Source organism: Acinetobacter sp. 1542444 (assembly GCF_000581835.1).
GTDB lineage: Bacteria > Pseudomonadota > Gammaproteobacteria > Pseudomonadales > Moraxellaceae > Acinetobacter > Acinetobacter pittii.
On sequence record NZ_JEYA01000004.1, the window covers coordinates 115,344 to 230,686 of the forward strand.

A 115,343-nucleotide genomic window follows, 5' to 3' on the forward strand; every position below is an offset into this window, starting at 1 on the left:
TATTTAATTAGAGACTTTTCAGCATTGATAGATAAGCCACTCGCTCGGGTAATCAAATCGCCAAAAGAGAGAACTAATGTATTAGAATCGCCTGGTAAAAAAATGGCTCTAATGTGTTCGTCTTCAAAAATAATTTGCTTATCCATGCTCACACCGAAAGAAAATTTACTCCCACATACAACGTCAAAAATGAAACAAAATAGGTGTTTTGCCAATTTATGATTGCGGAGTATCTTATTTTATAGATGCCAGTCAGATTAAAAAGCGCAAAATATGACACAATCCTTACATCCTGCCGCTCAAAAAGGCTTCAGTTCAGCTGCTGAACTATATCAGCAAGTTAGACCCAATTATCCCGCAGAAATAGTAAGTTGGCTGCAAAATTGCCTACAAATACAGGAAAACTCTACTGTTATTGATCTTGGATCGGGTACTGGCAAATTCTTACCCTACTTAAAACAAACACATGCTGATGTTATTGCAGTTGAGCCAATTGGCGAGATGTTACAGCAGCTTCAACAAGTTTATCCTGATATCAAAACATTACAGGCTTTTAGCAATTCAATTCCTGTAGCAGACCATAAAATTGATGCCATTATTTGTGCGCAATCTTTTCACTGGTTTGACAACCTCGACACCCTAACAGAAATGCATAGAGTATTAAAACCAGAAGGACATTTAGGGCTAGTTTGGAATCAACGCGACGAACGTACAGATTGGGTCAAGGCTTTAGCTGACTTCCTACTTCCTCTTGAAGGTGACACACCTCGTTATCATAGTGAAAAGTGGAAACGCGTATTTGAACAACAAGATTTATTTGTATTTGATAGCCTACAAACATTCACACAGTCACAACAGGGTTCTGTCGAACAAGTCGTGAGTAAACGTTTACTCTCTACTAGTTTTATTGCTGCAATGACTCAAAAAGATCAATTACAACTCAAAGCACAGTTTGAAAAAATTGTTTATGATTTTACGGGATTAGGTCCTCAAGATCAGATTGATTTTCCATATATTACGTATGCATATCACTTTCAGAAAAGTACGTTACCCATTAAATAATTAGTGAATAGGTTTGGTTGAAAGTTATGAAGAAAACACCTCAAATCATATTAATGTCTTTGCTTTGCTCTAGCCTATTTCTGACTGCTTGTAAAAAAGCGGATGAGCCTGCTAAGACGGAACAACCTTCTGCCACCTCATCTACCGATCAGGTTTTAGAAAAACTGAATGAAAGACCTGTTAAGACGTTCCCTGCCACTGCTGATGATGCACACGATATTGCGCTGTTAGAGGATTATGACCGTCGCTTTACAGAAATGAGTGACGAGATGGAAAGTGAATTAGCAAAAATGCATGAAGCTGGAACCCTCACTACAGAGTTTGAGCAACAACGTACTCTCGATAATGTGCGCTCTTCTCTGACCATGTTAAAAGATTTAGATTTAAAAACTGAGCAAGGCCGTTACATTCAGGGTCTACTTTATCAATATTGGGAAAACCAAGAAAAACACTTGAGTGACAAGCAAGCCAATAAAGATGAACAGATCAATGATCTTGCCGACTATTTACAAGCACAAAATCAATTAAAATATTGGAAAGCATCGCAACAGAAATAAGCAATGTAGTGGTTATAAAAAAGCCTTCAAACTTATGAAGGCTTTTTTTTAAATTATATATTTTGCTTTTCAACCCAATGAATTGCCTGAACGCGGAATAACTCACATGCACCATCACCCGTATCAGTCGGCGTAAGTGAAGATTTCCAGACCAAATTTTTGTCCTTAATCTCGACAAGGTCACCTTTTAGATAAACTAAATCACCGCGTTTAACCTGTTTAATCTGCTCTGCAATTTTCGGGTTGGCAGGAATGATGTGCATGTTAGACACCATTTGCATTGCTTGCTCTGCTGGAACAGGTAATTTAGGAATTTTCCAGTTTAAATAACGGTCATATTGTTTCACTGAAATATGACGTGCGATTTCAGGCTGTGCGAACAATCCCCAACTTACGGCATAGTCAATAGGAGAAAATTTAGCTTGTTCATCATTTTGATAAACTTTTGAACCCAAGATTCTGAAATTGCCTTGAAAAGGTTGTAATGCAGAAATAGATTGATCTTTTTCTATCGGGCTCAAACCATTGGCAATATTATATTCACTTGAGGTCGATGCAAATGTTGAACTCATGCCAATCGCGGCGAGTAAGCCCATCATCAAACGTTGTTTTTTCATCGTGTTACACCTCAAATATTGCTAGATCAAAGTGAATAGATCTTCAATTTATAATAGCTTTAAGCGATGAAAAAAATATCGAAATTTAGTAACAATACAGATCAATTTCGTCTATTTTTGTGCTGAATTAAACAGCTTGTTAATCTTCGAAATCTATTCTCAACGTTTCAAAACGAACCTTACCTTGTTGAACCGCTTGAGCAATTGCCTGTTGACCCTTTGTAAGTCTAGCTCCACCACTTTTTACATCGAGCAAAATAATATTGATGTCTTCTGCCGTACCATCGCCATCACGAAAATCGGTATATCCATCAAAGATAATATAGTCCACCGGATCGCCCATGAATTTTGCATCGCTTGGTAAATACTGAAATTCAGGTAAAACCGGAGCAAATTGTTCTGCCATTTTTCCTTTCAACACCGCACGACTTGTATTTACACTTCTCTTTTGTGCTTGAGTAAGCGCTTGTTGATGCTCTAGTTCAAGTTCAGCAATATATTGCTCATATTCAGCCTTAATTCGTCCATTACGTGTATTTGATAAAATAAGAGTAGTGATAATGATGCCAATTCCAGCACCAATAAGCATGGCAAGCCATACAGACATAAATTTTCCTTAAAAAGCACGAATTAAGATTACAGATCTAATCATATCTAAAATAACGAAACAGCTTAAACTTTTGTCAAATGTGGTCATCTCCTTCACATAAAAAGATGCTAAGGTATAAAACATAAACAAATGTGCTGCTGAAAATAATTGGATTTATGAAAACGATACTTATTGCAAATCAAAAGGGCGGATGCGGAAAAACCATGACGGCCATTACGTTGGCAACAGCATTGGCACAAAAAGGATATAAAGTAGCATTAGCAGATTCGGACAATCAAAAATCGGCTTTACAATGGTTAAAACAGCGCCCTGATACCGTTGCAACAATTCAAAGCCTAGACTGGCGTCATGAGAAATCAATTGGTGATGCACCCAAAAATCTGGACTATTTAATTATTGATGCGCCTGGTGCTCTGTCAGGTGAGCATGCTGAACAACTTATTAGTGAAGCTCATGCCATTATTACTCCGCTTCAGCCTTCATTTTTTGACATAGACAGTACTCGTCGCTTTTTGAAGCACTTACAAGATATTAAACGTATTCGCAAAGGCAAAGTACAGATTTTGCTTCTTGCTAACCGTGTAAAACCAAACAGTGCCAGCTCAAAAGATATTCAACAGTTCTTTGAAAAAATTGAACAGGAACCTGTTGCATGGATTGCTGAACGCACTGCCTATGGCAGCTTAGCAATGCAAGGTTTAAGCATTTTTGATAAACCGCAAAAGAACTTTATTAGTATCCAAAATCAATGGCAACCTGTTCTAAACAAGTTAATTGAAGATAAAGCTGAGTGGTTTTAAAGGAATTTTAGCCTTTGAAACTGGATGTATAAGGTTCTTTACATTACGGCCTTAAAATTTGCCTCAGGTTATTTTTCAGTTAATATGACTTTATTCTATGTAGAAAATTAGAGAAATATTGTTCGTGCATCCATACGCTCCTAATTTACAGCGCGTTTTATTGTTTGGGCTGTTTTTTATTTTGATTTTTTTAGGATTTAATATCCTGAAATATTTTATTGTTCCTGTACTTTGGGCTGCCATCATTGCATATATGACTTGGCCTATTTATTTAAGAATTCAGCGTTTTTTTGGAGAATCACGTAATACTTTAAACGCAACCCTAATGATTAGTCTGGTCATTTTGGTAGTTGGTATCCCCTTTACATGCGCGGTTTTTATTTTGCAACATGAGGGACGTAACTTATATTTTGATTTACAACGTCAGGTTTTTTCGGGTCATTTAAGCGTTCCAGATTTTATTCGTGATCTTCCTTTTGTAGGAAAAGAGATTTCTCGTACACTCAATGAATTAAATAACGATCCTAATAGTACGATTCAAAATATCGCAGCTTGGGTACAAAGCCATTTAAGTTATGGCCGTGTGCTGCTTGGTGAAATTAGTAAAAATATTGTCAAACTTGGCTTTGCAGTATTTAGCCTATTTTTCTTCTATCGTGATGGACAAATGATTTTATCTCAAGTGAGTAAAGCTTTAGAAATGGTCATTGGCCCTCGTATTCATCATTATCTCGATACAATTTCTGAAACAACTCGTGCAGTAGTCTATGGTGTGGGTTTAACTGCAATTGCTCAAGCCGTTTTAGCTGGATTAAGTTACTTCGTAGCAGGTGTACCAAACCCTATGGTACTCACTATTGTTACTTTCTTATTGGCTTTAATTCCATTTGGTACTCCAATTTCTTATTTAGGCGTTGGCTTATGGTTGTTCTCTCAGGGACAAACTATGGAAGCAATTGGTGTTGTGGTTTGGGGTGTGCTGATTGTCAGTAGCTCAGATAATGTGATTAGACCACTCGTCATTTCTGGTGCCACCAAAATTCCATTTTTATTAATTATGTTTGGTGTATTAGGCGGTATTGCGAGTTTTGGCTTGGTCGGATTATTTATTGGTCCTGTAATTCTGGCTATTTTATTGGCAATTTGGCGTGAATGGTTACATGAGACGATTGAGCCTGAACCTATGCCAAAAACGACCATGATTTATGATTCTGAGAGTGAATCGTCTAATGATGAAAAGTGACATAGAGATTTAATTTAAAAATGTTTCTAGATACAAATTAACTATTTAAATTAACTTGTAGGTCAGACCTCTGTTTGTTTGAATCAAACAATCATATATATTTATAAGGACATCCAATCATGCAGATGTTTAATAAAATTGGCGCAGTCTGTGCGCTTACAGCCCTTTTTACCGTTGGCTGTAGTTCGGTAACTAAAACTGTATCTGACACAGCCCAAGCATTAACCTCAATGCATACAAAAAAAGTGGTCGACGTAAATGAAGTGACAGCTAATGGTATTGGCAAAAAAATAGGTACGATTAGCTTTCAAGATAGTGACAAAGGTTTAATTATTACCCCTGCTCTTGCTGACTTACCAAGTGGTACTCGTGGTTTCCATATTCATGAAAACGCTTCTTGTGCACCTGCTGTAAAAGATGGAAAACCTGGGGCTGCTTTAGCTGCGGGTAGCCACTATAACCCGAACCAAGCCCCTCATCACGGTACTCCAACGACTGGCCATTTAGGCGATCTACCTGTTTTAGTTGTCGATAATACAGGTGTTGCAACAACTGCCGTAATCGCACCTCGATTAAAACTTGCTGATATTCAAGGTCGAGCTATTATGATCCATGCGGGTGGTGACAATTACTCAGACTCACCTCAACCTCTTGGCGGTGGCGGAGCACGAATTGCATGTGGTGTAATTAAATAATTTATATATTTTTCAAATTGTGGGTATCTAAAAAGATATCCACAATTTTGTTAATTTATTGATCGTTACAACTTGGTTTAAGTCTAATAAAATCTTAAAAAATGACTGACTTTTGTAGATAAAAAGAATAATATTTTTGAAGTAATAAAAATTTAAAGTTACATACTGCTTTCTCACGTATTCTCTAATTTAGAACAAAAGCCGTGAATTATCTGACCCAAATATTTAATAGCTTTAAGACAAACTCTATTTTAATTTATTGCCTGCAAATTCTGATTGTACTCACTGGCACAACTTTAGGTTTGCTTTGGCTGGGCTATAATCAACTTATTGTTCCCGTAACCTTAGGCGCAATTGCAGCAGCATTAACAGACTTTGATGATCGTTTAAGTATTCGATTACGCAACTTGGTTTATGTCTGCCTGCTCTTTTTTACAGTCAGTAGTATTCTTGGCTTTTTAGCTCCTTACAAAATTTTCTTTATTTTATATCTCTCTATCTCAAGCGCTTTTTTCATATTACTAGGCGCCTTAGGGCAACGTTATGCCACGATTTCTTTTGGCACGATTCTGCTCTCTATTTATAGTATGTTCGGTTTAGGCGAATACGCACATTGGTATCAACAACCTACTTATTTTGTTTTTGGTGCTCTGTGGTACGGTTTAACTTCTATTTTATTTTTTATTATTAAACCGACACTTCCCTTACAAGATAAGCTCTCACAAATTTTTAAAGAAATTTCTGTTCTACTACAAGCAAAAGCTCGTTTGTTTGATCCGGACAATAAAGAGAATGTTGAACAGCTTTTATATGAATTATCTCTACAAAATACGCAAGTTGCTCAAAGCCTCAATCAAATACGCAGTTCTCTACTTACTCGGCTCAAAGCTTCCAGAGTCAGTAATAAAAGTATCTATTGGCTAACCCTATATTTTTTCGCACGAGATATTCACGAGCAAGCCACTTCAAATTATTTACATTACGAACATATTCAACAGAATTTTAGCCGTAGTGATCTTATTTTCCGTTTCCAAAAAAACCTGCGTCTACAAGCACAAGCATGCCAAGACTTAGCTCAATGTATTTTATATAACCAGCCATATCAGCCTTCGCAAGAAAGTCAGAAAGTATTGGGACATTTGGAAAGTTCTTTAAAAGATTGGATACAACAACATCCACAAAATTTTGAAGTTAAAAATTTAAAACTTATTTTTGATAATTTAAAAGGAATGCATGAACAGTTTGAACAACTGCAATATGCCCAACCTGTTCCTGAAAATAACACTCAAACAAGACAAGAACACTTAAATTTACTTGATGATGATATTCAAGGATTTTCAGATCTTATCTTAAAACTTCGGCAACAACTTACGCCACAGTCAGCGCTGTTTAGGCATGCCATACGAATTGCTGTGGTTTTCGCCGCAGGTTATGCAATTTCACTGTTACCCTTTGCGCAGCATGGTTACTGGATTTTACTGACCAGTTTGTTTGTCTGTCAGATTACTTATTTTGCGACTAAAAGCCGTCTTAAATTAAGAACGATTGGTACCTTACTCGGTGTTTTATTAGGAATACCAATTTTATATTTTGTACCGAGTATTGAAGGCCAGCTCATCATTACAATTATTTGTGGAGTTTGCTTTTTTTACTTACGTCAAAAGAAATATGCTTTGGCTACGCTCATGGCTACCCTTATGGTGCTATTAATTTTCAACTTAAAAGGCGCTGGCTACAGCATTATTTTACCTCGACTGATAGATACCTTATTAGGCTGCTTTATTGCATGGCTCGCCGTAAACTTTATTTGGCCCGACTGGAACTTTCGAAACATCCCCAATAATATTAATAAAAGCAGCAAAGCAACCTTAGATTATTTCAATGTGATTGTTGAGCAATATCAATATGGCAAAAATCAGGATATAGAGTACCGCCGAATTCGTCGTGCTGCGCATAACGCTCAAATTGAACTGTCGAATATGATTTCGAGCCTAAGTGCTGAGCCCAACCCGAACCCTCAACTCATCCATTATGCTTTTCGTTATCTGGTTTATAGCCACAGCCAACTGAGTTACGTAGCAGCGTTAGGAAGCCAACGACAAAAAATTGATGATCAACAGGTATTACAACTCTTACTGGATTGTCAGCAAATTCTTAAACAGAGCTTATTTGATCCGGCTTATATTGATTTCAACTTCCTTGAGCAGACTTTAGCGCAAATTCAAAGCCTAACTACTCATGAGCACTTTTCAGAGAACTACACACTCGTGTTAAAACAAATCAGTTTATTGCTAGAAACTTTGCCAGAATTATTAACACTTAAAGACAAACTTTTAGAACAAGAGATTAAGTAGAATAAAAAAATACCGGAATATCAATTCCAGTATTTTTTTATTTAATTGTTACCTTGTTGCAGTCTTTCTTGCATTTCCTGCTTCAAAGCACTTCGCGGTTGGCTAAACCAAAGAGCAATAAAGGTAAATGCAGACAATGCAAAAGCCCATAAATGAAATTGTGTATAGAGATAACGTACAAGTTCAATCATTGCAAAGAAGCTCATCATCAGTAACATCGAAACTGCCGCTGCAACAGTTCCTTTTGAGACCTCAGATGACATGAGTGCAAAGCGATATAAGACTGAAAAGCTAATTCCCTCACCAAAACAGATGAGCGTCATCCCTATAAGCAAACAAGGTATGAGATAGGTTTGCCACACCACACCTAATATTAAAATGAGTGTCCCAATCAGCATAATCGGCAAACCCATCATGACGGTTTTACCCAAAGCCAAACGGTCAATAATTTTGATTAAGACAATGTTGCCTACGATTAAACCCAAAAATACGGGGAATTGAGCTAAGCCGTATTGCACACTGGTGAGCTTTAACTCATCTACTAAAATGATTGGAGATAAAGCAATCCATAGCATTAAAGGCATACCCACTAAAGGTAATGCTAGGCTTAAACCTAAAAAACGGCGGTTGGTAAACACCTTTTTAAAATCATCAAAAAGATAACTAAAAGGTTGCTTGGTTACACTGACTTGCTGGCTTGGCATCTGTTTTTTCAACCCGATCCAACTAAGTAATGCCAATACTGCGATGGCGACAAAGCCCCAGTGCCATGACACATAATCAATTAAGAAAGCGCCAAGTACAGGTCCTAGCAAAGGTGCAAGTAATGAGATATTTGCCATGAGTGCCATGACTTTAATCGCATCACGTTCAGCAAAACTTTCTTGAATGGCCGCATAACCAACTGCTGAAATTACGGTTAAGCCAATTCCCTGCAAGAATCTTAAAGCTAGAAATTGCTCGATTTGCGTCGTCAGTAAAATTAAAAAACAGCATAGAGCAAAGAATAAAACTCCTGCTAATAGTACTTTTTTACGTCCGAGACGGTCCGACAAAGGACCAAGTAACCATGCAACAGATGCGCCACCTAATAAATAAAATGACATCGAAGATGGTGCCCAAGTTGCACTTACACCAAAATCTTCAGTAATTGCCAACATGGCTGGCTGAATCAGGTCGTTACCAATATAAACCGCAAATTCAAATAGCACTAAGGCCAAAGGAAACATCAACGTTGTACGGTTCAACGTTGTCGTTTGAATATTTTTCATGAGTTGTACACTTCAAAATAGCGGCCATATGTCTGTACGACTACCTATAAAATAAGATGTAGTCATGACGATGACATGTATGGTCAATCAATCTTTAGTTAAGTTGTTATATGCCGTGAGAGTGCATGTTTAGAGTGTGAAACACCGTATTCACAAGGTGTCTAAAACGAGAAAAAATATATGACGTGAGATTCGGTTTTTTTCCAATTGGCACAATTGCCGAGCGCAACAATAGCACTTTTTAAATTGATCAGCAATCATGCAATTTCAAGAAGCTTAAATTTCAGTTTTTTGCACAAAAGGGCATGCAAATTATGGTTGTGCACAAACTCAAAGTTATCCACATATTCGATAAAAAATTAAGCATCATGGGCAAGGATTAACTTGAAAATCTGTAGTTTCCCCTCCTTTTGTACATTGATAGCTTTGCTTTTTATTCACAATTTTCCAGATTTGCTGATCTCGTTTTAATAAATATTCAGTACGTGTTTTCGACACCGCATCTGGACTAGGCTCTGTTTGCAAAATAGTAACTTGCGCATTGGAAGGATCATCCGAAGCATTCATTTGCTGTGAAATATCTAAATTGCTTGCATCATTTAAAAGATCTGGTTGATCGAGTAATACAGCCTGTATAGGACTATCAGCAAGTTGAGCAGAAGAATTTTGAGGGGGAGCACAAGCTGTTAATATGCTTAAGCTGAAAATAATCAACAAACCATTCTTTTTCATCACTCATCCCCTCTATTTACTCAAAATTAATGCTAAAGATAATAGGCCACTTTTTCCTTTTGAGCTTTGTAAATAGGTATAAATTTATTGATATTAATGAGATAGATTAATTTTAAATAGAAATCCAATAATAATTATTGATTTTTTATCAACAATATTTTTCCTATTCATGCATTTTTCTACAACAGTAAATCTCATAGAGTATGCGTCAAATACAGGAATTTAATGAGAGCAACCTCCATGAGTAAGATTTTAGTGATTAATGGTGCTAAACAATTTGCCCACTCAAACGGTGAATTAAATGACACATTAACCACCCTAGCAACCACACATCTCACGGAACTCGGCCATGAAGTTCAAGTCACCCGTGCAGACAGCAATTATGATGCTGAAAGTGAAGTTGAAAAATACTTATGGGCAGATGTTGTTATTTATCAAATGCCAGGCTGGTGGATGGGTGCACCTTGGACAGTCAAAAAGTACATTGATGATGTCTTTACCACTGGTCATGGTTCACTTTATGCAAGTGATGGCCGTAGTCGTTCTGATGCCTCAAAAAAATATGGTTCAGGTGGTTTAATTCATGACAAAAAATATATGCTGTCATTGACTTGGAATGCTCCAATTGAAGCATTTGAAGATGCAGATCAATTCTTCCACGGCGTAGGTGTAGATGGCGTTTATTTACCATTTCATAAAGCCAATCAGTTCTTAGGCATGAGCACCCTTCCGACATTTATTGTAAATGACGTAATTAAAATGCCTAACGTTGATAGTTATGTTGAAGAATATAAAGCACACTTAAATACTGTATTTGCAGCAGCCTAATAAGGAGAAATCCATGCTAACCATTATTGCGGAAATTCGTACTAAATCGGGTGGACAGCATCGCCAGAACGTATTGGATGCCTTTCAAAAAATCATTCCAACTGTTTTAGCAGAAGATGGTTGTCATGGTTATGAACCTTTAGTTGACCACATCTCAAATGCAAGCTTCCAAAACAAAGACCCAGACATTATTGTGATGTTGGAAAAATGGGAAAGTGTTGCCCATCTTGAAGCGCATTTAGCGACGCCTCATATGCAAGCGCATCATGAAGCAGTCAAAGATGATGTCGTTGACGTTAAAATTAAAATTTTAGAAAGCGGCGTATAATTTAGATCATTAAAAAAGACGATATATTTATCGTCTTTTTTATTTTTAAGAGCAAAGCTGAGTTTGAAAACCTCTAGACCCTTTCCCTCTCACGCATTGATAGCTCTTTTGCTTATTTTGCAATTGCCACTTTTCATCAACCAGCTTAAATGAATATTCTGTTCGGATTGCAGAAACAGAATCATCCATTAAACCTGTTTGGATAACGGTAATACGGGAAACTGTTGGAGATTCTACTCGGTTAAATACTTGCTGAACTGAGGTATTGTTATGCTCTTTTACAATCTCAGGCTGGGCTTTAAGTACTTGTTGCATCGGGGTTTCAGAACCCACAAAAGGGATTAATTTACTGGTCGTCGCACACCCAGTGAAAAGCCCAGCACAAAGCGCTGAAATTAAAAATAAACGTTGCATTTTTATCACCCAAAACAAAAGCCATAGCTTTATGATGCTATGGCTTTGTCGGTTACTCTGTAGAAACTATGTAGTCCTACAAAATAGATCTAATTTAAAGATCAAACAATTTACCTGGGTTCATCAAACCATTCGGGTCAAATACTTTTTTCAAAGCTTTCATATATTCAATTTCTTCAGGCGAACGTGAATATTCCAAATATGGCTTTTTCGTCATGCCTACACCATGTTCAGCAGAGATTGAACCATCGTATTTTTTAACAGTATCAAACACATATTTATTAACCACCTGACATTTCGCAAAGAACTCATCTTTGGTTAAGTTTTCAGGTTTTAAAATATTTAAGTGCAAGTTACCGTCACCTATATGGCCGAACCAGCAAATTTCAAAATCTGGATAGTTTTCTTGAACAATTGCATCAATCTCACGAATAAATGCAGGTACGTGAGTAATTAATACTGAGATATCATTTTTATATGGAATAAATGGTGCGATTGATTCAGAGATATCTTCGCGTAAACGCCATAAGCTTTCTACTTGGTCAAGGCTCTGGCTCATTACGCCATCAAGTACCCAACCCTGCTCCATACAATGCTCGAAAATTTCCATTGCTTTATCGAGAATCGGCTCATATGGAGCTTCAAACTCAAGCAATACATAGAACGGGCATTGAGTTTCAAATGGGCGTTGTACATGTCCATGATCTAAAACTTTTTGCATTGCAAGTTCACCAAAGAACTCAAATGCAGTTAAGTCGATGTCTTTTTGGAAAGCATGTAACACAGGCATTACTGCATCAAAATCTGGAACACCTAAAACTAAAACTTGTAAGTTTTGTGGTTGACGCTCAAGTTTAATTTCTGCTTCGGTCACTAAACCTAATGTGCCTTCACCGCCAATAAACAAATGCTGTAATGCATAACCAGTTGCATTTTTAACCATGCCTTTGTTTAAACGCAGGATGTCACCTTTACCAGTCACTACGGTTAAGCCAAGTACCCAGTTACGTGTCATGCCATATTTAATAACTTTAATACCACCAGCATTGGTACCGATATTACCGCCAATCTGGCTAGAACCCGCTGACGCAAAGTCCACCGGATAATACATGCCTTGTTCTTCTGCATAATTCTGCAATTGCTCAGTCACAACACCAGCTTGCACTCGAACCATACGGTCTGCTGGGAAGAACTCAAGAATTTGGTTCATTTTGTCCATGCTAATGACAATTTCGCCATTGGTTGCTACCGCACCAGCAGAGAGACCAGTACGACCACCCGATGGTGTAATCGCAACATTAAATTGGTTCGCAAGCTTCACAACCGCCTGAACTTGTTCAGTCGTTGACGGAAAAACGATGACCGATGGGTTCGGATTAAAATGCTTGGTATGATCTTTACCCCAGTTTTCGAGACTATCAGCATCAGTTTTAATACGGTTTTCACCGACGATTGCTGTTAATTGGGTGAGTAACTCAGGTGTTAAAGCGACTGGAGCATTCATCGTTTGCAGACCTAGCAAGAAGTAAACTGTGGTGGGACTATGACCTCATAATTCTCAAGGTTCTCACCTGAGCAAAGCCATAATGTTCAAGGAACTTCTATATTCTACATGTATCCGCGCAAGCGATAAAGTTCAGAATAGAGATACCGTCACTACAAAACATGTTTAACGTAAATAAATGCTTTCTATGGGGCTTTCAGAGAAAAATCACATTTAACCCCCATACCAAGCATATTTTAAAATGCTGGACAAGCCATAAACAGAAGTGATTAGACATAGATAAAATTGCCATAAGGCGATGGTATAAACGAAATATCTATAGCGCTGCCCAGTATGTTATTATACCGCCACCAAATTTGGCCTTTGTAGCGGAGCCGTAATGAGCCAACATCTTTCACTACCTAAAGATAAAATCCGTTTCCTTTTGTTAGAAGGCGTTCATCAAAACGCAGTCGATACTCTAAACGCTGCGGGTTACACCAATATTGACTATCGTAAAACTGCTCTTGAAGGCGAAGCGCTTAAAGAAGCAATTAAAGATGCTCACTTTATTGGTATTCGTTCGCGTACCCAATTGACTGAAGAAGTTTTCGAAGCTGCAAACAAATTGATCGCAGTAGGTTGTTTCTGTATCGGAACAAACCAAGTTGATCTTAAAGCAGCAATGGCACGTGGTATTCCTGTATTCAACGCACCGTATTCAAATACGCGTTCGGTTGCAGAGCTTGTACTTGCTGAAACGATTCTTCTTCTTCGCCGTGTTCCTGAAAAATCGGCGGCTTGTCATCGTGGTGGTTGGGACAAGTCTGCTGTCGGTTCTTTTGAAACTCGTGGCAAAACTTTAGGTATTGTGGGTTACGGTTCCATCGGTTCTCAACTTTCAGTTCTTGCTGAAAGCATGGGTATGCATGTTATTTATTATGATGCAGTAACCAAGTTACCAATGGGTAATGCTCGCCAAGTTGGTTCTTTAGATGAACTTTTAGCAACTGCAGATGTTGTAACGTTACATGTGCCAGATGTTCCGTCTACACGTAACTTCTTCACTAAAGAACAATTTGCGAAAATGAAAGAAGGCGCGATCTTCTTAAATGCTGCACGTGGTACATGTGTAGTGATTGAAGATTTAGCCGATGCAATCAAGTCTGGTCATATTGCTGGTGCAGCAGTTGACGTATTCCCGAAAGAACCTAAAGCAAATGGTGAAGAATTCCAGTCTCCACTTCGCGGCTTAGACAACGTGATTTTAACTCCTCACGTTGGTGGTTCAACCATGGAAGCGCAAGCAAACATCGGTTTAGAAGTTGCAGAGAAATTTGTTGCTTACTCTGACAAAGGTATGACACTTTCTGCGGTGAACTTCCCGGAAATCGCATTACCATTGACAGCTGGTCAACACCGTTTATTGCACATCCACAAAAACGTGCCAGGTGTATTGTCTAAAATCAACAACTTGTTTGCTGAACAAGGCATCAACATTTCTGGTCAGTCACTTATGACTAAAGGTGACATCGGTTACCTCGTAATGGATGTTGACGCTTCTGCTTCTCAAGAAGCTTTAGATATGTTGCATGAAGTTGAAGGTACAATTCGCGTGCGCGTATTGTTCTAATACGAACTGTAAATTCAAAAGCCACAGCATTGTCTGTGGCTTTTTTATGGGCATTTACATTATCATGTGAAAAGTATACCAATTGATCAAATAATAAAATGTCCACTTTAAACCAGAAATCTCAGCTACATGCTTTGGGTTTTCTTATTCTTGCTATGTTAAGCGTTCAAAGTAGCGCATCTTTAGCTAAAATTTTATTTCAGAACTTCCCTGTACTGACTGTTTCAGCAATGCGCCTATGTTTAGGTGCAATTATTCTTGCCATTATTTTTCAAATTTGGCGAATTAATTTTAGTCAGGTCCGCTGGAAAGCAATTTTAGCTTATGGATTTGCGCTTGCAGGCATGAACGCCTTATTTTATCTGTCGATCGAACGCTTACCCATTGGAATTGCGGTTGCTTTTGAATTTATTGGCCCTTTAAGTGTAGCGTTATACCACGCACGCCAAAAATATGATTTTGTTTGGGTGAGCTTCGCAATTATTGGTCTGATTTTACTTTTCCCTTTTAATCAAGCACATAGTTTAGATTGGATCGGCGTTTTATTTGCAATTAGTGCAGGATCTTGTTGGGCGCTTTATATTATTGCCGGCCAGAAACCTTCTGGTATTTCAGGTAATCATACGGTGTGCTTGGGAATGAGTGTAGGTGCATGCATATTATTACCCATTACCTTTTTTTCAGGCTCGATCGGTCAAGTGATAGAACTTCCCTATCTTTTTTATTTTATTGGTTTGGCCATTTTAGCCAGTGCTCTCCCATTCTCTTTAGAAATGTTAGCACTGCGCAATTTGACACCTTTAAGCTTTGGAACTTTGATGAGCCTAGAGCCCGCAGTTGCAGCACTATCTGGTTTTATTTTTTTAGGCGAATATCTGTTATGGAACCAATGGCTAGCACTTGCAACCATTATTACCGCTTCTGTTGGTTGTACCATAACCACCCAAAAAGCTCGCCAAGAACGTGAAAAAGCGGCAAGTTAATTTAATGATCGCTGCCAGTTAAAACTCAGTATTCGTTATAATTGACTCTTATTATTTTTTAAATATCAAATGAAGCGCTAAGGTTTTTTTCCATGCAAAATCTTCCAATTATTGCTGTGCTGTATATGATTTTGTCGATGGTTTCATATCAAATCAGCGCTTCATTTGCCAAGCAGCTCATTGCTACATTAGACCCGCTCACTGTCACAATTTTAAGACTCTGTTTTGCAGCAGTTATTGTTGCCGTCATGTTTCGTTCATGGAAAATCTGGTCTCGCTTACCCTACTTAAAATGGTGTGATTTATTGATGTACTGCGCATCTTTAGGGTTAATGAATATCCTATTTTATACTTCGCTTGGAAAATTACCTCAGGGAATTGCTGTTGGCTTAGAGTTTATTGGTCCATTAGGCCTTGCGCTTCTTTCTATTAAACAAAAGAGTGACTACATATGGGTAGCGCTTGCCATGTTAGGTATCGCACTTATGGTACCTTGGCAAAACCCAGTTCAACACCATTTCTCGTATGTAGGTGCAGCTTGCGCCCTAGGAGCGGGTCTTTGCTGGGCCTTCTATATTTATTTTGGCCATAAAGTTGTAACTCAAAATATAGGGATGCATGCATTAACAATTGGAATTGGCGTATCTGCACTTGCATTATTACCAATTGGGATCTGGCATAATGCTCCTGCATTACTTGAGACCCAGTACTGGGGTAAAGCATTACTTATTGCGGTTTTAGCGACTGCTATTCCCTATGCACTCGACTTAATGGCTCTCAAACAACTCAATAAATTAACTTACGGGACTCTAACGAGTTTAGCACCAGCATTGGCAGCATTAACGGGTTTCTTATTACTTCACGAAGAAATCAGCACGCTGCAATGGGTGGCTTTGGCTTGTGTAATGTTGGCCTCGATTGGGGTTACTTTAAGAAGTACTAGAAAAGCTGCGTAGGTTTGCTCTACTGCTGCTTTTTATACTTTTTATATTCCTTTAAATATTTATTACCCAGCGTTTCTTTTTCGCTGTCTTTAAGAATTTTTCCGGCTTGTTGAAAAAATTTATGTTCTTCTTCTTTTAAATGGTGATGGACTTTTTCACTCAACTGTTTGGCGGTTGCTAACCAGCTAGGGCTACTCATATCGGTTTTTTCAAGCTGTTCAACCAACTCATCCATTTCATGATGTTCGGATAAAGCATGTCTCGTAATATCCAAACCCACATCATCAAACATTAAAGGAATATAGAGATAACGGTCTTCGGCAACTGAATGGGCATAAAGTTCATTTTTTAATGCATCAAATAATTCTTTTCGTTCTTCGGTTAAACCATGTGTCTGGATTAATTGCTCAGAAAGGTTTCGTTGATTTTCATGGCTTTCTCTTAATGCTTCGAAAATATTCATTCTCTTCCTCATTTTTAGCTAAAAAATCTTTTTTATTTCAAGGTTTATCATACGTTGAAATTTATATTATTTAAGTAGCTTAAAATGAGACTATTTTTTACACAGTTTTCTTTCTAGTAAGTTTCTGTAATGATTTTTATATTTTCAATGAGGAAAGATACATAAAAAGTATGAACTGCTCCTTAAGACCAGCTCATACTTTTTTATCTTATTTAGCCTGTAACAAACATTTGATAGCCCAAACGGCAAATCAGAATACTTACCAAAATTAAAAAGATAATTCGCACAAAACCACTGCCATATTTAAGTGCAGTACGCACCCCAACAATAGAACCTAGCACGTTAGCCGCCGCCATCATTAAACCAATATGCAAAATAGCGTGACCAGTTGGGATGAGGAAACTCAGCGCAGCTAAGTTAGTCATAAAATTACCAATTTTTGACAAAGCTGAAGCATGCAAGAAATCAACTTGTAAAAAACGGATAAAGAAGAAAATAAAGAAACTACCAGTACCCGGCCCAAAAATACCGTCGTAGAAACCAATGGCCAAACTACCAATACCAGCTAAAATTAACATTTTCGTGGTAATTTTTTGCTCGGTATGAACTTGACCGAAGTTCTTTTTAACTAGGGTATAAATCGCAATCACAATCAACATCACGAAAACGAAAGGACGCAATACCGATTGAGGAATAAGTGACAAACATGCCGCGCCGGCAAAAGAACTAATCAAGGCACAAATGGCAATAACGGCTAAAAGCTTCCATTGCAATTTTACTTTTTTAGCAAATGTATAAGCCGCCGATGCCGTACCAAAAATGGATGAGACTTTATTGGTACCAATCACCGTAGCAGTCGACATGTTAGGAAAAGTGCTCATGATCCCGGGAATCTGGATGAGTCCACCGCCGCCTACAGCAGCATCAATTGCTCCTGCAGTAAACGCAAAAAAGATCAAACTAAGGATAACGTCCCATTCCATGCCCATGCTCTATACTCTACATCTACTACAAATTTAAGATACGCTTAGGTACCAACCGTTTTTTATCGGTAATCTCGGCTAAGCCTAAACAGCGCTCACCCGAAAACACCAAAACTTCTGCTTCTGCAGAATGCTCAATATTGCTTTCTAAACCGTTGCAAAAATATTTTTCACGCCCTTCCGGAACTTGAATTTTTAGGAAATGGTCAACTGGTGCATAAACTGGAAGTAGCAAAGCTTCTCTTTGCTCTTCTGTTAAACTTTCCAGATATTCAATGGTATAACTTGGGATAAGCTCAAAATGTCCTGTTTGAGTCCGGTTCAGCATCGTTAAATGCCCACCACAACCAAGTGCTTCACCAATATCTTCACCTAATACACGGATGTAAGTCCCTTTAGAACAGGTTACATCCAGAGTGATACTATTTTCGGTAAACTCAATAAGTTCTAAAGCATAAATCGTGACTGGACGCGCTTCACGCTCAATCTCTATACCTTTTCTCGCCAGCTCATATAACGGCTTACCTTCTTTTTTCAAAGCCGAATACATGGGTGGAACTTGTTGAATATCGCCTCTAAACTTTTCTAAAGTTTGTTCAATAAGTTCTTGGTTAAGCACAGGAATAGGACGCTCTTGTAAAATCTCCCCTTCCACATCACCTGTTGTTGTGGTCTGTCCCAATCGAACAGTGGTTTGATAACGCTTTGTTGAGTCCAGCAAATAATGTGAGAACTTGGTCGCCTCTCCCAAACAAATCGGGAGCAAACCTGTCGCCAAGGGGTCTAACGCTCCAGTATGGCCTGCTTTTTGGGCGCGGTATAACCAACGCACTTTTTGCAAAGCCGCATTTGAACTTAAGCCTAATGGTTTATTTAATAGAAATACACCACTGATATGGCGACGAGAAATTTTTTGATTTTTTGTCGTCATTTTTACTGGAACACAAAGCTAGAAAAAAGTGCCGACATGTTAGCAAATTCGGCAAGATATTTTCACAATATTTAGGTGCCTTTTCACTTATTTTATGGCACATTAATGATCGAGTAAAAAAACAACAAATTAAAACTTAAGGAAGATATCTTTATGCAAGGAATGCAGAAGAAGGTATTGTGGTGCGTGCTCGGATTTTTTATTTTGGGCCTCATTGCATGTGTCTATTGGTTAAAGCCTGACTCAAAAAACACATTAGCCCAAGTCAGTGAAACCACAGCTCAAAATTTATCATCGGCTCAACCCACAAATCATTCATCGCTAAATGCAGATGCTTACCATAGTAAAAGTCAGCAAGATACTGAAGTTAACTGTCAGTTAAAAATTGATAGTTCCCAACATTTGGTTGTTAACAGTCAAACTCGTGACTGCTTTGAATATTTTATTACTCAATATGGAGAAAATGATTTAGAGCAAATTAAAAATCACTTTGGACAATTTATTCAGGGGAAATATTTAGAGCCAGCTCGCTCACAGATTCTGGATTTATGGACCCGCTACTTAAAATACCGTGAACAGCTTGCTCAAATCCAAACGCCTCCATCAAAACAACAAGATAAAAATTATTTTCAAAAGATCTTTAATTCAATGCAAGATCTAAGAAAACGTTTCTTTTCGTCCGCTGAAATTGAAGGGCTCTTCTCAACTGAAGATATCTATCAGAACTACACGCTAGATCGTATGCAAATACTTGAGGACTCTTCTTTAAGCGAAATTGAAAAGGCTCAAAGGCTTAAAGAACGCTTTGAACAGCTACCAGAAGACTGGCAACAGAACCTACAAGAACTCTCTAAACTTGATGATTTACATACGCTGACTAAACAAATTAAAGCACGTCATGGTTCAGCAGAAGAGCTTAGACAAATGCGTACAGCACTTGTTGGAGCTGAAGCAACTCAAAGGCTAGAAACTTTAGACACACAGCGTAGTGCTTGGCAGCAAAGGGTCACAAGTTACTTGAGTGGACGAGATGAAATTATTAGAAGCAATATGAGCGATAGTGCTAAAAACCAAGCTATACAACAATTACGCCAACAACAATTTAACTCATCACAAGAACAATTAAGACTTCGAACTTTTGAAACGGTCCATGATCAGGGAGGTGAACTGCCATTTAATTATTAAGCCTTTTCTTTTAGGAACTGGCTAAACAAGCACTAGCAGTAAGAAGCTGCTTTTCATACAAAATAAAAATAGTGAGTAAAAAATGAAAAGGAAGTTAACGTTTTTTTGTGCTGCAATGCTCTCAGGACTGAGTATTTCAGCGGCCCATGCCACAAATGCTGAACAAGTTAAAAACTCGTTCGTCTATTCATCTTATGCACAAACCAAATATCCGCTGGTTTTTAACCACGGTATGGCAGGGTTTAACCGAGTTGGGACAGATACACTTGGTCTCGATTACTGGTACCAAATCCTTCCTGATCTTGCTCGTAATGGAGGAAATGTCTGGGCAACCAGAGTGTCACCTTTTAACTCAACAGAAGTGCGTGGTGAACAACTTGCCCAGCAAGTAGAAGAGATTATTGCCATTACTGGTAAGCCTAAAGTCAACTTGATCGGTCATAGCCATGGGGGCCCGACAATTCGCTATGTGGCCGGTATCATGCCAGAGAAAGTTGCCTCACTCACCACGATCGGTGCACCTCACAAGGGGTCACCAATGGCAGATGTGATCCTGAACGTTGAGGGTACTCCTCTGTCTGGACTGGCAACGTTAGTAAACTGGTTTTCAGCAGCCATTACTTGGGCAGGAGGCCTAGACCCAACAAGCTATCCGCACGACTCTTTAGCAGGTGCTCATAGCTTATCAACTCAAGGTTCAGCTCAATTTAATGCTCAATTCCCTATGGGTGTACCAACTACTTCTTGTGGTGAAGGGACATATCAAGAGAAAGGTATTTATATGTATTCTTTCTCGGGGAATAAAGCGCTGACCAACCCATTAGATCCATTTGATATTGCGCTTACAGGCAGTAGTTTAGTGGTTGATCCATTTGGTGATAATGATGGACTTGTTTCCCGATGCAGTGCCAAATTTGGTAAAACAATTCGTGATGATTACAACTGGAATCATTTAGATGAAGTGAACCAAGTACTTGGTATACGTTCTATTTTCGCTTCCGATCCTGTATCAGTTTATCGTCAACACGCAAACCGTTTGAAACTTCAAGGACTATAGTTTTTAAACAAAAAAATGCGCCAAAAGGCGCATTTTTTTACTCGCTATAAGCTTACGCTTTACGAGCTGGTAATTTTTCACGAATACGTGCAGCTTTACCAGACAAGTCACGAAGGTAGTAAAGTTTAGCACGACGAACGTCACCACGACGTTTCACTTCGATTTTAGCAACAACTGGTGAGTGAGTTTGGAATACACGCTCAACACCAACACCGCTAGAAATTTTACGTACTGTGAACGCAGAGTTCAAACCACGGTTTTTCTTAGCGATTACAACACCTTCAAATGCTTGAAGACGTTCACGATCACCCTCTTTTACTTTTACTTGAACGATGACAGTGTCACCAGGAGCAAAAGCAGGGATATCAGATTTTAACTGTGCATTTTCAACAGCTTGAACTAAAGGATGTTTACCACTCATTGTGGGAATCTCCAATATGTGCGGAGTCAGAAGAGGTCTGAATTTCCGCTGGGGATAGAGGCTAAAGCGCATATCAACCCGTTTATCTTTCCCTTTACGACAATATGTCTATAAAGAGCCTTTAAATTTACATAAAACTATTCATTAAATAGAATTATGCTTTAACTCGAAGCATTGCTTCTCGTCTTGTTGCAGAACTTTCGTTCTTGAGAATAACGATTAAGAGTTACCGTTATTCACTTGCATATCTTTTAGCCATTTTTTTTGCTGCTTAGTCAACTCAACCTTTTCGACCAACTCTGGTCGGCGCTCTAGAGTTCGTTGATATCGCTGCAAAAACCTCCATTTTTCAATGTTGCCATGATGTCCAGATTTTAATACCTCTGGCACATCTAGCCCTTCAAAATGGTCAGGCTTTGTATATTGTGGACAATCTAAAAGACCGTCAACAAAAGAATCTTGTACTGCTGATTGTTCATCTGACATTACATTCGGCAAACGGCGAATAATACTGTCAAGTAACACCATAGCGGGCAGTTCACCACCAGATAAAACATAATCACCAATTGACCATTCTTGATCAACATAATGCTGGATCAAACGTTCATCGACTCCTTCATAACGTCCACACAGTACAATTAAGCCGTCATAATCAACAAACTGCTGTACTGCCTGTTCATTTAAGGTTTTGCCTTGTGGGGACATATACACCACAGGAACATGAACATGTCCTGCTTGTGAGGCAAGCTGTTTGGCATGTGCAATTGCTTTCGCCAAAGGCTCAGCCATCATCACCATACCTGGGCCGCCACCAAATGGACGTTCATCCACTCTTCTGTAATTTCCCTCAGCAAAATCACGAGGATTAATACAAGTGACTTGTACAATATCTCGTTTTGCCGCGCGTCCGCTGATGCCGTAGGCTGTAATCGCTTCAAACATTTCAGGAAAAAGCGTAATGACTGCAAAAAACATCACAGACTCCTCTATTTTCCTGCTGTATTAATCCTAAAAGGATTAATAATCTACGCCCCAATTGACGTAAATACGACCAGCTTCAAGATCAACACGTTGTACTACATCTTTATGCCAAGGAATCATGCGCTCTTCTGAATCAATGCTGTCTGGGGTAGCATGCACCACCATCACATCATTAGCTCCAGTTTCAAACAACTCATGAATTTTCCCTAAGTTTACTTCCTGTTCTTCTTCATCAAGACCTAACACAGTTAAGCCCTTTAAATCTGACCAGTAGTATTCATCTACATCTGCTTTTGGCAGTTGAGACTTAGCAATCCAGATATTAGCGCCAACCAAGCTTTCCGCCCCAGTGCGATCACTCACACCTTTCAACGCAACAACTAGGCCTTTGCCATGTGGTTTCCAACGTTTTACATCTATTGTTTGCCAACCGGCCTTGGTCTCAATGTACCAAGGCAGGTAGTCAAACATGTTGCTCATAGGTTCTGTATTTGAATACACCCAGAGCCACCCATTCAATCCATAAGCTGAACGTAACTGTCCAATCTGAATACGATCTTCGGGAACATTCTGTGTTGATGTCATGGGCTACCTACTACAAAAATTATGCAGTAGCTTTTTTAGCTTGAGCAGCTAAAGAAGCAACACGTTCAGAAGGTTGAGCACCTTGAGAAACCCAGTGAGCAAAACGGTCTGCATCTAAACGAAGTTTTTCTGCTTGACCTTGTGCAGTCGGGTTAAAGAAACCGATACGCTCGATGAAACGACCATCACGTGCATTGCGGCTGTCAGTCACAACGATTTGATAGAATGGACGTTTTTTTGCGCCGCCACGTGCTAAACGAATAACAACCATGATAAAAGCCTTATAATTCTTACGGATTATCCCTGCACCGACCATCGGCAACACTTCAAACCCCTTTCATAGAGGGCGACATTCTACGTGATTTTCGCCCTGAAAGAAAGATTATTTTTTGAGTTATCCGCAGTTTTGAATTTAAAATTACTGTAGCCAATTTGATGTGGCAGATAACGCACAATCAGTTGCACCTTTTGCCCAAAATTTTTGCCCTTGATCATTAAGACAAATGATCCCATCACCAGCTTGAGAACTAGTAGCAATAGGTGTAGCAGTTAGCACCCAGCTTGAATCAGTTATGCTAGCAAAAGCTAAGTTATATAAGGCTTGGCCTTGTTGAGGACTGACACTAGAACCATAAATCGAAGTAATCGTCGCATTCGACGGATAACGATTGTGAACTACTTTTTCTGATTCTAATGTTTGGGCAATATTCATCATTTCAGATTGAACAGCTGTACGATGCCCTTTGCGTAAATACTGCAAATACGAAGGTGTCGCTATAGCTGCTAAAATTGCAATTATTGCTACTACAATCATGAGTTCTATTAAGGTAAAACCATTCTTCATTGCCAATTCTCACTATTTGTTTCACATACATTGCAAGTGACTGTTCCACCACAGTCATTATCAACAGCTGTAGCTGTTAAACTTTGGCAGCGCAAACTTGAATTCTTAGCAATAAAATTAAAGTTTCTTGAATCTGTAGTTGTCGCTTTAATGACCCATGTTTGCCCATTTGCAGCAGCATTCGTTAATAAATTTCCTGTCGTCGTATCATCACTAATTTCAATCGTATAACCACCCCGTGGCAAAGTTACAGATGTCGTAGTAAATCCTCTATAGGTAAAGTTCTTGGATTTATGCCGTTCCAACTGTTCTGCCAATTTTAGAATTTCACCTTTAGCAGCAGAAGCCGTCGCTCTACGGCTATAACTTTGATATGAAGGGATAGCAATCGAAGCAAAAATAGCGACAATCACGATGACAACCATGAGCTCAATCAAGGTAACACCCTGATTAAACCGCAGAATATAATATTTATTCATCAGTCATCCCTTAGCGATAACGCTCATACCAGCGTGTAGGAACTAAATGACTTGTACACTGCCACTCGCCCGTTCCACTCTCGTTTCCAGACAGTTGTAATTTCCCACAACTATTAGTCACTGGAGGTTCATCTCTTTTTGGAACAAATGCTATGCCGCGAATACCGGAGCCAATAACGTTTTCATTACATTCAGAAACTCCTACTGGGCAATTAGTACCAGTTTGTGTTTCAAACCCACTGTGATTCTCTTTATTTTGATCGATGGACCCATCAGAATTAAGGCAGGCACCAAATGGTAAACAGAACGTCTGCTGATCAGTTTCACCTACTACCCGGGGTAAACATGGGTCTGCCGCTACAATACCTGTTCCCTGTGGATCATAAACAGGCACAATTAAAGTCCCTGTAATTGCCATAGGCTCTTCAAAAGCTTTAAGACCTCCTTTAATACGGAAACTATTATTAGCTTTCTCGGTACCATCGCTCATACTAGAAAGTGAACGATACCAACCATTTTGTCCCGTCCCCGTATTGGGAAAGAAAATCTGTGCTACTCGTGTTTCTCCAGATCGTAAAATTTGTGGATTTTTTCGAAGCGTCGATCGAGTAATATCTTTCGTTTCAAGCTGGCTATCTGTTAAAGACATCAGATTCTTTTTAATAAAGTCTTTATCGATAATTCCATAAACGTTGTTTACAGGTCTTCCACTTAATGCTGTGCTTGGTGACATCCCCTCACGGCCTGTAAGCGGATAAACATCTAAAGGTGTACTACGGTCACCTGAAGCAATACCTACAGTAATAAAAGTGCGGATTCCATAATCGTGAATTGTCACTGTGGGCGGTTCATAAAAACGCGGCGCATTCCCAGCGGTATAGTCGTTCGAGCTATCATAAGTAGCATCATTCGTTGCCAAATTGGCTAATCGAACAACTCGAACCCCGAAACTGCTATAAGTTGAATTTGTTTTTGTCTGGTTATTATTAAGATCGATACGGAAAATTTGCCCGCCTAAATCGCCAAAATATAAATGGTCGACTAAACCATCAGCATCTCGATCTAAGGTACTAATGCGACTAACAATACTGTGCTTCATATTAGAGTTATCTATATTAGAGCCTGTATCACTAGTCCACCATAAGCGCTCCCCAGTTTTAGCATCAATAATATAAACAGCATTCCCTTTTGCTTTTCCATTCGTAAAGCAAGAATTGCTCAAGGTAATATTCGGGTTTTCATAACATTGGTCGTAGCCACCACCAACAATCATAACGCGTTTAATCACCCCGTTATAACGTATATTTGCAAGTACAGGTTTAGACCAACTCTGCCCCATACGACTATAATCAGTTTGGTCTGCTCCTACTCTAAAGAGGAGCTTAGGTGAAGCAGGATTTAAGACATTTAAGCCATAATAACTGCTGCCCCCCATTCGCATGCCACCATAAATATTCATTTGCTTTGCAGTTACTTTTGATACTACTGAGCTACCACTTCCCGTTGTAGTAATACTATATGCAGGGTCGGATACCCAAGCTCCATCCATACCGTGTGCAGGTGCGGTAGCATCACTTTGACCAACAACTAAAGCTTTTGAAGCGACTGGATCATTTAATATATCGGCAGGAACGAAAGCCATTTGTTCTACACCAGTTGAAGCATCCACAATATGCAGACCGCCTTCCATCGTTCCATAGAGAATGGATTGTTCTCGCGCAGATGTTAAACTCCCATTTTCATCTAATGTTCCATTATAGGTAAGCTGTACTGGTAAAGAATGAATACTACCGCCCATCGATAAATAGGGTTCATTCGATGTAACTAATGACGAAGGTAAAGTCGTAGCACTAATATCAGTTGAGTAACCTAGATAATTTAATATTTTTAATTTCAAGCTAATCGGGAAAGCTTTTAAAATATCTTGTCCAGTTGATGCATTAAATTTTCCTAAAACATAACTTGCTGTATTAGCCACACTATCAAAAGGATTAGTTCCTTCTGGTGGAGTAGCTGGAATTTTTAGCAAATTAGTTCCAGAAGTCGATATTTTCGTTAAGCTACCATCTGATGCGACGGCGGAAACATCGGTAAATAAATTGCGAATTTTACTTTGTACTGCGTAATAATATTTTGTGATATTTCCTACGTTATCTACCACTTCTGATTGTCCCGCAACTGGTAAAGGCACCTTCGAATAAGCCCCACCAAAAAAGACTTTACCTCCATCATTATAAGTAGAGCTATTCCAATAATCTTTCGTACCCGTTCTAAATGCCCCAGTTGCGTTGTAGACCAGCCCACCAGTGTTAGCTTCAAAAGCGCCCGCATTTGTTCCCGATAAAACAACATGATATTTTTTTAAATTGCCACGCCATGTTAAATATGGGTTGGCAGGATTGGGCTCTAAAGCACGTAAATAACCATATTCCTGTAAATTTTTAGGATTCAGTGCATCATAAGGAACTGAGATAGCACCTGTGGTTAGTGGTTGTAAAGGAACTTTATTCAAATTACCAATAAATGCAACTACACTATCTGTTACCCCCTGAGCACTTTGAGTTGAAAAAAAACCACCATTCCCATAGCCAGGTGTTGTTACCGCATTTGTAGTTTGATTTGGCGAACATAGATCATCCCCTCCACGGTCGAATTGGGTTCTCGAACTCAAACGACAGGCATTTTTTACATCAGAAGAACTTAAACTAGAAAAGTCACTACCAAAACCAACAAATGCTGTTTGAATAGAAACTCCGGCAGGATTCTTTGTTTTATCAAATAGTCGTTTTGCAAACTCCCCCATACAGGCCCAACCAGAGTCTGCTGTCGTGTTAGATAAACCTCCAGAACAATTAAAATCAGCTCCAAAAGTACTACCTAAAGCAGTCGACATCACGGTTGCCGAACGTGTATTTGTTGTATTGTTCGGCTCCCCATCTGATAAAAAGTAGATTCCTTGCCCATCACAACTCTGGCGATTAGCCACCGCAGGCAAAGGAGATTGGTAAATGGTATTTAAATTAGAGGCATTTCTATCTACAACAATATTCGGATTGCTAGCTGTATCATTTGATTTTGATTTTGGGATACCGCTATCTGCATTTGCTACAGCATAATTAAAGGTAGTGTAGTAATAAGTATAAGAATAGGTCCAATCCGACGAAGTATCATAAGCAGTTGCCGTATCCACACCCGGATTAGAAGTTGACCAGTTACTCCAATAGTTATTAGAACGACAAGGTTGCCATAGATTTGTAGTATCAATTTGTGAATCGCGATAATTCGTACAATATGAGTATTCCGTTCTATTATCAGATTTTCGCACACGCCTTATATAGCTATCTTTTCGAATGGCATAATTTGCCTCTGAATAGGTCGTTGTACCCATCAAATAAGCAGCAGCTTCCGCATAAGCATGTGCTGAAGGCGTTGACCCGCCAGCAGTTAAATTTGCAACAGCCTGTTTTAATTTATAACGTTGAGAACCCACTGTATTTAACGTACTCGCATCTCCTAAAGGAGCAGCAGCCACTAGAACCTGCCCACTTCGGCTATCACCATTTGCAGAGAAATTTCCCAACCCCACACGAGTGTCATTTAAAACAGGATTATTACTTGCTAAAAAAGCATTCATACCATTTTTAAGCATAGCCAGACGGTTTTCGCCATAACTATTGTTGGTCATACTTCCTGATGTATCCAACATCATCACAATGGTTTTTTTACCAGCTGTAGGTGAAGCATAAATTTGTAAATCACTCGCCTGCACAACGGAGCTTGTCATTAGCCATGTAAAAGCAACTGAACTCGAACAGATGGCATACCATAAATTATTTGGCTTAAAATTCTTCAATTTTAGTTTCACGATATTCCCCGTTATGAACCTGGTGCCGTAATTTGAGTGAGTTTATTGGTATAGTTAAATTCTTGAACTTGAGTACTAAAAGGCACGTTATGATTTGCCAAACACTCCGCCAATGTTTGTTTAGCCGTTAATGCGGTATCAAAATTGTCGCTAATTTTTGCCGAACTCGTGCTTAAACAATCTCTTTGTAAAGTTTCAATAGAGGTAGATGCATAGGCTGGCAAAAAAGCAGTTGTAATCACTCGAATCCGTTGCGTAGACAACATACTTTTAGGAAGTTGCGTACCTTCCGAGGTATTTGTTCCTCGTGGTAAATTTGAGCCTGGAATATCGCTAGCAGCATCTGTTGGAACACTTACAGCAACTTGGGTAACCACTGCTTGACGATTACTTCCATAGTCAGTTGTTAAATTGCAGAAACCCGCCACTCCGCCATCTTCAACAACCGCATTATTAGCACTTCCTGCTCGAAGTAAACTTGCACCTCTGGTCTGAGCAAAATTTGTTGCTGTAGAAACAGGCTTATAACAAAAGTTGTATTCCGCACCAGGATTACTTTCATGCTCTTTAAGCGCGGCACCAATCACATTAGTAATATTAGTTAGGGTGGTAGGATTCATCTGCACAATAAGTTCTAAAGGTGTGTCAGATGACTGAAAATTTAATTGGCTCACTTGACTATTGGTAGCAACTTTTAAAGAAACAATAGCCACTCTTATTGCTAAAACGCCTACAGAAATAACAATCAATAAAATAATAAGCACAACAATAAGGGTTGCCCCTTTTTCCTTAGATCTACTTTTATGAATTAAATGGGTCATAGACTTTCCCCCATCGCGTTGCGTAGAGCAATTGTTAAGTTATAAGTGCGGCGTAAGAATCGAGTTGTATTATCAGAAGCATGTACGGTTTGATCTAACATAAAAAAAGATTGCTCAGGATCTATTGCTTTGCTTTGGGCATTATTAGTAGAGCGCGCTAATACAGACATTTGTATTGAAAGAATTCGTGGCGGCATCACAGATGGTGTGGCATCTCGGGCAGCCTGTGCAGCAGCGCGATACTGGGGAATGGTATAATAAACAAAATTGCCAGCCGCATTTTTTGCACCAAACAGCACATGGAAATGGTCAATACGCGGCAATACAATTTGACCAGCGTCGCCTAACCCAGCAACAGTGGTCGGTTGAGCTGTGGCTACAGCAGAGGGAGTATTTGCATCACATGCAAGTGCATAATCTTGCTGGGAACTACCATTGCTATCCAGACGTAAAAAATAACGCTCTACAATTAAATCACCTGCAAGTACATTTACACCTTCACAATTGGTCATATTCGTAGGTGCAATAAATTGGATAGTCAGCTGATCACTTTGCACAGCAGCATTTGAACTGTTCTGTATATTTGAAAGACCTTTCCAGTGATTACTCACAGTACTCACCGTATCCCCTGCACCACGACTGAGTAATGTGTCAGCAATATAAGTATTTGTTCCAACGTTAGGGACAAAATTAACATTGTTGTTATTGGTTGCAGTTGAGCCAGTTAATACAACACCGCCCCAAGGGGTTGTATCAGTTAATATTGGGTTGGTTACATTTCCATAATTTAGAAGCCGTATATCACGGGCAATATATTCCAAACCAAAAATACCGCTATCTTGTATTTCAGCATTTGCTTTTTGTAGACGGCTTGATAGAAGTCCACCAATAAATAATTGAGTCGCCGCGGCTACCAAAATTAGACCTAAAGCCAATGCAACCATCAGCTCAATTAATGTAAAGCCTCGTTGTTTCCATAATACAAATGAGTGAGCCATTAATATGCCTCCATCATTAAACAGTTCGAATTATTGACATAAACGCCATTTGTACTCATACAGCTCGACACATCCGCGCTCGTGACTCCCTCATTTGTTGTAATTACTGGAGCGGTTTTTCCCCAAAAAACAAACAAACATTGCCTCTGCTGGGCCATTGTGCTTGTAACCCCTGGGCAATTTGTCATTGTAATTTTCATGCCAAGTTGATCAGCATTTCTTGCTGCTTGATATGCATCAAATTGCGCAAGCTGAGAAGGTGTACAAGCTGCATTGAAACACAACGTAGGAGCTGCGGTGGTAGATGAATAATTGCTATAACTACGGACAAATGCGGGATACTGACTAGCTTGAGAACTATTTACGCGAATGTTTTCTGCTAATCCTCTCATGATCATAATCGCTTGAGATTTGCTTAATGCCTCTGAAGAAGCATCCATAGCACGGACTTGCAAGGCAACATATCCTAAAACCCCTATCGCAATTAAAATTAGGGCAACCAACACTTCTAATAAACCCACCCCAACTTGAGTCTTTTGTTTAGAGCCCTGCATTAACATGTCTCCTCAGCTTTAAAAGTTAATGTGCCAAGCTTTGTTAAAATAAGAATTTTCTTTTTATTTAATTTTGAATTACAAATAGATAAAAGTGTGCCTTGGGTAATATTGGTTATCACCCCATTCGCATTAAAAGTTAGAGTCGTTGCTGTTAATGAACTCTGCGTACCATCAGCAGCGATATTTTTAAGCTCAAGACTGTTATTGGAATCAGCTTTCCAATTCAAGGAAGTGGGAGTATTTAAAGCTGTTGAATTCAGATTAATGGATACATCTTGTCGACCAAGTATGGCTTGGTTCTTTGCTTCCGATAAAGTATTGATTAGATCTCGTTGGTTTCCATCTAGTCGTTTGCTTTCTAATAAATTCGACATAGATGGTGCAGCCATCATCGCGATAATAGCCATGACCGCAATCGTCACCATAAGCTCAACCAAGGTGAACCCGTCTTGCGGAATAATTCCCCTCATCCCCATACCCCAAATAAACTTTAAAATTTTTTATTTATTAATTAAATTTTACGTCTTATCTTTACAAAACAAATACAAAGCAGATAAAGGGTATAAAAAAACAGATAACTGTCATATCAACAATTATCTGTTTAAATTTTTAAAATCAGTATGTTAAATACATCACACTTTACGCTTGAGTCACATGAATGCGTAATTCTTTAGGAAGACTAAAAGTTATGTTCTCTTCACGCCCATCTAATTCTTTCGGTGCTTGAGCACCCCAATCTTGTAAACGTTGAATCACTTGTTTAATCAAGATTTCTGGTGCAGACGCGCCAGCAGTAACACCAATTTTACATGTCTCATTGAACCATGACTGCTCTAACTGATCAGCATTATCTACAAGGTAAGCGGCTTTACCCATACGCTCTGCAAGCTCACGTAATCGATTTGAGTTTGATGAGTTAGGTGAACCTACAACTAAAACCACATCACACTTTTCAGCTAAATCACGCACAGCATCTTGTCTGTTTTGAGTTGCGTAGCAAATATCATCTTTACGCGGACCCTGAATATGCGGAAATTTTGCACGCAAAGCATCAATAACCTTAGCTGTATCATCAATAGATAACGTCGTTTGAGTCACAAATGCAAGTTTTTCAGGATGTCGAACGGTAAGTGCAGCGACATCTTCTTCATCTTCAACCAGATAAATATCACCGCCTTTTAATTTGTCATATTGCCCCATTGTGCCTTCGACTTCTGGGTGCCCTTCATGACCAATTAAAATAGCTTCAGTACCTTCACGCGCATATTTAGTCACTTCAATATGAACTTTAGTCACTAAAGGACAAGTTGCATCAAAAACTTTTAAGCCTCGGCGTTCAGCTTCCTGTTGAACTGCTTTTGAAACACCGTGCGCACTAAAAATTACAATTGAGTCATCTGGAACCTGATCTAGTTCATCAACAAAAACGGCCCCTCTCTGACGTAAGTCATCAACCACAAATTTATTGTGTACAACTTCATGACGTACATAAATAGGAGGGTTGAAACATTCCAAAGCCCGATTGACGATTGCTATGGCTCGATCAACACCGGCACAAAAACCACGCGGATTAGCTAACACAATTTCCATAACAGCCTCAAAATTAATAAAACAGGGGAATTTCTCTTGAATATTTGCAATTAAAACTATTCAGTTTAAACGCACGGTACACTACAATAGCGAAGATATTTTATCATATCAGGAAAAATATCATGTCGGGTCTATTGTTTGTCGTTTCTGCTGCATCAGGAACGGGCAAAACATCTTTGGTAAAAGCCCTGCTTGACCGTGTGAGCAATTTACATGTTTCAGTCTCGCATACAACCCGAGGTCAACGTCCCGGTGAGTTAGATGGTGTTCACTATCACTTCACTACAAAAGATGAATTTCTAGACCAAGTCAACCATGATGGATTTATCGAATACGCTGAAGTATTTGGTAACTACTATGGCACTTCTCAAGCTACGGTAAAACAACAGTTAGCTCAAGGACACGATGTCTTACTTGAAATTGATTGGCAAGGTGCAGAGCAAGTACGTAAGTTGTTTCCTGAATCTAAACAAATCTTTATTTTACCGCCTACTCAATTCGATTTACGTCAGCGTTTATCTAATCGCGGTACAGATTCTGTTGAGGTAATCGAACATCGTTTAAGCTGTGCGGTTGAAGACATGCAGCATTATACGAACTTTGACTACATCATTATCAATGATGATTTTAATAAAGCCTTACATGAGCTTGAAGCCGTGATTACAGCGAACCGTTTAGTGCTATCTCAGCAAGCAAAAAGACACCAAACTTTAATTCAAGACTTGATTACTCCTCAACCAAAACAGGAATAACTTGAGTCTAGAACGAAAGCCTTTTATACTATTTAGTCTGTTCAAATTCACCATTCCAAAACGAGAACTTTTATGGCACGCGTCACCGTTGAAGATTGTTTAGATCATGTAGACAACCGTTTTGAGCTTGTGCTCGTTGCAAGTAAACGTGCTCGTCAATTGGCACGTCAAGGCATGGAGCCAACTGTAGAATGGGATAACGACAAACCGACTGTAGTTTCTTTGCGCGAAATCGCGGCAGGGCACGTTACGAAAGAAATTCTTAAACAACGTGAGCAAGATTACCAAACTTCTAGTCTTGATCTTGCCCTTTCTACAAACAGCTTGAATTTAGAAGGTTTTTCTTTCTAATTCACCCTGTTTCATAAAAAAACCATCGTTTTTCTGCGATGGTTTTTTATTTGGCTTTGCGCCATATTCAAACATATTGGGAAAAGCAATTATTTTCATTGAAAAAAAAATACACTTTTTCAAATGAAAAAATTGACAAGTTCCGCAATATGCTTTTCATTAAGAAGCAGATAGATTTAGTTTTTCAGCAATAGGAAAAAGGGTGATTTATGCCAGGCGAAGAGGTCAGCCAAGCCAAGCAACAGCTCAAATTAATTATCGACCCTTACTTATCGGTGAGTGAAGTCGAAAAAGTGCTTGCTGCCTGCGATTTTGCCGATCTAGCGCACACTGGCATTACGCGTAAAAGTGGCGAACCCTATATTCTACATCCGATTGCTGTAAGCTGTATTCTTGCAAACATGCGTTTAGATGCTGAAACTTTAATGGCAGCACTTTTGCATGATGTTATTGAAGATACTCAATATACAAAAGAAGATATTATTGAGAAGTTTGGCCTAACCGTTGCAGAGCTAGTAGATGGTGTAACCAAACTTAGCCAATCAAGCGATAAAGAATATAACAAGGCAGCTTCATTCCGAAAAATTCTGCAAGCGACCTTACAAGATCCGCGTGTCATCATTATTAAATTAGCAGATCGCTATCATAATATGACAACTCTAGGTGCTTTACGCCCAGATAAACGAGCCCGTATCGCTCAAGAAACTTTTGATATATTTGTACCGATGGCAAGATTAGTCGGCATGAATGAAATGGGCGATAATCTAGAGAATCTCTGCTATCAAAACCTTGACCTTGATATGTTTGATAACGTTCAGAATGCTCTGCTACAGACAAAGCCAGAACGCTGTAAATATCAAAGTATTTGGGAACAAAACCTCGCTGAACTTCTGCATAATTATCATATTCAAGGCCGTATTAAAAAGAAAAATAACAATATCGAATTATTACGCCATTTCGTTAAAAACGAGATGGATCTCCAAGAGCTTACTCATAGTCATGCTTTTGAAATTGTTCTACAAAGCATTGCCGACTGTGACCGCTTAGAAGAAGCATTAAGAGAAAATTTTCAGGTTATCCAGTACCAAGATCATATTCGTCGCCCACTACCTGGCGGTAATCAGTCTTTACTGATAAAGCTTAAAGGCGAAAAAACAACACTATCTCTTACCATTCAAACCGAGCTCATGCGTAAAGCTGCCCGTTTTGGGGTAGTGTTAGGTGAAAATGCGCCGCAAACTTGCCGCTCTGCCATTCAGGCTTCAATGCAGAACTTAAATACATTGATTGACGGTGAATGTGCTAAAACAACTTTTAATGATTTACTTGATTATCTACATCAAGAAAAAATCTGGGTATATACACCACACGGTCAACTGCATGAGCTACCGCAAGGCGCTACTGTAGTTGATTTTGCTTATTCAGCAAGCTTATTTTTAGGTAACCATGCGGTTGGTGCAAAAGTCGATGGAGAGATTAAACCACTCTCTACTCCATTAGTTAGCGGTCAGGTTATCGAGATTATTACGGATGTTTTGGCAACACCAAACCCAGACTGGCTAAGCTTTATTAATACGCAAAAAGCGCGTCGTGCATTACAGCATGTGCTTAAAGATCAAGATATCGAAGAACAACGTCTAGTTGGTGCACAAGCCCTTTCTCGTGCACTGAAACTTTTTAACCGTTCAATCAATGATCTTTCTGAAGCTGACTGGCTAGATCTATTGCAATGGCGCCATATCGATAATAAAAATACATTGTTTGAACAAATTGCGGTTGGCGATTTACTACCTCAACTTGTAGCAAACCACCTGTTTGCTCATGATAAACATCCGCAAGTGGAAAACTCAGATCGACTTATTCAAAGTACTGAAGGAGTTGACGTTAAATATGCACATTGTTGCAATCCAATTTTAGGCGATCCAATCCAAGGACATTTAACGCGTCGCGGGTTAATTGTGCATCGTATTCGCTGTCATAACTTACTACATGAACAACATCTACACCCTGAAAATATCATGCCACTTCAATGGAAAGCAGATGATGTAGATGATGTCCGTTTTACAGCCTACCTTGCTATTTATATGGCGATGAATGATGAACAAGTATCAGATCTGATTTATCAATGCCGTAAAAACAATGCTGGTGTAGAGATGGTTCACTCAAATGAGCAAAGAACTTTTGTGAATATTGTAGTGAATAACCGTAAACATATTGCAAAAGTCATTCGTGATTTACGCATGCACTATGGTTTCCCCCGAATTGAACGTTTAGACGCTCCTGCTCCGCAAATGGAAATTTCAAAAGTAAGCTAAATTTCTATAGAGACAATTCACTAGATTTGTGTTTCCTTAACAAAATCAAACTTTCCAAATTCACTTAATCAATTAAATCGATGATACTTTTGTCAAAAGCTATCATCGATTATGATGGAAAGAGATTTAATCAAGGAGAACCCAATGTCCCGCCAAGTCATTCATACTGAAAATGCCCCTGCTGCTATCGGCACATACTCTCAAGCTATTTTAGTAGATAATACGCTATATCTTTCAGGGCAAATTGGTTTAGACCCATACAGTATGGAACTTGTAGAAGGTATCGAAGCTCAAATTCGCCGTGTATTTGATAATTTAAAAGCAGTTTGTGAAGCTGCTGGTGGTTCACTTGCAGATATTGCTAAGCTCAATATTTTTTTAACTGATCTATCAAATTTCCAACTCGTAAACCAAATTATGGGTGAATATTTTGCTCAGCCCTACCCTGCACGTGCAGCTCTTGGTGTAGCAAGCTTGCCAAAAGGCGCATTAGTAGAAATGGACGGAATTGTAATTATTAATCAATAAGATATAAAAATTAAAATATCTAAATTTCACTATTTAGTTTTTTAAAACACGAACCACCTTTGCATAAAAATCTAAATTCTTCTTGGATTTCCACTTAGGTGGTCTTTTTTTATTCAGAATCCCAATAATGATAAATGAGATTTCAAATGAATTTCATTGACAAACGATAATAATTATCAATAATATCAATTATCGCATTTATATTTGGGGATCACTCCCATGTACGTTTGCTTGTGTCGTGGCATTACCGATCAGGATATTAAAGACGCTATTGAAAATGGCGCTGAAAGCTATCGTGAAATTCGCGACTTGCTTGATCTTGGTACATGCTGTGGACGCTGTGCACCAGAAGCCCGCGCTATCATTAGCGAAGAATTAGCAGAAATCGCTGCTCGCATTTCTGTAGCTGCATAATAAAAATTAATATTTAACAAAATTTATTGACTCCTCCACCGCTTTTTGCGGAACCTTTATAGTTCCTCATTCAAGCGGTTTTTTTTGACATAAAAACATCCTTTTTAATACTGTGTTGTTTTTGATTGCGATTTTCATTTGCTGTTCCATAAATTACTCGCCATCTCCGTGATTGTTCACTAAAATGGATTTATAGATTGCCTTAATTAAGTTTGAGGCAGAAATTGTTTTGGAGTAGCTACAATGAAAGGCAATCGTGATGTCATTAATCAGCTCAATCAAGTGCTGTATCATCATTTAACTGCAATCAATCAATACTTTTTACATTCACGCATGTTTAATGACTGGGGAATTGAGCAGCTTGGTTCTGCTGAATATAAAGAATCAATTCGTCAAATGAAACATGCAGATAAAATCATTGAACGTATTTTATTTTTAGAAGGACTACCTAACCTTCAACATTTAGGTAAGCTTTATATTGGTCAACACACAGAAGAAGTTCTGCACTGCGACATTCGTAAAGTAAAAGAAAATATAGAAGCAATTCAAAAAGCGGTTGCTTTAGCTGAAACAGAGCAAGATTATGTCACTCGTGACCTTGTTCAAGAAATTTTAGAAAAAGAAGAAGAATACTGGGACTGGCTAGATACTCAAATTGATCTTATTGGCAATGTTGGTATTGAAAATTATATCCAGAGCCAAATGTAATTTCTCATAAAAAAATCCCCTTATACTTAAGGGGATTTTTTTTACTTCTCTTTTAGTAATTCTGATAGCGTTATTTTTTGCTTATAAAGATGTTGCAAAATAAATATTTGCTGCTGCGCCTGTTCTACTTTCCCGTTGTAAGCGAGCAATTTTGCGTATTTACGTAAGTTATATGGAGTAGGCTTATTCTTTATAAAATTTTCCCATTCAACCAAATCACCTTCAGATAAAATATTTTGGGGATTAAGTTCTATCCAACTTAAACGCTGCTCAAACTGTGTTAAAACAAAAATTTTACCACTTCCCATAAATTCAGCGTTTGGACGCTTATTATTAAAAAGCAAATTACTATTCAGAACATAGACATTGTAATCACGTAGAATTGCAATAATAAGCAATAAACTTACAACCCATGATAAGCGAAAAAGATGTTTGTTGAGGATAATTCCCTTAAGTACAGTAGTTTGTGCTTGCACAATACCCAGTAGGAATCCACAAGTAAGTAAGAAATAAGCATAGCGCTGTGGAAACTCTAACATGGCATGAATAAGCACTGTACAGACCATCATAATCGCTATAATCGAGATGGTATTTTTAGCCTGTTGATTTAACCAAATAAACCAGCAAGCAAAGTAGGTAATGATTACAGCACCCAAGGGAATACCATTCCAGATAATTAAATCAAGCAGTACATTATGTGCACTGGTAGTCCACTCTCCTGTTGGGAAAGCATGGTAAACTGTCATTTGTGCCACACTGGTTTGATTCCAACCATAACCTAACCAAGGGTGCTGCTGTACAGCAAGCAACATTTGTGACCAGATATTAAAACGCAAATACCCAGAGCTTGCTCTTTCAACCAAACCACTTGCTTCGGTTACATCAGTACTTGACCATGCTTCAATTAAATTAGTAGCAAATGGTAGAATTACCCCAGCCATTACGAAAAAACCGACGCACCACAAAAAACCTTGAAAAACTCCAAATCTTTTTTGTTTCCCAAATTGTTTAACTATCCAATAGATGAATAAAAATGGAAAAACGATCCATGATGTTCGTGACTGACTCAAGGCGATCGTAAACAGAATAATGAGGGCTGAAGGCAGGAGTAACCAGACGGTTGCCTTATTTTTTTCATATAGATACAAACATCCTAATAACCCAATAATTAGGAATGTTGCCATGTTGTTGGGTTGACCAAAATTTCCGTAAGGACGGTTACCAATCAGATGAAGGGTATAAATTAAATGTGATTCAATATTCAACCATTGAAAAATTGCTATAAGACTAGTTAATAGCGATGTAATAATTACTAATAAGCTAAAACCTGAAAAAATTTGATCTCTCTTTTTTTGATCTAAAGATAGGTTGTAGCCAGCCAAGACCATAAACCAAAAACCTAATAAGTAAAATGTACTTAATAAAGCCGTACTTAAATCAAAAACTAAACCAAAGCCCCACTGCACAATAGGAATTAAAGTAAATGGTAGCAACAATATCTGTGCTCTAGGAATTTTAATATTTTGTTGAAGTAAAGCAATTAATACACATAGCCCAGCCCCAAAAGTACTGACTTCACTTGAGAACATGACCCACGGGCTGTAGTGAAATGGAGACAACCATGCAAAACCCAATAGGATTGCAGCGAAGAACAGAAAGAATACTTGCATAGTGAGAGGCTAGAGACCAAAACTTGTGAGAATTATACATGGAAGTCTAAAAAAGAATGTATGAAGTCTAAATGAAAAGACCTTAATAAAATTTAGTATAAAAAATTAAGGAATGTGTGAAGCTGGTATCAAGTGCTGTGTACTACCATACTCCCAAAAATTTGGTGCCATCCGTCCGACATAACTCGTACACCCCCAGCAAGTTAAATCTTGTCCTAAGTACATAATCGTAATGTATAAAAATAAAGCTCCCCATAAACCAATTAATAGTTTCATCAGTCTATAAGGAGATTTCAAATATTCTTTAGACTGCTCCGACTGAGAAAAAGCAAATGCTAAAAATAATATACAGGCTATTTGTGAAGCGGGATAAACCATACTTCCTGAGAACATCGCATCAACTAAAATTGCAATTAAGCCAGCTTTCGTAATAGGTAAAGCATCCTTATCTCGAAACAACTTAACAACTTGATATATCATCCAAACTAAAAAAATACATCCAACTATTCCCCATTCAAAAATTAACCTTAAATATAAATTATGCATGTGATGTCCATATTTATATTGGATTTCTGAGAGATATCCTCCCCCAACTCCAAACCATGGCTTTTCTTTCCATTGCTCAAAAACGAAACTCCACATCTCTGTACGCATGGATGTCCCTACCCTCATTACGGTCATGGTATTTTTATCAGCGAAATAAATCGTAGTTTTATAAACTAAAAAAGCAAAAAAAATGTAAATACAGCTTTGCAAAATGAGCTTTCGATTTTCTCGAGAGTAGATAACGAAAACTAACAATCCTGTCGCTACAGCAAGTAAGGCGGATCTGGCTCCATCAAAAAACCATGCTAAAGCAAAAAAGAAACTAGCAAATGGATAAAAGTAATGAAAATAAGGGTAGTTTTTATTTTTTAAAAAAATTAGAAAAAAGAATATAGGTACGATAACACTGTCATAAATTCGGATCGTGCCAGAGTTAAATTGCCAGTCAAACCATTGTTTGTAGAAAATAAAATTAGTAATAGAAACAAAAATAAATAAACAAGGAATAAATGCTGAAAAAACGACTAATGCTAAGCTATGTTCTATATTTTTTACATTCTTTAAATCATATGCTAAAGCAGAAAATATAAATAGTAATGCTATCGCAGACCAAAGTTCTTGAAATTGAAAAATACTATAAGTTGTTATCTGTATAGCAGTTAATACACCAATCAGAAAAAAAGTAATTTGAGTGGAAATTGAATATTCTATTTTTTTTGTAAAAATCAAAATTAACAAAGCACATAGTGCCAATGGAAAATGTAATAAACGAAGTTCATCATATTGGAAAACTGACCAGCCAATTTGATAACCTAATAATGCTGTAATAAGATAAGTTACTATTAAAAGAAATAGAATATTTTTTTTTAACATATTTATTTTCTTTAATAAAAAAGAGAGGTTAAAACCTCCCTTTTTTATTATTTAACTATTAAGAAGCACCACATGATTTAGGACGTAAGTTTTCAGCTACATCTGTCTTACAGCGCCAAGCACCTGTCGTACCATTTGTAGCATTATCCGCATCACGGATCCATTCAATTTTCTTACCATTAATTTGTGATGTACCCTTCAGTGTACAAGTAATATTACTTGCACCATTAGTTCCAATATTCGCTGTAACAGCACAAGCATTCGTAGATGCTTGTAAGCCTAAAGTTGTTACATCGGTTAATGCAGCGGTTAAACCTTCTGCCAATTTAGTTTCTGCATTTGTTTTACCAGCTGTAATATCAGCCAAGCCAGTACTTACTTGTGACTTAGCAATATAGTTTTGATATGCAGGAATCGCGATTGCTGCCAAAATACCAATAATGGCAACCACGATCATAAGCTCAATTAATGTAAAACCTTTTTGTGCATTCATAGCCTTTTCCCCAAAGATTGTATGTATGTTTTTATATAAGCTTTTTCAGCTATCAACTATATTGCAGCATCCATGCCAACTTTTATTTTAATTAAAAAACAAATACTTATATCAAACTCCATTATTCTTAAATATTAAATCGGTGTAAGTAATTGACAAAAATTGTCATATAACTTTTTATAAAAACACTTCACGCATTAAAAAAAATAAAATACACAATTCAAAGTTTATATTTATTTATGTGAACAAAATCTCTTTAGAAATAAATAAGTAGGTGACATTTTTTGTCAGTCATCTTTAAAAGTAAAAATTATGAAACTTAACTAATGTAGGAATGCGACAAGGCAAATCAATTAAGAATAATCGGAGTATTTTCTAATTCATTGGATTGATCAGGCATGTTTTTGTCATAAAACCGTGACATCACCTCTCCAATTTGTTGTACGCCCATCACTACAGCTTGTTGATATTTTTTTTGTTTAAGCTTTTGTACCATTGCTTCACAAATCTGTTGCCAGACTTGATCGTTAGTCGCATTTCGAATTCCACGATCAAATATAATTTCTACTGTTCGCTCACATAAATTTAGGTATAACAATACACCACTATTTAATGCAGTATCCCAAACACCTAATTCTGCAAATAATTGCTGTGCTCTTAAACGCGTATTTTGTCTGTAGGCTTGTGATACTGGAATATGGCCTTCAATTACAACCTGTATTTCTCCAACATGGCCATGTTCTGCCTGTTGTACAGCATCGGCAATAGCTTGCTTATCTTGTTTTGAAAAATAACGACTACTAGCAGGTAAATAGCATAGATGTTTAAACCAACGTTTTATGCTTGGCTCTACAGATTCCTCAATTTTTGGTTGAGTAATAATTTGTGTTGTTTCTGATGTTGTTACCATGAGCCTGAAGCACCTCCACCGCCAAAACGGCCTCCGCCGCCACCATAGCCTCCGCCACCTCCGCCGAAGCCTCCTCCACGTCCACCGCCACCAGAACCACTCAGAATGGCCTGTAAAATAAATTGGGCAATTGATGTAATGAGTAAAAAGAAAATACCAAAACCAAGTAGTAAGCTAGTGACTAGCCCTGCTCCATTTACGAATCCTGCTACTGCAGCAGCAACACCAGCTGTAGATGCACTAAGCGGACGACCGACAATAAATGAACCCACAATTCCAGCAACAAGAATAAATAAAGCCATTGTCAGCGTTGTCTGCTTGGCTTGCTGTTCTTCTGCAGCTTGATGCTGACGTTCTTTTAAATCTTGAGCAGCTTGCTGTGCTACTTCTGGGTCAAGATTTAAAATTCTTCCGATTTCATCGATACCTGCACTCAAACCTTGTGCATATTGGGCTTGTTTAAAATAAGGTGTAATTTGGTTTCGAATGATCCGACTTGCCACAATATCTGGCAACACACCTTCTAGGCCATAACCAGTTAGTATTTGTATACGGCGGTCATTTACAGCGACTGCAATGAGTAATCCATTATCACGTTTAGATGATCCCAATTGCCACTTTTCACCAACACGTAACGCATAATCAAAGATATCTTCTTGGCCAGTGGTAGGAACAATCACAATACCAATCTGCGCTTTGCCTTGTTGGTATAAACTTAGAATTTTTTGATTAAGTTGCTGCTTCTCAGCCTCGCTTAAGATATTGGCTTGATCAATAACAGGCTGGTTTAAAGTTGGCAAACCACGAATTGATTCCCCATCAGCCATATCATTAGTAAATTGGACTTGAGGAGCAGGACTTGAAGCAGCTTGCCCCTCTATTTTAGTTGCAGCAGCTTGAGTTTGTTGCTTTTGAATAATTTTGCCAGCAACTATTGCGTCTCCCTCATCGGTAGCAGTTGCAATATTAGTTTCACTCCATGCCGTATTCTGAAAAAGAACACCACAACAAAGCAAAATTAAGGTCGAAATAAAGACCTTAATTTGCTTTGATTGAAGCAATAGAGTATTTCTCATACGGCACTCCTTTGATTTGTAAAATTAATCAAAAGAAACTTTTGGGGCCTGTTGTGCAGATGCTTCTGCAGAGAAATTGGCTTTTGGATGCATACCAATTACTTTTGCTGTTACTGCCTGAGGGAACTGACGCACATATGAGTTATAGTCTTGTACTGTTGTAATATAACGATTACGCGCAACAGCAATACGGTTTTCAGTACCTTCAAGCTGAACTTGTAGTTCTTGGAATTGAGTATTGGCTTTCAAATCTGGGTAATTTTCCGAAACAGCAATGAGTCGAGATAACGCCCCTGTTAATTGACTTTGAGCCTGTTGATATTTTTCAAGTAAAGCTGGGTCTTCTAAAACTTCTTTATCAACTTTTAAACCTGCCACATTAGAACGTGCCTGTGTCACTTCAGTTAATACTTGCTCTTCGTGCTTAGCATAACCCTTAACTACGTTCACAAGATTTGGTACCAAATCTGATCGACGTTGATATTGGTTCTGTACTTCAGACCACGCTGCTGTTACAGCCTCATCTTTTACTTGTAGAGTGTTATAGCCACATCCCGAAAACAGCAAGGTACTGGCAAGTGTTGTTGCGATCGCAAATTGTTTCAACGTTTTCATCGTCACATTATCCTCAAGTTTTTCTTTATATTTTTAACCTCTTTACCTGATTGTATGATGAATTAGGCATTATTGTGTTGCTTTTATTTTATTGATTTTAAAAAACCGGACTTTTAAATCCGGTTATCTATTAGCTCAATCTCTGATCTTTTTCTTGTTCAAAACTTGCCATTTGATATTCTTCTACTAAAGAGCTTTTCCAATAATTACCCATCCTGCCATAATCTTTTTGGCTCGGATGGAAGTCTTTTTTGTAATATGCGAAGTATTCAGGCATTAACTGAACAAGCATCTTCATCAGCAAATATAATCCAAATAAATTACCCCCAATTTTAGGTAAGCTATTCCATTTATCTTGCCAAAATAAACGAGTTGTCCCATAAAAAGCGAGACTCGCAAATCCAGTAGTGACGCTACGCATGAGTAAACGACGGATACGATCATCACCATATACATGTTGATAAACATCAAATGCAACCGAACGGTGTTCAATTTCTTCAATCGCATGCCATACCCAAAGTTTTAGCGCATCTTCATCTAGCGTTTTTAATAACTCTGGATGTTGTAAGACATATCCCCCAAGTAAAGCAGTGAAATGTTCAAATGCACAGGTCAATGCCAATTGCAGCTTAGGTGGAATTGTTCTTAAATATTTATCGCGCTCATTTAGCCAATTTTGAAAACTGTCCAGATTATAATCATCACGTCGCCAAGCTTCATTAAACTCACCATGTGCTTTGGAATGCATGGCCTCTTGTCCAATAAACGCTGCAATTTGCGCTTGTAGCTGAGGATCTGAGACTTTATCACGTACATTACGTACGCTATTTACAAAAAATTGCTCACCCACCGGAAACGTTGATGAGAGTGCAGTTAAAAAATGCGACATGAGGGGTGAATTTGCAAAATAGTGCCGCTTGATCGCTTTTGGATTAAATTCAAGACGACGCACTGTAATACCCAACGCTTTTCGACGATTTAAATATGATTTTTCTGCCGTCATACCTGCGATGTTCATATTCAACACCTACTGTATTGAAGAAGGAAGTTTCGAGTATGTCGCGAGCTTTAAACGCTAAAAAGGGCAAAAAAGCTTATTATATTTGCCAAAAACATCAAAGTGACTAATGGTAGACAATAAAAAAAGCCTACTTGAAGTAGGCTTTTTTTCAGTTATTTAACAAATTAATTTATTAAACACCAAGATAATCCAAAATGCCTTCGGCAGCTTGACGGCCTTCCCAGATCGCAGTAACGACAAGGTCTGAGCCACGTACCATATCACCACCAGCAAAGATTTTCGGGTTTGATGTCTGGAATTTGAATTCTTGCTTTTCAGCTGCGACAACACGGCCTGAACCATCAAGATTAATATTCACATTACCAAACCAGTCTGCTGGGCTTGGGCGGAAACCGAAAGCAAGTAAAACTGCATCAGCTGGTAATACTTCCTCAGAACCCGGAATTGGCTCAGGGCTACGACGGCCACGACTATCTGGTTCACCCATTTGTGTCGTTACCACTTTTACGCCTGTCACTTTGCCGTTTTCACCAACGATTTCGACTGGTTGACGATTGAATAGGAATTTCACACCCTCTTCGTAGGCATTTTTTACTTCACGTGCAGAACCCGGCATATTGCTTTCATCACGACGGTATGCACAAGTTACATCGTGAGCACCTTGGCGTAAAGAAGTACGGTTACAGTCCATAGCGGTATCACCACCACCAAGAACAATAACTTTTTTACCATCTAGGCTAATATATTCACTTAGATCTTTTTCCCAACCTTGGCAACGATTCACGTTAGAGATTAAGAAATCAAGTGCATCATAAACACCATCAAGATCTTCACCCGGGAAACCACCTTTCATGTAGGTATAAGTTCCCATACCCATGAATACCGCATCATATTCTGCAAGTAATTCATCAATCGTGATGTCTTTACCAATTTCAGTATTCAAACGGAATTCGATGCCCATGCCCGTGAAGATTTCACGACGGCGTTTCATTACGTCCTTTTCCATTTTAAATTCTGGAATACCGAATGTAAGTAAGCCACCAATTTCAGGACGCTTATCAAATACAACTGGTTTAACACCACCGCGAGCTAGAATATCCGCACAGCCTAAACCAGCAGGACCAGCACCAATAATTGCAACTTTTTTGTCAGTCCATTTTACGCCTGACATATCTGGACGCCAGCCTAAAGCAAAAGCTGTGTCATTGATATATTTCTCAGCATTACCAATGGTTACTGCACCAAAACCATCATTTAAGGTACAAGCACCTTCACACAAACGGTCTTGTGGGCATACGCGACCACATACCTCAGGTAGTGTGTTCGTTTGGTGACAAAGCTCAGCAGCTTGGAAAATTTGGCCTTCAGCGATCAGTTTTAACCAGTTTGGAATGTAGTTATGTACAGGACATTTCCATTCACAATATGGGTTACCACAGCCTAAACAACGGTGAGTCTGATTAGTGACAGTTTCCGATGTAAAAGGTTTATAAATTTCCACAAATTCTGCTTTGCGGACAGTAATATCTTTTTTCTCTGGATCTTGGCGTGGTACATCCAGAAATTGAAAGTCATTATTTAGGCGTTCTGCCATGTCTCTCTCCGTGGGTAGGCGCGGATTTCCTTGTTGCCCGCACCTGCCTATGTCTTTGCAGTCGTGGAATTATTGTGGGTCAGCTTGTGTTGTTTTCAAAAGCGTTTGCAAATTAGCAGCTTTTGGTTTCACAAGCCAGAATTTACGGCTGTAGAAATCGAACTCATTGCGGATTTTATAAGCCCAAGCACTACCAGTTTCTTTGATATGCTCATCGATAATACGCAACAAGAACTCTTTATGATCTTCCATAGATTCTGTTGAAATACGATTTAAATCAATCAATTCGTGGTTGTAGTAATCTACGAAGTCATTATCGAGGTCAAGTACATAAGCAAAACCACCAGTCATGCCCGCACCAAAGTTATGGCCTACTTTACCAAGTACAGTCACAACACCACCTGTCATGTATTCACAGCAGTGGTCACCCGCACCTTCGATTACAGCAAATGCGCCAGAGTTACGAACTGCAAAACGCTCACCCGCTGTACCTGCTGCAAAAAGCTTACCGCCAGTCGCACCATACAAACAGGTATTACCAATAATTGCTGTGTTTTGTGTTGGAAAAGGCGATCTTTGTGGTGGAAAAATCGAAATACGCCCCCCCGCCATACCTTTACCTACATAGTCGTTTGCATCACCTTCAAGACGGATGTGTAAACCACCAGCATTCCAAACACCAAGAGACTGACCAGCTGTACCAGTTAAGTTCATTACAACTGGATGTGCTTCCATACCCAAGTTGCCGTAGCGACGAGCAATTTCACCCGAAACACGAGCACCGATTGAGCGGTCACAGTTCACGACGTTGAAGTTGAACTGACCACCAGCGCTTGACTCAATTGCAGGCAGCATTTCAGTGACCATTCTCTCAGCCAATACACCTTTATCAAATGGTGCATTACCTTCTACTTGACAGTATTGTGCTTTACCTTCAGCAGAAGGATGAGAAGTTAACAGAGCACTTAAATCAAGGTGAGCATGTTTTTCAGTCTCGCCCGGTAATACTTCAAGCAAATCAACACGACCAATCAAGTCTTTCAATGAAGAAACACCTAGTGCAGCCAACCATTCACGAGTTTCTTCTGCAATAAAGTGGAAGAAGTTGATGAGCATTTCTGGCTCGCCAATGTAGTGCTCTTGACGTAAATGATCTTGTTGAGTTGCAACGCCGGTTGCACAGTTATTTAAGTGACAAATACGGAGGTATTTACAACCTAAAGCGATCATTGGTGTTGAACCAAAGCCGAAACTTTCAGCACCTAAAATTGCTGCCTTGATCACATCAAGACCAGTCTTTAAACCACCATCAGTTTGTACACGTACTTTTCCACGCAAGTCATTTACACGAAGTGCTTGATGCGCCTCACTCAAACCTAATTCCCATGGAGAACCCGCATGGTGAATTGAAGAAAGTGGAGATGCTGCGGTACCACCGTCATAACCTGAAATGGTAATGAAGTCTGCATAAGCTTTTGCAACACCAGCAGCAATCGTACCTACACCCGGCTCAGATACCAATTTTACAGATACCATTGCTTTAGGGTTAACTTGTTTCAAGTCAAAAATTAACTGAGACAAATCTTCAATTGAGTAAATGTCGTGGTGTGGAGGAGGTGAAATTAGCGTTACACCCGGTACCGAGTAACGTAAACGTGCGATTAAGCCATTTACTTTACCACCCGGTAACTGACCACCCTCACCTGGTTTCGCACCTTGAGCAACCTTAATTTGCAATACTTCAGCAGAGGTTAGGTATGCAGGAGTTACACCAAAACGACCAGATGCAATCTGTTTGATTTTCGAGTTACGAATTGTTCCGTAACGAACAGGATCTTCACCGCCTTCACCAGAGTTTGAACGGCCACCAATCGTGTTCATCGCGATTGCAATTGCTTCATGTGCTTCTGGAGAAAGAGCACCTAAAGACATACCTGCCGAGTCAAAGCGAGGCAAGATATCTTCAACTGATTCAACCGATTCAACTGGAATTGAGTTAGTTGTTTTTAACTTAAATAAGTCACGAATAGTCGCTACTGGACGATTATTCACCAACTCAGCATATTCTTTAAAGTCTTCGTATTTACCAGAGCGAACGGCTTTGTGTAATGCGTTAATCACATCTGGGTTGAACGCATGGTATTCTTTATCAAATACGAATTTGAGCAAACCACCCTGATCAATTGGCTTACGATTTGACCAAGCTGTCGCTGCTAGTTTTTTCTGGTCTTTTTCAAGATCAGCAAATGTTGCACCCTGAATACGACTTGGAACACCTAAGAAACATTGATCTACCACTTCTGATGATAAACCTACTGCTTCAAATAGCTGACCGCCACGATAAGAAGCAACTGTAGAGATACCCATTTTTGAAAGAACTTTTAATAAGCCTTTCTCAATACCTTTACGGAAGTTTGCTTGAGCATGGATTGGGTCACCTAAAAGCTCACCTTTAGCGATCAAGTCATTGATCACGTCATATGCAAGATATGGGTAAACAGCCGTTGCACCAAAACCAAGTAATACTGCAAATTGATGCGGATCACGTGCAAAACCAGTTTCAACCATGATATTTGCATCAGTACGTAAACCAGTTTTGATGAGGTAATGATGTACCGCACCTGTTGCAAGTGCTGCGTTTGCTGGCAGTAAACCTTGACGGATATTTTTATCTGTTAAAACAATTAAAGTTTTGCCATCACGAACCGCTTGCGCCGCTTCTTCACAGATACGCGTGATCGCAGCTTGCAAGCCTTCTTCTTCAGCATAGTTTAAATTGATATCAACTGCTTCATAACCCGGACGCTCAATGCTACGGATTTGCTGCATTTTTGAATTTGACAATACAGGGCTAGAGATGATGATACGGTCAGCATGCTCAGGGCCTTGCTCAAATACGTTTTGTTCACGACCTAAACAGGTTTCAAGCGACATTACAATTGACTCACGTAGCGGGTCAATTGGCGGGTTTGTCACTTGAGCAAACTGTTGACGGAAGTAATCTGTCACATGGCGTACTTGACGAGACAATACAGCCATTGGCGTATCATCACCCATAGAACCAACAGCTTCTTGTCCACTTTCAGCAATAGGACGCAGCAATTGATCACGCTCTTCAAATGTCACCATAAACATTTTTTGAGCCGCTTTTAAAGCATCGCCAGTTAAACCTTTATCGACTAATTGCTCTTCAAGTTCTGGGTTTGCATTTAAACGAATCGCATGATCACGTAACCACTCACGGTACGGACGCATGTTTTTCAAATGTGTACTAACATCTTTAGTATCAAGTACTTTGCCTGTTAAGGTATCAACTACCAAAATTTGGCCAGGACCTACACGACCTTTAGAAACTACGTCTTCAGGCTCATAACCCCAAACACCGATTTCAGATGCCAAGGTAATGTAATCATTTTTGGTAATTACCCAACGCGCAGGACGCAAACCGTTACGGTCAAGCATACAGATTGCATGACGGCCATCTTGAATAACGAGACCTGCTGGACCATCCCAAGCTTCCATATGTTTAGAGTTGAACTCATAGAATGCGCGTAAGTCTGCATCTAAAGTTTCTACGTTTTGCCAAGCTGGTGGTACGAGCATACGTAAGGCACGGAATAAATCCATACCACCACCGACTAAGATCTCAAGCATGTTATCTAAGCTTGAAGAGTCCGAACCTGTACGGTTAACGATTGGGTTAAGCTCAGTAAGACCCGGTAATAATGGGTTTTCAAATTTAGGAGTACGCGCCAACGCCCAGTTACGGTTTGCTGTAATTGTGTTGATTTCACCATTATGAGCAAGGTAACGGAATGGTTGAGCCAACGGCCAACGCGGTAATGTATTAGTAGAGAAGCGTTGGTGGAATACCACGATATGTGATTTTAAACGCTCATCAGCTAAGTCTGTATAGAACTCAGCAATTGCAGCCGGCATCATCAAGCCTTTATAGCTGATTACTGTCGAACAAAGCGTAGTCACATAGAATGACGGATCATTTTGTAATTGTTGTTCTGCACGACGACGTGCCAAGAATAATTTACGGTTAAATTCGACTTCAGTCACACCCATTGGACAGTTCACAATGACCTGTTCAAAAGCTGGTAAAGATTGAAGCGCAATTTCACCTAATGCATCGTTATTTGTAGGGACAACACGCCAAGCCAGTACACGTAGGCCATCTGACTCGATTTCTTTCGTTAAAATATTTTTAGAATGTTGCGCTAATGCCGGATCAGTATTTAAAAATACAGTACCCACAGCAAAAATTTCACTCAGTGTAATATCACTCAGTTTTTTTGCTTCATCACGGAAAAATTGCTTTGGCATCGCCAATAATAAGCCGCAACCATCTCCCGTCTTGCCATCTGCGGCAATACCACCACGGTGCGTCATGCAACTTAAACTGTGAATCGCGGTTTCAACTAGATGATGACTTGATTCACCCTTCATATGGGCAATCAGTCCAAAACCACAGTTATCCTTAAACTCATCAGGTTGATATAAACCTTGAGCGGGAGCTACAGTATTAGGCGATGGCATGTGCATAGCGTACCCTTCTTTCAATAAGGCTCTTTCGAGCGTCAAACAAACAACTTCTTTTTGCGATAGTGCCTACGGACGACAGTTAGCTCAATGTTTCACAAAAAAAATTTTTGGGCTGATAAGCCAATATACGCTGTTCCATTTTTACGTACACTGGTTTTTGCTAGAAAAATGTTTTGACTTATTTCGCACTCTTTTAAAGCAGTTCGACCCCTCGACTCTGCATAGAATTTACTCTTTAGAGCGCTAAAATAGTTTACAGCACATTAATAAGCACAAGAATAAAGCAAAAACTATGCCAATGTTATTTTTTGCAATTAAGTATTTATAATTGTTGAAAATAGATCGATTTTATTCGCGTTATCATTTTAATAAATGACTAAATATGCACCACAGTTGATCAAAAAATATATATGACTATTATTATTGCACCATATTTGTGCGATACATCCTTATAATTAATTGCCTCTTGTGCCCTCATTTGTTGCATTTTTTACTGAAGGTTCTGTTGTACGATTCTGTTGAGCCTTTTTAGCCACATCAACTGCCGAATTAGACTGATGTACATCCACAACATTCCCCTCAGCATCTCGACGAATAATCGTTGTACGAGTTGTAGAGTTTGTTGCTGGAGCTACCACTTTAGGTTGTGTAGCCACACCGCCCCCTATGAGCAAGGACTCATCAATTTTAGGGAGGGCAGCTGGACGTAACCGCACTTCATAAGTTTGGCTAATGCCACCTTTCATTTCATCCGCCCCTAAATCATTGACTAATGGCGCATAAGTCGAAAATTGTTGCGGCTGAGGTTTAATTGATTCAGGTAAATCAAGGTTAAGTTGGGTTAACTGCTGAATTGCATCTTCAGAACGTTTAAATACACCATATGTCAAAACATATTGTTCAGATTGCTTATCTCCACTTAAACGGAAGTAGATAAATTTATTTCGTTCTGGACGATTTTTTAAAAAGTTTTTAATAATATCTTCATCAGACGCACGGAAAAGCTCAAGCGTCCATTGTTTCTTGTTTTCATTAATAAATTTTGTACCGCGAAACTCTGCCTCATGCTGACCAGAAGCAACCGTACGAGTTGTTAAATCAAGAGGTCTAACTTCATCAGCTAAAGCCCCTAAATTAGCCGTTGTTGCTACCTTCTCTGGCTGAATTTGCACTGGCGCATCCGAATCAGCTGATTTTTCAACTTCAACCAGCTTTTTACTATCGGTCATTACCCAAAAAATAAAAGCGAGCAACAAGCAGACGATACCACCCACCAACCAGATATATTGTTGAACATTCTGCCAAAGTGTACGTGATACAGTCATGTGTTACCTTAATTTATTATCCGTGTTGATTTGCCAAAATAGCTTGTTTCATGAGTTCAACATCAAAGTCTTTAGTAATTACTGCTTGCCCAAGTTGCTTTAACAGCACTAAACGTAATTGACCATTGAGAACTTTTTTATCATGCGCCATATATCCAAGGAATTCATCCAATGGAATTTTTGGACATGATATCGGCAAATTAGCGCGTTGAATAATTTTTTTTGTACGCTCTACATCATCGCTTGAAATCCAACCTAAACGTTGTGATAAATCAGCCGCCATCACCATGCCTGTCGCTACTGCTTCACCATGCAACCAAGTGCCATAGCCAAGGTAAGATTCAATCGCATGACCGAAAGTATGCCCTAAGTTGAGTAAAGCTCGTTCGCCTTGCTCTTTTTCATCGTTGGCCACAATTCGTGCTTTATGAGCACATGAACGATAAACAGCTTCTGCTAAAAGTTCAGCATCTCGCCCAATTAACCCATCCATATTCTGCTCTAACCAAACAAGAAAATCAGCGTCACCCAACAAGGCATATTTAATGACTTCTGATAATCCAGCAGATAACTCTCGATCTGGTAAAGTATCGAGTTGAGCCATATCAGCCAAAACAACTTGAGGTTGCTGAAATGCGCCCAACATGTTCTTACCAAGAGGATGATTAATCCCCGTTTTACCACCTACACTTGAGTCTACTTGTGAAAGAAGTGTAGTCGGAACCTGAATAAAATAAACACCACGTTGGAAACATGCTGACGCAAAACCAGCCATATCCCCGATAACACCACCACCCAAAGCTAAAACCGTACAATCACGATTAAAACCAGCTTCAAGTAAAGCATCAAAAATTAAATTTAGATGTTGAATATCTTTATATTTCTCACCATCTGGCAAAATACAAGTCGCTACAGTTTTACCCAAACTTTTTAAAGCTTCTTGATAATGAGATAAATATAAAGGAGCGACCGTTTCGTTACTCACGATCATGACCTGTTGACCATGAATATAAGGCTCAAGCAACTGCTTAGGATCAAGTTGACTGCCAATAAAAATAGGATAACGGCGTTCGCCTAATTCAACATGTAAAGTTTGCATGAGTTTATAAAACCACAAGTAAGTTTGGCTATTTTAGCGGGTTGGACAAAATAAGTTGCAAAATCTTTTGAGCAAGATCACGAGCAGCACCCTGATTGGTTTCAATCGTGTAATGCGCAACTTCACGATATAAAGGATCACGTATTTTTAACAAATCACGTAATTTTTGTTCAGGGTTTTCAACTTGTAATAGAGGTCTATTTTTATCGCGGTAAGTTCGTTGTAATTGTAGTTCTACAGGAGTGTAAAGATAAACAACAATACCACGTTGCTTTAGAAATTCGCGGTTGGGTGCTTGAGTAATTGCACCTCCACCTGTCGCCAACACTAAGGCTCTACGGGAAGTCAACTCATTTAACACTACTGTTTCACGAGTACGAAATCCAAACTCCCCTTCTTTCTCAAAAATCCAGGGAATAGTGGCACCTGTTTTGCGTTCAATTTCATGATCACTATCTAAAAATTCACGCCCTAATAGTTCGGCTAAATGACGTCCAACGGTTGTTTTTCCTGCCCCCATGGGCCCTACCAAATAAATATTTGGCAGGGTTTCAAACGCTTTGCTTGGCAAGGCGCCACCTATTTCAATTGCTTTCATTAAAAAATATATTAATGATTTCTCACCAAAGTGTCATTAACAATTCGTGGCGTAACGAAAATCAGTAACTCTTGCTTATCATCAGATTTCACATCTTTTCTAAATAAACGTCCAACGACAGGAATGTCTCCAAAGAAAGGAACCTTGGTTTGTGAATTAGAAGTAGTCTGCTCAAACACCCCTCCTAAAATGACTGTCTCACCATTATTAACAAGTACATTGGTATTAATATTATTTTTATTTAAAATTAATTCACCATTAGGTGCTTCGCCGGCTACAGAATCCTTAGAAATATCCAATTTCATTTGAATTTTACCGTCAGGCGTAATACTCGGGGTAACATCTAGGCTTAATAGTGCATCTTTAAATGATGTACTTGCTGTGGCACCCGCAGCAGAATTAGTTGTGGTTTGATAAGGAACTTGTTGACCTGTTGCCACTCTCGCAGGTTGTTTATCTGCGGTCATCACTTTAGGTGTGGAAATCACCTCACCATAGCCATCAGCTTGTAATGCAGAAAGTTCGAGATCAAGCATAAAATCAGACATACTAATCAAGCCAAAGGCAATACTTCCAGCCGGATTGGTTACACCTAAATCGACATTTAAGTTATCTGGACGTTCAATCGTGTATTTATAACCACCCGTAGTCTCATCCTTTTTGGGCTCTCGTAAATTCCATAAGGTCGTTTCGCTACCACCAACTAATAAATTATTATTGTTGGTAATCCCTTGCGATAATATTCCCCATTTAACACCGAGCTCTTTAGTAAAAGAAGTAGAAGCTCTTACAATTCGAGCTTCCACCATGACTTGTTTGATCTGTACATCAATCAAATCAATCATTTTACGAACTTTATCAATATTTTGGGCTGTATCATTTACAATCAAAGTATTAGTACGCGTATCGGCAACAGCACTACCTCTTGAGCTTAACAAGCTTTCTAAAGCAAGAGAGTCTGAACCTGCTGTACGATTTGCGACAGCTGTCTTGCCATCACGAGTCTCTTCAATTAGTTTAAGGACATCTGCTGCTTTTGCATAATTCAAACGAATATAATCTGTTTGGATCGGTGCTAATTTAATAGTTTGTGCTAAAGCTTTTGCCTCATCGTCTTCTGCCTTGATCAGTTCCGCAACTGGAGCAATCCAAATTACATTACCATTTCTGCGTTTATCTAAATTTTTAGTTTTTAAAATAATATCAAGTGCCTGATCCCATGGGACATCTTTTAAACGCAAAGTGATGTTACCTTGCACACTGTCAGCCGCAACCATATTAATGCCAGTAAAATCAGCAAGTAATTGTAAAACGCGACGAACTTCAATATCTTGAAAATCGAGAGAAAGCTTATTACCAGAATAATTAGATGGTTTAGATGAAGTGTTTACACTTTTATCTTGAGGACGCTTGAGACTGATGGTTAATTTATTTTCCGCCTGATAAGCCATATATTCATAGCTACCAGTAGATTGAATCGTAATAACACCGTTGCCTTTATCATTATAAGATTCAATGGTCGAAACAGGCGTTGCAAAATCATTTACATTTAAGCGCTTAGCTAAATGAGTAGGAATTTTAGAACCCAAAGTTTTTACTACAACTTTGCTGCCTTGTTGTTGCACATCAACAGGCGTATTACTCCCCAACAGGTCAATAACAATAAGACCTTCCCCTTGACTACCGCGTTGGAAGCCGATGTTTGAAACACCGTGGGTTTGCATTGCATTTGCTGATACAGGTTTAGCTACAACTTGCGCAGAATTAATCTTTAAAATAAAAGTGTTGCCTTCAATACGAGTTGTAAAAGCACCTGCCTCTTTCAAATTTACAGTTAAACGTGAACGCTGATCATCGGAGCTTACATCGACCGAACTCGCTTCATCCGTTCCAATCGCCACTTTTGACTGTGTTAAATTCTGCTGCGCTTTATTAAAGTCTAGAATCAAACGTGAAGGATTCTCAAGCTGATATGCCTGTGGTTGCGGTGGCAAGCCATTAAATATCACTCGAATTTCTGTTCCCTGACCCGCTATTTGCGTCGGTACAATATTAGTCATGCTGACCTGTGCAGACGCAACCTGCATAATTGCAATCGCCACAGCTCCCATAGAAAACTGACGGAATACGTGATTCATTGTCTAACCATCCCCAATAAATAATCTTTAAAAATAATTTTTTCTTTGTTATTCCCTAAATTTTAGGGTGCGGGTCCAATTAACACTAAGGTTCTTGGTCTCTCCACATAGCCTTCTCGCCCATCAGGGACAATCTCCACCAAATCAATCTGAGTAGGACCAATATGGGTAATTCGACCTTGATTCATCCCGATATAGTTCCCTACCTGCACTCGCTCAATTTGTTGATCAGGTGTTTGGATCAGAGCCATGACTTGCCCGCGGCTGTTACGCATACTTCCTTTCATATTTAAGGACTCTAATGCATAGCTTTCGAGTGGCTGTGGTGCTCGTGAGAAATTCGGATATACTCGTTTCCCCGCCATAATTTTGAGCTCAGCAGCAAGTGAGCTTGGTAAAAATGGGCTCTTTAACTGATGGGCTGCATAATTAAATTGTGGCACAGGCGTAAAAACAGGCGCTGGTTCTATAGCTTGTGGTGGCTGATTACGTATATCGGCCATTTGCTGATTTACGGCGTCGATTCTAGAGTCGCATCCAACCAAAACCAAGCCTATCCCCAGAGAAAGTAAAATTTTCTTTAGTTTCATTAGTTATCCTCCTACTTTCGCTTTGACTTCTTTATAGAAGGAATATGTGCATTACGGCTATCGGAGGCGTTTATCTGACTTTCACCATTTATTACTTGAGGATCACTATTATTTTGGTTTTCAACCGCGCCCATATAACGATAAGTTTTTGCTTTGATAGAATAATTAAGCACAGGAATATCTGATTTACCATCCTTAACAGGAGCAGCTTCAACAATAAAATCATGCATCGTCACAATACGTGGTAATGCCGCAATACTGCTAACAAAAGCACCGAAAGCGTGATAATCCCCAGTTGCTTCGATAGTAATAGGCTGTTCAATAAAAATTTCCTGCTTCACTTCATCTTCTAAGCGGATATTTTTAAACTTCAGACCAGAATTCACCCCCGTTAAGTTAATATCTTCAACTAAACTTGGAATTTCGGTTTCTTTTGGCAATTGTTCTAACTGTTGATTGAAGTTGGCTTGCATCTCTTGAAGTTGAAGCTGGTATTGCTGCAAGTTGCGTAATTTTGAGTCTTTTTCTCGAAACTCATTTAATAAATTACTTTCTTGTGCTTGAGCATTATCAATTGCTTGTAGCTTTGGTTGAATAGCAACAAAATACCCTAAAGCCAATACAGCAAAGAAAATAAAAATCCAACACGTAATTTTCACAGATAATGGCCAGCTGCCATAACTGTTCATGTCGAGCGTGTTAAATTGCTGAAGGAATTTTTCTAAGGTGATCTTTTTTTTCTTAGATGGAGCTTGTTCTAAAGACAGCTCATGAAGTTCATCAGGACTCATTTTGCCGCCTCCTTATCCGTACCTACAGACGTATTGGCGGTATCATCTGTTGTAGTCACACCCATTTCCCCTACATCAACAGTAACAACAAAACTGCCATAGCTATCTTCAACTCTAGGAAGCAAAGAACTTACAGCCTTATCTTTTTTCTCTTCGGTCGCCAAGAAAGAACTCATAAAAGCGTTGCGATACCATGGCGATGCTTCGAGATTACGTAATAACTCTGCAACTGTATTTGGACTTTCCGCTTTACCTTCAATCGTAAATTTATCTCCGGTTCGACTGAATTTAGTCAAATACATGGCTGCCGGGGTCACACGTACTAATTCATCCACCAAACGTACAACGACCGGACGCTGGCTTTGCAAACCTTGAATGAGCTTCATACGCTCAATAATTGCGTCCCGCTGTTCTTGCAAGCCATTTAAGGTTTTAAGTTGTTGATCTAGATTTTGGTTTGTACTGATGATGAGCTGATTTGCTTGTTCTTGATCATTTAATTTTTGATTCAAATAAAACCACCCTGCAAATACAGTGGTTATCCCCAAAACAACGACCCCAAAACATAAAATAATAAATTGTTTTTTACGCTGCTCCCTAAGCCCATCACGCCAAGGGAGTAAATTAATTGTTGCCATTAATCAAAACTCCTTAAAGCCAAGCCACATGCCACCATTAATGAAGAAGCATCATTTTCAATTTTTTGAACGTCGACTTGAGGAGAGAAACCCATTTGTAAAAATGGATTGGCGATAGTGACTCGGTAACCGAGTTTCTGCTGCAACAATTTAGCAAGCCCTGGAATGTTGGCATTGCCACCCGCTAGCAAAATATGGTCAATTTCATTGAATTGGGATGAAGAGAAGAAAAATTGTAGAGATCTAGCAGCTTGCTGAACTACAGCATCTAAAAATGGTTCTAAGATTTCGATGTCATAATCATCTGGCAAAGAACGTTCTTTTTTAGCGCGTCCCGCTTCTTCTAATGACAAACCGTAACGGCTTTGAATTTCCAAAGTAAGCTGTTTACCGCCAAAGACTTGTTCACGGGTATAAATGATTTTGCCATTTTGCATAACCGATAATGTGGTCATGGTATGGCCAATATCTAAAATACCAATGGTATTTGCACCCATGGGTAAGCTATCAGCAAACACACTAAAAGCACGCTCGACAGCATAACTTTCAACATCAGCAAGCTTAGGCGTTAAATCAACCAGTTCCAGTACTTCTACGCGTGTTTCAACATTTTCTGTTCGTGTTGCGACTAAAAGTACATTCACACGATTTGGATTCGGCAGTCGATCTGGTAAAACCTCAAAATCAAGGCTCACCTCATCTAAAGGGAACGGTATATATTGCTCCGCATCTAATCGAATCTGAACTTCACGTTCATCATCGTTCATATCTGCATCCATTTCGATGGTTTTATGAATAACCGTCGATGTTGGAACAGCAATTGCAGCGTTAGTGGTGTGGGGATTTGCTAAATTCATCGCCCGTTCCAAAGCTTCTGCAACTGCTTCTGGATTCAAAATATTTTTTTCAACTACACTGTTCTCAGGTAAAGGCGTTAAAGCATAGCTTTCTACCCAATATTTACCGTTCTTAACAGAGAGCTCTAACAACTTAACAGAAGTCGAACTAATATCGACACCCATTAACCCCTTATTCGGTTTACGATATAACCTGAGCACACTATTGTCCTATTATTTTTTTATCCCCAAAAAAAATTACAAACCAATAATCTAGGTCTTTATTTTTACACGGATACAATATCTCATCTAACAATCCGCATGTCTAAAGGCTATACTGACCACAATTAGTTTGTATTCGATCTTATTAAAGCTTACTTATCATGAAAAAGCTATCCAGTTTGGGCTTCGTGCGTCCAATTTTTTTGATCATTATTATTATCTTAGTCTCACTTCCGATGGGCTTTTATGGCATGTATCTCTATATCGCCCCATCGCTTCCAGAAATGAGTTCACTAAAAAAAGCTCCCCTTTTAAAACCATTACAGGTCTACACTTCAGACAATCAACTGATTGCCGAGTACGGTGGTAAGCTTTCTATTCCGGTTGAATACAAACAAATTCCCCCTGCTTTTATTCATGCATTTTTAGCAGCAGAAGACTCTTCTTTCTTTGAACATAGCGGGATCAGTTTTAAAGGTTTAGGCCGTGCTTTGAGCGAAAGTGTGACGGGTTCAGATGTGCAAACTGGTGGTTCAACGATCACCATGCAAGTTGCAAAGAACTATTATTTGAGTCCAGAAAGAACTCTAAAACGTAAAATAACCGAAATCTTTTTGGCTCGAAAAATTGAGCAAAATTTGTCTAAAGAAGAAATTCTCAGTCTCTATGTGAATAAAATCTTCTTAGGGAAAAATGCGTATGGTATCGCGGCAGCAGCTAAAATTTATTATAACAAAAGCATTAATGAGCTCAGTATTGCTCAAATGGCAATGATTGCAGGTTTGCCAAAAGCACCTTCTAAATATAACCCTGTAGTTAATCCTGAGCGCGCACTCGAACGACGCAACTGGATTTTAGGCCGTATGTTACAGCTGGGTTATATTTCTCAAGCAGAATATCAAAAAGCTGTTGCAGAGCCGATCAATTTAAATATGCCCAATCGGGATTTAAATAATATTCATCCCTATGCTGGGGAAATGGTTCGTTCAGAACTTGTAAAGCATTTTGGCGAACAAGCCATTGATTCTGGTTATAAAGTCTACACAACAATTAATGCTAAACGCCAAGCGATTGCAGAAAAAGCTGTGCAAGATGGCCTTGAAGCTTATGACCGTCGTCATGGCTGGCGTGGGGCTGAAGCACATGACAAACCGTTAACTGAATTTAGAGCATATGCCAACACCTATCCTGCACAAGTCACTAAGGTAAATAGCAGCTCTTTTGAAGCATTAATGCAAGATGGCTCAACCGTTACGGTTCAATGGTCTGGCATGTCATGGGCACGCCCCTATCGCAATGCAAATAGCGTAGGTGGCGCTCCTTCACGCGCATCTCAAATTGTTAAAGTTAAAGATATTGTTCGTTTACGCCCAAATGATAATAAAACCGCATGGTCTTTAGTTCAGGTTCCAAAAGTTCAAGGTCAACTCATTGCAATTAACCCGAATGATGGTTCAATTGAAGCAATCGTAGGTGGCTACAACTTCTACCAATCAAAATTTAACCGTGCCTTACAAGGCTGGCGTCAACCGGGTTCTACAATCAAGCCATTCCTTTATGCTTTAGCATTAGAAAGAGGTATGACCCCGTATAGCATGGTGAATGATAGCCCAATTACAATTGGCAAATGGACACCGCGAAACTCTGATGGGCGTTACTTAGGTATGATCCCATTACGTCGTGCCTTATATTTGTCTCGTAATACCGTATCAGTAAGACTTCTACAAACAGTAGGGATTGAACGTACTCGCCAATTATTTATGGATTTTGGTTTACAAGAAGATCAAATTCCTCGCAACTACACTATTGCCTTAGGTACTCCTCAAGTATTACCAATTCAAATGGCAACTGGTTATGCAACGTTTGCAAACGGCGGTTACCGTGTTCAACCGCATTTCATTCAACGTATTGAAGATGCTTATGGCAAAGTCATTTATGAAGCCAAACCAGAATACGCATGTATTCCATGTATTAATGCACCTGACACCACAGATGATGAGCAAAAACCTAAAACGACTGATGATGAAGTCATTGAAGTTACGAATAAAGACATAGAACAGAAAGAAAACGCAGCTAAGCAGCTTAATCTTAAACAGACTGACAAAAACAACAGTCAATATCGCCAAGCTCAACGTATTTTAAAATCAAGCTCTGCTTATGATATGGCGAACATCTTACGTGATGTAATCGAGCATGGTACAGGTCGTGCTGCACTTAAAATTGGCCGTAGTGATTTAGGTGGTAAAACAGGTACTACAAATGATGCAAAAGATGCATGGTTTGCAGGCTTCAACGGCAAGTTAGTGACTGTAGCATGGGTTGGATTTGACCAACCGACTACGCTTGGCCGTCGTGAATATGGTGGTATTGCCGCATTGCCGATCTGGATTAACTTTATGGGTCAAGCATTGCAAGGTACGCCAGCAGCTTGGGTCCGTTTAGATAAAGATGCTAAAGGTCCTATTTCACGTGACCAACAAGAAACCGTGACAGAAGTAGCTGATAAGAAGACTTATCGTGCGGCTCCACCACTAGCACGTCCGCTCTATCGACCAGCACCGCCACAACCAAAACTAAGCAATGACAATGACTTTTCCGATTTACCAGGTGAAGAAATTGTTATTCCGTCAAAAGCTGCGCCTCCTGCCATGAGACCTTCACAGGAGTCCGCTCCTAAGCGAGAAAAAGATGAATTAGAAAATCTGATTAATCAGATTGAATAATAGAAAAAGCCATCGTTAGATGGCTTTTTTATTGCGCTTCTGAAAGATATAAATTTGAAATGATGCCGTTACTTCTAATTGCAATTGCTGCTCTAACCGCAAACGACGCTCAGGAGAGGCTTTATAAGCATAAGGTGTCATAGCAATCAGATTTTTTAAAGCCTGTTGATCAAGCACAAAAGGCGCATCAATAATTTGCTCTTGCTTTAACTCAAACAAATCTTGTAGTTGCTCTACAAACTTTTCTGGTATGTGAGGATTAACTTGCTCAAATAAAGCCTCACGCATGGCGTACAAATGTTCAGAAGCAGGCGTGACAACAATTAAATAGCCTTTATCTTTTAAAACACGCGCAATTTCTGCTTGCGGAATTGGGCTAAATAAACTGGTGCAAGCATCCATGCTATGGTCTAGCACCGGTAAAGTCGCCCCTGTTCCTACAACCCAAGTTACTTTAGGATTGAGCTTTGCCGCACGCTGTACAGCAGTTTTTGCAATATCAACACCAACACAGTGCTCAACGACTTGCTGCATGGCACTTGTATAGTAGCCCTCACCACAACCAATATCGAGTATCGCTTTTACATTGAGTTGCTTTAATAAATCGACTACTGCCTGCTGTAATGGCTGATAGTAACCACTTTGTAAAAAAACTCGGCGCGCATCTACTGACTCGGGCGTATCCCCTGGGTTTTTACTATGTTTATGTTGCACCACATGTAAATTGACATAGCCTTGTTTAGCCACATCGTAACTATGCCCTTGCTCACATCGCCAAGTTCGTTCAGTTAAATTTAGGGGCTGACGACACACAGGACACATTAAAATTTGCTTAGCCACTTTTAATTATTCTCTTGTTCTTTTTGTTGTAAATAAGTCTTTGCGTGTAGTCCAACAAAGGTGCGGCCTGCATTTGTACCATTAATCCATTCATCTACCTGAAACAAATCAAACAGACCTACTTTGACTAACGTTGGAATTGCGATCTTTAGCTCTTCCTCAATTTGTCCTCTTTGCCCAGCATTATATAATTCAATATTGTGCAGCATTGTCGCTACAGTTCCTGTTTGCACCTGACTTCCATCTTTAAGTACAACTTGAGGTAATACTTCGCCCTCTCCAACTACTTTTTGATTAATCACAGATAATTGGTCTAGACCAGCAACTTTTGTCATTCACCTCTCCAATAAAAAAAGCCAGTAGAACTGGCTTTATATTGACACTAAAATAAGATCTATCGCAATTTTAAAGTCATTAGACCTAAAACTACTAATATAATTGTAATAATCCAAAAACGGATTACAACTTGCGTTTCTTTCCAGCCCTGCTTTTCATAGTGATGATGTAGCGGTGCCATTAAGAACACACGTTTATTACGCATACGCAAGGAGCCGATTTGTAAGAATACAGATACTGCCTCCATTACAAATACACCACCCATAATTGCAAATACGATTTCTTGACGAACCATAACTGCAATTGTTCCAAGCATCGCACCTAAAGCTAAAGCACCGACATCACCCATAAATACTTGAGCAGGATGCGCGTTATACCAAAGGAATGCCAAACCTGCACCAATCATGGCAGAACAGATTACTACGAGTTCAGAGGTATATTTCACATATGGAATATGTAAATAGTTAGCGAAACGGATGTCACCAGACAAGTAAGCAAATACGCCTAAACCTGTAGCCACCATAACAACTGGCATGATTGCCAAGCCATCTAAACCATCTGTTAAGTTAACAGCGTTAGAAGCACCATTAATCACCAGATAGGTAAATACAATAAATGCCAAACCTAAAGGAACAATTGAGAGTGGAATTGAAAGATTCTTAAAGAATGGAATCAATAAATCCAGCATATTGGCGGTATGTTCTGCATTGGACTGTTGAGTTGCGATTAAATATAACGCAATACCAGCACCCAGCGATGCAACAGAAGTCCAGAAAAACTTCTTACGTGCAGGTAAACCTGCATTGTCTTTATAGCGAATTTTAATCCAGTCATCTGCCCAGCCTACAGCACCGAATACAACCATTACACCAAGCACAATCCAGACATAAGGGTTAGATAAATCAGCCCATAGTAAAGTACTAATACCAATTGAAAGCAGAATTAAAATTCCGCCCATCGTTGGTGTACCCATTTTTTTAGCATGATTTTCAGGAGCAAACGAACTTACTGCCTGACCGTATTTTAACGCTTGTAATTTACGAATCATGATCGGTCCAAGGACCAGACCAATGGTCAGTGAAGTTAATACACTGAGTAAAGAACGTAATGTTAAATAACGAACGACCTGAAACGAGCTGTGATAGCCCGCAAGTTGTTCAAACAACCATAACAGCATTTAAAGTTTCTCCATCAAATCAGCCATCAACGTTTCCATATGAGTAAAGCGAGAACCTTTAAACAGGAAACTCATGGACTGGGGTTGATGTGTTTGGATTAGATTGATTAAAAATGGAAGCGCCTCAGCTTGTGTCTGAAATGCTTTCACTTTATTAGAATGAGAGTCTGCACCCTCGAGAGCAGCTGGAGCGAACTGTCCAACTGCAATAATATGATCTAAAGAAAGTTCGGCAAGATCACGGCCTAAATCATGATGCTCTTGCCAACTGCTATCACCTAACTCACCAATATCCCCCATGACCATTACTTTTACGCCTTGTTGCTGCAACAACACTTGTGCAGCAGCGCGCATAGAAGTCGGATTGGCATTGTAGGTATCATCAATAAATAAGTAAGGTGACTTTTGAATAAAGTTAAGACGACCTTTCGCTCCTTGAGCTTGCTCTAAACCTTGGACAATATCTTCTAGTCCAATACCAATTGCTAAAGCAAAAGCTACAGCTGCGGTCGCATTTTGAACATTATGCTCACCCGCAAAAGGAAGCTTAACTGCACTGCTACCTTGCGGTGTATGAAGGTTAAAATTCGTTGATTGAGGCAATAACTCCACATCTGTTGCATAGACATCGCCTCCTACACCAAATGTAGAAATACGATGAGCTTTCGCAGCATCAAGAATTTCGACAGTGAAGTCATCTTGTTGCGGCACGATTGCAACGCCATTTGGTAAAATATGACCATAAATTTCCGATTTTGCGCGGCAAATACCTTCACGACCACCAAACTCGCCTAAATGAGCTGTACCAATATTTAATATGCCCGCAACATGAGGCTGAACGAGTTTTGATGTGTAATCAATCTCGCCTTGATGGCTTGCACCCAACTCCATTACCGCATATTGATGTTCTTTGCGAAGCTCTAGCAACATCATTGGTACACCAAGGTCATTATTTAAATTGCCTCGGGTGATTAGTGTCGGTGCTAAGCGCGACAATATACTTCCCAGCATTTCTTTGGTTGTAGTTTTACCACTACTTCCCGTTAAGGCAATCACCTTTAATTGTGAGTTTTGCTCACGGCGATAAGCGCCGAGTTGCCCTAAAGCCAATCGGGTATCGGCAACAACGAGTTGCGCAATATCTACATCTAGCGGACGTTCAACAATAGCTATTTGACAACCATTTGCAGCAACTTGCACAACGAAATCATGCGCATCGAAACGCTCACCTTTTAGTGCTAAAAAGGCATCCCCAGTTTCCGCATGACGCGAGTCCGTCAAAATACGTTTAATTTCAGTTTGAGGGATCTGGTCTTTATGCCAGTAGCCCTGTGTTGCCTGTTGTAATTGTTGAGCTGTCCACGGTTCCAAAGGCACGGTACTGGTGGTTGAAGTATGCATAATTCGTCCTATTGTGCAGGGTAAGCAGCGTCTACAGTGTGATGTTGTGCATCAATCGCAGAACGCACTTCAACAACATCATCAAACCAGTGACGTACGCCATTAATTTCTTGATAATTTTCATGTCCTTTACCGGCAATCACAACAATATCACCAGCCTGAGCCTGCTGTGCAACAAATTTAATTGCTTCACGGCGGTCATGAATTTCATGCATACGGTGCCCTGAAAAATCGATTCCTTGCTTCATGTCAGCAAAAATTTGTTCAGGGTCTTCTGTTCTTGGGTTATCCGACGTCAAAATAACTGGATTTGCGCCGTCTAAAGCTGCTTGAGTCATTAAGGGGCGTTTCCCGCGATCACGGCCCCCGCCACACCCAAATACAGCCCAAAGTTGATTCGAAACATGACGTTTTAATGTTTTAAGCACTTGAATTAATGCATCTGGTGTATGCGCATAATCAACAACAAATAAACGCTCACCATCACGAATAACTTGCATTCGACCTGGAGCACCAATCAGCTCAGGAACGAAAGCTACTAGCGCTTTTAAATCAAAACCTGCCTGCTCAGTAGCAATAAGAGCTGCAACCAAGTTTTCGACATTAAAATGCCCTAACAATGGACTTTGCACAGCAAAAGAACCTTGCGGGCTCACTAAATGAAATGTCGCCCCCGCTAAACTGTAACTCAGGTCAGTAATATAATAATCAGCAGTATTTTGAGTAAGTGAATACGTTAAAATTTTCGGTTGAGCAGGATTTTGCTTTGCTGCATTAATCATGAGAGCTGCATGCTCATCATCTAAATTAATAACGGCTACTTTTAAAGAGCTAAAACGGAATAAAAGAGCCTTCGCTTCTGCATAAGCCTCTAAAGTGCCGTGGTAATCCAGATGGTCACGACTCAAATTGCTATAAACAGCAATCTCAATCGCACAACCATTTAAACGACCTTGTTCCAAACCATGTGAACTTGCCTCTAAAGAAGCAAAAGTCGCGCCTTGTTTTGCATAATCATGCAATGCATTTTGCAGTTGTAAAGCATCAAGCGTAGTGTGAGTTGATGGTGTTAAGTCTGGTAAAATACCATTGCCTGTAGTACCCATCACAGCACAGCGCTGTTGTTGAGAGCTAATTAATTCAGCCACTAGACGCGAAATTGTGGTTTTACCATTTGTACCAGTCACTGCAATAATACGCACTGGTACTACGGGATCTATACGCTGTAAATAACGTTCTTGCCACTCACCCATACGTTGACGCACATCAGAACACACCCACTCATTTGCTACGCCCAACTCAGTTTCGCTAATAATGGCAAGTGCACCATTAGCTAAAGCTGACTCAGCAAAAGCGCGTGTTTTTTCAGGTTGGCTATAACTGGTCAAAGCGATAAAGATCTGGCCTGACACAACCTTACGGCTATCTAAACTAAAGCCTTGAAAAGGCTGTTTAGACCACTGTGCATCGATCTCGACTGGATTAATTTCTTGGAAAGAAACAGACATAGCTTACCTGCGAATAGGATTTTCTGGAGTATCAAGGGGCTTATCAAGCGGCACATTCATTAAGCGCAATGATTCTTGCATAATGCGTGCAAAAACAGGGGCCGCAACCAAACCACCGTAATAACGGCCTTGTGGATTTTCAACAACTACAATAACCGCTAAACGAGGATCACTAATCGGAGCTACGCCTGCAAATAAAGCACGGTATTCATTATTTGAATAACCTTTACGATCTGCACGAAGTTTATGAGCTGTACCTGTTTTACCACCAACGCGATAACCCGGAATATTAGCTTGCTTTGCAGTACCGCCCGGCATCGTCACCTGCTCAAGCATAAGCAAAACCTGATCAGCAATTTTTGGAGCAAGAACTTGCTCACCTTTAGGAGCTTGGTCGAGTTTATGCAAACTTAGAGGCATTTTTACCCCATGGTTTGCAAGCATTGCATAGCCTTGCGCCAACTGAAGAATAGTTGCATTTAGACCATAACCGTAAGCCATGGTACCAATTTGGGAAGAGTTTAACTTGCTTACAGGAAGTACTAAACCAGAGCTTTCACCAGGGAACTTCACAGCAGAACGCTTACCAAAGCCAGCACGGTTAAAGAAGCTTGGCAATGTTTCCTTAGGAAGTGACAACGCAATTTTTGCCGAACCCACGTTTGATGACTTAATAATTACGCCACTAACAGTCAAAGCACCATAGTTATGCGTATCACGAATAGTATGCCAGCCTAAACGCATTGAACCTGGCGAAGTGTTGACAATCGTATTTGGGGTGTATTGTCCAGTTTCGAGTGCAGCAGAAACTGTAAAAGGCTTCATAGTAGAACCCGGCTCGAACATATCAATCGCACCGCGGTTACGCATGGCATCTTTATTAGATAAACCGTTTTTATCATTCGGGTTATAAGATGGCCAACTGGTCATAGCCAGAATTTCGCCTGTTTTAACATCTACAGCAATTGCTGTCGCCGAACGGGCGTTATTTGCAACACCAGCAGCAGTCAACTCACGGTACATAATATATTGCAAACGAGAGTCGATACTTAAAGTGATGTTTTCGCCTGGCTCACCTTCACGAATAACCTCTGATACTTTTAAGCGGTTACCACGTTTATCACGAATAATTTTTTGTTCGCCATCTACCCCAGACAGTTGTTTATTCAACTGCATTTCCAAGCCTTCAATCCCTTGGCCCTCACTATTGGTTAAACCAATAATCTGAGCATTTGGCTGCGGTTGAGGATAATAACGTTTATATGTTTTCTCAGCATAAACGCCTTGGAAGTTACCCTTTGTAATGAGATCTGCCTGCTGTGGCGGCACTTCTTTTTTCAAAACCAAATAACGAGAACGTGGACGCGCATTCATCTGTTTTTTTAGATCCGCACGATCTAAACCAACCACATCCGCCAACTCATCAAGGTTTAGGTTTTTATCTGGTAATTGTCGTTTTAACTTACGATTATTTGGATCTTTTTTTAATTCCGCTGTAATTTCGTCATATAAATGCTTGGTATCAAAGTAATCACGTGGATCAATGACAATTTTCATAATAGGCGTACTAATGGCCAAAGGCACACCATGACGGTCGCTAATAACCCCACGCATTGCCTCAATACGTTCCGTACGCAAAATATTGGCATTGGCCTTGTTTTGTAAAAAGTCTTTATTAATCACTTGCACATAAAATGCACGTGCAATTAATACAACAAAACAGAGCAGTACTGTTGCCCAGAGCAGATAAAACCGCCACATATCAAAGGCAAGAGTTGGTTTTTCCGAAATAGACTGCTGTTTTTTCCGTGTTTGCTTTGTTCGCTTATCTACCATACAGCAAGGCCTTACTTATTTTGCTCTGAGGTCATCGGTAAAGAAATTACCACCGTTTCTGCAGCAGGTGGCGAAAACATGCGTAGTTGAGTTACAGCACGCGTACCAATCTGTGCTGTTGCACCGAAGGTTTGTTGCTCAATAAGCAAACGCCCCCATTCAGCATTGAGATCATCACGTTCACGCATATAAGAGCTGAGCTCTCTATAATCATGACGATATTCAAATACTTGAAATACCACCATCATGGCACTGATAAAAACAAGCGCCACTAATACGGTGTATGCCACAACTTTTTTCACCACTTTATTTTCGGTGGTTTCAATTTCATCACTGCTTTTCATTACGCGCCTTTTTGTTCCAAGCGTTCAGCAACCCGAAGCCATGCACTACGTGAACGTGGGTTCGCTTTTACTTCTTCTTCACTCGCACGAACCCGTGAAATTTTCTTTAACCTTCTTGTATCTACCTGTTGCTGAGGCATTCCCCAGCCAATATCTTCTGCCAAAGTCGATTCTTTTTGAATAAATTGTTTGATTAAACGATCTTCAAGAGAATGGAAGCTAATCACAGACAAACGCCCTTTTGGTTTTAGTAAGTCTACAGCTTGTGGTAAAAATACTTCAATATCATCTAGTTCTTTATTAATAGCAATACGAATTGCCTGAAATGTACGTGTTGCTGGATGCTTATGTTTTTCCCACTTTGGATGAGCTGTTTTAACAAGTTCTGCCAATTGGGCTGTTGTGTCTAATTTTCCAGCTTGTTTAATCGCTTTTGCAATACGCCGACTATAACGTTCTTCGCCATATTGATAAATAATATTTGCTAATTGTTCTTCTTCAATTTCAAGTAACCACTCAGCTGCGGTTAATCCCTTAGAATTATCCATTCGCATGTCTAGAGGACCATCCTGCATAAAACTGAAACCACGTTCAGCTTGGTCGAGTTGAGGAGATGACACCCCTAAGTCAGCCATAATGCCATCAACACTCACCACACCAATTTCCTGCATTTTTTCTTTAATATCAGCAAAACTGGCATGAATAATGGTAAATCTCGGGTCTTCTTGCGCCAAAGCAGCTGCAACTTCCAAAGCTTGAGGGTCTTTATCAAATGCATATACTCGTGCATTTTCATCAAGTTTTGAGAGCAATAAACGTGTATGCCCACCTCGTCCGAAGGTTGCATCGATATACACCCCTGTTGTGCGATCTGCCAATAAGCTCTCAACGGTCTCAAAAAGTAAGACAGAAATATGCGACATAGGTGTTAAATCATTGCGTAAAAATGTAACTGCACATTATCACCTTGTTTATGACCAACGCCAAACGGCTTTTTGTAGGAAAATATTAATTTTTCATAGATAAAACCGTTTTGTTAGCATTTTTTAAGCAAAAAAAGAAAGCAAGCTGACTTTTTTAAGTTTGCTTGCTTTCTTTATGAATATTTAACTTCTAAGTTTTCTTTTTGGACTATTGTTTTTAGATCATTTTATTTACTGCTTGCCGTCATAAATTTGATCAAAAATAGCACCGTTTGCAAAGTGAGTTTTCTGAGCTTTAGCCCAACCACCGAACACATCATTAATGGTAAATAATTTAATTTTTGGGAATTGCGCTGCATATTTCGCAGCCACTTGAGCATTACGCGGGCGGAAATAATGTTTAGCAGCTAATTCTTGACCTAAAGGTGAATATAAAAAGTTCAGATAACCTTTTGCCAAGGTCCGGTTTCCATCTTTATCTACGGTTTTATCTACAATCGCTACAGATGGTTCTGCCAAAATTGAAATTGATGGATAAACAATTTGATATTTATCCTTATCAGGTCCTTTCGTCGCCAACAAAGCTTCATTTTCCCAAGACAACAAAACATCACCAATCCCACGTTCGGCAAATGTCGTAAGTGAACCACGGGCTCCCGAATCTAGAACTTTTACATTGTGATAAAGCTTTTTCACCAACTCTCGAGCCTTAGCATCATTTCCACCCGGTTGTTTTAAAGCATATCCCCATGCAGAAAGATAAATCCAACGTGGTGCTCCACCTGTTTTAGGGTTAGGTGTGATAATTTCCACACCTGGTTTTGTTAAATCATTCCAGTCGCGTATATTTTTCGGGTTACCTTTTCGTACTAAAAAGACGACAGTTGACGTATAGGGGGCAGAATTATTTGGGAATTCTTTTTGCCAGTTCGGCTGAATAAACCCAGCTTTCACAATCTCATCAATATCATTCGCTAATGCTAACGTTACGACATCAGCTTCAAGTCCTGTGGCTACCGCGCGGGCTTGTTTGCCAGATCCACCATGTGACTGTTTAAATTCAACATCTTGCCCTGTTCGCTGTTTCCAAAATTTACCAAATGCTTGGTTATATTCTTGATAAAACTCTCGAGTCGGATCATAAGAAACATTTAAAAAAGAGGTAGCTGCTTGAGCCGCTGTTGTCGCTATTCCCACATATAAAGCGACAGCTATTATTGATATTTTTTTCATTTACAAAATCCATCATTCGTTTTAGTTTAACTATATTTTTAATTTTATTTTTTACAATCAATTACTTATATTTATATCTTTTTTATTAATCTTTTTTAGATATATAGCTTAGAATGTCTTAATTATTTCATTTTTGAAAAATTTTGTAATTATTCTTACAACTTATTTAGGACCTTCACTTTATCTACACATTAATTTGTTAAATAATGAAGCGTAAAGGATACATATGGTCTACATTTGAGTCGACCAGTTTAAAATATAGGTAAATTTTGTAAAAAGTGTGACACAGTTCCACTTTTTTATTAATATTTATGTTTAAATCGTAGCATTACCGTAATTTTACATTTTGTTAAACTCAAAAAATAGATGAAATGTAATGAACAGAGGGGATGATTAACAATGAAAATTCATTATGGAAAAGCTTTAAGCTTAAGTTTGGTGCTGAGTTTGGCATCACAGTTTTCTGCAGCAGCAGTACTTAAAGATACTCCAAGCAAAACTGGTTCAGAGAAACAGACTTCGCTTATTGAAAAAGCTTTAGATCAGCAGAAACGTAACCCTATTGTGTTACCTTCTACAAATGATGAGCTTAAAGTTCTAAATACGATTCGCGTTACACCAACTCAAAATTTTCTTGCTGCACAACACGAACGTTTTTCACGTTTTGTTCAGGCAATCTTTCAGCCCCATGCTTCTTAAAATCTGAAACACCCCCTCTTCGTTTCAGTTTTAGCCCAGCCTGACGTTAAATAAAACGTCAGAATACTGGGCTTTTTCGTTATAATAGTTTCAATTTTTATTCTGACCCATTATCTATGAAAGTTCGTACTCGTATTGCACCTTCCCCTACCGGTTTTCCTCATGTTGGCACAGCCTACATTGCTTTATTTAACATGTGTTTTGCGAAACAACATGGCGGAGAATTTATTTTAAGGATTGAAGATACAGACCAACTTCGTTCTACACCAGAGTCTGAAAAAATGATTTTGGATTCATTACGTTGGTTAGGTTTGAATTGGTCTGAAGGTCCAGATGTAGGTGGCCCACATGCACCATATCGCCAATCTGAACGTATGGGAATTTATAAGCAATACGCATTAGAACTTGTTGAAAAAGGTCATGCTTTTTACTGTTTCGCAACCGCAGAAGAACTTGACCAAATGCGTGCTGAACAACAAGCACGTGGCGAGACACCAAAATATGACGGCCGCGGTTTAAAACTTTCTCAAGAAGAAGTGACTCGACGTCTTGAAGCGGGTGAACCTCATGTCATTCGTATGAAAGTGCCTGAAGAAGGTGTTTGTAAATTTAACGACTTGCTACGTGGAGAAGTTGAAATTCCTTGGGCTCAAGTCGATATGCAAGTCCTTCTTAAAACAGATGGTTTACCAACTTACCATTTAGCTAACGTTGTTGATGACCATTTAATGGAAATCACTCATGTATTGCGTGGTGAAGAATGGCTTCCTTCTGCACCAAAGCATCAGTTGCTTTACCAATATTTTGGTTGGGAAATGCCAACTCTTTGCCACATGCCACTGTTACGTAACCCAGATAAATCAAAACTATCTAAACGTAAAAATCCAACATCAATAAACTACTACCGCGATATCGGTGTATTACCAGAAGCCTTGTTAAATTATTTAGGCCGTATGGGTTGGTCAATGCCAGATGAAAGAGAAGTTTTCACATTACAAGACATGATGGATAACTTTGATATTCAGCGTGTATCGCTAGGTGGACCAATTTTTGACGTTGAAAAATTAAACTGGCTTAACGGCCAATGGATTAAAGGGTTAACTCCAGGTCAATTATTAGACCGTTTATTAACATGGAAGAGTGATCGCAACACTTTAGAAGACATTGCTGCCGCTATTCAACCACGTATTAATTTACTTTCAGAAGCTGTGAATTGGGCTGGTTTCTATTTTAACCATATGCCACAAATTACTGCTGAAATGTTTGAAAGTAAAAAATTGACTCAAGAGCAAGTTCGTCAAAGTTTACAATTTGCAATTTGGCGTCTTGAAGGTCAGTTTACTTGGACTAATGACACCGTTAGCCAAACCCTAATGGATCTTGCGAATCAGATGGGCATTAAACTACGTGATTTCATGCCAGCGTTCTTTATCGCAATTGCCGGTTCAACGAGTTCAACACCAGTGATGCAATCAATGGTTACGCTTGGGCCTGATTTAACTTTCGCTCGCTTACGTCATGCCTTAGAAATTGTGGGCGGACCGAGCAAGAAAGAAGTTAAAAACTGGGAAAAACTCAATGAGAGCTTGAAATTGCCGAAAAATGACGCAACTAGCGAAGTTTAATTCATTTTTTTGTTGACGTGTGAGCGCATTCACCCTAAGATTGCGCTCACACAAACTGGGGTCATAGCTCAGTTGGTAGAGCGCTACAATGGCATTGTAGAGGTCAGCGGTTCGATCCCGCTTGACTCCACCACGCTCCTTTGTGTTTGCCTCATCAAGTCCCTATCGTCTAGAGGCCTAGGACATCGCCCTTTCACGGCGGTAACCGGGGTTCGAATCCCCGTAGGGACGCCATATTCTGCTTTAAAAATTATAAAAAGACTCTATCGTCACCTTACTGTTTATTCTTTATCTCTTTCTAGATTGCACATTTGTCTATTTTATCTAAAATAGCGTCTTTCTTAATTCTCTCAATGTGTAATATGCAGCCATCTGACAATCAACTAGATGCTCATCAGCATCAGAACAGTACTGCACCTTTAAAAAGAGCCATGAGCACTCGCCATCTTGTGATGTTATCACTGGGTGGAGCGATCGGAACTGGTCTATTTTTAGGTTCAGGGGAAGTCATTTCACAAACTGGAGCTATTGGCGCAATTATTGCCTATATTCTTGGTGGCGCGATCGCTTACATGGTCATGCTCTGCCTAGGAGAACTCGCTGTACACATGCCTGTTTCAGGTTCTTTTGGTGCCTATGCCAAAAAATATATCAGTCCAAGTACTGGCTATATGATTTCTTGGATGTACTGGCTCACATGGACTGCAACGCTTGGAACCGAATTCACTGCCGCAGCCCTACTCATGCAAGAATGGTTTCCACAGATTTCTATGTGGATTTGGACAATTATTTTTGCAGTTACTATCTTTGGCTTAAATATTAGTTCAACGCGTATTTTTGCTGAATCTGAGTTTTGGCTGGCTCTTGTTAAAGTCGTTACCGTGATTGCCTTTATTGTGCTCGGCCTATTAGCAATTTTTGGTTTAATTCCATTCCATGGTGCCCAGACTGCTCCACTATTTAGCAATCTTACGGCTCAAGGCTGGTTCCCTCATGGTTTAATTCCTATTTTTACGACCATGTTAATTGTTAACTTTGCTTTCTCAGGAACCGAATTAATTGGTGTAGCAGCTGGCGAAACAAAAGATCCGGCTCAAAATGTACCAAAAGCGATTAATGCCGCGATCTGGCGCCTCCTTATTTTCTTTGTGGGTACCATCATTGTTATTAGCGCTTTACTTCCTTTCCAACTTGCAGGTCTAGGCGGTGACGGTGTAAGTAGCAGTCCTTTTGTGACGGTATTTAATTATATTGGCATTCCATATGCGGATGACATTATTAGGTTTGTAATCATCACAGCTCTGCTTTCAGCAGCCAATTCTGGCCTATATGCAGCTTCACGTATGATGTGGTCTCTATCAGAACAAAAATTACTACCTAGTGTGTTTGCGACTTTATCAAAAAGTGGAACACCAATCGTAGCCCTAGTTGTAACTATGTTCGGTGCAATTCCAGGTTTATTATCAGAGCAATTTGCACCTGAGACTATTTTTAAGAATCTGCTGGGTGTAGCTGCTTTTACCATGGTCATCGTATGGATGAGCATTTGTTTAAGTCAGTTCAATTTCCGCCGCCAATGGTATAGATCAGGTCATACAGTTAAAGACTTACAATATGCTGCGCCTTTATTCCCTATTGTGCCAATTTTAGGTTTTGTTTTCTGTTTCATTACTTGCTTGAGTATGGCAGCAGACCCTGAAATGCGCGCTGGTTTTGTAGGCTGTCTTATTTTTACAGCTTTATGTTATGCCAGTTATTTTATTTTTTATCGTAATAAAGACTAAACCAGTCGTTATTCAATTAAAGTGTAGCAAAAAGCTACACTTTTTTTTGCCTATATACTGGTTTTAAACAACATACCGTTGTAGATTAAAATTTATATTAAAAACAAAATCTTGTATAGAATGAAAATTATATTTATCCACGGGATGAATCAACAAAACTACACAGCACATCGCTTGAAAGAGCATTGGTTAAAAGTATTCAAGCTCGGCCTGAAACAAATGCCTTGCAAAGTTAATGTCCGCGATCTTCATATTCACATGCCATTTTATGGCGACTTAATGACCAAATACCAATTAAGTAACCAATTAGACCTTAACACGTTATTACCTAAATCATTTTTTAATAATTATTTCCCTATTAACGTACACCCAAGTAATCCTCCGACTAGAGAGCACACTCCATTTGTTCCGTTGTTACGTCCCTCAACCGATCAAACTGATAAAAGCTTCTCAGAACGGCTTTATCTCACTTCTCAATTAGTTAAAGATCGTGTACTGAAAGAACTAGTTGTTTTATTAAATAACTTTCCTAAACTGCATGAAAGTTTGATTCAACAATTCCTCATCGAAACCTATATGTATCTATCTAATCCAGAGTTTATGGAGGAAGTACATCAAAGAATTTTAAAGAAAATGCGAGAAGAAGAAGACTATGTTGTGGTTGGACACTCTCTCGGTTCAGTTATTGCTTTTCAATTATTATCTGATCCCTCTTATCACTTTTCGGTTAAACGCTTTGTCACCTTAGCTTCTCCTTTATCTTTTCGCGTAATTCAAAGTAAGCTCCCGAGTCCAATTTCTAGACCGCCATGTATTTACGGTGATTGGTTTAATTTTTACTCTCAGGATGATTTTTTGACTGCATTTCCATTGTGTGAAGCCCCATTTAATTTTGAACCTGCCATTATTAATCAGAAAATTTATACTTTCGCCAACCAGCCGCATGAGATTTTAGGATATTTACAACATCCGTCGGTTATAAAGGCAATTATTGAACCTTTTCAGAAAAATGAGGGCTAAATGTATATATTTTCTACAATTTGAGTTATTTTTAATCGCTTGACTGTTTTTTTTAATATTTCTTCAGAAAACTATTTGACACTTTTATTAAATCGACCTAATATACGCCCACCTCTGAAACGTCCCTATCGTCTAGAGGCCTAGGACATCGCCCTTTCACGGCGGTAACCGGGGTTCGAATCCCCGTAGGGACGCCAATATTTTTCAGATGTATGCCTCATATAAGTCCCTATCGTCTAGAGGCCTAGGACATCGCCCTTTCACGGCGGTAACCGGGGTTCGAATCCCCGTAGGGACGCCAATATTTTTCAGATGTATGCCTCATATAAGTCCCTATCGTCTAGAGGCCTAGGACATCGCCCTTTCACGGCGGTAACCGGGGTTCGAATCCCCGTAGGGACGCCAATATTTTTCAGATGTATGCCTCATATAAGTCCCTATCGTCTAGAGGCCTAGGACATCGCCCTTTCACGGCGGTAACCGGGGTTCGAATCCCCGTAGGGACGCCAAATTCTAAAAAGCCACTGCATAAAGTCAGTGGCTTTTTTCTTGCCTAAAAAAATAAAAAGCCAATCAATGATTAGCTTTTCATATGTTCTATCAACCCGCAATTCCCACTTGTACTTCAAGGCGACCTGACTGCACTCGTAGTCCTCTAATTTCAAACTGATCTACGAGCTGCTGCACAAGCTCGCGACTTTCTCTCAAAATATTCAAGCCTGGTAAAATACTAAAATCAGTCAAACTTAAAAGCTTTTCAACCATCCATGAACGGTTGTTAATAAAGTCAATAAATCCTGCTTGCTCTAGGTCAATAAACCACATGCGATGCCCATCGCGTTGGATTCCGGGAATATCGCCAATCAAGTGATTAATGAGTGATGGAATAGGCAACATATTTACGACTTCGAAACCAACTCGACCAATATGGCGCACAGCCCAATTTGACAAGGTGCCGCCATGTCGAATCTGAACATCAAGACTTTCATCCATTTGTCGTAAGCGTAAGAATTTTTCCTGCCCAATACGACATTCCAATACTTTAAAATCTAAACTCAAACGATACATGAAGCGATGATAATGCCCATCGATCTCGACTTGGAAACTGTCATTGCCGCACTTGATTTTAATATCATCAATTTCTGAGCGATCAATGCGCTTACGAATTTGATTATTTAATAACATTTCGGGTAAGTACAACGTTAAGGTACTTTTGCCCAAAAAAGTTCGCGCCATAATCAACGCGACTTGGCGTGCTGTTTCACTGGTTTCAGACACCATATCTCTTACCGTGCCTGCTGCCAGATTTGTCATTCCGACAACTCCACGTCGTGTATGAGTAGTTACTTGATCGAGCGCGTCCAAAGCAGCATCAGCAACCTCTGCAATATTACGTGTCGTGTCGCTAGCAAACCCAACTGCATCTTGGGCATGTTGCAATGTCTTATGCAGTAATCGACGAGATAATGACGGTTTAGCGGTATCTGGGGTAGCTAAAACCGATGCTGTCGTTGTAGGCTGCGACTTATTGTCATCTTGTTGACCCAAGTCCCTCTCTCCTTTTTATATTTATCCCACATCCTATTCGAGTATTTAAGCTCATTTATTGTGCTAATCACACTTCATTTTTCTGTAGATTAGCATGCTCTACAATATTATTTTAATTTTTATGTGTACGGATAAATCATCTGTTTTTTATATTTCTTTGTTTATTCATAAGTAATTTTTCTGCTAACTCAACGCATTTCATCGATATCTTACAAATTTTTTTCTTTCTGCACATTTCCGTTAGAATAGATTCAAACTAAATGTGGAGTTCTCATGCAATATCGTTGCCCTAAATGTCAAAGTGTTAAAATTATGCCTGTGAGCCAAGGCGTGAACAGCGCAAAACCTGTCGTTCCTAAAAGTCTGGTTATCTTGATTCCTGCAATTTTTGTGCTTTTACTGTTAGTAGTCATTAGCATCTTTATGTGGATTTTTGGCAATGGTGCAGGTAGTTCTCTTCAAATTGCAACAGTAGTTGCATTTGTGGTTACTGTAGGGGCAGGTTTTATGTTCTGGCGTGATTTGCCTGATTTTAAACTGTCTATGCAAGCATTTATGCAGTCACAAAAACACTGGAAATGCCGTGACTGCAATAACGAATGGGAAATTTAAAAAAACTGTTCACATCAGCTTAATGCTGATGTGAATGTGCATTGTCTGCATCATCATGTTTGTGCGAAGCATGCTGAGCAATATGCTGACAATTGATCTCGGCATCGTCCTCAATTTGCAATGTCACTTCACCAATACCATGTTCATGAGAAAGCATTTCAACAGCATCTTGATAGAGCTTGGTACGATCAGCTTCAGGAGCAAATAAGTGCACGGTTAAATGGATATTTTTAGAAGTAATCGCCCACACTTTGAGTTGGTGAATACTCTCAACACCATTTAAAGAAAGTAAATCTGCACGTAGCTTCTCAATATCGACCTCTTCGGGTACACCTTCGAGCAAAATGTTAATACTTTGCTTAAGTAAAACCCATGTTCTTGGCAGCACCCAAAATCCAATCAGTACCGCAATAAGCGTGTCAATCCAGTACCAATTAGTGAAGTAAATAATAATTGCACCAATAATAACGCCTACCGAACCTAGTGCATCACTCAATACTTCTAGATAAGCACCTTTCACATTTAGGCTGTTATTGGCACTCGACATCAGGATTTTCATTGAGATGAGGTTAATTACCAAACCAATAGTCGCTACAACCAACATTCCCACACTTTGAATTTCAGGTGGCTTAGAGAATCGGATATAGGCTTCATATAAAATATAAATTGCCACCACGAACAGCATGAGTGCATTAAATAAAGCGGCCAGAATTTCAAAGCGTTGATAACCAAAAGTACGCTTATTATCAGCGGGACGTTTTGAAATCTGAATTGCGACCAGAGCAATTGCCAAAGCAGCTGCATCTGTAAACATATGCGCAGCGTCAGAGAGCAACGCCAGACTTTGTGTGATTAAACCTGCAATAACCTCAACAATTAAAAATGTCGTAGTAAGCGCCAAGGCAATCGTTAATTTCTTGGCATTACCTTCAGTCACTACAGCATGACTATGGTCATGACCATGTTGTCCACCCATTTTGCGGACTCCTTATTATTTATCTTTATGGTGAGGTAAAAGTAACCATGAATTCATGTTTACCTTTACCTGTTTCAAATACTTTTCTGACTCAAACTTTTTTATCAAAAAAGATATCTCAAATCGATGACATTATGAATGCTCAACTTTATTCGTCTGGCTTTCATTCATCCATCGATAAATGACTGGTAATAAAACCAGCGTTAGTATCGTAGATGAAATAATGCCACCGATTACTACCGTTGCCAAAGGTCGTTGTACCTCTGCACCAGTTCCAGTTGCTAAAGCCATTGGAATAAAACCAAGTGAAGCAACAAATGCCGTCATTAATACAGGGCGTAGTCGCAGTACAGCACCTTTCCAAGTAGCTGCATGAACATCTAGGGTTGCTCTTAGCTCTTTAATGAATGTGAGCATGACCAAACCATTCAATACCGCAACACCTGATAAAGCGATAAACCCGACTCCAGCAGACATAGAAAGCGGAATATCTCTCAGCCACAAAGCGACTAATCCACCAGATAAAGCGAAAGGAACTCCGCTAAATACAAGTAAGCTGTCTTTAAAGTTACTAAATACCGCCATTAGCAACACAAAGATCATGATGAGTGCCATCGGCACAACGATTTGCATTCTTGCAGTGGCAGAAGCAAGATTCTCAAATTGTCCTCCATAACCCAACCAATAACCGCTAGGTAGCTTTTGCTGCGCCAGTTTGCTTTGCATCTCTTGTACAAAAGACCCAAGGTCACGATCACGCACATTTGCCGTCACAATCACTCGGCGTTTGCCATTTTCACGGCTCACTTGAGCAAGGCCCAGAATATTCTCAACCTTGGCAACGTCTTGTAACTGGATCAGACCGCCGTTTGGTAAGCGAATCGGTAATTGTGCTAGCTGCTGAGGCGTACGCATGTTTTCCTGTAAGCGAATCACGAAATCGAAACGTCTATCACCCTGTAAAATTTGCCCTACGCTTTGTCCTCCAATACTCGCAGCGACAATATCCTGAATAGACTTGACTGATAATCCATATTGCGCAGCCAGAGCATGATCAACATCGACATTGAGTAATGGCAAACCATCAGTCTGTTCAACTTTGACTTCACTGGCACCTGGAATGCTACGTAGCTGTTGGGCTATTTTTTCCGCTTCCTGATTGAGGATTTGCATATCATCCCCAAAAACTTTCACCCCGATATCACTACGGACGCCTGAAATGAGTTCATTAAAACGTAGTTCTATCGGTTGCGAGAATTCACTGTTATTACCAGGAATCTGATTCACGAATTGCAGCATTCTGGTACGCAATTCATCTATCGTTTCTTTAGGGTTTGGCCATTGATCGTGTGGTTTTAATAGAACAATACCATCGGAAATATTAGGGGGCATGACATCGGTAGCAACCTCGGCTGTTCCTGTTCTTGCAAAAATGGCTTTAATTTCGGGGAAGGCTTTGAGTAACTGCTTTTCGACGTTCTCCTGAATCTTAAGCGACTCTTCTATGCCTGTGCTTGGAGCACGCATGAGTTGCAACGCAAAATCACCTTCACTTAACTGAGGCGCGAACTCACTCCCCACTTTTGTTGCAATAGCACTTGTCAAAATTAAGATACTGACAGCCGCTGTGACAACAACATATCGAAAGGCATATGCTTTATCGAGTAAGCCTGCATAACCTTTTTTCAGCGTCATCATCCAGCGGCTTTCTTTTTCCTTCACTTCACCCGTAACAAACAGAGCTACTGCTGCCGGAACAAAGGTCACAGATAAAATAATTGCTCCCAATAATGCTAGGACAACGGTCATTGCCATAGGATGAAACATCTTTGCTTCAACGCCTGCTAAAGCAAAAATTGGTAGGTACACGACCATAATGATGATCTGACCAAATATTAATGGTCGGCGTGCCTGTTTAGCCGCTAGAAAGACCTCAGTGAAACGTTCGGAACGTGTTAATAAGCGACCTTTTAAATGCTGCGCTTCAGCTAAACGCCGAATACAGTTTTCAACAATAACAACGGCCCCATCAACAATGATCCCGAAGTCCAAAGCGCCCAGGCTCATCAGGTTGGCACTGATTTTTTGTTCCGCCATACCTGTTAAGGTAAAAAGCATTGCCAATGGGATAATACAAGCAGTGATTAAAGCGGCGCGAAAGTTTCCTAAAAAAATAAAAAGGATAACGATGACTAAAATCGCCCCTTCAATCAAATTTTTAGCTACTGTTTTAATCGCTTTATCTACGAGGCTACTACGATCATAGACTGTTTCAATCACCACACCCTGAGGGAGTGATCTTTGAATTTCCTGAACTTTATCGTCAATCGCCTTAGCAATAGTTTTACTGTTTTCACCCATCATCATCATGGCGATACCTAAAACAGTTTCCTGTCCATTATAGGTAGCACCACCTGTACGCAAATCATGACCAATCGATACTGAGGCCACATCGGCAACCCGTATAGGTAAACCGTTTTTAGTGGCGACCGTAACATTCTGGATATCTTGTATCGATGTCAGCATACCCGGAACACGAACTGTGAGCTGCTGGCCATTCTCTTCAATAAATCCGGCACCACGGTTTTCATTATTATTTTGAAGCGCATCTTGTAAATCAGTGAGTGGAATTTGCAACTGTTGTAACCGTGTCAGATCTGGAGAGACCACATAGGTTTTGTTATATCCACCAATGCTATTAACCTCGGCTACCCCTTGTACACGTTGTAACTGGGGCCGAATAATCCAGTCTTGAATTTCACGCAGGTCCATCGCGCTATAAGCTGAACCATCTGCTTTTTTAGCATTTGGCTCTGCTTTTACCACCCATTGATAAATCTCACCGAGTCCAGTCGAAATTGGAGACATTTGCGGATCAATGCTATCTGGTAAAGCGCTCTTAGCTTCTTGTAAACGTTGATTAATTAACTGTCTTGCCCAGTAAATGTCAGTACCATCTTTAAAGATAATCGTGACCTGAGAAAGACCATATCTGGAAATTGAACGAGTCTGTTCCAGATTTGGAATACCAGACATGGCATTTTCAATCGGATAAGTAATCCTTTGCTCAACTTCCGGCGCAGTAAAGCCATTAGCCTGACTATTGATTTGTACCTGTACATTGGTGATATCAGGCACGGCATCAATTGAAAGTTTTTGATAGCTATAAATTCCGACACCAATCCAAGCAATGACAAACATCATGACCCAAATGGCGTTGTTAATTGAAAACTGAATAATTCGATCAAACAAACCTTCAGCCTTTGGCAAATCAGGTTTATTAATGTCCATGCTCAGCCTCTCCTTTTTCAAGTTCGGACTTAAGCAAGAAACTACCTTGAGTCACATATTGCTGTTTTTCAGTAATTCCTGATTTAACTTCTACCCATTGTGCATCTGAAGAATAATTGCCTAACTCAACGGCAACAGGGGCAAAATGAATTTTGTCCTTCTGCTGTTTTGCAATAAAGACGACATTCTTTCCATCAATCTGTTGTATCGCTGTCTTGTTAACCCGTAATACAGTCGCTGCATTATTTTGTTTCAGTAACACATTGACCATTAAGTTAGGGCGTAATTCTTTTGAAGGTGTCAGTACCTTGGCACGAACCTGTAAACGACCAGTTTGAGTATCTGCTTCTGAAGTTAGGCTTTGCACCTGCGCTTTGAAAATATTGTTCGTTTGCAATGATTTAAATTCAATTTCCTGATTAGGCTGAATATTGGTATTTGCACTTGGTAGCACAAATTCGACCCATAACTGATCCAGGCGATCAATAACAAATAATTGTTTTTCAGGACCAATTTGCTCACCAATGACAATATCTTTATTACTGATTACACCACTTAAAGGTGCAGTTAAAACATATCGGCCTTTACTTGAGCGATTCGCTCCCAATGCAGATAAACGGCTATTTGCAGCCTGCACTTGAATCTGCGCCTGACGATATGCATTGTAAGCGCGCTGGTAATCTTGACGTGCTGAAACCCCTTGTTCCCACAATTGTTTTTCACGTTGATAATCTTGCTGGGCTAATGTCAGTGCTTCTTGTGCCATGCTTAAGTTAGCTTGTTGATCGACCAAATCTGGTACAAATAAAGTCGCAAGCGCCTGACCCTTTTCAACTTGTTGTCCCAGTGCAACATTTACACTATCTACACGCGCAGAAAAAGTTGAAGAGACATGTGCTTGCTGGTCTGTATTTACAACAAGTTTGGCAGGATAAGAGAGGCTCTGTTCAACTTCTCCACGTCCTACTTGCTCTAACTTCACTCCATATTCAACCAGTTGCTTAGAAGTTAGGTTTAAACTTCCTTCCTCTTTTTCAGATTCTTCATGACCAACTTCACCCTCTGCATGCCCTTCTTCACTTTTCTCAGTAATGGACTGTTTTTTTCCAGAGAAAAATAACCAAGCACTTAAAGTAAGGCAGACAATCAGCAATAAAAGAGCAATAAGCCATTGGCTTTTCATTTTTTTAACTGACATTACTCTGCCCCTCCAACTGTCGGCAAGTTATAGGTGTCTTGCCATAAATTTTGATTAATTTGATTTAATGCATCTCCAGACATCACCATATTTGGATCAATCCCGAGAGCTAAACTTTCTGCCTCAATTGCTTTTTGCCAAGCAGATTTAAGGAGTTGAACTTTTTTCAAGCGTTGTTCTTGTAATTGAAGGGTAGATTGCTGAACATCGGTAATTGCAAATTTACCGACTTTAAAGCCAAGCAACATTTTCTCTTGTACCGTCTCTGATAAAGGGATTTGCTGCTCATTCATTAAATTATATTGCTGCTTTAAACCCGCTAACTCGTACTGTAGAGTACGAATAGAATTCTGGCTTTGCTTTTTATAAAAGCTTTGCTGCTGGTCAATTAAATCGAGTTTGCTTTGTGCAACTTTTAGGGCATATTGCTGGCGATTAAAAATGTTTAAAGGAACTGCTATACCTACTCGAATCTGATTTTCGGTACTGCTCGTTTCTGCGGTTTTACTACGCACCACTCCCATATTTACAGTAGGCGTAGGCCGATTTTTTGCCTTTAAATAATTAATTTCAGAATTTTGTTGTATTGCTTGAAGCCGCAGGGACTGTTCTAACAAATTCTGTTTTAAATATTGGTCGATATCACTTTCATTTTTTAAAGGCCACGCGCTTTTTATATCTGGACGTAACGTGAAGTTATCTTCTGTCTCACCCCATAAGTTAGCCAATTTTCTTTTAGCACTACTCAGTGATAACTCAACTTCCTGATATAAACGCTGATTTTCAACATGCGTCATAAGAGTTCGATCTAAATCAACCTGAGCAATACTGCCGGCCTGAAAGCGTAAGCGGGTAGCATCAAGAAGATTTTTACTCGTTCTTAATTGGGCTTTAGCAACTTCATGTTCAAGCTCTAAAATAGACACTTGTGACCATAAATATTTTACCGCCAGCTTCAGTTGAGCCTCATATAAAACCTGATTTAACTCAACTTGATTTTGCTGAACACTTGCTAGTTTTTTTGCTGCGGAACGTACACCAAAAATATCTAGTTTTTGCGAGATTCCGAGTTCTAATTCCTGATCTTTTCCAGATTTAAAACCCGTTTGCTGTACAGAAACCGTCGGGTTTTCCCATAGCTGGCTCTGTTTGATATTGCTTTCGGCAATATCTTGTTGAGTTTGCCAAATTCCTGTTTGAGTCTGAAATTGCTTAACCTGATCGAGCACCTGTTCAAACGTTAAAACATTCTGTACACGCTGTGGTTGAGTATTCTGCGTGAGGTTCTGATTTGAACTGGCTGCGTTTGTTACGACACCAGTTGAAAACGCAACTGCAACAACTAATGATTTAAGTACCCAAGACGTACTCAGACTAACGAAACGCTTTTCGTATAAAAAAATAGACATAAAATAACCCTATGAAATAAATAATATTTCTGGTGGGCTAATTTTCGGCTACCCCACCTATAGCAGGGTTAAAACAGGAGGCGGGTCTTGTTTAGAGATATGAGGGGACTTATAAGAATTGGACCAATAATATTGTTGTTTTGGCTCAGATGACTGTATTAACGGTGAAACAAGCTTTTCTTGTGCTTCTACAATCACAACATGAAAACATGAAGGTAAATGGTCATGATGATCAGACAAGATTAAAGGAGCTTTATGAGTAGTTCCTACGATATCTGTCTTTTCCGTATGGCTATATTGTGAAGCTTCATAACTCAACGCTGCATGATGACCAAAATGATGTAATGCCTTTTCCTGATTTTCATGGGCGCAAAATGCTGCTGCCACATTCCATAAACTTTGGAATATAAGCAAACAGAATAAGACGGACATGAAAAGTGCAGAACGTGGCAACAGCACACCATTAAACTAAGAAGTTGAACAAAGCCACTATAGCAGGCAGTGGGCATGTAATAAAATTACATCTAATAAGTAGCAGTATAGAAGCGATTCTAATCTCGCTTGAGTAAAGATAAGAATAAATCATTAAGAATCTCTATCTTTACTCATAGGAAACTAATTATTAAGTAATTAGTTTCCTACAAAATAAAAAATTATTTACGCTGACAAGTTAAATGAGGGTTCTTACTTTCTTCAGCTTTAGCTTTTGTTTCTTGCTGAGACTTAATATTCTTTTCGAGAAAAATTAACCCTCCATCAGCATGAGCCAAACTTGTTGAAAGAAGTAAAATCATCAAAGCCGATTTTGTGTTTAGTTTAATAGACATAATAATCACCTGATCTAAATATTTCGAATTTATTTAATGACTTAGCCCAGAAATAAAATTAATTTTTCGCATACCTTAGTTAATCAATTCAGGACAAATCTTCTGAGTCTCTAAGAAGCATGCGGATATACTTTCATTTCATTTTTAGAACCAACTAAACAATGAAGGGAGAACACCGTGCAGTCGCAACTCATCAAAAAGTTGGACTAAGGCCGCAACCCAGATAAACCACACCACCTGCGTCAAAAAAATACGGAAATGCTTCGGTGAAACCTGATAGAACTCAGGCTCTTTAAAATTTTTGAAACTTGGTAAAAAGCGTGGAATTGTCTTTATATAATCTGAATATGCAGTTCCATATTTTTCACTCAGGAATGCTTCTTCTTGGCGTATAACAAAATGGTAGTAACAGAGAAAATAAAGCGTGAATACTATTGGAAAGATAAACGTCTCTGTAATCAACATGATCCCGACTCCACCCAGATAACTAAATAGATAGAGTGGATTTCTACATAAAGAATAGGGACCGTCTGTCACCAACTTGGCATTCTTAAATCCGGAAATGTAAAGACTGCACCATATTCTTCCCATTACTCCGATGCCCACAAAAAACCATCCAAAGAACCATAAAATATGTTCTATAAATGCCGCTTGGAAATGCCATTTACTAAAACTTAAAGCAAGAATAATAGCTAAAATCAGCCCAATCACTCGGGAGCTCACAGTTCTAACACGGGGGGTAAATAAAATATTCATTTCCATAAACCTCCATCACTGTGAATCATCAGAGATGAGATAACCGATTCATTAAAATAATATTTTTGTTTTCCCGAAAGATTTGACAGAACCTTATATCCCGCCTTGTCATTAACATAAAGACGTGAATGTTTAAGCGAGTAATCTACATAGAAGATTGCTGCGCTTTGTTTGCACATATAATTAAGCATAAAATAACCCTTTGAAATAAATAAATTTCTGGTGGGTTATTTTTCGGCTACCCCACCTATAGCAGGGTTAAGACAGGAGGGGGATTTAAAGAGCCAAGATACGGAGACTGATAAGAATTAGACCAGTAATAGATTTGTGAAAGCTCATGTACACGCACAAAAGGTTCTTGAGCTTGTTGTGCATTTTCAGTCATCACTACATGAAAACATGAAGGTAAATGATCGTGATGATCTTGCCAGCTTAATGGAGCATTCTCAGAATTTTCTACAATACCCACATGTTCAGTCTGCATATGGTCTGAAGATTGATATACATTTAAATCTGCATGATGACCGAAATGTTGTAATGTCTTTTCCTGATTTTTATGCACGCAAAATGCCGCTGCCACATTCCATAAGCTTTGGAATATAAGCAAACTAAACAAGACGGACATAAAAACTGTAGAACGTGGCAACGGTACACCATGACAGTAAATTGCACAAAGTCACTATAGCAAGCGATACCAATGTAATAAAATTACAAAATGATTTTTGGTTAATTTATCACTGTTTTAAAAAAGTTTTTTCTTTAGAAAAATTAATTTCCTGTTTGAGTTCCTGCAATGTATAAACTATTTTCTACCCTACTCGTTGTCGTCTGTTTAAATTTGAGTGCTTGTGCCACGACATTACTTTCAGAAGCTTTACCTAACGAAACCACAAAAACCGAGAAAATCATTTTAGCAAAAGATCAAATCATTGCTTTAGGACAAGCTGTTCAAAACCAGCAAGAACAAGGGATCGTCTTTGTAGGTCAAGATTTCAGCTATTTAATGACTGACGGTAGCTCAAACCTTTTAAATATTATCAAAAGTATTCCAGCAGAACAGAGAAACTTAAAGACACCATCACCGCTTGTACTTGAGATGGATGATTCTACTCATTTTCATGGTGAAATAACGATTCTTTATAATATTCCCACTTATCAAATAGATGAAAAACAAAAAGAACTTTTAAATACATTAGGTTTTAAAAATCAATTTATGGCGATGGAAAATCAAAAACAAGTTTTCTACCCTTTTACCATAATCCGCTTTAAAGGAAAGATTTATCAAAAAGCAGATAATCAAAAGATTCAACAGCAGCTCCCAACTCCCTACCCAGTCGCTCTACAACAAAAAGATGAAATAACCAAGAAACATCCGTTTAAACGTGTAACACGCATGGCTTTATATCCTCTAGCAATGACCTTTGACGTGATTACGGTAGCTCCATCATTAATCTGGTCAGATTTACATGGTGACTTTAATAAATAAGATCTTTCACTCTTAAAATAAAAACTAGCCCTTAGGCTGGTTTTGTTTAAAGAAATTTCTTTTGTTTGATATTTATAAATTTTCTTAAAAGTCTTTTGCGTTAAATAATAGCTATTTTTTAATTTTAAAAGCTCTAATTTCCCTTAAGAATGCCACTATTCTCATAGTAGTTTCACTTAGCGTAAGAACACGTGTAACTTTTATGTAAGCCAAAACTTCATTATTTTTCATCCAAATGCGCTATATCACATTTACAAAAAAAAACATAATATTTCAATATAAGGGACTAGCTTAAAAGTGTGAGTCAATTCAATTAAATTGAGGAACAAGGGAGACTATCATGAATATGAAATCAATCAAGTATAGGCTTAATCACTTGTTTGCTTTTGAAAACTTACCTTCTGATATGCATTCACAAGCAGTTGATGAAATTGAACAGGGTTTACGCTTTGAGGAACTAGCCGAGCAAGACCATGAACGTATGCAAAACTGGTTAGATGTAACTCCTAACGACCGAAATGCTATGTGGTGCTACCTACGAGCAGCTTTACGTGGTAGCTCTGACGCTTCTTTTAAGCTTGGTATCGGTTATCTAAATGGTCAATTTGGATTAGATAAAAATTATCGTGAAGCTGAAAAATGGCTACAAAAAGCAGCAAGTCAGGGACATCCCGATGCTGAACGCTGCTTACAAGAAGCGTTTAGCAAGCTCGCTTTTTCTTAAAATAAAAAAACCAGCCCTTAGGCTGGTTTTTAAATTAACAGAGATTATCCGCTAATTTTTTTGTATTTAGTACGTTTTTGAACAGCGTCTTCACCTAAACGTGACTGACGATACGCTTCATATTCTGCATAGTTACCTGTGTAGAATTCTGGCTGTTCATTTTCAAATGACAAGATGTGTGTCGCGATACGGTCAAGGAACCAACGGTCATGCGATACCACCATTACCGTACCTGGGAATACAAGAATTGCATCCTCAAGCGCACGTAAAGTTTCAATATCCAAGTCGTTTGATGGCTCATCTAGTAAGATAACGTTTGCACCTTGCTGTAAAATTTTCGCAAGTTGTAAACGGTTACGCTCACCACCAGACAATTCGCCTACGCGTTTTTGCTGATCTTGACCTTTGAAGTTAAAGCGGCCGATATAAGCACGTGAAGCAATTTCATAATCGCCCACTTTCAAAATATCTAAACCACCAGACACTTCTTCCCAAACAGTTTTGTTATTGTCTAGAGTGTCGCGAATCTGACCCACGTAAGCCACTTTAACTGACTCACCTAAAGTCACAGTACCTGTATCAGGTTGCTGTTCGCCAGTCATCATACGGAATAACGTCGTTTTACCCGCACCGTTTGGACCAACGATACCCACAATTGCTGTTGGAGGTACAGTAAACGATAAGTTTTCGTACAATACACGGCCGTCAAATGATTTGCTGATACCTTCCACTTCCACAACTTTATTACCCAAACGAGGGCCAGGTGGAATGTAGATTTCAGACGTTTCATTACGTTGCTGGAATTCTTTAGAGTTAAGCTCTTCAAAACGCTCCATACGTGCTTTGTTTTTCTTTTGCTGACCTTTCGCATTTGAACGAACCCATTCAAGTTCTTTTTTCAATGCTTTAGCAAAAGATTCTTCTTGTTTCTGCTCTTGTTCTAAACGAGCATTTTTTTGCTCTAACCAAGAAGAATAGTTACCTTGGTAAGGAATACCATGCCCACGGTCAAGCTCCAAGATCCACTCGGCAACGTTATCTAAGAAATAACGGTCATGCGTAATCGCAACGATTGTGCCAGGGAAATCTTTCAAGAAGCGCTCTAACCAAGATACCGATTCTGCATCTAAATGGTTCGTCGGTTCGTCAAGAAGCAACATGTCTGGCTTTGAAAGCAATAAACGGCAAAGTGCTACACGACGGCGTTCACCACCTGAAAGCTTAGTTACGTCTGCATCCCAAGCTGGAAGGTTCAAGGCATCTGCCGCGATTTCAAGCTGGTTATTTAAGTTATGTGCATCCCAAGCATGGATAATTGATTCTAATTTTTCCTGCTCTTTTGCAAGTGCATCAAAATCTGCATCCGGATCTGCATATTCTGCAAAAACCTGATCAAGGCGCTCTAATGCATCTAAAGCTTCACGCACGCCATCTTCAACGTTACCACGAACGTCTTTAGTCGGATCAAGAGGTGGTTCTTGCTCTAAATAGCCGATTTTAATTCCAGGTTGTGCACGAGCTTCACCAGAGAAATCTTTATCTACGCCAGCCATAATACGAAGCAAAGTAGATTTACCTGCACCGTTCAAACCGAGCACACCAATTTTGGCACCCGGGAAAAATGATAAAGAGATGTCTTTTAAGATTTCGCGCTTTGGCGGAACCATCTTAGACACTCGGTTCATCGTATAAATATATTGGGCCACGCAGGACTCCTCAATTGAAAAACCAATACATCGCATAAGCGATAAATAATCGCGCGTATTATACGCTGAAAACCTCGATGACTTGAAGTTATGATTTCCATCGTACGGATTTATCAAACAATTTTCTTTTTCAATAAGTTGCAAAATGTTTATGGATAAGATTTATACAACGTTTCAGCGTATATTTTTCTATCTTTATTCCTAAAATTAGAAAACAAACCAGAATTTGTGCAATTTTCTATTTAACTTTTAAGCTAGACTCGCTCAATATTTAACTCACGAAGATGAAGTAATCATGACTTATAAAGATGAAACCTTAGCAATTCATGCTGGCTACTCACCCGAAGCAACAACAAAAGCGGTTGCGGTCCCTATTTATCAAACCACTTCATATGCATTTGATAATACACAGCACGGTGCTGACCTTTTCGATTTAAAAGTTCAGGGCAATATTTATACCCGTATTATGAACCCGACCACTGCTGTGCTTGAGCAACGTCTTGCTGCACTCGAAGGCGGAATTGGTGCTTTAGCCTTGGCTTCTGGAATGGCAGCGATTACCTATGCTGTCCAAACGATTACAGAAGCGGGAGACAACATTGCCTCCGTCTCAACTTTATATGGCGGAACTTATAATTTATTTGCCCACACCTTACCAAAACAAGGCATTGAAGTTCGCTTTTTTGATTATCAACGGCCTGAAAGCTTACGTAACTTAATTGATGGTAAGACTAAACTTGTTTTTGTTGAATCAATTGGGAATCCACTCGGAAATATTATCGATTTAGAAGCAATTTCAAAAATTGCACATGAATATGGCGTACCTGTCATCGTCGATAATACGGTTGCCACCCCTGCCTTATTAAAACCATTTCAATATGGTGCCGATATCGTCATCCATTCGCTTACTAAATATATTGGTGGTCATGGCAATAGCATTGGTGGTGCAATTATCGATAGCGGTAAATTTCCTTGGGGTAAATATCCAGAGCGTTTTAAAGTTTTGAACACGCCAGACCCAAGTTATCACGGCGTTAATTATGTTGAGGCATTAGGCGAGGCTGCCTATATAGCACGAGCTCGCGTTGTACCATTGCGTAATACAGGCGCGGCAATTAGCCCACTGAGTGTTTTCTTAATTTTACAAGGCCTCGAAACTCTAAATCTCCGCATGGAGCGTCATACTGAAAATGCGCAAAAAATTGCAGAGTATTTACAGACCCATCCAAAAGTAAAATGGGTGAATTACGCAGGTTTAAAAGATCATCCGCAGCACCAGCTTGCTCAAAAATATGTAAAAGGTAAACCTTCTGCAATTTTATCTTTCGGTGTACAAGATGGACGTGAAGGAGGTACTCGATTCATTGATGCACTTCAGCTATTTACTCGTCTTGTAAACATTGGTGATGCGAAAAGTTTGGCTTGCCACCCTGCAACTACAACTCACCGTCAGCTCAATGAACAAGAGCTTAGATCTGCTGGTGTAAGTGAAGATATGGTTCGTCTTTCCATTGGAATTGAGCATATTGATGACTTAATTGCCGATTTAGACCAAGCACTTTCAGCTGTATAACTTTTAAACTATTTATCAAGCCTCTGGAAATAGAGGCTTTTTTTCTTTTTTTGTTCATTATATAACTAAAATAATTAATGGATTAAGATACTATTTTAGAGTTTTTACTCTAAATAAATTGTTGAATTTCATATATTTACAGACTAGACAATTTTTAAACATCTATTAAGATAAAGACAATATTTATGAGTTCATCTGGATGAATCTACGGTTGTAAAAAATAAAAATTACATACCGGAATAAATAGTCCCTGCCCCTACTTAGGTAAAATGCTGTGAATAAAAAATTAGAAGCTCTGTTCCAGGAAAAGGTACAAGATAAAGTCATTTTAGTGACAGGCGCCTCGAGTGGAATCGGATTAACGATTTCAAACAAACTTGCTGATGCTGGTGCCCATGTTTTACTGGTTGCCCGCACTCAAGAAACTTTGGAAGAAGTAAAAGCAGATATCGAAAAACGTGGCGGTAAGGCATCAATTTTCCCATGTGATCTTAACGATATGGAAATGATTGACCAAGTATCTAAAGAAATTTTAGCAACTGTGGATCACATTGATATTTTAATTAATAACGCAGGTCGCTCTATTCGCCGTGCTGTACATGAGTCTTATGATCGTTTTCATGACTTTGAACGCACGATGCAATTAAATTATTTTGGCGCGGTTCGCCTAGTTCTCAATATCTTGCCGCATATGATTCAGCGTAAAGACGGACAAATTATTAATATTAGCTCGATTGGTGTTTTAGCAAACGCTACTCGCTTCTCTGCATATGTCGCGTCTAAAGCCGCTCTTGATGCATTTAGCCGCTGCCTATCTGCCGAAGTTCATGCACACAAAATTGCGATTACTTCAATTTATATGCCATTGGTTCGTACCCCAATGATTGCACCAACTAAAATTTATAAATATGTACCAACACTTTCACCTGAGCAGGCCGCTGATTTAATTGCTTATGCAATTGTGAAACGTCCAAAACGTATGGCAACCAACTTAGGCCGCTTAGCTTCAATGACTTATTCTGTAGCGCCAGGCATTAATAATATGTTCATGTCGATTGGTTTCCGTTTATTCCCAAGTTCAGATGCAGCGAAGGGACAAAAAACCGAGAAATTAAACTGGGCGCAAAAAGCATATGCACGTATTTTCCCAGGTGAACATTGGTAATTTTGAGTTAATCACATAACGAATAAAAAGCGACTTAAATAAGGCGCTTTTTTTTAACTAAAGAACTGATCAATCGAGAAACTGAACGTGCCCTGTTTTCACATCGTAAATTGCACCCACAACTACGATCTCACCTCGATCAACCATATCTTTAAGCACACTACTATTATTAATAATGTACTGGATGTTGTAATGAACATTCATTGCTGTGACTTGACTAATAAAAGCATTACCTAATTCACGTGGTTGCATAATGTCATATACGCTATCAACCGAATGCATTAATGGTCCAAGTACATATTGAATGTGTGGCATTTCCTTCACATCCGATACTTGTTTTTGTTCTAAACGCAATTGACATGCACTCGTCACCGCACCGCAATCAGTATGTCCTAAAACAACGATTACTTTAGAACCTTTAGCCTGACATGCAAACTCAAGTGAACCCAATACTTTTTGCCCAGCAATATTACCTGCAATTCGCAAGCTGAACAGATCACCAATACCCACATCAAAAATCATTTCAGTAGGAGCACGTGAGTCCATACACCCAAGGACTGCTGCGATCGGATGTTGCCCTTCATCTGCAGTCACACGAATTTGTCGGTAAATATCACGTTGAAGGCGTTCATTTTTTACAAAACGCTCGTTCCCCTCTTTAAGTAGGTTAACGACCTGTTGTGGACTCAGCTTTTGTTGCAAATCATGTGTACTAATATCAATATCAAGTACCGCATCATCAACGTCTTGATAGTGCTGTTTGAACCCGACCAATTTAAGATTTACTTGGCGTTTAATAGCCGTTTCACTTTGATAATCTTGAATAACTTGATAGATATCAGGATCAATCGAATCACACTGAGTTGCATCAATAATGAGTTGCTGATGTTTATGCACATGTTCTAATGCCGAAATAAGCGCAGAACGATTAAGAAAGGTAACTTGTGATGGGAGTTCAATACGAGTCACTACGCCATGTAAACGCTTCTCTCTATAAACACGAATACCTTTATTAAAATTGCCATAGAGAATAAAAGCACTACTGGTGAACAGACCAATTAAAATTCCCATTAAAAGATCGGTCAGTAAAATTGCAACTAAGGTAATAATAAAAGGTAAAAACTGTTTCCAACCTTTTTGATAAAGCTGTTTAAATAGTTTTGGATGAGTAAGCTTAAAGCCTGTCACGATTAAAATCGCAGCCAATGCAGACAGAGGAATCATGTTCATTAATGGCACGAAGAATAAAACCGCTAACAGCAACAATACCCCATGAATAATGGTAGAGCACTTACTACGCGCGCCTGTATTCGCATTCACCGAACTTCGCACAATCACTGAAGTCACGGGCATGCCACCTATTAAGCCCGATACGATATTCCCTGTACCTTGTGCCCAGAGTTCACGATTCGGCGGAGAAGAGCGTTTTTGAGGATCGATTTTATCTGCTGCCTCTAAATTCAATAAGGTTTCTAAAGAGGCCACAACAGCCAGAGTAATTGCCCCTGTGTAAATCATAGGCTCAGCTAAATAGCTAAAATCAGGGAAAATTAATACTTTTTCGGGTGCCTGTAATATATTCGGCAATTGAATGAGATTATCAATTTGTACTGCCCATGAAGAGCCCATACTCACTAGAATAAAATTTAAAACAGCTGCGAGCACAACCGCAATCAAAGCGGAAGGTAAAGCTAGTTTTTTAAGCGGACTGCTATCCCATGCTAAAATTAAGAATAGACTGAGCAAACCAATAAGTGCCGCTCCTCCATCAAAACGTTGAAGGAATGCATCTGGTGTTGAAGTCCAAACCTGTTTCCATGAAAAATCAGAAAGTCCAAACAGATAAGGTAATTGCGTGGCAATCAGGATCACGCCAATAGCGGCTAATAACCCTAAAATGACATTATTTGGGATAAAGTTCGCAAAGAACCCTAACTTAAATAATCCAAATAGAATTTGTAGAACACCGGCAAAAATAATACATAATAAAAAGGCGGCATAATTGCCGCCTAATTGTTCTAACTGTACAAGGATGACAGCAGTCAGCCCTGCCGCTGGGCCTGCAACGCTAATGTGAGAACCACTCAGTAAACCCACAATAATGCCGCCCACAATACCTGCAATAATACCAGAGATGATGGGAGCACCTGAGGCTAAAGCGATACCCAAGCATAGTGGTAATGCCACGAGGAATACGACAACTCCGGATAAGAGGTCTTTTAAATGAAATCTATTTTTCAGGTTTAAAACCGACATAAAACAACCATTTATAATAAAAAGAAATAAGCAAAGTTGTACTATTACAGCCTGAAAGTGAGTAAATGCTTCAAGGCTGGGTTGATGATGTCGAACAACTGAATATCATTAAAGTTTAGTTATGCTATAACGTTGTGTATTTAATTGTGTATTTAACAACGATTTGTTGATCTTAAGATTCACCTCATCTTTACGACTGCTTTTTTCTTATTTTGCTTTTATATAGTTATTAAAAACATAATATTTAACCCATAAAAAAGCCTCCAATTGGAGGCCTTTTTATAACTAAAGACTCTTATTTAGAACCTTTAATTCCTGCTTGTAATAACAATGCACCTAAACCACCAATCTTTTGTTCTTGTGGTTTTTCCTGCTTGCTACGCTGAGGGCGTTCAGCTTGATCTTTACGCGGTTGAGGACGTTTACCTTGAGGCTTACGCTCAAAACGCTGTTCTGTATTTTGTTCACGGCGTGGTGGGCGCTGTGCTTTTACAGGTGCAGAACCTTCAGCACGCATACTTAAGTTCACGCGGTTACGTTCAACATCAACCTGCATAACACGCACTTGTACGATCTGGCCCGGTTTTACAACTTTATGCGGATCAGAAACAAACTCATTCGCTAATTCAGAAATATGAACTAAACCATCCTGATGCACGCCAATATCAACAAAGGCGCCAAAGTTTGTGACATTAGTGATCACACCTTCAAGCTGCATACCTTCAGTTAATTGACCAACTTCAGTGATATCTTCGCGGAATTTAGCAGTACGGAACTCTGGACGTGGGTCACGACCCGGTTTTTCAAGTTCAGCTAATACGTCTTGAACTGTTGGCAAACCAAATTTGTCATCAACAAATTCATCAGCTTTTACTTGGCGAATGATTTCGGTATTACCAATGATGTCTTTAACAGTTGTCGCTTTTGCAGCAACAATTTTCTCAACAAGACCATAACTTTCAGGGTGAACAGCAGAAGCATCTAAAGGTTCAGAACCATTTTGGATGCGTAAGAAACCAGCCGCTTGTTCAAACGTACGCTCACCTAAACGTGGTACGCTTTTCAAAGCTTGACGGTTATCAAAACGACCATGCTCTTTGCGATATTCAACAATTTGCTGAGCAATGGCTTTATTCAAACCTGCAATGTAAGCCAAGATTGCTGGCGACGCCGTATTTACATCAACACCAACAGCATTCACACAGTCTTCAACTACCGCATCAAGTGTTTTAGCCAAACCAGTTTGATTTACATCGTGTTGATATTGACCTACACCAATTGATTTCGGATCAATCTTAACAAGTTCAGCAAGTGGATCTTGTAAACGGCGAGCAATCGACACTGCTCCACGAATTGAAACATCAAGCTCTGGAAGTTCAGCCGCTGCAAGCTCACTTGCAGAGTAAACAGATGCACCTGCTTCACTTACAGTCACACGTGTTAATTTGAGGTCTGTATTAGCAGCCATCATTTCAGCCACTACAGCTTCTGTTTCACGGCTAGCTGTACCATTACCAATAGCAATGAGCTCTACATTATATTCACGGCATAGACGCGCAAGTTCAGCAATAGAACCTTCTTTGTCTTCTTTAGGCGCGAATGGATAAATCGTGCTATGAGCAAGTACATCACCTGCATCGCTTACTACTGCCAGTTTCACACCTGTACGAATACCAGGATCAACACCTAAAGTAGTACGACCACCCGCTGGTGCTGATAATAATAAATGACGAAGATTTTCAGCAAATACCTGCATTGCTTCTGCTTCGGCAGTAAGTCGTTTCTCTGTTAGCAATGAATGCTCGATTTGAGGACGAACTTTACCCAACCAGAATAATTTTGCGGTTTGTTTTAAGAAATCTTGACGTGCTTGCGGCTGAATTTGCTCAAGGTTGTATTCAGTTTCAATACGCGCTAATGGCGCATCATCTTCACCATCAACTTTTAAACCTAATACATTTTCTTGACGACCACGTAACATCGCCAATAAACGGTGTGAAGGTAATTTGTTTAAACCTTCAGAAAACTCAAAGTAATCACGGAATTTTTTACCGACTTCTTTCTTTTCTTCAGAAGCAACTGTACTTTTTAAAACCGCAGTTTTTGCAAAAGTTGCTTTTAATTCTGTAGTAAGCGCAATATTTTGTGCCCAATCATCAATCAGAATATGCTGGATCGCATCTAACTGACTTTCAACATCTGGATAGTCTTCATGACTAAAACCAGCCAATGCTTCTGTCGGGTCAACTTGTTCTGCAATAATTTTTTCAGCAATCGGTCCTAAACCTGCTTCTTTTGCTTTAAAAGACTTACTTGTACGCTTAGGACGATACGGTGCATAAATTTCTTCTAAAGCATTTTTTGTTTCGGCTGCATTCACCCGCGCCAACAAGTCATCATTCAATTTATTCTGTTCTTGCAATGACTGAATGACCTTTTCACGGCGCTCATATAAATCACGTAAATACGCTAAACGAGTATCTAATTGGCGTAACTGCGTATCATCTAAACCTTGTGTTACTTCTTTACGGTAACGGGCAATGAATGGAACACTGGCACCTTCGTCAATTAAGCGGATGGCAGCTTCTACTTGGTTTGGACGTACGGCAAGCTCACTTGCCAACTGCTGAACTAAGTCAGTCATCGTGTTTGATCCCACAAGGATAAAGTTTAAAAGCACTGATTATAAAGACCAAGCCCATAAAATCCACACTTGTTTGCGTATTCAAAACGTTTTTTTGTATTGACTCTGAATATTTATACTTTTTACGACTACTAGAGCACGTAAAAACAGTGGTTTAAGTATGAAAAAGTTAAAACTGAACCCTACCTTTTAATCTTTATAAAATATAAACGTATGACTTATGTCATGAACATGACAAAAAATTAATATAATTTATGAGAAATTGATCATATTGATACATAGCCCAAAAGACAAAAATATTGAGGTTGAGCACTACTTTATTCTTCTAATTTCTTATCTACTCAGTTTTTTATCTTAATTCAGCAATCAAAAGTTTATTATATTTATTTCAAATAACTGATTTGAAACAATTAGTTATTACTATTGAATTATTATAAATTTATTGAAAATTTAACTATTTGTTGTTTTAGGGCGGTCTTTGCTAAATTATGGGCTTAAGATGTTGTTTTTTGGTTTCAAACCACCTTGAAAATTGTAATTTTGAGCAAATTGATACATAGTCTAAACAAGAACATCGGCATTATACTGAGGGCTTGTTGGCAATAAGCCTATCCGACCCAATAATATATAAATTATGACTTTAAAAGGGAGTACATCATGAGTTTAGTTGTACCTGCTGAACATCCTGAAACCGTACACAACGAAACGGATCGTGTCGAACGTATTTTAGTGGTCGATGACGATGTGCGTTTACGTACCCTCTTGCAACGTTTTTTGGAAGATAAAGGCTTTGTTGTAAAAACTGCCCACGATGCTTCGCAAATGGACCGTTTATTACAACGTGAGTTATTTTCACTTATCGTACTCGACTTTATGTTACCGGTTGAAGATGGTTTAAGTATTTGCCGTCGTTTACGCCAATCAAATATTGATACGCCAATCATCATGTTAACAGCACGCGGTAGCGATTCAGACCGTATTGCCGGTCTTGAAGCTGGTGCAGATGACTACTTGCCAAAACCATTTAACCCAAATGAGCTTTTAGCACGTATCCGCGCAGTATTACGTCGCCAAGTTCGCGAAGTTCCGGGTGCACCAAGCCAACAAGTTGAAGTGGTTAGCTTTGGCCCATGGTCTTTAGACTTGTCTACCCGCACACTGACACGCGAAGGACAAATCGTTACCTTAACAACTGGCGAATTTGCTGTATTAAAAGCATTGGTACAACACCCACGTGAACCATTAACACGCGATAAATTGATGAACTTAGCGCGTGGCCGTGAATGGGGTGCAATGGAACGTTCAATTGACGTTCAAGTTTCTCGTTTACGTCGTTTAATTGAAGATAACCCTGCACGTGCACGTTACATCCAAACTGTATGGGGTGTCGGCTATGTATTCGTTCCAGATGGTGCTGAATAAGCTTGAGATAAGATAGAGTGAGTTTAGAACCAATCGCCCCACAGAACTTTACCGATTACGTGACCTACTCAGAGCGTAAACGGACTCGATGGGAACGTTTTCTCGACAAAATAAAGCCACGTTCTGCTGCCATGCGTACCACTATTTTGGTACTGCTGGTAGTGTTCTTTAGCTTATTTATGTCTTTATGGTTCTTTTGGCGCACTCTTTATTTACCTGAAATTCAACAGCACGCCCGTTATCTTGCGGTCGAGCTTGAGCTCGTCAATAATCCTGATATACGAATTTTTCATCGTGAAAATGAAGTAGATATTGATGCGTGGTTGCGTAATCGAGTCGGTATTGAATACGTTACCAACCCCAAAGAATATCCAAGTGTCCGAGAAAAGGTCATTGCCGAGTTTTTTACCAATCATGTCGAAAAAAAGCTGGCAAATGAGATTGGGACTAAAGACGTTACCGTTTACTTTCAGTTTAAACCGAGCCCACGCATTTGGATTCAAACACCTGAAATGCATGGGAACTGGGTTCGTGAGCCTTTAAAAACCTATGCCAACTACAGTCCTGAACTTTTAGTGGGTTGGGTCGTGGGTGTTCCATTACTGTCGGCTATCATTATTTTAATTTTGGTTCGACAGATGAACCGCCCTCTGCGTCGTTTGCAAAATGCTGCCAATGAATACAGTAAATCTGGAACAGCGCCGTACCTTGATACCAATCACGGTCCATTAGAAATTCGTCAAGTAAACCAAGCCTTTAATCGTATGGTCTATACACTCGATCAGACTGAGCGTGAACGACGTATTATGTTGGCAGGTATTTCACATGATTTACGCACCCCTCTTACACGCATACGTTTAACAGCAGAGATGCTGCCTGATGAGTTTTTGCGTGAAGGTTTGGTTTATGACGTAGATGATATGGATGCAATTCTTAATCAGTTCATTTCATACATGCGCGATGGTTCAGATGAGGAGTTGAAAGACACCAATATCAACATGCTTTTGCAAGAACTTGTTGTGCAATTTAAACCTCTCGATATTCAATTCGAGATGCAGGATGTACCTATTATTCCGGCACGTAGTCTTTCTTTAAAAAGACTTATTGCCAACTTGATTAATAATGCAAAACGCTATGGTGCTGAACCGATAGAGCTCAGTGCAAAAGTTGAAAATGAATCTATTTTAATTACCGTTGCTGATCATGGTGAAGGCATTCCGGCAGATCAAATTGAAGAGTTAATGCAACCTTTTGTCCGCGGAGACTCAGCAAGAACCATCCAAGGCAGTGGTCTTGGGCTGGCTATTGTTAAACGTATTGTCGATATTCATCATGGTGAGATTCAAATTCATAATCGTGAACAAGGTGGTCTAGAAGTTATTATTTCTTTACCAATCCCAAAACCGAGTACCGAAGAAAATACCACGACGAATCCTTTGGAAAAAATAAAACAAACATTAAGTGAGCGCTTTTAATTTGATCAATCAGCAATTAAAATCCTTGTTTTAATGATAAATAAAAGCAATAAAAATCAATTAAATAAAAACCATAAATATAATTTATACCGCCATTTATTTACAAAATTAGACCTTAGCCTAACACCTATGCACTTTTCAATTTTTCATAGCTAAAATCCCGTATGTTTTGACAATATTGAGGATGTCCAATGTCTTTAAGTCGTATTCGCCTAGCTTCTCTTCATGACAAGGTCATCAGTGCTGAACAAGCTGCGCAATTCATCGAAAATGGAATGACCGTTGGTATGAGTGGTTTTACTCGTGCCGGTGAAGCTAAAGCTGTTCCACAAGCACTTGTAGAACATGCAAAGAAAAATCCGTTAAAAATCACGTTAATTACGGGTGCTAGCTTAGGTAATGACTTAGACAAACAACTCACGGAAGCAGGTGTTTTATCTCGTCGTATGCCATTTCAGGTAGACAACACTTTACGTCGTGCGATTAACAACGGCGAAGTTATGTTTATTGATCAACATTTATCAGAAACTGTTGAGCAAATGCGTAACCAGCAACTTAAACGTCCAGACGTTGCGGTGATTGAAGCAATTGCGATTACTGAAGATGGCGGTATTATTCCAACAACTTCTGTAGGTAACTCTGCAAGCTTTGCTATTTTTGCCGAAAAAGTTATTGTTGAAATCAACACATCTTTAAGCGAAAGCTTTGAAGGTTTGCATGACATCTATATTCCGACTTATCGCCCAACACGTACTCCAATTCCATTGACAAAAGTGGATGAGCGTATTGGTACAACCGCAATCCAAATCGATCCTGCAAAAATTGTAGGTATTGTATTTAACGATACACATGACTCACCATCAACAGTAACTCCTCCAGATGATGAGACTCAAGGCATTGCAAACCACTTAATTGCTTTCTTTAATAAAGAAGTTACAGAAGGTCGTTTACCGAAAAACCTTGGTCCATTACAAGCAGGAATTGGTTCTATTGCCAACGCTGTATTAACAGGTTTAAAAGATTCTGATTTTGAAGACCTCATCATGTACTCAGAAGTACTACAAGACTGTACCTTTGAACTCATTGATGCAGGCAAAATGAAATTTGCTTCTGGTAGCTCAATTACCCTTTCTGCAAAATGTGGTGAAAAAGTTTTTGGCAATATCGAAGCTTACAAAGATAAATTAGTGCTTCGTCCCCAAGAAATTTCTAACCATCCTGAATTGGTTCGTCGTTTAGGGATTATCGGTATTAATACTGCGCTTGAGTTTGATATTTACGGCAACGTGAACTCAACTCACGTGTGTGGTACTAAAATGATGAACGGTATTGGTGGTTCAGGTGACTTCGCTCGTAATGCCCACTTAGCAATCTTTGTAACCAAATCAATTGCTAAAGGCAGCGATATCTCTTCTATCGTGCCTATGGTGAGCCACGTTGACCACAGTGAACACGACGTTGATATTTTAGTGACAGAGCAAGGTTTAGCTGACTTACGCGGTTTAGCGCCTCGTGAACGCGCTCGCGCTATTATCGATAATTGTGTACACCCACTTTATCGTGATGCATTAAATGACTACTTTGACCGTGCATGTGCTAAAGGTGGACATACTCCTCACTTACTTCGTGAAGCATTGTCTTGGCATGCAAACTTCGAAGAAACAGGTCAAATGCTTCAAGCAGCACCAGTTGCAAAATCAGCTTAAATCACTGGTTTAATTCAAGCACTCCTTCGGGGGTGCTTTTTTATTTGTTTAAATTATTAATAAAAAACTGCTCAAGCCCGAATTTTTATTTTATCTTTTCAGCACATCAAAACAAAAAGTAGAAATCCATATGTTTATTATTCGTCAATTTACAAATGCAGATCTGGATGATGTCGTTATTTTATGGGAAAGCTGTGGTCTGACGCGTCCTTGGAATAATCCTGAAACCGATATTTTCAGGAAAGTCTCACAACAGGATGATTTATTTTTGGTTGCTATTAAAGATGAGCAACTGATTGGTACGCTTATGGGCGGCTACGACGGCCATAGAGGCTGGATTAACTATTTGGCTGTTCACCCCCACCAACAACGCTTAGGAATCGCTACAGCGCTCGTTCAGCAGCTTGAGAAGCGTCTCATCGCTCGTGGCTGCCCAAAACTGCAATTATTAGTTCGTAAAGACAATTTGAATGTATTGAATTTTTACGAACAGCTTGGCTATGACGAGGTAGAAGCAGTGTGTTTAGGAAAACGACTTATTCGTGATAGTTCTCACGATTAGAGACAAGTTTTCAGTTGAGCCATTTTTAGAAAGTTAAGGCAATATTGGGGATAACCCTCTTTGCTTGTGGATAAAATGAGATTTATACACAGGTAAGGTCTTAATATTTTTATTAAATAAACAGGCATGAAAAAAGCCCCATACATTATGTATGGGGCTTTTTCGAATATGGTGGCGAGACCCAGGATCGAACTGGGGACACACGGATTTTCAATCCGTTGCTCTACCTACTGAGCTATCACGCCGATGGCCTGTATTAAGCCGTATCTCAGAACAATAGTCAACTATTATCCTGAGTTTCTGATTTAAATGAGTATTTTTTATACTTAAAAAAAATCCCTGATGGGATCAGGGATTGAAAACACAAATAATGGTGGCGAGACCCAGGATCGAACTGGGGACACACGGATTTTCAATCCGTTGCTCTACCTACTGAGCTATCACGCCGATGGCCTGTATTAAGCCGTATCTCAGAACAATAGTCAACTATTATCCTGAGTTTCTGATTTAAATGAGTATTTTTTATACTTAAAAAAAATCCCTGATGGGATCAGGGATTGAAAACACAAATAATGGTGGCGAGACCCAGGATCGAACTGGGGACACACGGATTTTCAATCCGTTGCTCTACCTACTGAGCTATCACGCCGAAGTGGGCGTATTAAACAATGTTTATAAGAAGACGTCAAGCAACTTCCGTGTTTTTTGTAACAAGTGATTATTTTTAAATCACAACCACAAAATAATAGAAGCTTTTAGTGATGTAGTTTACCAATGTGAGCCAAACAGCGATGAATCGCGCCACAGCCTGGTTCAAAAGTTTTAACGCCTTTTGACTCTTCTATACGGCAAGCTTCTTCAACTAAGCGCTCAGCTACCCCACGACCACGGTTAGCAGGGTGCACAACAATATATTCAAGAACCTTGCTTTCGCCTTGTCCTGAAGACCAAATTGCACCTATAATTTTGGTGTTAAATTCGGCAGTGTATAGCGTGGTATACTGTTGTAAATCTTGTTCAAGTTGTTCAATCGCATCGTGCCCGTCACCAAACTCCGGACTTGTATCATACAGTCGCTCAAGCTGATCGCGGATCTCTGAATTATCTAGAGAACTATAAGCATGTACGGTAATAGGCATTGATTAACCCTCCTGAGCAAACTATGATGCTGTCACGAATTCGTCACAGCGAAATTGTCGTTAACATCCAATCATTTTTGACGTTTTTTGAGGAACGTGTCCATGACGCAACGTATCAGTGAAGTGGTTAGAAATACCAATGAAACCAAAATTCGAGTTCGTTTAAATCTCGACGGTACTGGTCAAGGCACACTAAACACTGGAGTTCCATTTTTAGACCATATGATTGATCAAATCAAGCGACATGGCTTATTTGATATCGATATTCATTGTGACGGAGACCTCGAGATTGATGATCACCACACCGTAGAAGACTGTGGTATCACGCTTGGACAAGCTTTTGCACAAGCTTTAGGCGATAAAAAAGGTTTAAAACGCTATGGTCATTTTTATGCACCATTAGACGAAGCTTTATCTCGCGTTGTTGTCGATTTATCTGGTCGTCCGGGTTTATTCATGGATATTCCATTTACTCGTGCGCGCATCGGTACATTTGATGTCGATTTATTTTCTGAGTTTTTCCAAGGCTTCGTAAACCATGCGCTTATGACCTTACACATCGATAATTTGAAAGGTAAAAATAGCCACCATCAAATTGAAAGTGTGTTCAAAGCACTTGCTCGTGCTTTACGTATGGCATGTGAAGTTGATCCACGTGCAGAAAATACGATTGCATCGACAAAAGGTAGCCTCTAATGACACGTATCGCGTTACTTGATTATGGCATGGGCAATCTACACTCAGCGGCTAAAGCACTTGAGCATGTGGGCGCTACAGTCGATGTGACCAATGATCCAAAGTTAATTGCACAAGCCGACAAAATTGTTTTTCCAGGCGTTGGTGCAATGCGTGACTGCATGCAAGGCATGCGTGAAGCAGGTATTGATGAAGTTGTACGTAAAGCTGCTTTTAATAAACCTGTTCTTGCGATTTGTGTAGGTATGCAAGCATTGCTACAAAGTTCTGAAGAAAATGGCGGTATAGACGCATTAGGTATTTTTGACGGCGTAGTAAAACATTTCCCTCAAATGGAAGGTTTGAAAGTACCACACATGGGCTGGAACCAAGTTCACCAAATGGACCCAAGCCATCCAATGTGGAACAACATCGAACAAGATGCTCGCTTCTACTTTGTACATAGTTACTATGTCGAACCAAAAGATGAAAGCGTTGTGGCTGCGACTTGCGAGTATGGTGTGAACTTCTGCACAGCCATTCACAAAGATAATTTGTTCGCGACTCAATTCCATCCAGAGAAAAGTCATACTGCTGGTTTGCAGTTACTTAAAAACTTTGTGGAATGGAATATTTAATCTGATTTAAAACTGAAAAAGATCAGGTCTAGATGGCCTGATCTTTTTTTTATTTACAATAATAACTAATCATTTATAGAATGATATTTTATTCAACAAAATATTGAATATTTATACTTTTAAATAAAACCAAATGATCAGGAAAACAAAATGAATTCACCTTTTGAAAATCAGCCACTTCAACAAGATTCACCCTTTAAAGCTAGTGGTCGTTTTGGGCGACTCTCTTATGCTGCTTGGACATTCTTATTTTCACTCGTCATCGGTATCGCTGTTGTCATCATCGCTTTTACTTTTGGGTTTACATCTAGTCAGGAACTAACTGGCCTTTCTACGGCAGGCATGATTGTTATCGCCATTCTTTATATTGTTTGCCTCTATGTAAGTTTTGTATTTACCATCCGCCGCTTGCATGACCGCAATAATACAGGATGGCTATCGTTACTCATGCTGATCCCTGCCGTAAACCTGATTTTTATGATCTATCTCTTTGCGGTAAAAGGTACAGAAGGCAATAATGATTACGGCCCACAGCGCCCTACTCCTGGTTGGGAACGTGTTTTAGGTTGGATTTATATTGTCCTAATTCCACTTGCTTTTGTTTTTGCCATTGTTGCTACAATCATGGCTCCAACCTATGAAGGCTATGTTGAGAAAAGCGAAAGTGTGGTCATTGGTACACCTTCTCAGTCTCAGTAATTTTTAAAGACATTCATAAAGCCTAGTCCTCTAGGCTTTATTCATATATAAAGTGAATAGCCCAATTCATTTGTACGCTGTTAAATATGTCCGAAGCCGTTGCCCTCCTTGATAAAGCCTCTATTCAGCAGCTTCCTCCTTTTGAAAATCTTAACCACCATAATATTGTGGTGATTGAAAATATTGAGCAATGCAAAAGTATTGAAGAAGAATTAAAAAACGCTGCAATTTTGGGATTTGATTCTGAGTCTAAACCTACATTTAAAGTGGGTGAAATCTCAACTGGTCCACACTTAATTCAACTTGCTACAACACAAAGAGCCTATTTATTTCATGTCAATTCATCGACTTTAAAATTCTTACAGCCCATTTTATCTAACCAGAAGCAAATTAAAGTCGGTTTTGGCCTTAAAAATGATAAGCATATTTTTCATAAAAAAGGCATAGAGCTAGAAAGTTGTGTCGACCTTGCCAAAGGGTTTAGTCACTTTGGTTTTAAACAGCAAATGGGCTTACAAAAAGCGGTGGCACTGTTGTTTGGACAATATCTGGCAAAGTCGAAAAAAGTCGGAACTTCAAACTGGGCACGAAAGCCACTTACACCACAACAAATAAATTATGCCGCCGCCGATGCTTATGCTGCATTACTCGTATTTGAAGAGCTCAGAAACCAAAAACTATTACCTGCTCACATTTCACAAACTATTCAAACCGCACTTCAAGCGTAAAGTAATAAAAGTCTTTTCTAAGGCTTAGCGATTGATCAATACTTTGCTAAGATGTGCACAATTTCATAAACATGATGAAGCAAGGAGCGGAAGCATGCTAATCATTCCAGCAATTGACCTGAAAGATGGTAAATGTGTGCGTTTAAAACAAGGGCGTATGGAAGACGATACCGTTTTCTCTGACGATCCGGTTGCAACTGCCCAGCATTGGGTAAATGAAGGTGCGCGCCGTTTGCATTTGGTTGATTTGAATGGCGCTTTCGCAGGTACTCCAATTCATAAACCTGTTGTTGAAGCGATTGCTAAAGCTCAGCCAGAATTACCAATTCAAATTGGTGGTGGTATTCGCTCATTAGAAACCATTGAACATTATTTAGAAGCTGGCGTGACGTTTGTCATTATCGGTACTAAAGCTGTTCAAGAGCCTGAATTTGTAGAAGAAGCTTGTAAACGTTTCGCAGGCCACATCATTGTTGGTATTGATGCCATGAATGGTATGGTTGCAACTGACGGCTGGGCAAACGTTACTGATGTGAAAGCAACTGATTTAGCGAAACGCTTTGCTGATGCAGGCGTGTCTAGCATTGTTTATACAGACATTGCTCGTGACGGCATGATGCAAGGTGTAAACGTTGAGCAAACTGTAAACTTGGCTCAATACTCAGGCTTACCAGTAATTGCTTCTGGTGGTGTAACCAACCTTGATGACGTTCGTAACTTAAAAGGTCAACCGGGTATTTTAGGTGCGATTACAGGCCGCGCAATTTATGAAGGTACTTTAAACCTTCGTGAAGCTCAGCTTTTATTGGATGAAAACCGTCTTTAATTTTTAAGATGTAAAAAAAGAGCCTGATTAGGCTCTTTTTTATTTTTGATTATCTTTAGTTTAATAACTTTTCTAAATCGATTACCTCATCCGCAATTTCCATCGCATAGGGTGAATGCGTAATCATGATTACGGATGGAACAACCTGCTGAATATATTCAAGTATATTTTTTTCAGTATCTACATCCAAGGCGGCAGTCGGTTCGTCTAGGATGATGAGCTGCGGGCGAGCTAAAAGACCTCGAAGAATACAAACTCTTTGCTTTTCTCCTCCTGAAAAATTCTTATAAATTTCAGTTAAATCATCATCGAGCGTTAGTTGATGCTTTTTCAAAATATGTAATAGATTAAATTGATCAAGCATCTGAAGTAAGTAAGAATCCTCATATATGTGCGAGGAGTTATAAACTAAATTATCTCTAAGGGAATAAGGAAAAATAACTGGTTGCTGTGCAATGTAAGTAACCTCATCAAAAATATATTTAGAGAAATTTTGGCTAATATCAATATTCTTATAGCAAAGCTGCCCTGATTGAATCTGATAGACACCCATTAAATAATTCATTAGAGAAGTCTTTCCCAAGCCAGTTGGCCCAATCACGACATACGTTTTATTGGCTAATATTGTTAAATTAAAATGATCTACGGCTCTTTTCCCAAGTAAAAATTTAGCATTTATAAATTGAAAGAGAACGTTGGAGTCTTGAACGATAGAATGCGTATAATTTTCTTTATCGAGATTAAAGTATTTTCGATATTTTGCTAAGGCGACAAAGTTACCATTTAAACGCATCAAGCTTTGAGAAACCGCTAAAAATGGATTGGTGAGTTGAATAATATAAGTACTTATCAATACGAAAGCACCCGGTGTAAGCTGCTTTTCAGTTGAAAGAAAGACTGTAAATAACATAAAAAAGAGTAAAAACAAAAAGATCAGGAACAATTGAGAAATCATCAATAGCCCTATTTTTTTATTCCTATCTTTAGCTGTTTTGATGAATGAGTCTAATGTGGTATTAAATTTTGACAATTGAAACGGTACTGCATTTTTTACTTTAATTTCATATGAATTTGAGATCTGATGTATCAAATCGCTATTTACCTGATTATCTTGTTGATACATCGAATCAAATAAAGAACTACTTCTTTTATTTATATGAAAGGAAACTAAAAAAATAACGATAGCTACCAATAAAAAACTGATACTAAAAAGTAAGCTAATAGTTGTAAATAAAACTGCAAAGATCATAACCAATTGAAAAATGATTGGCCCCAAATGAAGCAGCAACGTTAGATTTATCTCACCAAAAGCAAAACTTCCTCTTGCAAGATCACTGATGACTGTTCCAGCTTCAATTTGATCTTGCTCATCTTTTTTAAGATTTAAATAATTTTTTAATCCCGCAAAAATTAATGCTCCTTTGAAATCAACCATCAAATAAGCACTAAAAATATTTTTCGTCCAATTACATAACTCATTCGCTAACCATGCTGCAGCATAAGCGAGTACGATTAGATATAAGAAATTAAATGGAAGTCGAATATCTAGTGGAAAGTTATATGCCTGTGCAGAGTAATCAATAATAATTTTTAATAGGTATGGCAATAATGTCGTAAAGAATGCTGTAAACATTACTAATAAAAACATGAGAAACATACTACCTTTTTGCTTCTTATAATTTTCTTTAGAACCCTGCCATAAAAATTTATAGTCTTGAATATCTTGTGAACTTAATAAGAACTTCATTTCTGTATCTTTTTTCTATTAAAACGAGTTAAAAATAATTTCATTACACACGAAATATCATAACTTGCCTTATTTATTCTTATTCGTATTTTTTGTTTAAATTGAATTCACAGGTTTTTAAGATAGGTCATATACATCATATATGCCTTCAATAAACTGCATAAATTTTAAAAACATATATTTTATTAAAAAGCTTAAATTCCAAATCAATACACCACATTACGAGTAAATTTAAGCACTTGGTTACCACTATTGATATAGGTATAAGTAACAGAACTTTCAAAAATAAAAGATGAACCAGCTGGTATTATTTTTTTGCTGTCAGTAAATTGTATGGTCAACTCACCTTCTAATACGTAAATAATTTCCTGCCATCCGTCTGCATCTGCTTCCGCCACGTAAGACTCTCCCACTGCCAAAGACCATATCCAAAGCTCAACTTGGGAACGAGATGGAACTGAAGCGAGCAAGGTTGCTTTACTTTCTTCATCTTTACCCTGCCAAGCGAGTGCATTTACTACAGCATGTTCTTTATGCTCAGGTGCACTCACAATCGTTTTAAAATCCACACCCAACACTGCTGCAATCGCATCGAGTTTGGCCAAACTAATATTGACCTGCCCAGTTTCCAAAGCAGCAATGGTTCGTCTACTCACACCTGCCTGATCTGCTAAATCTTGTTGACTCAAATCTCGCTCATCTCTTAATGAACGAATATTTGTGCCTACGTGCTGTAAAACGTTACTTGACTGGCTCATAAAATGGATTAGCAAGAAAATTTGAGCAATATATTGCACAAAATACAAGAATACCGCAATATGTGCAGTATATTGCACAATTTAATTTAACTTGAGTATGTCACCAATTTCTCTGAGTTCAAGCAAAGCCCCACAGTTAGCCCTGATTCTGATTACGATCATTTGGGGAGGAACATTCCTTACTGTGCAGTATGCGCTGAATTTTGCATCACCTATGTTTTTTGTAGGCTGTCGTTTTGCTGTAGCAGCTCTTACTTTGCTTCTTATTTCATTAAAAAGTATGAAAGGTGTCACTTTAAAAGATTTAGGCGCTGGTAGTGTGATTGGCCTTGTGATTGCGGCAGGCTACGGTACCCAGACTATTGGTCTACAAACCATTCCGAGTAGTGAATCAGCATTTTTAACAGCGCTATACGTTCCGCTTGTTCCTATTTTAATGTGGCTCATCTTTAGAAAAACTCCCCATATCATGACTTGGGTGGGAGCCGCTCTGGCTTTTACTGGTCTTGTTTTATTGACGGGCAATGGTTTTGAACAAATTTCCTTAAGTTTTGGGCAGCTTTTAACAATCCTGGGTGCCTTTGCGATTGCTTTAGAAATTATTTTTATTAGCTACTTTGCTGGAAAGGTAAATTTACGCCGCGTCACAATCATTCAACTTGGTGTCGCTTCTCTACTTTCTTTCGCTATCATGCCTGTGGTGGGTGAACATACGATTCCAGCATTTTCATGGCCCCTAGTACTGATTGCTATTGCGTTAGGTTTAGCGAGTGCACTCATTCAATTTGTTATGAACTGGGCTCAACGTGTGGTTGATCCTTCACGTGCTGCAATTATTTATGCAGGCGAACCTGTTTGGGCGGGCATTATTGGCCGAATTGCAGGTGAGCGTTTGCCAATGATTGCCCTTTTGGGCGGTGCTTTAGTAGTCTTAGGCGTTTTAGTCAGTGAGTTAAAAATTAAGTTACCAATTAAAAAAGCTAAAAGAATTCGAGAATAAAAAAAGAGAGCTTAACGCTCTCTTTTTTATTTATTAAGGTTGATACATCGGGCGGTTATCATTTAACGCAATCAATCCACGAATTGCACGATATACAATCCAAATCCACGCAGCACCAATTACACTCACACAGAATACGGTCGATGAAATGGCAACGCCTGCAAATAGGTCAGTATTTTCACCTGTAAAAAACAGAAAAATAAACGGCAGAAAAGCAATAATATTCCAAGCCAGATACCACCAGAATGTTCTGATTTGCCATGTAAAGTGGCTCCCGAAAAACGAGCCTTGTACATCAGAACGTTTTACGTAGTTAATAATTAAAGCAATAACCGCAAGTAAGCCGCCTGTAAAAATGGCAACAATATAAAGTACATATAAAATAAGTGTTAAAGTACGATTTGGATCTTGGTCGATAGAACTATTCATTTTTATACCTCTCAAGTTTAATAAAACAATTTACTTTTATGAGCCCCGTAATACGTTTAAGGGAGAAATTAGCCACAAAATCAAAAGTAAATGAAAGAATATGGTACAAAAATAAATCTTACGAAAGGGTTGTTTTTGTGTTTTATGTCTCAGTTTTTGTTGTGCCCACCATGCAGCTGGCCAACCTCCTAAAAAACTAACAATGTGCAATGTTTGTTCAGGTACACGGCGATTACCCAATTGTGCGGCTTCTTTATCTTGAGAATAAAGCCAATAACTTAAGGCATTCATCATTAAAACAAATAACAACGTATAAGCTGGCAAAATATGAATAAAACTCATAATTCCCATTAAAACGAAATAAAATACGATCCCCATTTGCATTGCAGACCATGGACTGGCTTGAAAAGAAGATTCTGCTTTTACGGGCTTTGACGCTTTTCGGGTTTGAGATGCTTTTAAATAGGTGACCTGCTGAGCACGAAAACGGCCTCGTTCATCGAGAATCACCCGATATTCCAGTGCACATCCAATAATTGGCCGAGGTCCGGGGCGTGCAAAATCTTTGATATGCAAAAAGACTCGCTCTTTTTCAGCATCGTCCGGCTGAATAAAGCCATAACCTTTTTCGTCGAACCATTCGACTAAACGCCCCTGATCTCGCATCTCTATTCCTTTTATGCTTTTACATGGCTTAAACGGTCTTGCATCATTGCTCGCATTTCTTGCGGGTCTTTTTGCAAAATGTCATCGCCGGTACGTCCTTCTTCTTTATTTTTTTGAGCAACTTGCAGACGCATTGACCAAAAACGGCATGCTGCCATTGCCAAGAATACATCTAAACATGCAAGCTCATCTGATGTAAGCGTACGAACTTTTTGGTATGCCTCTAAGTAAGCTGCGACTTTGTCTGAGTTTAAATGCGCTGCTGGATATTCGGTACAAAAATCATTGATGGTAATCGCAATATCAAACAGTAATTCATCTTGATTTAACTCATAAAAATCTAGAATACCTTGTAATTGCTCACCTTCAAACAAAGTATTGTCGCGGAACAAATCAGAGTGAATAAAACCTGTTGGTCGATTTGAATACTGCGCTGTTTTCGCATTAAAAGCTTGATAGACCTGCTCAAGTAACGTTTGGTCATCTTGAGCCATGCTTGGTTTCAGCTGTTCTGCAACGCCTGTCCAATATTGATGATCACGGCGATATTCACGTTCAAGTGGAAAATCTTGTAAAGCCACATGCAGTTTCGCCTGTGCATCTGCAATCGCTGCAACTTGCGCTACTGTGGTTTGCATGGGATGGTGACCCATTAAACGTGGTGCAATCTGTGCAGGCTTGTCTGCAATCACATGAACCGCTTGTCCGCTATGTTTTAACGGCACTGCAACAGGTACATCATGAGTCCCTAATTGTTCAAGAACAGGAATAAGTTCACCCGCACCTTGTGCATCTAACTCTTCAAACACGGTGAGTACATATTGTTTGCGGTTTACATCAACCAGAAAATAATTGGTGTTTTGAATACCTCCCTGAATTGGGTTCAGCTCCAACACCTCTAATCCATAAGGTGCAGCAAAGGTGCGAACTTCATCTAAACTCAACGGGGTATAAACCGACATGGAAAACCTGCAAAAAACATCTGTGAAGTTTGATAGAATACCTCTTCCCTCCATGAAGGTGTAGCGCCTGTGTAGGAACTTTCACCAACGGCGATTATTTTTGGAAAAAGCTATGCTTGCTAAACGTATTATTCCTTGCCTAGACGTTGATAACGGACGCGTAGTTAAAGGCGTTCAATTCCTCGATATTCGTGATGCAGGCGACCCTGTTGAAGTGGCACGTCGCTATAACGAACAAGGTGCAGACGAAATTACTTTCTTAGACATTACCGCTACACATCATGGACGCGATACCACTTACCGTACTGTTGAACGTATGGCCGAGACCGTATTTGTGCCATTAACTGTCGGTGGTGGTGTACGTAAAGTTGAAGATATTCGTGCGTTATTAAATGCAGGTGCAGATAAAGTGAGTATTAACTCAGCTGCCGTATTTAATCCGGAATTTGTTCAAGAAGCTTCGCAGCACTTTGGCGCACAATGTATTGTGGTTGCGATTGATGCCAAAAAAACTGGCGATAACAAATGGGAAATCTTTACTCATGGTGGCCGTAAACCAACTGGAATTGATGCCATTGAATGGGCTGTAAAAATGGCTGACTACGGTGCGGGTGAGTTGCTGATTACCAGTATGGACGCCGACGGTACTAAAGCAGGTTATGATATTGCTTTAATGCGTGCTATTAATGACCGCGTTACCATTCCAACGATTGCCTCAGGCGGTGTGGGTAACTTACAACACCTTGCAGACGGTATTTTACAAGGTGGTGCAGACGCAGTATTGGCAGCAAGTATTTTCCACTTTGGTCAATATACGATTCCAGAAGCTAAACAATATTTAGCTGAACAAGGCATCGAAATGCGCTTGTAAGCTTAATCATAATTAAAGGGGCGATATGCCCCTTTATTTTTTATGCCGCACCATCTATTTCTTTCACTTCACTAGGAAGTTCTAGTTTTTCTTTTTTCTCGACCCATTTTGCTGGAAAGATTTTTTCTACAGCTTGAGACAGTGATTTAGCAAGCGCTGTAGGTAACCGTATACCCAAAGGGTTTTGTTCTTTTAAATCTGCCGAAGACACCACGCGTGTTCCCATCACATAATCAAACCAAGGTTTGGTCACACACCAATTGGCGTCTTGATTAGAGTTCATGTGGTGATCGTAATGCCACGGAATTTTACGCTTTGCCCAGTCGGGCTCTAAATGCGCACGACGATGAATATAATAATAATTTCCTGCACTATACCAAGCTGCGAGTGCCATGCCTTTTGAAAACGGATAGAAAATTGCACTTGAAACGGTTGCCACCACAGCAAGCGAA

General features: G+C 39.2%; 110 protein-coding genes, 9 tRNA genes and 1 pseudogene (2 of these 120 cut by a window edge). 48 read left to right on the forward strand and 72 right to left on the reverse strand.

From position 1 onward, the window contains the following. A protein-coding gene (locus tag J580_RS15670) for a hypothetical protein (RefSeq protein ID WP_032004850.1) crosses the window boundary here: on the reverse strand, positions 1–146 show its beginning. Its footprint begins 1,132 nt before the window's first position; 146 of the gene's 1,278 nt are visible here — the first part of the coding sequence; its start codon is at positions 144–146; the stop codon falls past the left edge of the window. Positions 147–273: 127 nt separating this feature from the next. Here J580_RS15670 and J580_RS15675 point away from each other — a divergent pair, with 127 nt between their 5' ends. Both J580_RS15675 and J580_RS15680 read left to right on the forward strand, forming a co-directional pair. Further along, positions 274–1,062, forward strand: coding sequence for a class I SAM-dependent methyltransferase (locus J580_RS15675; protein WP_032004851.1), 789 nt, complete (start codon positions 274–276; stop codon positions 1,060–1,062). A 26-nt stretch (positions 1,063–1,088) separates the two neighbouring features. Further along, a complete protein-coding gene (locus J580_RS15680; protein ID WP_005078420.1) occupies positions 1,089–1,619 on the forward strand; it encodes a hypothetical protein in 531 nt (176 codons plus the stop codon). Positions 1,620–1,672: 53 nt separating this feature from the next. On the opposite strand, the gene J580_RS15685 is transcribed toward J580_RS15680, so the two are convergent. Together J580_RS15685 and J580_RS15690 are read right to left on the reverse strand one after the other, a co-directional pair. Next, complete coding sequence (locus J580_RS15685) at positions 1,673–2,236, reverse strand: hypothetical protein (protein ID WP_032004853.1); 564 nt, start codon at positions 2,234–2,236, stop codon at positions 1,673–1,675. A 139-nt stretch (positions 2,237–2,375) separates the two neighbouring features. After that, entirely contained in the window at positions 2,376–2,843 is a 468-nt protein-coding gene (locus J580_RS15690) for a Holliday junction resolvase-like protein (protein WP_002116954.1), read from the reverse strand. A gap of 158 nt (positions 2,844–3,001) precedes the next feature. Between J580_RS15690 and J580_RS15695 the strand changes: the two genes are divergently transcribed. The 4 genes from J580_RS15695 to yccS all read left to right on the forward strand — a co-directional run bounded on the left by J580_RS15695 (position 3,002) and on the right by yccS (position 7,938). Further along, entirely contained in the window at positions 3,002–3,646 is a 645-nt protein-coding gene (locus tag J580_RS15695) for a ParA family protein (protein WP_005804567.1), read from the forward strand. A 124-nt stretch (positions 3,647–3,770) separates the two neighbouring features. Beyond that, positions 3,771–4,889, forward strand: a complete 1,119-nt coding sequence (locus tag J580_RS15700; protein WP_002117074.1) for an AI-2E family transporter — start codon at positions 3,771–3,773, stop codon at positions 4,887–4,889. 125 nt (positions 4,890–5,014) lie between these two features. Next, the gene (gene sodC / locus J580_RS15705) at positions 5,015–5,584 is read left to right on the forward strand and encodes a superoxide dismutase family protein (protein WP_075383285.1); all 570 of its coding nucleotides are present in this window, start codon (positions 5,015–5,017) and stop codon (positions 5,582–5,584) included. Between the two features lie 203 nt (positions 5,585–5,787). Then, the gene (yccS, locus tag J580_RS15710) at positions 5,788–7,938 is read left to right on the forward strand and encodes a YccS family putative transporter (RefSeq protein ID WP_032004854.1); all 2,151 of its coding nucleotides are present in this window, start codon (positions 5,788–5,790) and stop codon (positions 7,936–7,938) included. Positions 7,939–7,979: 41 nt separating this feature from the next. Here the strand turns inward: yccS and J580_RS15715 are convergent, their stop codons facing one another. Together J580_RS15715 and J580_RS15720 are read right to left on the reverse strand one after the other, a co-directional pair. Further along, positions 7,980–9,209, reverse strand: a complete 1,230-nt coding sequence (locus J580_RS15715) for an MFS transporter (protein ID WP_032004855.1) — start codon at positions 9,207–9,209, stop codon at positions 7,980–7,982. 366 nt (positions 9,210–9,575) lie between these two features. Continuing rightward, positions 9,576–9,944, reverse strand: coding sequence for a hypothetical protein (locus tag J580_RS15720; protein WP_081403681.1), 369 nt, complete (start codon positions 9,942–9,944; stop codon positions 9,576–9,578). 237 nt (positions 9,945–10,181) lie between these two features. Here J580_RS15720 and J580_RS15725 point away from each other — a divergent pair, with 237 nt between their 5' ends. Both J580_RS15725 and J580_RS15730 read left to right on the forward strand, forming a co-directional pair. Then, a complete protein-coding gene (locus J580_RS15725; RefSeq protein WP_032004858.1) occupies positions 10,182–10,769 on the forward strand; it encodes an NAD(P)H-dependent oxidoreductase in 588 nt (195 codons plus the stop codon). A 13-nt stretch (positions 10,770–10,782) separates the two neighbouring features. Continuing rightward, positions 10,783–11,097 carry a putative quinol monooxygenase gene (locus J580_RS15730; protein WP_032004859.1) on the forward strand — a complete coding sequence of 105 codons (315 nt, stop codon included), beginning with the start codon at positions 10,783–10,785 and terminating at the stop codon, positions 11,095–11,097. Positions 11,098–11,142: 45 nt separating this feature from the next. On the opposite strand, the gene J580_RS15735 is transcribed toward J580_RS15730, so the two are convergent. Both J580_RS15735 and J580_RS15740 read right to left on the reverse strand, forming a co-directional pair. Continuing rightward, the gene (locus J580_RS15735; protein ID WP_032004861.1) at positions 11,143–11,511 is read right to left on the reverse strand and encodes a hypothetical protein; all 369 of its coding nucleotides are present in this window, start codon (positions 11,509–11,511) and stop codon (positions 11,143–11,145) included. A 94-nt stretch (positions 11,512–11,605) separates the two neighbouring features. Next, positions 11,606–13,015: an FAD-binding oxidoreductase gene (locus J580_RS15740; protein ID WP_002116692.1), complete on the reverse strand. Its 1,410-nt coding sequence runs from the start codon at positions 13,013–13,015 to the stop codon at positions 11,606–11,608. A gap of 379 nt (positions 13,016–13,394) precedes the next feature. Here J580_RS15740 and serA point away from each other — a divergent pair, with 379 nt between their 5' ends. The 3 genes from serA (at position 13,395) to J580_RS15755 (ending at position 16,566) form a co-directional block, all read left to right on the forward strand. Continuing rightward, positions 13,395–14,627, forward strand: a complete 1,233-nt coding sequence (serA, locus tag J580_RS15745) for a phosphoglycerate dehydrogenase (RefSeq protein ID WP_002116919.1) — start codon at positions 13,395–13,397, stop codon at positions 14,625–14,627. Between the two features lie 98 nt (positions 14,628–14,725). After that, positions 14,726–15,610, forward strand: coding sequence for an EamA family transporter (locus J580_RS15750; protein ID WP_032004862.1), 885 nt, complete (start codon positions 14,726–14,728; stop codon positions 15,608–15,610). 92 nt (positions 15,611–15,702) lie between these two features. Beyond that, the gene (locus tag J580_RS15755) at positions 15,703–16,566 is read left to right on the forward strand and encodes an EamA family transporter (RefSeq protein WP_032004864.1); all 864 of its coding nucleotides are present in this window, start codon (positions 15,703–15,705) and stop codon (positions 16,564–16,566) included. Positions 16,567–16,573: 7 nt separating this feature from the next. On the opposite strand, the gene J580_RS15760 is transcribed toward J580_RS15755, so the two are convergent. The 3 genes from J580_RS15760 to truB all read right to left on the reverse strand — a co-directional run bounded on the left by J580_RS15760 (position 16,574) and on the right by truB (position 18,931). Further along, positions 16,574–17,017 (reverse strand): hemerythrin domain-containing protein, encoded by a 444-nt coding sequence (locus J580_RS15760; protein ID WP_001019905.1) that lies wholly within the window; start codon positions 17,015–17,017, stop codon positions 16,574–16,576. Positions 17,018–17,229: 212 nt separating this feature from the next. Continuing rightward, a complete protein-coding gene (locus J580_RS15765; protein ID WP_000525218.1) occupies positions 17,230–18,006 on the reverse strand; it encodes a sulfite exporter TauE/SafE family protein in 777 nt (258 codons plus the stop codon). A gap of 19 nt (positions 18,007–18,025) precedes the next feature. Then, entirely contained in the window at positions 18,026–18,931 is a 906-nt protein-coding gene (gene truB, locus J580_RS15770) for a tRNA pseudouridine(55) synthase TruB (RefSeq protein ID WP_032004865.1), read from the reverse strand. A gap of 153 nt (positions 18,932–19,084) precedes the next feature. Between truB and J580_RS15775 the strand changes: the two genes are divergently transcribed. Together J580_RS15775 and J580_RS15780 are read left to right on the forward strand one after the other, a co-directional pair. Continuing rightward, entirely contained in the window at positions 19,085–20,116 is a 1,032-nt protein-coding gene (locus tag J580_RS15775) for a lipase secretion chaperone (RefSeq protein WP_032004867.1), read from the forward strand. Between the two features lie 115 nt (positions 20,117–20,231). Next, positions 20,232–21,173, forward strand: coding sequence for a lipase family alpha/beta hydrolase (locus J580_RS15780; RefSeq protein ID WP_014207808.1), 942 nt, complete (start codon positions 20,232–20,234; stop codon positions 21,171–21,173). 52 nt (positions 21,174–21,225) lie between these two features. Here the strand turns inward: J580_RS15780 and rplS are convergent, their stop codons facing one another. The 12 genes from rplS to ispH form a co-directional block, all read right to left on the reverse strand. Beyond that, positions 21,226–21,594: a 50S ribosomal protein L19 gene (rplS, locus tag J580_RS15785; protein WP_002116654.1), complete on the reverse strand. Its 369-nt coding sequence runs from the start codon at positions 21,592–21,594 to the stop codon at positions 21,226–21,228. A gap of 219 nt (positions 21,595–21,813) precedes the next feature. Then, positions 21,814–22,569: a tRNA (guanosine(37)-N1)-methyltransferase TrmD gene (gene trmD, locus J580_RS15790; protein WP_032004868.1), complete on the reverse strand. Its 756-nt coding sequence runs from the start codon at positions 22,567–22,569 to the stop codon at positions 21,814–21,816. Between the two features lie 42 nt (positions 22,570–22,611). Beyond that, positions 22,612–23,160 carry a ribosome maturation factor RimM gene (gene rimM / locus J580_RS15795; RefSeq protein ID WP_002116736.1) on the reverse strand — a complete coding sequence of 183 codons (549 nt, stop codon included), beginning with the start codon at positions 23,158–23,160 and terminating at the stop codon, positions 22,612–22,614. A 19-nt stretch (positions 23,161–23,179) separates the two neighbouring features. After that, a complete protein-coding gene (gene rpsP / locus J580_RS15800; protein WP_000260334.1) occupies positions 23,180–23,431 on the reverse strand; it encodes a 30S ribosomal protein S16 in 252 nt (83 codons plus the stop codon). Positions 23,432–23,578: 147 nt separating this feature from the next. Then, a complete protein-coding gene (locus J580_RS15805; RefSeq protein ID WP_032004869.1) occupies positions 23,579–24,004 on the reverse strand; it encodes a type IV pilin protein in 426 nt (141 codons plus the stop codon). Beyond that, positions 24,001–24,483, reverse strand: coding sequence for a type IV pilin protein (locus tag J580_RS15810; RefSeq protein WP_032004871.1), 483 nt, complete (start codon positions 24,481–24,483; stop codon positions 24,001–24,003). The genes J580_RS15805 and J580_RS15810 overlap by 4 nt, the downstream gene beginning before the upstream one ends. Before the next feature lie 10 nt (positions 24,484–24,493). After that, positions 24,494–28,348 carry a PilC/PilY family type IV pilus protein gene (locus J580_RS15815; RefSeq protein WP_032004872.1) on the reverse strand — a complete coding sequence of 1,285 codons (3,855 nt, stop codon included), beginning with the start codon at positions 28,346–28,348 and terminating at the stop codon, positions 24,494–24,496. An 11-nt stretch (positions 28,349–28,359) separates the two neighbouring features. Beyond that, positions 28,360–29,169 carry a PilX N-terminal domain-containing pilus assembly protein gene (locus J580_RS15820; protein WP_005067126.1) on the reverse strand — a complete coding sequence of 270 codons (810 nt, stop codon included), beginning with the start codon at positions 29,167–29,169 and terminating at the stop codon, positions 28,360–28,362. Continuing rightward, positions 29,166–30,167, reverse strand: coding sequence for a PilW family protein (locus tag J580_RS15825; RefSeq protein WP_032004874.1), 1,002 nt, complete (start codon positions 30,165–30,167; stop codon positions 29,166–29,168). Before J580_RS15825 ends, J580_RS15820 begins: the two co-directional genes overlap by 4 nt. Further along, entirely contained in the window at positions 30,167–30,727 is a 561-nt protein-coding gene (gene pilV, locus J580_RS15830) for a type IV pilus modification protein PilV (RefSeq protein WP_081403682.1), read from the reverse strand. Before pilV ends, J580_RS15825 begins: the two co-directional genes overlap by 1 nt. Further along, positions 30,721–31,194 (reverse strand): GspH/FimT family pseudopilin, encoded by a 474-nt coding sequence (locus J580_RS15835; protein ID WP_032004876.1) that lies wholly within the window; start codon positions 31,192–31,194, stop codon positions 30,721–30,723. The genes pilV and J580_RS15835 overlap by 7 nt, the downstream gene beginning before the upstream one ends. A gap of 169 nt (positions 31,195–31,363) precedes the next feature. Next, entirely contained in the window at positions 31,364–32,314 is a 951-nt protein-coding gene (gene ispH, locus J580_RS15840; protein ID WP_002116992.1) for a 4-hydroxy-3-methylbut-2-enyl diphosphate reductase, read from the reverse strand. Between the two features lie 122 nt (positions 32,315–32,436). Here ispH and gmk point away from each other — a divergent pair, with 122 nt between their 5' ends. The 5 genes from gmk to J580_RS15860 all read left to right on the forward strand — a co-directional run bounded on the left by gmk (position 32,437) and on the right by J580_RS15860 (position 36,260). Beyond that, entirely contained in the window at positions 32,437–33,066 is a 630-nt protein-coding gene (gmk, locus tag J580_RS15845; protein WP_002116973.1) for a guanylate kinase, read from the forward strand. 72 nt (positions 33,067–33,138) lie between these two features. Then, a complete protein-coding gene (gene rpoZ, locus J580_RS15850; RefSeq protein ID WP_002116990.1) occupies positions 33,139–33,417 on the forward strand; it encodes a DNA-directed RNA polymerase subunit omega in 279 nt (92 codons plus the stop codon). A 38-nt stretch (positions 33,418–33,455) separates the two neighbouring features. Then, on the forward strand, positions 33,456–33,611 hold the full coding sequence (locus J580_RS23565; protein WP_014207816.1) for a hypothetical protein: 156 nt from the start codon (positions 33,456–33,458) through the stop codon (positions 33,609–33,611). 15 nt (positions 33,612–33,626) lie between these two features. Then, the gene (locus tag J580_RS15855; protein ID WP_002116807.1) at positions 33,627–35,732 is read left to right on the forward strand and encodes a RelA/SpoT family protein; all 2,106 of its coding nucleotides are present in this window, start codon (positions 33,627–33,629) and stop codon (positions 35,730–35,732) included. Positions 35,733–35,876: 144 nt separating this feature from the next. Further along, positions 35,877–36,260, forward strand: coding sequence for a RidA family protein (locus J580_RS15860; RefSeq protein WP_002116996.1), 384 nt, complete (start codon positions 35,877–35,879; stop codon positions 36,258–36,260). 39 nt (positions 36,261–36,299) lie between these two features. On the opposite strand, the pseudogene J580_RS23845 reads toward J580_RS15860, so the two are convergent. Further along, a pseudogene (locus J580_RS23845) lies at positions 36,300–36,377 on the reverse strand (hypothetical protein); the annotation flags it as partial. 102 nt (positions 36,378–36,479) lie between these two features. Between J580_RS23845 and J580_RS15865 the strand changes: the two are divergent. Both J580_RS15865 and bfr read left to right on the forward strand, forming a co-directional pair. Further along, on the forward strand, positions 36,480–36,674 hold the full coding sequence (locus tag J580_RS15865) for a bacterioferritin-associated ferredoxin (RefSeq protein WP_000289091.1): 195 nt from the start codon (positions 36,480–36,482) through the stop codon (positions 36,672–36,674). Between the two features lie 243 nt (positions 36,675–36,917). Beyond that, the gene (gene bfr / locus J580_RS15870) at positions 36,918–37,382 is read left to right on the forward strand and encodes a heteropolymeric bacterioferritin subunit Bfr (RefSeq protein ID WP_005067113.1); all 465 of its coding nucleotides are present in this window, start codon (positions 36,918–36,920) and stop codon (positions 37,380–37,382) included. Between the two features lie 41 nt (positions 37,383–37,423). On the opposite strand, the gene J580_RS15875 is transcribed toward bfr, so the two are convergent. The 17 genes from J580_RS15875 to J580_RS15955 all read right to left on the reverse strand — a co-directional run bounded on the left by J580_RS15875 (position 37,424) and on the right by J580_RS15955 (position 58,968). After that, a complete protein-coding gene (locus tag J580_RS15875) occupies positions 37,424–39,052 on the reverse strand; it encodes a PglL family O-oligosaccharyltransferase (RefSeq protein ID WP_032004877.1) in 1,629 nt (542 codons plus the stop codon). A gap of 105 nt (positions 39,053–39,157) precedes the next feature. After that, entirely contained in the window at positions 39,158–40,471 is a 1,314-nt protein-coding gene (locus tag J580_RS15880) for an O-antigen ligase family protein (RefSeq protein ID WP_032004878.1), read from the reverse strand. 58 nt (positions 40,472–40,529) lie between these two features. After that, positions 40,530–40,964 (reverse strand): pilin, encoded by a 435-nt coding sequence (locus tag J580_RS15885; RefSeq protein WP_014207821.1) that lies wholly within the window; start codon positions 40,962–40,964, stop codon positions 40,530–40,532. A gap of 349 nt (positions 40,965–41,313) precedes the next feature. Continuing rightward, positions 41,314–41,874: a TPM domain-containing protein gene (locus J580_RS15890; protein WP_032004879.1), complete on the reverse strand. Its 561-nt coding sequence runs from the start codon at positions 41,872–41,874 to the stop codon at positions 41,314–41,316. Further along, positions 41,868–42,950 (reverse strand): TPM domain-containing protein, encoded by a 1,083-nt coding sequence (locus J580_RS15895; RefSeq protein WP_032004880.1) that lies wholly within the window; start codon positions 42,948–42,950, stop codon positions 41,868–41,870. The genes J580_RS15890 and J580_RS15895 overlap by 7 nt, the downstream gene beginning before the upstream one ends. A 24-nt stretch (positions 42,951–42,974) precedes the next feature. Then, positions 42,975–43,565 carry a LemA family protein gene (locus tag J580_RS15900; RefSeq protein ID WP_002117090.1) on the reverse strand — a complete coding sequence of 197 codons (591 nt, stop codon included), beginning with the start codon at positions 43,563–43,565 and terminating at the stop codon, positions 42,975–42,977. 130 nt (positions 43,566–43,695) lie between these two features. Then, positions 43,696–44,583 carry a metal-dependent hydrolase gene (locus J580_RS15905; protein ID WP_032004882.1) on the reverse strand — a complete coding sequence of 296 codons (888 nt, stop codon included), beginning with the start codon at positions 44,581–44,583 and terminating at the stop codon, positions 43,696–43,698. A 175-nt stretch (positions 44,584–44,758) separates the two neighbouring features. After that, positions 44,759–46,180, reverse strand: coding sequence for a glutamate synthase subunit beta (locus J580_RS15910; RefSeq protein WP_032004883.1), 1,422 nt, complete (start codon positions 46,178–46,180; stop codon positions 44,759–44,761). 69 nt (positions 46,181–46,249) lie between these two features. Beyond that, positions 46,250–50,725 carry a glutamate synthase large subunit gene (gene gltB, locus J580_RS15915; protein ID WP_171071983.1) on the reverse strand — a complete coding sequence of 1,492 codons (4,476 nt, stop codon included), beginning with the start codon at positions 50,723–50,725 and terminating at the stop codon, positions 46,250–46,252. A 461-nt stretch (positions 50,726–51,186) separates the two neighbouring features. After that, on the reverse strand, positions 51,187–52,056 hold the full coding sequence (locus tag J580_RS15920; protein WP_032004886.1) for a hypothetical protein: 870 nt from the start codon (positions 52,054–52,056) through the stop codon (positions 51,187–51,189). Between the two features lie 16 nt (positions 52,057–52,072). Continuing rightward, entirely contained in the window at positions 52,073–53,155 is a 1,083-nt protein-coding gene (gene aroB, locus J580_RS15925; RefSeq protein WP_005067096.1) for a 3-dehydroquinate synthase, read from the reverse strand. A 28-nt stretch (positions 53,156–53,183) separates the two neighbouring features. Next, complete coding sequence (aroK, locus tag J580_RS15930; RefSeq protein WP_032004887.1) at positions 53,184–53,753, reverse strand: shikimate kinase AroK; 570 nt, start codon at positions 53,751–53,753, stop codon at positions 53,184–53,186. Between the two features lie 11 nt (positions 53,754–53,764). Continuing rightward, positions 53,765–55,891 carry a type IV pilus secretin PilQ gene (gene pilQ / locus J580_RS15935; protein WP_032004888.1) on the reverse strand — a complete coding sequence of 709 codons (2,127 nt, stop codon included), beginning with the start codon at positions 55,889–55,891 and terminating at the stop codon, positions 53,765–53,767. A gap of 62 nt (positions 55,892–55,953) precedes the next feature. After that, a complete protein-coding gene (locus tag J580_RS15940) occupies positions 55,954–56,481 on the reverse strand; it encodes a pilus assembly protein PilP (RefSeq protein ID WP_017481730.1) in 528 nt (175 codons plus the stop codon). Positions 56,482–56,492: 11 nt separating this feature from the next. Continuing rightward, positions 56,493–57,272 (reverse strand): type 4a pilus biogenesis protein PilO, encoded by a 780-nt coding sequence (locus tag J580_RS15945; RefSeq protein WP_005067082.1) that lies wholly within the window; start codon positions 57,270–57,272, stop codon positions 56,493–56,495. Further along, positions 57,269–57,910 carry a PilN domain-containing protein gene (locus J580_RS15950; protein WP_032004890.1) on the reverse strand — a complete coding sequence of 214 codons (642 nt, stop codon included), beginning with the start codon at positions 57,908–57,910 and terminating at the stop codon, positions 57,269–57,271. Before J580_RS15950 ends, J580_RS15945 begins: the two co-directional genes overlap by 4 nt. Then, on the reverse strand, positions 57,910–58,968 hold the full coding sequence (locus tag J580_RS15955) for a pilus assembly protein PilM (protein ID WP_005067078.1): 1,059 nt from the start codon (positions 58,966–58,968) through the stop codon (positions 57,910–57,912). The genes J580_RS15950 and J580_RS15955 overlap by 1 nt, the downstream gene beginning before the upstream one ends. Positions 58,969–59,129: 161 nt before the next feature. Here J580_RS15955 and ponA point away from each other — a divergent pair, with 161 nt between their 5' ends. Continuing rightward, positions 59,130–61,691, forward strand: coding sequence for a penicillin-binding protein PBP1a (gene ponA / locus J580_RS15960; RefSeq protein ID WP_032004891.1), 2,562 nt, complete (start codon positions 59,130–59,132; stop codon positions 61,689–61,691). A 15-nt stretch (positions 61,692–61,706) separates the two neighbouring features. Here the strand turns inward: ponA and J580_RS15965 are convergent, their stop codons facing one another. From J580_RS15965 to J580_RS16005, 9 genes are all read right to left on the reverse strand, one after another. Beyond that, positions 61,707–62,531, reverse strand: coding sequence for a putative RNA methyltransferase (locus J580_RS15965; protein WP_081310122.1), 825 nt, complete (start codon positions 62,529–62,531; stop codon positions 61,707–61,709). 2 nt (positions 62,532–62,533) lie between these two features. Beyond that, positions 62,534–62,866 carry a hypothetical protein gene (locus tag J580_RS15970; RefSeq protein WP_002116981.1) on the reverse strand — a complete coding sequence of 111 codons (333 nt, stop codon included), beginning with the start codon at positions 62,864–62,866 and terminating at the stop codon, positions 62,534–62,536. 59 nt (positions 62,867–62,925) lie between these two features. Further along, positions 62,926–64,044 (reverse strand): phospho-N-acetylmuramoyl-pentapeptide-transferase, encoded by a 1,119-nt coding sequence (gene mraY / locus J580_RS15975; RefSeq protein WP_002116751.1) that lies wholly within the window; start codon positions 64,042–64,044, stop codon positions 62,926–62,928. After that, positions 64,045–65,445, reverse strand: a complete 1,401-nt coding sequence (locus tag J580_RS15980) for a UDP-N-acetylmuramoyl-tripeptide--D-alanyl-D-alanine ligase (protein WP_032004895.1) — start codon at positions 65,443–65,445, stop codon at positions 64,045–64,047. Between the two features lie 8 nt (positions 65,446–65,453). Beyond that, positions 65,454–66,953: a UDP-N-acetylmuramoyl-L-alanyl-D-glutamate--2,6-diaminopimelate ligase gene (locus tag J580_RS15985; RefSeq protein ID WP_032004897.1), complete on the reverse strand. Its 1,500-nt coding sequence runs from the start codon at positions 66,951–66,953 to the stop codon at positions 65,454–65,456. 3 nt (positions 66,954–66,956) lie between these two features. Beyond that, a complete protein-coding gene (gene ftsI, locus J580_RS15990) occupies positions 66,957–68,789 on the reverse strand; it encodes a penicillin-binding protein PBP3 (protein ID WP_002117016.1) in 1,833 nt (610 codons plus the stop codon). A gap of 11 nt (positions 68,790–68,800) precedes the next feature. Continuing rightward, on the reverse strand, positions 68,801–69,133 hold the full coding sequence (ftsL, locus tag J580_RS15995; RefSeq protein ID WP_002116847.1) for a cell division protein FtsL: 333 nt from the start codon (positions 69,131–69,133) through the stop codon (positions 68,801–68,803). Continuing rightward, complete coding sequence (gene rsmH / locus J580_RS16000) at positions 69,133–70,056, reverse strand: 16S rRNA (cytosine(1402)-N(4))-methyltransferase RsmH (RefSeq protein WP_032004898.1); 924 nt, start codon at positions 70,054–70,056, stop codon at positions 69,133–69,135. Before rsmH ends, ftsL begins: the two co-directional genes overlap by 1 nt. 231 nt (positions 70,057–70,287) lie before the next feature. Next, on the reverse strand, positions 70,288–71,289 hold the full coding sequence (locus J580_RS16005) for a sulfate ABC transporter substrate-binding protein (protein WP_032004899.1): 1,002 nt from the start codon (positions 71,287–71,289) through the stop codon (positions 70,288–70,290). Positions 71,290–71,688: 399 nt separating this feature from the next. Between J580_RS16005 and J580_RS16010 the strand changes: the two genes are divergently transcribed. The 10 genes from J580_RS16010 to J580_RS16055 all read left to right on the forward strand — a co-directional run bounded on the left by J580_RS16010 (position 71,689) and on the right by J580_RS16055 (position 76,926). Next, positions 71,689–71,988: a hypothetical protein gene (locus tag J580_RS16010; RefSeq protein WP_002116889.1), complete on the forward strand. Its 300-nt coding sequence runs from the start codon at positions 71,689–71,691 to the stop codon at positions 71,986–71,988. A 116-nt stretch (positions 71,989–72,104) separates the two neighbouring features. Next, the gene (gltX, locus tag J580_RS16015) at positions 72,105–73,613 is read left to right on the forward strand and encodes a glutamate--tRNA ligase (protein WP_032004901.1); all 1,509 of its coding nucleotides are present in this window, start codon (positions 72,105–72,107) and stop codon (positions 73,611–73,613) included. A gap of 57 nt (positions 73,614–73,670) precedes the next feature. Continuing rightward, positions 73,671–73,746: transfer RNA gene (locus J580_RS16020), tRNA-Ala, on the forward strand. Between the two features lie 25 nt (positions 73,747–73,771). Continuing rightward, a tRNA-Glu gene (locus J580_RS16025) sits at positions 73,772–73,847 on the forward strand. 128 nt (positions 73,848–73,975) lie between these two features. Continuing rightward, a complete protein-coding gene (locus J580_RS16030; protein ID WP_032004903.1) occupies positions 73,976–75,397 on the forward strand; it encodes an amino acid permease in 1,422 nt (473 codons plus the stop codon). A 120-nt stretch (positions 75,398–75,517) separates the two neighbouring features. Next, entirely contained in the window at positions 75,518–76,417 is a 900-nt protein-coding gene (locus J580_RS16035; protein ID WP_078219795.1) for a hypothetical protein, read from the forward strand. A gap of 121 nt (positions 76,418–76,538) precedes the next feature. Further along, positions 76,539–76,614 (forward strand) — tRNA-Glu (locus J580_RS16040). Positions 76,615–76,642: 28 nt separating this feature from the next. Next, positions 76,643–76,718: transfer RNA gene (locus J580_RS16045), tRNA-Glu, on the forward strand. Positions 76,719–76,746: 28 nt separating this feature from the next. Then, positions 76,747–76,822: transfer RNA gene (locus J580_RS16050), tRNA-Glu, on the forward strand. A 28-nt stretch (positions 76,823–76,850) separates the two neighbouring features. Next, positions 76,851–76,926 (forward strand) — tRNA-Glu (locus J580_RS16055). A 91-nt stretch (positions 76,927–77,017) separates the two neighbouring features. Here the strand turns inward: J580_RS16055 and J580_RS16060 are convergent. Then, positions 77,018–77,965 (reverse strand): hypothetical protein, encoded by a 948-nt coding sequence (locus J580_RS16060; protein ID WP_032004905.1) that lies wholly within the window; start codon positions 77,963–77,965, stop codon positions 77,018–77,020. 273 nt (positions 77,966–78,238) lie between these two features. On the opposite strand from J580_RS16060, the gene J580_RS16065 reads away from it, so the two are divergent. Further along, positions 78,239–78,577 (forward strand): hypothetical protein, encoded by a 339-nt coding sequence (locus J580_RS16065; RefSeq protein WP_002117013.1) that lies wholly within the window; start codon positions 78,239–78,241, stop codon positions 78,575–78,577. Between the two features lie 19 nt (positions 78,578–78,596). Here J580_RS16065 and J580_RS16070 read toward each other — a convergent pair whose 3' ends face one another. From J580_RS16070 to J580_RS16100, 9 genes are all read right to left on the reverse strand, one after another. Next, on the reverse strand, positions 78,597–79,553 hold the full coding sequence (locus tag J580_RS16070) for a cation diffusion facilitator family transporter (RefSeq protein WP_005067046.1): 957 nt from the start codon (positions 79,551–79,553) through the stop codon (positions 78,597–78,599). A gap of 132 nt (positions 79,554–79,685) precedes the next feature. Next, complete coding sequence (locus J580_RS16075) at positions 79,686–82,844, reverse strand: efflux RND transporter permease subunit (RefSeq protein ID WP_032004907.1); 3,159 nt, start codon at positions 82,842–82,844, stop codon at positions 79,686–79,688. Beyond that, positions 82,834–84,042: an efflux RND transporter periplasmic adaptor subunit gene (locus J580_RS16080; protein ID WP_032004908.1), complete on the reverse strand. Its 1,209-nt coding sequence runs from the start codon at positions 84,040–84,042 to the stop codon at positions 82,834–82,836. Before J580_RS16080 ends, J580_RS16075 begins: the two co-directional genes overlap by 11 nt. Next, entirely contained in the window at positions 84,042–85,451 is a 1,410-nt protein-coding gene (locus J580_RS16085; RefSeq protein ID WP_032004909.1) for a TolC family protein, read from the reverse strand. Before J580_RS16085 ends, J580_RS16080 begins: the two co-directional genes overlap by 1 nt. A gap of 57 nt (positions 85,452–85,508) precedes the next feature. Next, positions 85,509–85,904 carry a cation efflux protein, CzcI-like gene (locus J580_RS16090; protein WP_416202039.1) on the reverse strand — a complete coding sequence of 132 codons (396 nt, stop codon included), beginning with the start codon at positions 85,902–85,904 and terminating at the stop codon, positions 85,509–85,511. Positions 85,905–86,104: 200 nt separating this feature from the next. Continuing rightward, positions 86,105–86,278 (reverse strand): hypothetical protein, encoded by a 174-nt coding sequence (locus J580_RS23230; protein WP_212750316.1) that lies wholly within the window; start codon positions 86,276–86,278, stop codon positions 86,105–86,107. Between the two features lie 144 nt (positions 86,279–86,422). Further along, a complete protein-coding gene (locus tag J580_RS16095) occupies positions 86,423–87,040 on the reverse strand; it encodes a methyltransferase family protein (protein ID WP_000425720.1) in 618 nt (205 codons plus the stop codon). Further along, positions 87,031–87,225 carry a hypothetical protein gene (locus tag J580_RS23850; RefSeq protein WP_017386418.1) on the reverse strand — a complete coding sequence of 65 codons (195 nt, stop codon included), beginning with the start codon at positions 87,223–87,225 and terminating at the stop codon, positions 87,031–87,033. Before J580_RS23850 ends, J580_RS16095 begins: the two co-directional genes overlap by 10 nt. A 56-nt stretch (positions 87,226–87,281) precedes the next feature. Further along, the gene (locus J580_RS16100) at positions 87,282–87,680 is read right to left on the reverse strand and encodes a cation efflux protein, CzcI-like (protein WP_032004912.1); all 399 of its coding nucleotides are present in this window, start codon (positions 87,678–87,680) and stop codon (positions 87,282–87,284) included. 147 nt (positions 87,681–87,827) lie between these two features. On the opposite strand from J580_RS16100, the gene J580_RS16105 reads away from it, so the two are divergent. Together J580_RS16105 and J580_RS16110 are read left to right on the forward strand one after the other, a co-directional pair. Next, a complete protein-coding gene (locus J580_RS16105; protein WP_014207850.1) occupies positions 87,828–88,520 on the forward strand; it encodes a hypothetical protein in 693 nt (230 codons plus the stop codon). 340 nt (positions 88,521–88,860) lie between these two features. Further along, the gene (locus J580_RS16110) at positions 88,861–89,244 is read left to right on the forward strand and encodes a tetratricopeptide repeat protein (protein WP_002116715.1); all 384 of its coding nucleotides are present in this window, start codon (positions 88,861–88,863) and stop codon (positions 89,242–89,244) included. A gap of 44 nt (positions 89,245–89,288) precedes the next feature. Here J580_RS16110 and ettA read toward each other — a convergent pair whose 3' ends face one another. Continuing rightward, on the reverse strand, positions 89,289–90,950 hold the full coding sequence (gene ettA, locus J580_RS16115; protein ID WP_005067029.1) for an energy-dependent translational throttle protein EttA: 1,662 nt from the start codon (positions 90,948–90,950) through the stop codon (positions 89,289–89,291). A gap of 295 nt (positions 90,951–91,245) precedes the next feature. Between ettA and J580_RS16120 the strand changes: the two genes are divergently transcribed. Together J580_RS16120 and J580_RS16125 are read left to right on the forward strand one after the other, a co-directional pair. After that, complete coding sequence (locus J580_RS16120) at positions 91,246–92,523, forward strand: O-acetylhomoserine aminocarboxypropyltransferase/cysteine synthase family protein (protein ID WP_032004913.1); 1,278 nt, start codon at positions 91,246–91,248, stop codon at positions 92,521–92,523. Positions 92,524–92,797: 274 nt separating this feature from the next. Then, entirely contained in the window at positions 92,798–93,688 is an 891-nt protein-coding gene (locus J580_RS16125) for an SDR family NAD(P)-dependent oxidoreductase (RefSeq protein WP_002116932.1), read from the forward strand. 69 nt (positions 93,689–93,757) lie between these two features. On the opposite strand, the gene J580_RS16130 is transcribed toward J580_RS16125, so the two are convergent. Beyond that, positions 93,758–95,944 carry a SulP family inorganic anion transporter gene (locus J580_RS16130; RefSeq protein ID WP_005067022.1) on the reverse strand — a complete coding sequence of 729 codons (2,187 nt, stop codon included), beginning with the start codon at positions 95,942–95,944 and terminating at the stop codon, positions 93,758–93,760. 295 nt (positions 95,945–96,239) lie between these two features. Then, on the reverse strand, positions 96,240–98,588 hold the full coding sequence (locus J580_RS16135) for a Tex family protein (RefSeq protein ID WP_002116875.1): 2,349 nt from the start codon (positions 98,586–98,588) through the stop codon (positions 96,240–96,242). Between the two features lie 657 nt (positions 98,589–99,245). Between J580_RS16135 and ompR the strand changes: the two genes are divergently transcribed. From ompR to J580_RS16155, 5 genes are all read left to right on the forward strand, one after another. After that, a complete protein-coding gene (gene ompR, locus J580_RS16140) occupies positions 99,246–100,010 on the forward strand; it encodes a two-component system response regulator OmpR (RefSeq protein ID WP_000060753.1) in 765 nt (254 codons plus the stop codon). A gap of 17 nt (positions 100,011–100,027) precedes the next feature. Further along, positions 100,028–101,485 carry an ATP-binding protein gene (locus J580_RS16145; RefSeq protein WP_002117035.1) on the forward strand — a complete coding sequence of 486 codons (1,458 nt, stop codon included), beginning with the start codon at positions 100,028–100,030 and terminating at the stop codon, positions 101,483–101,485. A 33-nt stretch (positions 101,486–101,518) separates the two neighbouring features. Beyond that, on the forward strand, positions 101,519–101,641 hold the full coding sequence (locus J580_RS23235; protein WP_078210314.1) for a hypothetical protein: 123 nt from the start codon (positions 101,519–101,521) through the stop codon (positions 101,639–101,641). 35 nt (positions 101,642–101,676) lie between these two features. Then, a complete protein-coding gene (locus tag J580_RS16150; RefSeq protein WP_032004914.1) occupies positions 101,677–103,191 on the forward strand; it encodes an acetyl-CoA hydrolase/transferase family protein in 1,515 nt (504 codons plus the stop codon). A 130-nt stretch (positions 103,192–103,321) separates the two neighbouring features. After that, positions 103,322–103,753 (forward strand): GNAT family acetyltransferase, encoded by a 432-nt coding sequence (locus J580_RS16155; RefSeq protein ID WP_002116887.1) that lies wholly within the window; start codon positions 103,322–103,324, stop codon positions 103,751–103,753. A gap of 169 nt (positions 103,754–103,922) precedes the next feature. Here the strand turns inward: J580_RS16155 and J580_RS16160 are convergent. From J580_RS16160 to J580_RS16175, 4 genes are all read right to left on the reverse strand, one after another. Continuing rightward, positions 103,923–103,998, reverse strand: a tRNA-Phe gene (locus J580_RS16160). Between the two features lie 126 nt (positions 103,999–104,124). Next, a tRNA-Phe gene (locus tag J580_RS16165) sits at positions 104,125–104,200 on the reverse strand. Positions 104,201–104,326: 126 nt separating this feature from the next. Next, positions 104,327–104,402 (reverse strand) — tRNA-Phe (locus tag J580_RS16170). A gap of 106 nt (positions 104,403–104,508) precedes the next feature. Further along, positions 104,509–104,892, reverse strand: coding sequence for a GNAT family N-acetyltransferase (locus J580_RS16175; RefSeq protein ID WP_002116928.1), 384 nt, complete (start codon positions 104,890–104,892; stop codon positions 104,509–104,511). Between the two features lie 102 nt (positions 104,893–104,994). On the opposite strand from J580_RS16175, the gene hisB reads away from it, so the two are divergent. The 5 genes from hisB to hisA all read left to right on the forward strand — a co-directional run bounded on the left by hisB (position 104,995) and on the right by hisA (position 108,458). Then, positions 104,995–105,588, forward strand: a complete 594-nt coding sequence (hisB, locus tag J580_RS16180) for an imidazoleglycerol-phosphate dehydratase HisB (RefSeq protein WP_002116767.1) — start codon at positions 104,995–104,997, stop codon at positions 105,586–105,588. Beyond that, positions 105,588–106,205 carry an imidazole glycerol phosphate synthase subunit HisH gene (gene hisH, locus J580_RS16185; RefSeq protein ID WP_032004915.1) on the forward strand — a complete coding sequence of 206 codons (618 nt, stop codon included), beginning with the start codon at positions 105,588–105,590 and terminating at the stop codon, positions 106,203–106,205. The genes hisB and hisH overlap by 1 nt, the downstream gene beginning before the upstream one ends. Positions 106,206–106,355: 150 nt before the next feature. Continuing rightward, positions 106,356–106,904 (forward strand): DUF805 domain-containing protein, encoded by a 549-nt coding sequence (locus J580_RS16190; protein WP_032004916.1) that lies wholly within the window; start codon positions 106,356–106,358, stop codon positions 106,902–106,904. An 86-nt stretch (positions 106,905–106,990) separates the two neighbouring features. Then, the gene (locus tag J580_RS16195) at positions 106,991–107,632 is read left to right on the forward strand and encodes a 3'-5' exonuclease (protein ID WP_032004917.1); all 642 of its coding nucleotides are present in this window, start codon (positions 106,991–106,993) and stop codon (positions 107,630–107,632) included. A 94-nt stretch (positions 107,633–107,726) separates the two neighbouring features. Next, positions 107,727–108,458: a 1-(5-phosphoribosyl)-5-[(5-phosphoribosylamino)methylideneamino]imidazole-4-carboxamide isomerase gene (hisA, locus tag J580_RS16200; protein WP_000905538.1), complete on the forward strand. Its 732-nt coding sequence runs from the start codon at positions 107,727–107,729 to the stop codon at positions 108,456–108,458. 55 nt (positions 108,459–108,513) lie between these two features. On the opposite strand, the gene J580_RS16205 is transcribed toward hisA, so the two are convergent. After that, positions 108,514–110,205 (reverse strand): ATP-binding cassette domain-containing protein, encoded by a 1,692-nt coding sequence (locus J580_RS16205; RefSeq protein WP_032004918.1) that lies wholly within the window; start codon positions 110,203–110,205, stop codon positions 108,514–108,516. A gap of 206 nt (positions 110,206–110,411) precedes the next feature. Continuing rightward, on the reverse strand, positions 110,412–110,963 hold the full coding sequence (locus J580_RS16210; protein WP_032004919.1) for a helix-turn-helix domain-containing protein: 552 nt from the start codon (positions 110,961–110,963) through the stop codon (positions 110,412–110,414). A gap of 97 nt (positions 110,964–111,060) precedes the next feature. On the opposite strand from J580_RS16210, the gene J580_RS16215 reads away from it, so the two are divergent. Continuing rightward, on the forward strand, positions 111,061–111,963 hold the full coding sequence (locus J580_RS16215; RefSeq protein ID WP_032004921.1) for a DMT family transporter: 903 nt from the start codon (positions 111,061–111,063) through the stop codon (positions 111,961–111,963). A gap of 33 nt (positions 111,964–111,996) precedes the next feature. Here the strand turns inward: J580_RS16215 and J580_RS16220 are convergent, their stop codons facing one another. From J580_RS16220 to J580_RS16230, 3 genes are read right to left on the reverse strand one after another with little or no spacing between them, the layout of a single operon-like run. After that, positions 111,997–112,392, reverse strand: coding sequence for a DUF4870 family protein (locus tag J580_RS16220; protein ID WP_032004922.1), 396 nt, complete (start codon positions 112,390–112,392; stop codon positions 111,997–111,999). A 36-nt stretch (positions 112,393–112,428) separates the two neighbouring features. Then, the gene (locus J580_RS16225) at positions 112,429–113,058 is read right to left on the reverse strand and encodes a DUF1294 domain-containing protein (RefSeq protein ID WP_014207865.1); all 630 of its coding nucleotides are present in this window, start codon (positions 113,056–113,058) and stop codon (positions 112,429–112,431) included. A gap of 11 nt (positions 113,059–113,069) precedes the next feature. Continuing rightward, positions 113,070–114,020 (reverse strand): homoserine kinase, encoded by a 951-nt coding sequence (locus J580_RS16230; protein ID WP_032004923.1) that lies wholly within the window; start codon positions 114,018–114,020, stop codon positions 113,070–113,072. A gap of 112 nt (positions 114,021–114,132) precedes the next feature. Here J580_RS16230 and hisF point away from each other — a divergent pair, with 112 nt between their 5' ends. Next, positions 114,133–114,891 carry an imidazole glycerol phosphate synthase subunit HisF gene (gene hisF, locus J580_RS16235; RefSeq protein WP_000880078.1) on the forward strand — a complete coding sequence of 253 codons (759 nt, stop codon included), beginning with the start codon at positions 114,133–114,135 and terminating at the stop codon, positions 114,889–114,891. Positions 114,892–114,931: 40 nt separating this feature from the next. Here hisF and J580_RS16240 read toward each other — a convergent pair whose 3' ends face one another. Continuing rightward, positions 114,932–115,343: the 3' portion of a hypothetical protein gene (locus tag J580_RS16240; protein WP_032004925.1), read on the reverse strand. Its footprint extends 227 nt past the window's final position; only the last 412 of its 639 coding nucleotides appear in the window; the start codon falls outside the window, past its right edge; it ends in the stop codon at positions 114,932–114,934.

Excerpts from the sequence above, each read along its gene's own strand:
- pilQ (WP_032004888.1), bottom strand. The coding sequence starts at position 55,891 with ATGAATCACGTATTCCGTCAGTTTTCTATGGGAGCTGTGGCGATTGCA.
- J580_RS16135 (WP_002116875.1), bottom strand. The coding sequence starts at position 98,588 with ATGACTGACTTAGTTCAGCAGTTGGCAAGTGAGCTTGCCGTACGTCCA.
- gltB (WP_171071983.1), bottom strand. The coding sequence starts at position 50,725 with ATGCCATCGCCTAATACTGTAGCTCCCGCTCAAGGTTTATATCAACCT.
- ponA (WP_032004891.1), top strand. The coding sequence starts at position 59,130 with ATGAAAAAGCTATCCAGTTTGGGCTTCGTGCGTCCAATTTTTTTGATC.
- rpoZ (WP_002116990.1), top strand. The coding sequence starts at position 33,139 with ATGGCACGCGTCACCGTTGAAGATTGTTTAGATCATGTAGACAACCGT.
- J580_RS16070 (WP_005067046.1), bottom strand. The coding sequence starts at position 79,553 with ATGGGTGGACAACATGGTCATGACCATAGTCATGCTGTAGTGACTGAA.
- J580_RS15895 (WP_032004880.1), bottom strand. The coding sequence starts at position 42,950 with ATGAGAAATACTCTATTGCTTCAATCAAAGCAAATTAAGGTCTTTATT.
- J580_RS16150 (WP_032004914.1), top strand. The coding sequence starts at position 101,677 with ATGTCTTTAAGTCGTATTCGCCTAGCTTCTCTTCATGACAAGGTCATC.
- J580_RS15875 (WP_032004877.1), bottom strand. The coding sequence starts at position 39,052 with ATGCAAGTATTCTTTCTGTTCTTCGCTGCAATCCTATTGGGTTTTGCA.
- ftsL (WP_002116847.1), bottom strand. The coding sequence starts at position 69,133 with ATGAAAAGCAGTGATGAAATTGAAACCACCGAAAATAAAGTGGTGAAA.
- J580_RS15755 (WP_032004864.1), top strand. The coding sequence starts at position 15,703 with ATGCAAAATCTTCCAATTATTGCTGTGCTGTATATGATTTTGTCGATG.
- truB (WP_032004865.1), bottom strand. The coding sequence starts at position 18,931 with ATGACGACAAAAAATCAAAAAATTTCTCGTCGCCATATCAGTGGTGTA.
- J580_RS15885 (WP_014207821.1), bottom strand. The coding sequence starts at position 40,964 with ATGAATGCACAAAAAGGTTTTACATTAATTGAGCTTATGATCGTGGTT.
- J580_RS16110 (WP_002116715.1), top strand. The coding sequence starts at position 88,861 with ATGAATATGAAATCAATCAAGTATAGGCTTAATCACTTGTTTGCTTTT.
- J580_RS15685 (WP_032004853.1), bottom strand. The coding sequence starts at position 2,236 with ATGAAAAAACAACGTTTGATGATGGGCTTACTCGCCGCGATTGGCATG.
- J580_RS16030 (WP_032004903.1), top strand. The coding sequence starts at position 73,976 with ATGCAGCCATCTGACAATCAACTAGATGCTCATCAGCATCAGAACAGT.
- J580_RS15970 (WP_002116981.1), bottom strand. The coding sequence starts at position 62,866 with ATGACAAAAGTTGCTGGTCTAGACCAATTATCTGTGATTAATCAAAAA.
- J580_RS16065 (WP_002117013.1), top strand. The coding sequence starts at position 78,239 with ATGCAATATCGTTGCCCTAAATGTCAAAGTGTTAAAATTATGCCTGTG.
- J580_RS16035 (WP_078219795.1), top strand. The coding sequence starts at position 75,518 with ATGAAAATTATATTTATCCACGGGATGAATCAACAAAACTACACAGCA.
- J580_RS15940 (WP_017481730.1), bottom strand. The coding sequence starts at position 56,481 with ATGAAACTAAAGAAAATTTTACTTTCTCTGGGGATAGGCTTGGTTTTG.
- J580_RS16230 (WP_032004923.1), bottom strand. The coding sequence starts at position 114,020 with ATGTCGGTTTATACCCCGTTGAGTTTAGATGAAGTTCGCACCTTTGCT.
- J580_RS15810 (WP_032004871.1), bottom strand. The coding sequence starts at position 24,483 with ATGAATAAATATTATATTCTGCGGTTTAATCAGGGTGTTACCTTGATT.
- J580_RS16080 (WP_032004908.1), bottom strand. The coding sequence starts at position 84,042 with ATGTCAGTTAAAAAAATGAAAAGCCAATGGCTTATTGCTCTTTTATTG.
- J580_RS16105 (WP_014207850.1), top strand. The coding sequence starts at position 87,828 with ATGTATAAACTATTTTCTACCCTACTCGTTGTCGTCTGTTTAAATTTG.
- J580_RS16010 (WP_002116889.1), top strand. The coding sequence starts at position 71,689 with ATGAAAATTCATTATGGAAAAGCTTTAAGCTTAAGTTTGGTGCTGAGT.
- J580_RS16075 (WP_032004907.1), bottom strand. The coding sequence starts at position 82,844 with ATGGACATTAATAAACCTGATTTGCCAAAGGCTGAAGGTTTGTTTGAT.
- J580_RS15980 (WP_032004895.1), bottom strand. The coding sequence starts at position 65,445 with ATGCATACTTCAACCACCAGTACCGTGCCTTTGGAACCGTGGACAGCT.
- mraY (WP_002116751.1), bottom strand. The coding sequence starts at position 64,044 with ATGCTGTTATGGTTGTTTGAACAACTTGCGGGCTATCACAGCTCGTTT.
- rimM (WP_002116736.1), bottom strand. The coding sequence starts at position 23,160 with ATGACATCAACACAGAATGTTCCCGAAGATCGTATTCAGATTGGACAG.
- J580_RS15985 (WP_032004897.1), bottom strand. The coding sequence starts at position 66,953 with ATGTCTGTTTCTTTCCAAGAAATTAATCCAGTCGAGATCGATGCACAG.
- trmD (WP_032004868.1), bottom strand. The coding sequence starts at position 22,569 with ATGTTTTTTGCAGTCATTACGCTTTTTCCTGAAATGTTTGAAGCGATT.
- J580_RS15715 (WP_032004855.1), bottom strand. The coding sequence starts at position 9,209 with ATGAAAAATATTCAAACGACAACGTTGAACCGTACAACGTTGATGTTT.
- J580_RS23565 (WP_014207816.1), top strand. The coding sequence starts at position 33,456 with ATGGTTTTTTATTTGGCTTTGCGCCATATTCAAACATATTGGGAAAAG.
- J580_RS16205 (WP_032004918.1), bottom strand. The coding sequence starts at position 110,205 with ATGAAGTTCTTATTAAGTTCACAAGATATTCAAGACTATAAATTTTTA.
- J580_RS23235 (WP_078210314.1), top strand. The coding sequence starts at position 101,519 with ATGATAAATAAAAGCAATAAAAATCAATTAAATAAAAACCATAAATAT.
- J580_RS16210 (WP_032004919.1), bottom strand. The coding sequence starts at position 110,963 with ATGAGCCAGTCAAGTAACGTTTTACAGCACGTAGGCACAAATATTCGT.
- serA (WP_002116919.1), top strand. The coding sequence starts at position 13,395 with ATGAGCCAACATCTTTCACTACCTAAAGATAAAATCCGTTTCCTTTTG.
- J580_RS15780 (WP_014207808.1), top strand. The coding sequence starts at position 20,232 with ATGCTCTCAGGACTGAGTATTTCAGCGGCCCATGCCACAAATGCTGAA.
- J580_RS15920 (WP_032004886.1), bottom strand. The coding sequence starts at position 52,056 with ATGACTGTATCACGTACACTTTGGCAGAATGTTCAACAATATATCTGG.
- J580_RS15860 (WP_002116996.1), top strand. The coding sequence starts at position 35,877 with ATGTCCCGCCAAGTCATTCATACTGAAAATGCCCCTGCTGCTATCGGC.
- sodC (WP_075383285.1), top strand. The coding sequence starts at position 5,015 with ATGTTTAATAAAATTGGCGCAGTCTGTGCGCTTACAGCCCTTTTTACC.
- J580_RS15865 (WP_000289091.1), top strand. The coding sequence starts at position 36,480 with ATGTACGTTTGCTTGTGTCGTGGCATTACCGATCAGGATATTAAAGAC.
- J580_RS15805 (WP_032004869.1), bottom strand. The coding sequence starts at position 24,004 with ATGAAGAATGGTTTTACCTTAATAGAACTCATGATTGTAGTAGCAATA.
- J580_RS16225 (WP_014207865.1), bottom strand. The coding sequence starts at position 113,058 with ATGCGAGATCAGGGGCGTTTAGTCGAATGGTTCGACGAAAAAGGTTAT.
- J580_RS23850 (WP_017386418.1), bottom strand. The coding sequence starts at position 87,225 with ATGCTTAATTATATGTGCAAACAAAGCGCAGCAATCTTCTATGTAGAT.
- J580_RS15880 (WP_032004878.1), bottom strand. The coding sequence starts at position 40,471 with ATGTTAAAAAAAAATATTCTATTTCTTTTAATAGTAACTTATCTTATT.
- J580_RS15890 (WP_032004879.1), bottom strand. The coding sequence starts at position 41,874 with ATGGTAACAACATCAGAAACAACACAAATTATTACTCAACCAAAAATT.
- J580_RS16085 (WP_032004909.1), bottom strand. The coding sequence starts at position 85,451 with ATGTCTATTTTTTTATACGAAAAGCGTTTCGTTAGTCTGAGTACGTCT.
- J580_RS15735 (WP_032004861.1), bottom strand. The coding sequence starts at position 11,511 with ATGCAACGTTTATTTTTAATTTCAGCGCTTTGTGCTGGGCTTTTCACT.
- J580_RS16005 (WP_032004899.1), bottom strand. The coding sequence starts at position 71,289 with ATGAAAAAAATATCAATAATAGCTGTCGCTTTATATGTGGGAATAGCG.
- rsmH (WP_032004898.1), bottom strand. The coding sequence starts at position 70,056 with ATGTCGCATATTTCTGTCTTACTTTTTGAGACCGTTGAGAGCTTATTG.
- pilV (WP_081403682.1), bottom strand. The coding sequence starts at position 30,727 with ATGTTAATGCAGGGCTCTAAACAAAAGACTCAAGTTGGGGTGGGTTTA.
- J580_RS15690 (WP_002116954.1), bottom strand. The coding sequence starts at position 2,843 with ATGTCTGTATGGCTTGCCATGCTTATTGGTGCTGGAATTGGCATCATT.
- J580_RS15855 (WP_002116807.1), top strand. The coding sequence starts at position 33,627 with ATGCCAGGCGAAGAGGTCAGCCAAGCCAAGCAACAGCTCAAATTAATT.
- hisH (WP_032004915.1), top strand. The coding sequence starts at position 105,588 with ATGACACGTATCGCGTTACTTGATTATGGCATGGGCAATCTACACTCA.
- J580_RS15725 (WP_032004858.1), top strand. The coding sequence starts at position 10,182 with ATGAGTAAGATTTTAGTGATTAATGGTGCTAAACAATTTGCCCACTCA.
- J580_RS15740 (WP_002116692.1), bottom strand. The coding sequence starts at position 13,015 with ATGAATGCTCCAGTCGCTTTAACACCTGAGTTACTCACCCAATTAACA.
- J580_RS16175 (WP_002116928.1), bottom strand. The coding sequence starts at position 104,892 with ATGCCTATTACCGTACATGCTTATAGTTCTCTAGATAATTCAGAGATC.
- J580_RS16195 (WP_032004917.1), top strand. The coding sequence starts at position 106,991 with ATGTCCGAAGCCGTTGCCCTCCTTGATAAAGCCTCTATTCAGCAGCTT.
- J580_RS15910 (WP_032004883.1), bottom strand. The coding sequence starts at position 46,180 with ATGGCAGAACGCCTAAATAATGACTTTCAATTTCTGGATGTACCACGC.
- J580_RS16120 (WP_032004913.1), top strand. The coding sequence starts at position 91,246 with ATGACTTATAAAGATGAAACCTTAGCAATTCATGCTGGCTACTCACCC.
- gltX (WP_032004901.1), top strand. The coding sequence starts at position 72,105 with ATGAAAGTTCGTACTCGTATTGCACCTTCCCCTACCGGTTTTCCTCAT.
- ftsI (WP_002117016.1), bottom strand. The coding sequence starts at position 68,789 with ATGGTAGATAAGCGAACAAAGCAAACACGGAAAAAACAGCAGTCTATT.
- ompR (WP_000060753.1), top strand. The coding sequence starts at position 99,246 with ATGAGTTTAGTTGTACCTGCTGAACATCCTGAAACCGTACACAACGAA.
- J580_RS15835 (WP_032004876.1), bottom strand. The coding sequence starts at position 31,194 with ATGAGGGGAATTATTCCGCAAGACGGGTTCACCTTGGTTGAGCTTATG.
- bfr (WP_005067113.1), top strand. The coding sequence starts at position 36,918 with ATGAAAGGCAATCGTGATGTCATTAATCAGCTCAATCAAGTGCTGTAT.
- J580_RS15900 (WP_002117090.1), bottom strand. The coding sequence starts at position 43,565 with ATGAAAACGTTGAAACAATTTGCGATCGCAACAACACTTGCCAGTACC.
- J580_RS15765 (WP_000525218.1), bottom strand. The coding sequence starts at position 18,006 with ATGGGCATGGAATGGGACGTTATCCTTAGTTTGATCTTTTTTGCGTTT.
- J580_RS15905 (WP_032004882.1), bottom strand. The coding sequence starts at position 44,583 with ATGAACATCGCAGGTATGACGGCAGAAAAATCATATTTAAATCGTCGA.
- rpsP (WP_000260334.1), bottom strand. The coding sequence starts at position 23,431 with ATGGTTGTTATTCGTTTAGCACGTGGCGGCGCAAAAAAACGTCCATTC.
- J580_RS15730 (WP_032004859.1), top strand. The coding sequence starts at position 10,783 with ATGCTAACCATTATTGCGGAAATTCGTACTAAATCGGGTGGACAGCAT.
- J580_RS15825 (WP_032004874.1), bottom strand. The coding sequence starts at position 30,167 with ATGGCTCACTCATTTGTATTATGGAAACAACGAGGCTTTACATTAATT.
- J580_RS15950 (WP_032004890.1), bottom strand. The coding sequence starts at position 57,910 with ATGGCAACAATTAATTTACTCCCTTGGCGTGATGGGCTTAGGGAGCAG.
- J580_RS23230 (WP_212750316.1), bottom strand. The coding sequence starts at position 86,278 with ATGTCTATTAAACTAAACACAAAATCGGCTTTGATGATTTTACTTCTT.
- rplS (WP_002116654.1), bottom strand. The coding sequence starts at position 21,594 with ATGAGTGGTAAACATCCTTTAGTTCAAGCTGTTGAAAATGCACAGTTA.
- J580_RS15680 (WP_005078420.1), top strand. The coding sequence starts at position 1,089 with ATGAAGAAAACACCTCAAATCATATTAATGTCTTTGCTTTGCTCTAGC.
- J580_RS15675 (WP_032004851.1), top strand. The coding sequence starts at position 274 with ATGACACAATCCTTACATCCTGCCGCTCAAAAAGGCTTCAGTTCAGCT.
- J580_RS16130 (WP_005067022.1), bottom strand. The coding sequence starts at position 95,944 with ATGTCGGTTTTAAACCTGAAAAATAGATTTCATTTAAAAGACCTCTTA.
- J580_RS16190 (WP_032004916.1), top strand. The coding sequence starts at position 106,356 with ATGAATTCACCTTTTGAAAATCAGCCACTTCAACAAGATTCACCCTTT.
- gmk (WP_002116973.1), top strand. The coding sequence starts at position 32,437 with ATGTCGGGTCTATTGTTTGTCGTTTCTGCTGCATCAGGAACGGGCAAA.
- hisF (WP_000880078.1), top strand. The coding sequence starts at position 114,133 with ATGCTTGCTAAACGTATTATTCCTTGCCTAGACGTTGATAACGGACGC.
- J580_RS15750 (WP_032004862.1), top strand. The coding sequence starts at position 14,726 with ATGTCCACTTTAAACCAGAAATCTCAGCTACATGCTTTGGGTTTTCTT.
- J580_RS16155 (WP_002116887.1), top strand. The coding sequence starts at position 103,322 with ATGTTTATTATTCGTCAATTTACAAATGCAGATCTGGATGATGTCGTT.
- J580_RS16095 (WP_000425720.1), bottom strand. The coding sequence starts at position 87,040 with ATGGAAATGAATATTTTATTTACCCCCCGTGTTAGAACTGTGAGCTCC.
- aroB (WP_005067096.1), bottom strand. The coding sequence starts at position 53,155 with ATGCAAACTTTACATGTTGAATTAGGCGAACGCCGTTATCCTATTTTT.
- hisB (WP_002116767.1), top strand. The coding sequence starts at position 104,995 with ATGACGCAACGTATCAGTGAAGTGGTTAGAAATACCAATGAAACCAAA.
- hisA (WP_000905538.1), top strand. The coding sequence starts at position 107,727 with ATGCTAATCATTCCAGCAATTGACCTGAAAGATGGTAAATGTGTGCGT.
- J580_RS15945 (WP_005067082.1), bottom strand. The coding sequence starts at position 57,272 with ATGAGTCCTGATGAACTTCATGAGCTGTCTTTAGAACAAGCTCCATCT.
- J580_RS16215 (WP_032004921.1), top strand. The coding sequence starts at position 111,061 with ATGTCACCAATTTCTCTGAGTTCAAGCAAAGCCCCACAGTTAGCCCTG.
- ispH (WP_002116992.1), bottom strand. The coding sequence starts at position 32,314 with ATGGAAATTGTGTTAGCTAATCCGCGTGGTTTTTGTGCCGGTGTTGAT.
- J580_RS15695 (WP_005804567.1), top strand. The coding sequence starts at position 3,002 with ATGAAAACGATACTTATTGCAAATCAAAAGGGCGGATGCGGAAAAACC.
- J580_RS15775 (WP_032004867.1), top strand. The coding sequence starts at position 19,085 with ATGCAAGGAATGCAGAAGAAGGTATTGTGGTGCGTGCTCGGATTTTTT.
- aroK (WP_032004887.1), bottom strand. The coding sequence starts at position 53,753 with ATGAAAGCAATTGAAATAGGTGGCGCCTTGCCAAGCAAAGCGTTTGAA.
- J580_RS16220 (WP_032004922.1), bottom strand. The coding sequence starts at position 112,392 with ATGAATAGTTCTATCGACCAAGATCCAAATCGTACTTTAACACTTATT.
- J580_RS15760 (WP_001019905.1), bottom strand. The coding sequence starts at position 17,017 with ATGAATATTTTCGAAGCATTAAGAGAAAGCCATGAAAATCAACGAAAC.
- J580_RS15820 (WP_005067126.1), bottom strand. The coding sequence starts at position 29,169 with ATGACCCATTTAATTCATAAAAGTAGATCTAAGGAAAAAGGGGCAACC.